We start from the raw sequence: 115,343 nt of genomic DNA on the forward strand, positions 1-115,343 counted from the left end.
GAGCGGTTGGTATAGAAGTCCCGAATAAAAAAGCTGCAACTGTACGCTTGAGTGGGGTACTGTCTTCTAAAGAATGGGCTGCCGAGAAAAATGGCCTGGCTTTCGCGATTGGTCGAGATATCTCGGGGTCACCAATTGTTGAAAGACTTGAGCAAATGCCACACTTGTTAATCGCTGGTCAAACAGGCTCCGGTAAATCAGTCATGATCAACAACTTGCTAACCAGCTTGCTTTTCCATAAGAGCCCAAGCCAGATGAAGCTAATTTTGGTCGATCCTAAACAAGTCGAATTAACTCCTTACAGCGACATACCGCATCTACTCACACCGGTTATCCACGAACCAGAGAAGTGTGTTAGTGCCCTCAAATGGGCGGTTGCCGAGATGGAGCGTCGCTTACGGGCGTTTGCAGAAGTTAGTAAACGCAACATTGTTGATTACAATAGTCTAAAAACTGATGCTCAGATGCCTTACATCGTGATTGTTATCGATGAGCTGGCCGACCTTATGATGGTGGCGGCTCGCGATGTCGAGGCGCTAGTTGTTCGACTTGCCCAAAAAGCCCGTGCTGCCGGTATACACTTGGTACTTGCGACCCAGCGACCAAGTGTTGATGTAATCACCGGTCTTATCAAAGCAAACGTACCTGCCCGAATTGCCTTCACGACTGCTAGCCAGGTAGATAGCCGCACGATTCTTGACCAAATCGGTGCCGAGAAGTTACTTGGCCTGGGAGATATGTTGTTCACTACGGCAACAATGCCAAAGCCAAAACGAGTTCAGGGTGCCTTTATCGGTGACGAAGAAACGGTTAAAGTATGTGATTTCTTGCGCGATCAACGAACTCCGCAGTATGACGACGAGGTTGTCAGTATGCCAGTTCAGCTACACGGACGTGGTAGCACTGTCGTGGGTTACGGCGAGGGTACCGATACAGAAGACGACATGTGGCGAGACGCCGTTCAGGTTGTAATCGACAGCGGCAAAGCTAGTACAAGCTTATTGCAACGACGTCTGCGAATTGGTTATGCCAGGGCAGCCCGAATTATCGAAGCCATGGAAGAACAGGGCATAATCGGCCAGGCAGATGGTTCACGTCCGCGTGATGTGCTCGTAAGCAGTGCCGATGATGTATTTGGCGGCGGTGGGTCACACGAGTTCGATGATTTTAACGAACCCAGTGTCAACGATGATGGTGAACAAATCGATGTTCATGTTGGCTAAATCTTAGTCTATATTGCAAGTGGTGTATCAACGGAGTATGCTGGCCTTTAGAGGCACGCACGATGCAAGACACCAGAATAGAAGCACCACTCGATAAATACAAAATGCCACTGCCGGTAATTACGCCAGCTTATATTGCTCGAACACTAGGGCGTTCAGGCGTGGATGGGCATCATTCAAATTTTAACCGGCGTCGAGCAGAGCTAAATACGCCTGGTGGTCGGGCGCTACGAGCGCTTAGGGTTCAAGATATTCTAGTGCCTGTGCATCGTCGATTTAACGAAGTTTGTCGACAACCAGACTTAAGTTTTCTTGATCACCCCATACCGGGGCAACCAGTGTTTGAGCGAGTCCCGCTTTACCACGCCGCCTATATTCCAACTCACGGCATAAACCCATATGCTGATGATCCAAGCAAATTCGTCAGTCTCAGTCCTAAGCAGCGCGCTTTGCTCGGTGAAGACGTAGAGCTCGAAGGCAGATTCGACCGAGACAACAGATACGTCCTATCTGAGCATATCGGTAATTTTATGTTTGGCTTTATGCTTGATAATTTTACCGACGAAACTGATCTAGAAAATGTGTCCGCCTTAAGTCTCAAGAAAGCCAAACAAGCTAGATTAATCCGAGAAATTATGAAGCGTGTGGTTGGAGATGCTGCAGCATTGGCTCAGCCAATGTATAAGCGGGCTAGGCTTGATCGCCGAACGACTCGTATGCGTCACTGCATACACGCAGTCGAAGTCTTAGTTGATTTACTCGACAGGGCTTATGTCAATCGTAGCGCAGAAGATGTTTTTGGTTTCGAACTCAAAGCACGGGCTGGGTTGAGTTAATCAGATATATTCAAGCTCACTTAAAAGAATAAATGGAAAAGCCCGGATAAAGTATCCGGGCTGGGTAGTCTTTTTACGAGCATACCCGAAGGCTCGACTGGGATAGCATCTCTTTTCTTCGAGATGTTGACCATTTTTAGGCGGTTGCAAGCGGTTAAACGCGCTTCGGCCTAAAAAGGTGAGGTCTCTCAGTGTAACCTCAGCGAACCTGTGGAACGTGTCACTAGGGCTATTGCCACCGGACTTGCGTCCAGTATCTACGTTCCAAGGTGTGCGCCGCCTATCCGGTAAGGTCCTGGCGTCGGCCTCAGCGTTGCATGCAGTAGCCCATTCGGGCTAAAGGCTTCGCATCTTGGTCGGGGCCATGCTTTCGAAGCGCACAAAATTCTTGCCGAGTTACCCCTCGGCAGGGTGGAGGCGTTACAGCTACTCGTAGCCGAAAGCCTTCTGCAGCCAGCGTAGCTGGGCTGCAATCATCTCTCCCCCCTTTCGATAGACGTAGGAATTTGGATGATGACAAGACATATAGTAACATAACATAGAAAAATAGTCAATATATTTTTAAAGATTGCAAAACATTTGCATGCGACCACTGTTAGTGATACAATTTCACACGCAAACTTCAGCTTGTGGCTCAAAGTGCACAGGCATTAACCAAAGGAAGGAGTCTTTAGTGGATACATACGAAGTTGCGGTTTTGTACCATCCCGATCTCGAGCTTGACCTCGACAAAGGTGCAACCAAAGTTAAACAAATAATTAGCGACGCCGGCGGCAAATTAGTTGCCGAAGATGTCTGGGGGAAGCGCAAGCTAGCTTACCGAATCGCCGGTAACGAGCACGCGGTTTATGCCTTTTACGAGGTGCAGATGCCTGGTACAGCGATTGCCAAGATAGAGGCTAGTCTGAATATCACCGACGAAGTGATCCGTTTTTTGATATCAAAGAACGACACCGAAGCAGTCGAAAAGGCCCGAATTTTTAAAGAAAAACGCAAGCGTGAAGAGTCTGACGACGAACAAAAAGCAGAAGATAACAACGACAACTAACTTTTAAGAATGGAAAGGAGGCTTCGCTAGCAGAGGGAAAAGAGCAGCCGGAAGTTTGGATTCATTCCAAACACCGCGCGCCGAGAAAAACCGTAGGTTTGTCTTGGATAGCGAAGCGAAAATAGTATGGCGAGAAGTTTTAACCAGGTAACATTAATGGGCAACCTGACTCGGGATCCAGAGCTACGCTCAACCCCAGGCGGCCAAAGCGTTTGCAGCTTTAGTCTAGCGCTTAATCGCAGCTACAAAGACAACAGTAGTGGTGAGTGGAAAGAAGCCACCGACTTTGTCGATGTTACTGCATGGGCTGGTCTCGCTGAGCGAGTGGCTCAGTATTGCCAAAAAGGTAAACAAGTACTTGTGAGCGGTCGTTTACAGTCGAGCTCTTGGGAGCAAGACGGTGCTAAGCGTAGCAAGGTAGAGGTTGTAGCTAACGATGTAACCTTCTTGGGTGGCGGTGGCCAGTCTGAAGATGGTGGAGCGGGTGGTGGCGCTAGCCAGGCTCGATCTAGCAAGCCAACCGACGAAGATGTAGTCATCAACGACGTCCCCGACGGCGAGATCGACCTCAGCGAGATACCCTTTTAGTAAGTAAAATCTAAACACGGTGGATTAAGGAAATACATGAGCGAACACGAGAATTTAATATGTGTCGAAGGCAAAAGGTGCTCGAACTGTCCATTTGTGGGTAATGTTGCCGTGAAAGCAGTTATCGTTGATCGTCGTGATGGTTCGTTAACAGTTGACTATGTCGACGGCACCGAACCGGCACCTGAAAGAGATCAAGCTGATTCTGCGAATGCTAAGGATGCAAAGATGCTGATTCGTTTTGGTGTATGCTCGAGCCATGGCTCATGGGACACTGAAAAATACAGCGAACTAAATGAAAATATGATGGGCTAAATAACTAGAATTAAATTAAGAAAGGAGATGAGGCTCTAGCTCTATGAACTTAGAACTATGAACTCAGAACTAAAACATGAAAGATGCTAAGAAAATTAAAAGTGATCACACTGGGTCAATCTATTTCGACCACAAAGACGTCAAAGCGTTACAGCGCTTTACCGACCAGTTTGGTCAGATACACCCACGCAAAAAGACAGGGCTAACAGAGATGCAGCAGCGTCGATTAAGCCGTGCAGTTAAGCGGGCTAGGCACCTAGCACTATTACCATTCGTTTCACGAGGATAGATCGATGAATCCAACAGATTTAAAAAAGGGTACACTTTTTACACTCGACGGCGAGCCTTATCAATCGATCGAATATCGGCAAAAGGTGATGGGACGAGGTAGTAGTGTAGTGACTGTTCGTGGACGGAGCCTAAAAGATGGCCGAATTATCGAGAAGACATTCCGAGGCAGCGAAGATTTAGGCTACGCTGACATTGCCAAGCAAAATGCTCAATACTTGTACGCTGACGACTCGACACTCTACTTCATGAATGAAGATAATTACGAGCAGATAGAGCTCAGCCGTGAGATGGTTGGCGATTACGCCAGCTACCTCAAAGAAGGTTCACGCGTAATTGTCCAGTTTTTTGAGGGTCAACCGATTACAGTGGAGTTGCCAAAAAATGTCTGGCTGCAAGTTGAGTATACCGAGCCAGCTGTCAAAGGCGATACCAGTAGCAGCGTTCAAAAAGATGCCAAACTAGAGACTGGTTTGGTTATTAAGGTGCCAATATTTATCAAAACCGGCGACGTGATCTCGGTAGATACCGAAACTGGCGCTTACCGCGAACGTCAGAAATAAACAGGTTCGAGGATAGCGCAGATGCCCCTGCATAAATATTTGGAAACTGGTGCAAGCACAGCAGGTTTTGAACCAGCCAATGAGTTGATGGTGTTAGTGCCTCTGGCCAAATTTCCAGATGAGTTTGGTGGTGATAACCAGCCTTGGCCGCGGCATATCACGGTCTTGGCACCAGCCAAGATTCCTGCCGAGCAGCAACTAACAGCAATTGGAGTAGTGGCCGAAGTGGCCCATGCAAATCTTGCTAGTGTTATCCAGTTCGGTGAATCCGAAGATTTCTCTGGCTCAGATGCTCAGCCGGTTGCAGTTGAGCGCGCCAGATTAAGGTTGCTTCATATAGATTTGCTCCAAGCACTCAAGAATGCCGGTGTAGACTGGCCAATCGGCGAGTGGGCCGGGGCATTTTATAACCCTCACTCCAGTGGTCAGCGAGAGATAGACCCAGCGCTAACGATACCTGTCTGGACACTGATGGTGATTGGTAAATACGCACTCGAGCAAGGCGGCTCGACTAAGCGAGTCTTAGACGCTTCGCGGATGCAATGGCCAGAAAGTCAGGCCTCTAGATTATGAGACTAGACGAATATCTAGTGTATAAAAAACTTGTTGACTCGCGGTCGCAGGCTCAAGACCTGATCAAACGCGGTAAAGTTCGAGTCGACACAAAGTTTATTGCTAAGCCAGCTTGGCGAGTGAATGGCAACGAACGGGTTCAGCTTACCGAAAAAGACAAGTTTGTTTCTCGCGCAGGCCATAAACTAGCATCTGTAGTCGAGGCATTTAAACTCGATTTTAAGAATAAAATTGTGCTCGATGTCGGCAGTAGCACGGGCGGTTTCACCGAGTTAGTCCTCAAGGCTGGCGCCAAAAAGGTGATTGCTGTCGATGTTGGTAGCAATCAAATGCGGCCACACTTAGCGACAGACCCACGGGTAGACCTGCGCGAGAAAACAGACATTCGAGATGTGCGGCTATCAGAGCTCGAACTGCCAGACTTGGTTGTGGCCGATGTGTCATTCATTAGTCTGACGAAAATTCTGCCATCGCTAAAACAGAACCTAAAGTCCACCACCATCTTGGCGGTGATGGTTAAACCTCAGTTTGAGTCCGAGGGCTATAAATTAAATGATGGTGTGGTTAAAAATAGCAAACAACGCCGGGAGATTTTAGAGCGTTTTGAGTTGTGGCTAAATCAGAATCGCTGGTTAATCCTTGGCAAGCGCGACTCTGGTCTGGCTGGCAGCAAAGGTAACTTAGAGCGATTTTATCTTTTAAGGCAAGCCTAAAAGACTCATCTTGCTTTGTTCTCGTTACTTAAATCTTTATACTATTAAGCATGAGCAAAAAGCAGGCGGTGGTAGCTTTTATACGGCGAGTTTATTGGTTTCGCATATTGCTCGTATTAACCGCGATCTGCATACTCGACATTCTCTTTCAGCTTGGTCTACCAACTAACACTACTAGCTCAAACGCTCGGCTCGGAGAAAACAATATTGTATCGATGAAAGCCAGCGATATCGAACATATGCTCTCGGTTTACGAAGATAGTTCGTACATTTATATCAAGGTAGGCGATGAGCAGTATATTAAAAAGTTTAAGGACGTCGGTATTACAATCGATATCGACAAGGCCAAGACTCTTGCAAACTATGGCTTGTCGAAGAAGCTGATTCCGTTTAGCGCTCTGTATCGATTTACAAATAGTTATCATGACTTGCCATTGATTTACAATTCCGAAACCGCCAGGCCCTTTATCGAAGAAATTGCCGCCTATGGTAATGTCGAACCCGAGCCGGCTCGCCTAATCGCCAATAATGGCCAAGTTGGAGTTGTGGCCGACGTACCTGGCACGAATGTCGATGTCGAAGATGCGCTACAGGCGCTTGGCCATGTAGAGTACGTTGACCGAATCGAATTCTATGCCGATCAATACGCGGTCCGCAGTGAGTTAACCGAGGCAAAGGCTTCTGAGTTTGCCAATCAGGCCAACCAATTTATTAAAACCCCACCCGTATTTGAGCTTGATGGTCAGGTGGTTAATGTTGCGCCCACCAATATGGCCGATTGGTTTAATATCGAACAAGTCAATAGCAAATATCAGCTAGCCCTTAATCAAGACGCAGTTGGCGAGTATTTAGACCAAGTTGCTCATGAACTTTTTGTTCCGTCTGTTGGTACTAAGGTAACCTTACTGGATGGTCAGGAAACAACTCGAGTAAATGGAGTCGCAGGTAAGGTCTTAGATAAGCAGAAGGCTCTTGCCGATATCGAAGCGGCACTCAGTAAGGGTGATGTGGGTCAGTCGATTGATCTTCGGTTAACTGATGTCACGCCTGGAGTAACATACGAACGCACATATTCACGCACTATTAGTGGCCTAAAGGTATTTGTCGCCGACACTGCCGCCCGAGGAAATTTCTATGTAAGCTTAGTTGGCATAGACAATCCTAGCATGAAGGCTGAATACCGAGGTGGCACGAGCATAACTGCCGCTAGCACCTATAAAGTCTACGTTGCATATTACATTATGCGCGAGATTGAGCAGGGTCGAGCCGAATGGTCGGACAAGCTTCCTAGTGGACGCCAAGTAGAATCGTGTATGGAAGATATGATAGTCGTCTCGAGCAATTCGTGTGGTATCGAACTGCGAGATTACTTTGGCATAAGCAAGATTAATAATCAGTTACGAGCAATTGGTTTACCCAAGGCTCAAGTTGGCCCAGCCCAAACATCTGCCGACGACTTGTCTAACTTCTTCTACAAGCTGACTACCCAGAATATTCTTAGTAGTACTAATCGAGATAAACTGATTGATATGCTTAAGCGCCAAATACACCGTTTGGCAATACCAGCTGGCGTAGCCCCAACGCCAGTGGCCGACAAAGGTGGTTTTTATGGCACCTATAATCATGACACCGGAATTGTGTACGCCACCAATGGTCGATATGCATTAACGATCATGAGTGCCGGAGGCTATAGCAAAGCTGACCTTGCCAATCTTGCTAGAGATATCCATAATTTTGTAATCAAACTATGAGTCGTCGAAAAACATATCTTGGTCTGGCCATTTTTGGAATGTTGATTGCCGCCAGTCTTGGCTACATACTGATTGCAACTTTTCGCGTAAGCAAGTTGCCCGATATTGAGCAGACCAATCAAGAGCCGACCACACACCAACAAACGTCGGACTCCGAGCCAGAACTGCCCGAGCCAACCCACTTTAATGCTCATGTATTGCAGCAAACTATCGACGATTGGGTCACCAACCATGCCGGAACATATGGAATTGTCGTCCAGGACCCGCGCACCAAGGATACGTTAGCAACTTATAATCAGCACCAAACTTTTTTTACGGCAAGTCTATACAAGTTGTATATGGCTTTTCTGGTCTGGCAAGATCTAGATAGCGGCGATATAGAGGAGCAGGCTAATTTCTATGAACAATACTCCTTAAATGATTGTCTAGACAGGATGATTCGACTCAGCGATAGCCCTTGTGGTGAGGCCGTCTTGGCGGCTTATGATTACGCTAGTGTTCAAAAACGTTTGCTGGCTCTCGGCATGCCAGATATTAATATGCCTGGATTTCAGGTTTCGGCGGCCGACATGGCGGTGTTGCTTCAACATATTTACGATCATCAGTTAATACCCGAAACTAGCGCTCAGAGCTTACGTCAATCTATGCGTGAACAAATCTACGATAAAGGCCTTAAATCTGGTTTTAATATGTATCTGGTAGAAGATAAGGTAGGCTTTTCCGAAAACGGTGACTGGCATGATGTGGGTTTGGTGAAGGTAGGTGATGATTACTTAATTGTTGCTGTTCTTAGCAACAAAGCTTATTCTGCTAATCTTGCCGGCTTAGCTACAAGCCTACAGAATACTCTCGAGAGCCTCTAGGTCTATAACCACGATTTTGCCATTAATTTGCTTTACGATACCCTTACGTTGTAAGTAAGAAAACTCGCGCGAGACTGTTTCGCGGGTAGCACTTAAGCTACTGGCAATATCTTGACGGGTCAGAGGCGCGTCAATCATGATGCCTTCGGGGCATTCGACCCCAAAACGCCTAACCAATGTCCGCAAAAAATAAGCAATCCGTTCACGAACGGTTCGATACACTAGGCTGCTAACTCTTTCGGCTTGTGATTGATACATGGTAGTTGTCACTACCAAAATTGCTCGCATTAATTGAGTATCATTATTCATCGCTGCCTCTAGCTCGGCATGACTACGTCTCAAAACTCTACAATCGGTGTGGGCGACGTAACCAACGTTTCGATTATCACCAGTCACTACCCAAATAAGTGGAAAGACCTCGCCACTCCGCCGAATTACCAAGATGTTCTCTTCGCCATACTTTGTGGTGCTGATTGCTTTTACAAAGCCAGTTTCGATATAAAAAACACCCGAAGGGTCTTCTTCGGGCCGAATAATATACTCACCTTTGCTAAAGGCTAGGCGCGTGCCTGCGCTAAAAAACTTTTCCAAGGCAGGCGAGTGGTTTGGGCTCGTTGCCATATAGGTATTATACAGCAATAACTATTATGGTTGTAAATATCGTTAATAAGTTATATAATATTATGTTATGAGTCGTAAGCCTCACAGTGTTAAAAGCTTCCAAGATTTGCTTCCGCCAATGGTTGCGATCGATTCTCCGGGCACAAATCGACCGGAGGATATTTTAGGTGGTTATGGATCATGCTTGTTTATTGGTTCGGTTGCTGTGCCCAGCTTGTCCGGGGAGGTAATCGAACACATCCTAGAGAAGCCACTATTCTTGCCACCAGAGCTTACCCGAGCACCACTACCGAACCGCACAGACAATGAGTTCCATTTGCTACAATTTCTTAAACTCGTAAAGCTCGAAGGCAATAACCAAGTTCGTGTTAGCCTTGGTCTAGGTAAGACTGCGGTTAGTCCATATGTTTTTGGCGAAGCGCATACAGACATTCTTCTAGATGATTTACCAGTTGGAGCCAAACGTGAGCAAGTGATTGTTGAGACGCTTAAGTTTCTACAAGTATTTAGAGATCTGTTGCCACGTTTTCATGAGCTCAGCTTTGTCGATGATCAGGGCCAGCCAATAAATATTGAACGTCAACTAGAATTTATTTTGTCAGACAAATTTACCGAAAAATATGTAAGCGATAAGGGCTCAGAATTTGGTAGTTTAGTGCCAAGATTTATGGCAATTGCCAATGCCTTACATAGCCGATTTATGCAACTCCACGCTATACCTCAGGTAGCTTTGGTTTTTGATCGAAGTCACACCCCTCAAAGAGTTGGTATGCCCTCGTATTCTTTGGTTAATGGCAATATGAACGACATTGTCGGAGGATTTAGCTCACCGTTTCGGAACTGGATGCATACAATCAATAGTGTCAACACTGCGGAATGGTATAAGGCAAACCAGGCTGGCAGAAAACCCGTTTACCCATTTACTCCGCCGATGATCGAACGCGCAATTGGTAGTCAGCTGGCCTCACTAGCAGCCCTACGGACGGCTGGCGTATCTGTTTAAACATTAAAGCGGAACTCGACGACATCGCCGTCGCGCATAATATAGTCCTTACCTTCGGTGCGGGCCTTGCCGGCAGTACGAGCAGCCACGCGTGAGCCACAGGCGATCATATCGGTATAGTTGACTACCTCTGCAGCAATAAAACCGCGTTCAAAGTCTGTATGGATTACACCGGCAGCTTGGGGCGCAGTTGCACCAATTGGGATTGTCCAAGCCCTGGACTCTTTTACGCCGGCTGTCAGGTAACTTTGCAGACCGAGTGTTTCGTAGCCCACTCGACTCAAAGTTTGTAAGCCAGACTCGCGTAGGCCGTATTCTTCCATAAACATCTGCTGGTCATCGCCTTCGAGTTGAGCGATCTCGGCCTCGATTTTGGCACAGACAAAAACAATGTGTTCGGTAGGAGCAATTTGGCGAAGTTTTGATTGCAGCTCGGCATCTTTTAGGCCAGCCTCGTCGAGATTGAACACATAAATAAATGGCTTGGCAGTTAGGAGGTTTAGCGGTTTGATGATATCTGGGTCGACCTCAACGTTTACCGCCAGTTCGCCAGCTTCGAGACGTTGCTTGAGGGCTTGCAGTGCCAGCACACTATTCTTAACCTTAGGGTCGGCTTTGAGCTGTTTTTCGAGTTTTGGTAAGTAGTTATCGAGAGTTTGTAGATCTGCCAAGATAAGCTCGGTATTAATTACGTCGATATCAAAAACCGGATCTACTTTTTGATGCACATGCTGAATATCGCTGTCTTCAAAAGTTCGGACAACCTGAACAATCGCGTTGGTTTCTCGGATATGACTAAGGAATGCATTGCCCATGCCTTCGCCTTTGTGCGCTCCAGCTACAATTCCGGCAATGTCAACAAATGTTACGGTGGCTGGTACAACCTTGGCCGACTTATAAAGTTCGCCTAGTTTATGAACTCGTTCGTCGGGAACTGCCACAATGCCAGTATTAGGTTCTATGGTCGCAAAAGGGTAGTTGGCTGCTAGTACATTGTTTTTGGTTAGTGCATTAAAAAGTGTCGACTTGCCGACATTTGGTAGACCTACTATCCCGATTGATAAACTCATGAGCGACTATTATAACAGAGGCGGACAAAAAACAGCTACTCGGTAATACTGTCAGATAATATGCCGGCACGCACCCGTGCGTAGATTGGCTGGCGTGGCCCAAAATCCGGCGATAGTTTTGCTAAAATTATGTTAATGGTATGATGCGATACATGTATATTATTGCGCCGTTAATTTTTTCGTTCGCTCTGAACATGGCGATGTTCGTGATTGCGTTCAAAAAACAGACAGATAAGCTCACAGACATATCGTATTCGTTAACCTTTGTTGGCTTAGTCGTTTATGGCTATATTACCCGTAACAATCAGTGGGATTATGCCTGGCTTGTAGGTATATGTGTGCTGCTTTGGGCTGCTAGGCTTGGTAGCTACTTGCTGATTAGGATAAGGCGGATAGGTAGAGATAAAAGATTCGATGAAATGAGAGGCTCGTTTCGAAAGTTTGCAGGTTTCTGGATAATTCAGGCCTTGACGGTGTGGATCGTAAGTTTCAGCGGGCTTATCTTTTTCGCTCGCGGTCACGCGCCCGAAACCAACACCATGCTAATTGGCATTTTTGCTTGGGCTTTAGGCCTGCTTATCGAATCGGTTGCTGATTATCAGAAGTATAAGTTTATAAACAACCCCAAGAATAAGGGTAAATGGATAGATTCAGGGCTTTGGCACTACTCGAGACATCCAAACTATTTTGGTGAAATTCTTGTCTGGTACGGGCTGTGGCTGACTGTTTCGTCGGGACTTAACGACACCCAAAAGTGGATTGCAGCCATAAGCCCAATTTTTATCATGGTATTGATAATCTTTGTTAGTGGGATTCCGATGCTCGAGAAAGCAGCCGATGCTAAATGGGGCAAAAATCCTCGCTACAAACAATACAAGCAGTCGACAAGTGTCTTGATCCCTCTGCCAAAGAAGTAAACAAGTTAGCCTAGTATTGACATACTGTTCCGTATCTGTTATTATACAGTAATGGAAATACCAAAACAAAAACATCCTGTCAGTCAAGCTACACACCGCCGTCTTGTCGAGCAAATGAGAGAGATGGTATGGCTCAATGCAAACACAAGAGGTACACATGATACCGGGCATATTGCTTATTCCGACGGTAATCCTCATTTAACTGATGGTCAGCCAAACAGTGTTGGCTCTGGCCAGGTTTACGACCCGCAAACAACAAATGAATATGTGGTTTGGCTGGCAGGTGAGGGTGGGGCTCAAGATGTACAACTCGGGGCAGAAGTTGTTCGGCCACTTGGCTTCGTCCATGAGCTTTCTGCAGATCCTCAAGAAGCTTCTCTCTCTGTTTCGCGTAGTGTAGTGCCAGTTGGAGATGGTCGGGTATTCGAAGTTTGCGAAGGAACTCTGCCATCACGCCAAGTGGCTGTAAGGCAGCTCGGTGAGACAGATGTTGAAAGTCTGGTGGCCAGTATGTCGGCTGCTGCCTCACACATCTAACAGTTATCTTGGCTGTGCTTGCAAGCCGGAAGATTGGGTGTATAAAAGTATATGAATCACTTTTAAAAAAGTATTATAAGGAGACATATGCCCAGTAAAAGATCAATAAGACGAGCCGAAACACTTGCACTGACCCAAGAAGCTACCGCATTGGCTAGACTGGCAATCGGTGATCTAGAAGATACATCTGAGAGTATGCGCAGATACTCACAGGAATACCGAGAGCTGGCTGACAGATACCAAGACTTAGCCGATAAGTACTTCGGGCTTGCCGATAAACATACGACCACTCTTACTCAGTTAATTGCAGCCAACCGAAATGTGCTACATATGCTCGATTTGTTAGATGGCCATGGTGGTGCCGAGGCACTTGGTGCCGAAGCACTTCAGGCTTTTGCCGAGCTCAATACAGGCTGGTCTGTGTCTAGCAGTATTGGCGATGGTCGTGCAACTAAAGAGTTTTCACGAGTCTTAGCTCAAGCCGATATGACTCCGCAACGACGTATTGGTGGGGAGCTACATCGAGACACATACCTAGCGTTAGCTGATTACGAGAACAGCCATACGGAGCTTGCCCAGATATTTGAAGCTTGGGGATTTGCAGGCGACTTTGTTAATGGAGAATACTTTGTTGTTCGAATTAGTGCGCCAGCAGGCCCAATTACATACGGCGATCTAAACAAGATACTGCGCGCCGAGGCTCTTCTGGCCGAGCAAGGCTATACTGGGCATGGGCATCTTTCAAGGTTTGACACTGGTGTGCCAGAACCAGTGACCGCCAAAGACTCGCAGATCTAAGTTGCCAATAACCTGGGATGATACAATATGCGCATGAAGAAGTTTATGTTTTTGGGGTTTGTATTTTTTGTAATAGCCGGTGGTCTGGGTTACATGGCTTGGCGGGGGGTCGAAGAATCTAAAGATAATCAACCCACTGGTACAGAGCAAGTAGCCGATACAACACCAAAGCCAGCCAGCCAAACTGCCAAATATAAAGTAGTAGTTGATTTTAGCTGGAGCCAAGCCACTCACCCAGGCAGCTATCCGGAGGGCGCCCACCTAAGCCCAATAGTCTTAGCGGTACATAACTCTGAACAAGCCTTGTTTACAAACGGTACTCAAGCTAGTCTGGGTATCGAAGACATGGCCGAAACTGGCGCGACCACTAGCTTGGCAGGTGAGCTAGACGAGGCCAAGATTACCTATGTTCTTGGCAAGCGGGTGGATGCACCAGGGAGCTACGAATTCGAGATAGAAGTTAATCAAACAGACAGCCTAGTTTCGCTAGTGAGTATGCTGGCACCGAGCCCCGATTGGTTTGTTGGTCTAGATGGCACAAAGCTGTTCGACAATGGCACCTGGCTAGAGTCGGTTCAGTACGATCTGCAAGCCTACGATGCGGGTACCGACAATGGCACCGACTGGACCTCTGCCAATGCCGACACCCAGCCACACGGGTTAATTAGCTCGCCATCTAGCAGCGTATTCGAAACTGCCGCTGCAACTCCATTTGGCACCGCCACATTTACAAAACTTTAAGTGTGAGCAGAATCACGCTCCAGTTTGACAAAAGTCCATTGACATTACCTAAATTTTCAGTTATAGTATAGCCACAACCTGAAACAGGTTTGTTTAGTGAAATAAAATATATAAAGATAGTTTTTATAAGTAAGTCTATCGAAAGCAAGTGGGCGCGGATTAACCAAAGAAAGGTGAACCGACATGAGTAGAAGTTTGAAAAACCAAGCAGGCGAAGGCCTTGCAATAGTTGCCGAAACTCCGATTGATGTTAGTGGCACCTTTGGGCCTGAGCGACATGGTCGTTTAGCTGCACGTGCTAAAAAAGCCGCAGCTGTGGGGCTGACACCACTGGCATTAGTGACTTTTTATGTGGATGAAGCGGTTCGAGGCAACACCGAAGTAGCGGTTGCAGATATACCGCCAGGCAGTGACGAATATCGATACACATTTGGTGAGTATGTTCAAGGACCGTGTAACCCGGGTTGGGTTGTTGAGCTGGGTTCGTGGAACGACGCTAATCGAGATGAGAAATTCCAAAAAAACGAAGTGGCATGTATAACTGACCCCACGACACCAACAACTACTCAACACACCGGTGGCGGTGGAGGCGGTGGCGGAACTGGCGGTGGTGGTGGCACCGGTGGTGGCGGAGGTACGGGCGGTGGCGGCACTTCGGAGACCCTGCCAACCATAACTATCGATGCCGACGGCGATTTGTTCTCACTGCTCCAAGATCCAAGCACAGGTGAGATTGTTCCTGCAAACGTCTTCGGGATTGCCGAAGTCGACGATAGTAGTAAAGGCTATAACCAGGCAGGCTACAATCTGCTAGAAGCGATGCTTGCAGCCCGAGACCTTAATGTTGCCGACATGACTCCAGAGGAACAGGCGTTTATAAAGAACGTCGGTTTTACGGTAAACCCTAGTGATTTTGCCAAATATTTGCCAGAGCTATTTGCTGTGCCAGTGACACATATCGGGCCGGATGTAACGATTCAGATTGGTGGCACCGCGAACTCTGCAGACTCAGCAGGCGAGCAACCCACAGATTCTGCTACTGTACCCGCTGCTGGTGGCAACACAGACTCGAGTGGAAGCACCCCTAACGGTGCGGGTGCAAGTGGGACGGAGTCTGGAAGTAACTCGGGCGATAGCCAAGATGATTCGGCTATTGGACAACTAATTAACTGGGTTACCCAACCAGAAGTTTATGGCACTGGCCTAGGGCTTAGCACATTTGTCTTACTGGCTCTAACCGCTATGCGCCGCCGCCGACATAACGACGATAAACCACCAAAAGCCAAAAGTGGTCACCGCAGCCAACCACACGGCCATTACGGGCCGGTCGCTGGCAACTAAAGTTTTTAATGGCAGAGTATTCTTTCTAGCCGGCCTTGGAGCCGGCTAGTTTATTTGCTAGAATTATCTGCAAATGAATAAGCGTTACCTTTTTGCTGGTGGGTTGGTATTGCTAGTAGGTTTAGGGGTGTATGGGGTTATCTGGTGGGTTGGCCGGCCAGCCGGCAACAACTCGCCAGATGGCTCGGATAATACAGGCCAACAGGTCGACCAATTAACCCAAGCCGAAATCGACGCCCAGCAAGCCGAGGCCGAGGTGGCGCTCGAAAAGTACGATGCCGAGGTGCAGGCTAAAGCCGATAGCATTGGTGCCATCGACGATTTTGAAGCTCTGAGCGAGGCCGACCAAGCCGGCACAGGTTCGCGGATTATGCGCCGGCTGATTGAAGAGGGCAATACCGAGCTAGCCCTGCAGTTTATTGAGCTATTTATGACCCGCACCGACAACCTCGCGCTCGATGCCGCCAAACTCTGCTTTCAGTTGGCCGAAACAAGCGAGCGCCAAGCTTACTGCCGCGAGCAGGCCAACCGAATTGGTCTCGAGCAAGGCATAATTGCACCGGGCGAATCGCTAGACGATGACTATTTAAACGATACATTCAACGGTGGTTAAGCGATGCTAACAAGCTATATATTCAAAAAATCTACCCTAGTAGTCGCTCTATGTCTGGGCTGCTTGAGCTGGCTCTCTTTGGGGGGCACAACCAGTGCCGTGGCCGGCGATATTGGTAGCACTCTTCCGAACAATGGCAGCAGTTTGCCGTGGTTAGTCGTGACCAGGCCGGGCGGCAACGGCATGGACGCCAGCAAAAGCAAAGTGATTGCCTATGTACCGGCAAGCCTAACAAGTTTTAGCATGAACATTATCGATGCCTGCGACCAAACACTTAACGATAAAAATGGTGGTTTGGCCGACACCTATTTCGATTTTATACCTAATGCTAGTATTAGCGCCTCGCCAGGCACAATATTAAATATCGGCGGCAGAGATGTGGTGCGCTGTGATAGCGGGGTTAGCATCACCCCAGTGACTGTGAATATTGATAGCAGTGCTCCAACAGTGACAATTCATACACCAAGCACAACAGATTACAAATTAGTAACTGTTCTAGCCAAAACCTCTACCACTAGTACTGGCATATATTATGTAAATCGGTTTCGTTATCAAACAGTTACACCAGGGGTTCTGTTTGGCTATAGCCAGTTTACTGGCGCGCTGAATGAGAACACCAACATTTCTGCACTTACACCCGCTCAACATGTCGCTCTAGCGGCCAACTTTACGGCAATCTCTTACGACCAGACTTCGTCGCGCACATGGGGATGGAACACTAAAATTGCCTTTGCTCAGCCCTGCAGTACTTCGAGCGTGGAGCGTAAAAAAATCTTCTTCTACGACACCGACCATAACCCAAGTGGCAGCACGCTAAACCCATATTGGCAGACAGCATTGGCTGGGCAAACTATGAGCTATAAGATAGATGCCTATGCACGAGATACGCGTACATTTATTGGTACAGTAAAGACCGGTACATTAACCGGTGGTAATAATTTTGTTGATGCCAGTTCGCCAGACCTAAACATGGATCCAAACCAGTTTTATGTTATCGAAGTGCAGAATGTTAATTTGGTAAATAGCATTCAGATAGCCATCCCTTATGATCAAATATATGCCTACGACCAATGTTCGGGACCAGCACCAACCGTAACCGTAACAAGGGCAACCTGTGCCAATGGTTTTCAATTTACAGTTACCGACCGCAATGGCTATAATTTTACGGCCGAACTGCAGGTCGATAACGCCAGCCTTTCGCCAGCCAGAACAATACCTGGTATTAATAGCGACGCTACACGAACATTCGATGTTTCTGACTGGCAAGATTTTACCGGCCATAACTTTAGAATTGCGGTTACGAATGACAGCTATCCAGGCGTATCGGTAACTACTGCAAACACTAGGGTTGGGCCGTGCTTAGAGCTTGCCTGCGGCGATGCTAGCACTACGCCATCGCCCGTAGAGGTTGGCAAGACATTTGCAGTGAATACCAGCTACGATATTCATATTACTGGTACGACAACTCCTGCTAGGGTTGGCTCCAAAGGCACATCTGTCAAGGTTGCACCAACAGTGTCTTTTGGTGGTTTAGGTGGATTTACCGAGCCAACTGTACTACTTAATGATCCTGGGTATAAGCGGACCATCGACTCAACCTCGGGCACTAATTTTACGATCAACAATATTGGTGACTATACAGCTCCGACCACACCAGGAGAATTTACAATTAACTATGGTTTGGCTGGTGATTTAACTCTAAGTTGTAACGACAGTAGCGGTAACCGGATTGCCCAGTTGCCGTACTTTAAGGTCTACGAAGCCGATGTGGTGACTGGCGCTGCTTTTGGGCTAGGCAATACTTCTAACGCTTGCGATGCTGGCTACATTCGTCGGACTAGTTCGCTAGGAAAGGCACTTGGCTTTGCTCGGCTCGATACAGTTACTGGTTATTATTCTGGAGCTTCGGTCGAGTTTGCCTTGCGAGCTCAAGATGCTGTCAACGGAGTTGTGTCTAATCTAAATAATGCCACTAATGCCAAAAGCCTAACTTTTGCTAATACCTTGCCAGCAAGTCCGACATGGGGAGGTAGCTTTGGCAGTAGTACATGCGTCGCCAACTACTGGTATCCTGCAAGTTTGCAGACTAGCTGGAGTAATGTAAACAACTATACGCTTAATAGTGGAGTTGGTAGGTCCGACGCGGCCTATATACGACCTGCCAGTGGTACCCTTACGCTGAGGGGTTCGGGTAATATTCGAAACCGCCACGCGCTATATGTTGACGGCAACCTGCTAATTACCGATGGTGGTGGCGGGGCTCAGATAAACTATGGTGGTTATGACTGGCAGACAGTCGATGATATCCCGACAATTTATATCTACGTGCGTGGAAATATCTATATAGCCCCAGGTGTTACTAGTATCGATGCCGTCTTAATTGCTCTCCCAGTCGATACGTCTTCGCCAGCCGACAACCTAGCCGATTCTGGAGGCAAAATCTACACCTGCAGTACTGGTGGCTTAGCTAATCCGGCTACTCATTATGCACGCTGCAATAATCAGCTAGTAATTAACGGAGCCTTGGTGGCAGACGAAGTTCACTTCGGTCGAACAAATGGCTCGACTAGTTTGTCGGCCTATAACGAGGGGCCTACGAGTCCAAATATAGCCGAAGTAATTTATATGAGCCCAGAATACTATTTGGCCACACCTCCTCAGCCAGCTGTCTCGAGTAGTTTGTATCAGACTGACAGTGCTCAGACATTACCACCGACACTTTAGTCAAAAACTATTGGCATAAGCAGTTAGACTGCTATAATACTACCTAACTATGGGTATCTTGAGTGGGATTTCAGACTTCTTCGGCCTAGACATTGGCACTGGAGCGATTCGAGTTGTGCAGCTACATGGTAGCGGGGCTAGCAAAACACTGGTTCGTTATGGGGCTTCGCCACTTGCGCCGAATCTGTCGCAGAGTGATTCACCAGCCGATCAGCAGCAGCTCGCCGCTGCTCTCAAAGATGCATTATCTAAGCATCGCATCACGACTCGCAACGTGGCCGTTGGCCTGCCATCGAATCGAGTTTTCTCGACAGTTGTTGATATCGATAAGCTACCTCCAGCCGAACTTGGTAAAACGATTATGTTCCAAGCCGATTCGATTATCCCAACGCCTATCCAGGATTCTAAGATAGATTGGGCAGTCATAGGCGAATCACCAAAAGATCCTGCCAAGCTCGAACTTCTGGTAAGTAGTGTCGCAAACGAATTTGTTGAACGCCGATTAGACTTGCTCGAAAACATCGGTCTAAATGTGATTGCTTTCGAGCCGGATAACCTGGCTGTAGCCAGATCGATGGTGGCAGCAGGCGGGTCGACTGGTCCAGTTATGATTATAGACATGGGCATTCGCTCGACCGAACTGGTAATAGTTATGAATGACACACCAAAACTTAGTAGAAGTATCAACACTGGCTCAGACGCAATCATCAAGTCGGCTATGCAAGGCTTGGCAATCGACTATAAACAGGCTGAACAGTTTGTGTATAAATTCGGCATGGTCAAAGACAAGCTCGAAGGTCAGGTGGAACGTGCTATAAATCCAACCATCGATGTAATTATTAGCGAGATTGAAAAGACAATCCATTTCTTTGAAAACCGCTACCTTGGGGTCAAGATGGGCAAGTTACTGGCAACTGGATCGGCAGCAATCTTGCCAGAGTTACCACTTCACCTAGCAAATCGCTTTGGGGTTAATGTCGAGATTGGTAATGCCTGGCAGAATGTAGTATACCCAGCCGATCGTCAGAACGAGCTTATGGCAGTTTCGAACCATTTTGGTGTGGCAAGTGGCTTAGCCCAGAGGAGAGAGTAAGATGATTCAGCTGAACTTGCTACCAGATGTCAAACAGCAATACATAAAGACTAAGCGGACTCGTAGGCTGATTACCATGATTTGCTTAACCGCTTCAGCAGTTTCATTGGCTGCAACAGCCTTATTATTTACTACAACCGATGTTTGGCAGCAACATAAGATAAATGGCTTAACTGAAGATATTCAAACACAGCTCAAAGAGCTACAAGACGTGCCTCAACTCAGTAAAATTCTGACAGTCCAGGAACAACTAAATGGGCTAGATACCCTACATAGCGAAAAGTATGCCTCAACCCGTCTGTTTGGCTACTTGGGGCAAATTTTGCCAGAAGGTGTGTCTTTGTCTGATATGCAAGTAGACTTCGCCTTGTCGAGTATTGAACTTACTGGTCGGGCTGATAGCTTACAGACAATCAATAAATTTGTCGACACGCTTAAATTTACTAACTATGTTGTTTATGAGCTCGATACACAAACCAAAGAGGTTATTAATCAGCAAGACGCCGCTAAAGCGTTTGGAGAAGTAGTTCTGTCTAGCTCGAACAAAACTGAATCGGCCACGTCGTTTATTATAAATGCTAAATTCGATCCAACGATTTTCGAAACAACAGTTCAAGGAGTCGATACGAATCGGGTTAAGCTAGTTGTTCCGAAGGTTATTACCACACGGTCCGAAACAGAAAACCCATCGGCTATATTTGATGCCCCAGCAGAGGAGACAAAATGACCAAAAATAACACCCGTCTTTCAGTAAAAAGGCTGATAGTTAGCAGGGATCAGGCTCGAACTGTACTAACGATTGCTTTAACTGCTTCGGTTATTGCATTCTGTGCGGTTGGCTCGAGGGTTTATTTTGCAAAAATGCGTCACCAGGGCCGGGTAATCGATGCCAAGCAAGACACTCTCCAGCAGCTCAAAGATAATATCGATGTCGCTAATAAGCTAGAAGCAGCCTACACAACATTTGATAGCGCCAACGAATCGGTGTTGGGTAACCCCGACGAGACAAATTCACGCATCGTTCTAGATGCCTTGCCAAGTAAATACGACTTTGCGGCCGTACTCACGAGTGTCGAAAAAATCTTATCATATGGGACCTATACAGTTAATCGGATCGAAGGAATCGATCAAGAACTCGAAGCTCTCCAAGAAAGTGCTACGCCTGAGCCTGTTGAAATTCCGCTAACTATCTCGGTTAGCACAAACTATAAAGGCGCCCAACAGTTATTAAATGATTTATACAGATCGATCAGGCCTATGAACATTCAGAAAGTTGGTTTATCTGGCAGCGATGATAGCTTAAACCTCGAAATCGATCTGTTTACATACTATCAGCCAGAAAAGAAGCTCGATGTTAGTACAAAGGAGATCAAATAATGCGCCAAAAAGACATTGCACTGATAGTTTTTGCTAGCGGTATGTCGGCATTGATTGCTTTTGCGCTAGGTAATTATGTGCTTGGTGGTACCAATCGCTCTACCAATGTTGAGACTGTCCAGGCGATAACGGCTGAGTTTCAGCTACCTGACTCTCGGTTCTTTAATGACAACTCACTTAACCCGACTACAACCATTCAAATTGGAGACAGTAATAACCCAAATCCATTTAAAGATTCTCAAGGTACGCAGTAGCGAGGCGGCCTAATGAGCGTAATGGTTGCCGAGAACCAAGCCAAGGTTGAAAGCGAGCTCCTTAGAGAGAAGATATTTAGTGATTTTCAGCTAAAGGAACACAGAGATAAGGCCAAAGCTGCCGACATACCTTTTTTTAGCTATCTTATTGATAATAGCTTGCTGACAGACGAACAGCTTACCAAGGCGATCGCGGTCGTTTCGAAAGTACCATATGTCAATTTGAGCCAAGCAAAAGTAAACCCTCAGACCTTATCTTTGCTCCCCGAAGAAATTGCTCAGACTTACATGGCTGTACCGCTTGGTGAGATGCAAAGCCGCTTAGTGGTTGCGATGCTTGATGCCGGTAATGTTCAAGCAGTCGACTTTTTGTCGAATAAAATTGGCCGCGCCTTAAAGGTGTATATGGCTAGTGAGAGCGGCATTCGGAATGTCTTGAAACAGTATCAGGTGCAGCTCGACAAAGATGTTGCCGACGTAATCGACCAGGACCAATCGAGCCTTGATCGCACTGAAGATAATATTAAGACGATTGTTCAAGACTCGCCAATAAGTAAAGCTTTGTCGGCGATACTTGAGTATGCCGCCAAGAATCGAGCCAGCGACATACACATCGAACCGCTCGAAAAAGAACTTAAAATAAGAGCTCGAGTTGACGGTGTACTGCGAGAAATTATGAAGCTACCAAAAAGTAGTGAGGCACCATTTGTATCGCGCATAAAAATTTTAAGCAACCTAAAAATAGATGAACACCGAATTCCTCAGGATGGACAGTTTACAATTCGAGTAGCTGATCATCCGATTGATTTAAGAATTGCGATTTCGCCAGTAGTCTGGGGTGAACAGGTAGTAATTCGTTTACTCGACAAAACAGGCACGAGCTTACGCCTGGAAGACATGGGATACACAGGTCGGGCTCTACGTACAATTCGCGAAGGTATAAAAAACTCTAATGGCATGATTCTAACATCTGGCCCAACTGGTTCGGGTAAATCTACCTCTTTGTATGCCTTAATCCAGGAAATAAAAAGTGATGATATTAATATCGTTACCCTCGAAGATCCGGTTGAATACAAAATGGAAGGCATTAATCAGATACAAGTTAATGCCGAAGTTGGCTTAACATTTGCCTCAGGGTTGCGGTCTATTTTGCGTCAGGACCCTGATGTGGTCATGGTTGGTGAGATTCGTGACAAAGAAACTGCCCAGTTGGCGGTGCAGGCTGCTCTGACGGGTCACTTAGTATTTAGTACACTTCACACAAATTCGGCGGCTGGTATTTTGCCTCGACTTCTCGATATGGGTATCGAACCTTTCCTGATTGCTAGCACGGTTCGGACAGTTATCGGCCAGCGCCTAGTCCGGCGTTTGGCTCCCGATGGTCTAGAAACATACGATAGCAACGATACCGAGACAGCAGGAATTATCGAAAATATTGGCAGTTTACTACCGCAAACAGATTCGGACATTAATGCCGCCAGTGAAGACTTGGGTTACCAGAGCCTACCAACAGCCAAGCAGGCTAGCTATAAACTGTATCATGGCACAGATAGTCGTGAGCACCCCGGTGGTTATAAAGGTCGTTTAGGATTATACGAAGTCTTTAATATGAGCGACGAAATTCAGAAGCTAATTTTAGCCCGAGCTACCAGTTCTGAAATTCAGCAAGCGGCTTTAGCCCAGGGAATGATTTCGATGCGTCAAGATGGCTATCTGAAAGCTTTAGCAGGAATGACCAGTTTAGATGAAGTAAACCGCGTCGCGGCAGCCGATAATGCTTAAGCTTATATCTATAAAATTCTTTGAAATGCTTAAGCTACATGTATAATGTTAATCAGATAAACAGGGTGGAATAATACAAATGGCCGGACTCAGAATCGAAGCATTACTGGAAGAAGTTGTAAAGCGCAAAGCTTCTGATTTGCATTTGCAGGTTGGTTTACCACCAATGTTGAGGGTAGATGGAAGCTTGGTGCAGGTTGCTGGAACAGAAAAGCTTTCGGAAGAAGAGGTCGAAAGGTTAGTATTTGCAATTTTGGACGAAGATCAGAAACAGATACTACTAAAAGACAAAGAGTTTGACTTTAGCTTTGCTTTTGGTGATATGGGCAGGTTTAGGGTTAACGCTTTTCATGGAAGCGGCAATATTGCAGCAGCTCTCCGCTTGATCCCAAACGAAATCTTATCGATCGATCAGCTGGGCTTACCCGATATTGTCAAGAAATTTGCCGAGTACCCTAGAGGACTCGTGCTGGTAACTGGCCCAACTGGCTCAGGTAAGTCCACTACTTTGGCGGCAATTATTGGTAAGATCAATCAAGAAAGAGCTGAGCATATTATTACCATCGAAGACCCAATTGAGTACACTCACAAGTCGCAGAAATCTGTGGTTATCCAGAGGGAAGTTCACTACGATACATATTCTTTTAGTGCAGCTCTCCGCTCTAGCTTACGCCAAGATCCAGATGTAGTCTTGATTGGTGAGATGCGTGATCTCGAAACGATTGCAGCCGCAATTACGATTGCCGAAACCGGCCACTTAGTGTTTGCGACCCTACACACCAACTCAGCAGCTCAAAGTATTGATCGTATGATTGATGTATTCCCACCACATCAACAGCCTCAAGTACGCTCTCAGCTGAGCAATATCTTAATGGCAATTTGCTCGCAACGTCTCGTGCCTGCAATCGGAGGTGGTCGAATTGCTGCTTCGGAAATCATGATTGCTACTCCGGCCGTTAGAAATATTATTCGTGAAGGCAAAACCCACCAGCTAGACGCCGTGATCCAAACCGGAGCAGAGTTTGGTATGCAGAGTATGGACAAGACGCTTGTGGAACTAATCCACGCCGGGACCATAAACTACGACGAAGCTCGGAATTTTGCTGTCGACATTGAAGAGTTAGATAGATTAATGCGGGGCTAGAATGATTACGTTTAAGTATGAGGCCCGCGACCCAAAAACAGGCAATAAAATTACCTCAACAATCCAGGCTGATTCAGAGCAAGCTGCCGGGAAACTACTAATTACCCAAGGCTTAGCACCAATAAATATTGAGCCAATCAAGGAAAAGGGCGGTGTCCTAAATCGAGGCAATAAGGTAAAAAGTAAAGACAGGATTGTTTTTGCGCGCGAGTTATCTACTTTAATAAACGCCGGACTTCCACTCGTACAAAGCCTACGTAGCGTTGGCGATCAGACAGATAGTAAGCCCATGAAACTGGTAATCAATCAGATCATCGGTGATGTTGAGGCAGGAAAGTCGTTTTCAACGGCTTTGAGCCGACACCCAAAAATATTTAACGGTATATTCATAAGCATGGTTAGCGCCGGTGAAGCTTCTGGTACGCTCGACAGGGCACTCGAACGACTGGCTATTCAGCAGGAAAAAGATGCCGAGGTAATTAGCAAAGTCAGGGGTGCGTTAGTTTATCCAGCCATTGTTATGTTGGTTATGGGTGGAGTTGTGACATTTATGATTGTTGGTGTGTTGCCTCAGGTAAAAAGCATCTACTCAGGCCTTAAAGGTGCGAGCCTGCCTTGGATAACCAGGCTACTGCTTTGGATCTCGGATACAATCATTGCCTACTGGTGGATTGCCTTAATTGTTTTGATCTTGCTTGTCTTCTTTGGCATGAAATGGTTCAAAACAGTGTCGGGGCGTCTGTTTGCCGATCGTTTTAAACTCAAGGTGCCACCATTTAATCGTTTATTCATGAAGTTGTATATGGCCAGGTTCTCTCGTACAGCCCACACTTTAATTGCTAGTGGTGTGCCACTTATCCAGGTGCTTGAAATTGTCTCGAAGTCTATCAACAACGTGCTGGTTGAAGCGTCGATAAAGAAGGGCACCGAGAAAGTTAAGGGTGGTAAATCTTTGGCCGATTCACTCCAGGGGGATCCTAACTTCTTGCCCCTAGTTCCAAATATGTTAAGAATTGGTGAGGAATCTGGTTCGGTGGAGCAAATGATGGAGCGGACCGCCGAATACTACGAAAAAGAAGTAGATAACGAAATCAAGACAATATCGACGATTATTGAACCAGTTTTGATGGTCATTCTCGGAGTAGTTGCGATTACGATCGTAGCGGCAATATTGCTACCAATCTACTCACTTGTAGGCAAGAACATACTTGGCTAGTAAAAACTTGCATCATCGGTCTAACTGTGTAGAATTATAAGCATGAGCAAATAATGCTATTTAAGACAAGGGGAATGTTAATAATGACACCTAGGGCACTACAAAAAAACAAAGAAGGATTCACTATTATTGAGGTAATGATTGTTCTGGCGATTGCCGGCTTAATCATCTTGATTGTATTTTTGGCCGTACCTGCGCTCCAACGCAATAGCCGTAACACTCAGCGTCGTAACGATGCCGCGAGAGTAAGCGGACTTCTGTCTGAGTACACAACCAACAACAATGGTCGTTTACCAGCTAACTCGGCTGCACTACAGGCCTTGATCGGCACTCAGTTAAGTATTTACGATGTGACTTCGATCACCTTGGCCGCCGCAACCGAAGCTACTGGCAACGATGCGGCAGCTGCAGCCAGCAGTAACAGTACCGTAGTTGTTGTGTCCAATGCTACTTGTTCAGATAACAACGCAGTTGCTGGTGGCGGGTCTCGAGCTTACACTGTAACCTTTGCAGTTGAAACCAGTGGTGGTGGCAGTACTGCCCAGTGCTTGTAAGGATTTCTTGCGGTAATAAAACGGCCGTTCTGGCCGTTTTATTATGATAAAATGCTAGCCTAGTGATTATTGTATTACTTATTTTTGGCTTAGTTTTTGGTAGTTTTCTAACGGCGTTTGTTGACAGACTACATGATGGTCGGGATTGGATAAATGGTCGTTCGGAGTGTGACTCTTGCCATAAAGAGCTCAAGGCTCAGGATCTCGTGCCGGTCTTTAGCTGGTTAATTAACTTTGGTAGGTGTCGTCAGTGTCATAAGCACATATCGTGGCGGTACCCCTTGACCGAGTTGGCCGTGGCTGGATTATTTACAGCATGCTATTTGTTATGGCCAGTTCCAATAGTAGGCTTTGAGATTGTTAAGTTTGTCTGGCTACTGATAACTATAGTCGGACTGACAGCTATAAGTATTTATGATTTACGCTGGATGATTATACCGAATACAATAATTTATCCATTGATAGTTCTGGCAGTTGGTGTGGTCGGATATGAGGCTATATTTCTTGACGGAGGCCCAGAGCTGGTGCGGTCTGCAGTATTAGGCTTACTTGGCTGTGGGGGCATACTCTACGGAATCTTTCAGGTATCAAAAGGCAAATGGATCGGTGGCGGAGATGTTAAACTGGGGTTTTTACTGGGTATTATGGCTCTAAGTTTTATGCGTGGCCTACTAGTAATCTTGCTTAGCTCATTTGTGGGGCTAGTTGCGATTGCACCAATGCTGTTCGCCCACAAGTTTAGTCTAAAAGCTAAAATTCCTTTTGGCCCCTTCTTGATCATTGCTGGGTTGATAGTCTATTTCTTTGGACAGCAGCTACTCGATTGGTATATGAATGTTCTGGTTGTGTAGAATGCTATCTTCGAGGTAGCGCTTATGCTAAGATATTAGCATGAAAGTTAACAGGGGTGGCTTTACTATTCTAGAGTCGATGATCTTTTTAACTGTTTCTGCCGTGATGTTTGTTGGTGTTGCCACAATGTTTCGAGATACTCAGGGTTCAACCCAGTTTAGCCAAAGTGTGCGTGAATTCGAGACTAGCTTGAATGGAATTCTAAATGATGCCAACACAGGTGTTTTTCCAGACATAGAAAACAAGTCTTGCGCCTATGATGCTTTTCGTAAGCCGTCGTTTTCGAATAACGTTGGTCAACAAACGGGTGACGGTAACGGCTGCGTATTGCTTGGTAAGGCGATTCAGATCGGTACTGATACCAGTGACGATAGGTACTATGTCCATACATTAATTGGTGATAATCGGAATGCGTCGTCTGATCTGAATTATCTAGCCGATCAAGCGGGGTTTAACGCCCTGGCTGTATCAACACTGGCGGACTCGAGTTTCGACAGTGTTGAGGAGCTTAGTCTAAAGTGGGGCACAAAGATAAAATACACTTATTACAAACAGTCACCATCACCTCAAGTGTTTGTCTGGGCTATAGGTGCTGTCTATACAAACTTTGGTGGAAGTAGCTCATCGAGCCGTTTTACAAATGGCCAATCACGCATAACCTTGGCGGCAATCACACCAAATGATGCCTCGGCCAATATTAAGACAAATGCTTTAGTGTCTGTCGCCGATTTTGAAAACTCGATCCGAAGTCTGGCTACTTCTGATTATGATGAGAATTTTGGCGACGTTATCTCTGTTTGCTTAGTTGGAGGCAATGGCGAACAAGCTGTGATTGACGTCGGGACAAGTGAAGGTGGATTAAGTGCGGTAGCGAAATTTGAAACGAGGCCAGAATGCAACGTTTAAATAACACCGGCGAAACAATTGTCGAAGTCCTGATTAGTATCGCTATGCTTTCAATCTCAATTGTAGGCTCGATTGTTGTGGCGCGTGAAAGTATTCTTCTTGGCCAATCTGCCAACGAACGTACTCAGGCACTTAAAATAGTCGAAGCACAGATAGAGCGATTGAAGGCTAGAGCTCCACAAGATGCCGATAACCAAGGGGCGTCGGATAGTGTGTTTAACGACGGCAGTGAGTATTGCTTAGACGATAGCTTACAGATGGTAAGCGCACCATTTCCAACAAATAGCGATGTCGACAGAATTAGCTGCTCGAATGACAAATTTCCGCCCAGCAACCTTCAGGTAAGCATAAAATACCTAAAGGATGGACCAACAGTCAGTGATTTTGATGATGATTTATTCGTAGTTACTGCGGAGTGGGATAACGTAAGGGGGGGTCAGCGCGATAAAGTAGTTATCGACTACAGGCTGCATCCAATTACACGATGAAACATTTAAGCCAAAAAGGTTTTACCATTTTAGAACTTATGATTGCCTCCAGTATATTCTCGGTGATGTTGATTGTTTGCTTGGGCGCAATCGTGTACCTAGGCAAGCTTTATTACAAGGGTGTAACTATTAGCAACACAGCCGAGGTGACACGTGCGAGTATCGATGAAATAACAGAAGCAATTCAGTATTCTGGTGATGCCTTCGAGGCGGCCCCAGCCGATCCGACACCAAGTGGCTGGACCGGTGCATACTGCATTGGAGTCAAGAAATACTCCTATAGAATTGGCTATCAACTAGTCATTGGAACGCCAGGCACAAATCAAGCCAACCAAGTGCTGACCGTTAGCAATGACCAGAGCTGTATCGGCTATGAACCTTCTGGCGATCAGCAACGAGAATTATTAAAGGAAAATATGAGATTAACCGATTTTGCGATTACACCAGGACCTTCGGGCTTAACGAACGTAGAGATCGGAGTTGCCTATGGTGGCGATCCAACTGATCAGAGCGTCGAAGATAATACATTTAATACCGAGGCCGATGGTACAATTATTTCATGCAAAGACAGTTCAACTGGTTCGGCGTTTTGCGCAACCAATTTCCTGAAAACGTCTGCTTTACGAAAGGTGGGTCTATAAATGAAAAACCTGCATAAAAATCAGCAAGGACTAGTTTCGATCATAGTAAGTAGTGTGATCATCACGATTATGGCTCTGATAGTTATATCGTTTGCGCTCATTATGAAAAACGAACAACAGCAAGCGCTTGATAGGCAACTTAATAGTCAGGCTTTCTATGCTGCTGAAACAGCAGTTAATGATGTTAGGAAGGCGTTATTTAATGGTCAGATTACTGAAGATATCAGCACATGTGATGCGGGTAAGGCGGGTAGTCAACAGGTAACAGATACCCTAGTTAATTCCGATGCCGACGTGTCTTCTACTGAGATAGGTTGTGTGACGGTCGATGTTGCGCCTCAACAGTTAACCTTCGACTCTGTAAGTGTGAATCGCTCAAAGATTCTCGAGTTAAAACCAATCGACAGCGCCGGCAACTCGACCAAAATCAGATCTCTAGTTATTTCTTTTGACGATCCAGACGGCTATCAGGAGTTTCAGTCGACGGCCGTATATCGTCCAGCCTCAGATCCGTATGGTACCGGTGCTGCAACCTGGGGCAATGGTCCGGGTATGTTAAGGGCAGAATTGATGGGTGTTCCCGATGTTGCCGCGACACCTCCTGCAGCAACCTTTAGTCGAGATGAGCTCAGAGCCTTAAACAAAGTAATATTCGTCAGTACGGTTAGGGATGATGCGAATGTACCTGTCAGTCGTAACTGGAATGGCATCAGTGGCGCAATTAAGATACCCCAGGGTTGCGACACGACTTTGGCAGAGTTGCCCAGGGTCTGCGGATTTAGACTTAACAATATTGATACCAGCCTGGATAAGTTATACATTCGCCTGATGTCGATCTATAAACCGGTTTCAGTTACTATTCAAGGTTATGACAGCTTAGGAAATCCTGTAAGTTTTGCTGATGCACAAGTAGTAGTGGATGCTATAGGTCGTTCGACAGATGTTGTCTATAGGACCCGTGAAGTAATCGCCCTTAGTGCTGACTATAACTATCCTGATTTTGGGGTTGTTGCTGGCGATTTATGCAAAGTTTTGATAACTGATCCCTCCAGCACCACAACCGCATCTGTTGGCGCAGCTGTACCTGCTTGTGAACTATAGCTGTCTTTTGTGATACTGCTGGTGAACTTTTTTTAACTGCGGGTCAGTAACGTGGGTATAGATTTGGGTGGTACTTATATCGCTGTGACCTAGCATGGCTTGGACACTTCTAAGGTCGGCACCATTCTGAAGCAGATTCGTTGCAAAGCTATGACGTAATGAGTGTGGAGATACCTTCTTGGTGATACCGGCTAACAGGGCGTATCTAGCTACCATGCGCTGGATACTTCGGGCAGTAAGTCTTAAGTAGTCGCCACTTGTATCGGCGTGCTTGGAGCCACCTATGCGGATAAATAGTGGCGAGGTATTGTCCTGGCGTAAGTTTAAGTAATCTGAAATACAGTCGGCTGCTTGCTGGCTGATAAATATAGGCCGGTCTTTCTGGCCTTTACCTCTTACCATAAATTCGAGTCGTTTTAAATTTATGTCGCCTCTGTTTAGGCCGACTAGTTCGGATACACGTAAGCCACTACAAAACAACAATTCTAGGATAGCTTTGTCTCGCAAGCCGTCTAATTTATCAGTTTTTGGTGCCGATAAAAGTCTGTCAATTTCTTCGGAGTTAAGAAAAGTGACTTGTTTACGAGGACTTTTTGCGAGCTCTATCTTATCTGGGGGCATGCAGGCAATTTCACGTTTACTCATATATTTTAAGAAGTTTCGCAGAGCGATTAAGTGATAGTTCTGAGTATTTTTGGCTAATTCGTCTCCTCGATCTGAGCCAAGTCGGTTTAACCAGAGTCGCCATCTACGTACTAGTTCTTGATCGATATCTTTTACCGCAATATCTCCGGCAAAGTCGTTGAGCCTAGTCAAATAGTGGTCATAGTTGGCAATAGTCTTCTGCGATCGGTTTTGCTCGATCTCCAGATACTCCAGATAGTCTATTTTTGCTTTAGAGAATAGCATGCCACCATAATAACCATAAACAACAGAGGTAGCAAGTGAATAAAATATTTGCTCAATATATATGCTATAATTTATGAGGCATGAGTATATATGTAGCTATCATTTTGGGGATCGTACAGGGTATCACTGAGTTTATCCCGATTTCTAGCTCTGGACACTTGGCAATTATCGGTAGTTTCTTTGATTTAGGTAATCATTTTACATTTGACGTCTTGCTAAACCTGGGTACTTTAACTGCCTTAGTTTGGTACACTCGACTCCAACTTCTGAGCTTAGTCCGAGATTTTCTGCGTGGTAAATATTCGATTGTTATAAAGTTGATTATAGCCACCATACCTGCTGTTTTGGCAGGTTTTTTGTTTTCTGATTTTTTCGAAAACCTAAATACTAATATTTGGATTGTTGTTACTATGCTTCTAGTTATCGGCATATTAATGATTACCGTCAAACAAAAAACTTCTGCCTTAAAAAGTTTAAATGACATTAGTCTTAAGACAGCCCTGATAATTGGATTAGCACAAACACTGGCTTTAATACCGGGTACTTCTAGGTCTGGAGTGACGATATTGGCGGGTTTGTTTATCGGGCTAGGAAGTGGATTGGCTGCCGAATGGAGTTTCTTGATGGCTGTGCCGATTGTGGCTGGTGCGAGTTTGAAAACGTTGGCTAGTATAGATGGCGTGCAGTTTGTAGCCGATAATTTTTGGCAAGTATTAGTCGGGAATGTTGCTTCATTTGTAGTTGGTCTTCTAGCAATTGACTATATGATGAAGCTTCTAAAGCATCAAAATTTACGAACATTCGGTCTTTATAGACTTTGTCTAGGTGCTATACTGGTTTGTCTATTAATATTTGGAAAAATATAAATACGAAAGTAGAGAACAATATGGTTGAAAGAACTTTAATATTAATTAAGCCAGACGCTGTTGCAAGAGGAATCATCGGCGAGATAATTACTCGGTTCGAGAAAGTTGGCTTAAAAATAATCGCTGCCAAAATGCTTGTCGCTGATGAAGATACCTTGAGCAAACACTATCCTGTCGAGCGTAAAGAGTTTATTGCTGGTCTGGGCCAAAAGACTCTAGATAATAACCTCGAGCTAGGTGTAGACACAAAAGAGGTGTTTGGCACGACTGATGCATATAAGTTAGGCCTAGAAATCCAGAGATGGAATGCTGCCTATATGCAGAGCGGGCCTCTGTTTGCAATGGTGCTTGAAGGTCCTCATGCAATTGAAACTGTGCGCAAGATAAGAGGTTTCACGCTCCCATCCAAAGCTCAGCCGGGTACAATTACTGGAGACTACTCATTCGACTCTTCGAGCTTAGCTAACGCAAGTAAGCGACCAATCAGGAATTTAGTGCATGCTTCCGGTAATTCTGAAGAAGCTGAATTTGAGGTAGGTCTATGGTTTACTCCAGCCGAACTACATGATTACCAGACTATTCACCAGAAATTTATGATGGAATAGTAAGATTGTGGTGTCCCCGCCGGGAATCGAACCTGGAGCTACTCTTTAGGAGAGAGTCGTTTTATCCGTTAAACTACGGGGACAACGAGGCTATTCTAACAGATAGGTAAGGGTGTGTCTTTATTGGTTTTAGGGTAGAATATGCCTATGGCAAAATCAAAATCGACAAAATCATTCGAAGAGCAGTACGATGACGAAGAAATGCTACTTCTGTTTCGGAAACACCCTGTAGTTATGCGCAAACATCTTATCGTTGCCTCTTTTGTCATATTGGCAGGCACGATACCTTCGTTTATCAAACCAGAACCAAAATACTTTTTTTGGGGAGTAGGTGTTGGGTTTGCAATGTCGTTTGTTGTGATGTTTTTTGCTTGGGTGAGCTGGCACTACAGCGTGTTTATCGTCACCAGTAAAAGATTCATCCAAATTACCCAAGCGGGTTTATTTGATCGTGCGGTTGTTGATATTGCTCTCGACCAGATTCAAATGGTCAACTATCATATACGTGGGCTTCAGGAAACCTTACTTGGATTCGGTACACTCAACATTCAGACCATGGTGGGTGAGCTGACAATTCACGAGGTACATAAACCCGCAAAAGTGCAACGGGAGTTGAGCCTGATAATCCGCGAACATGTACATGGGGAAATCAATGCGAAAGAATAAAATTAATCAAGACAAAGCTATGATCCAAAAGGGTAAACGCCGGTTCATACGACCGCGCTTAACAAAGAAGGCCAAGATGCCCGACGACCCGAGTGTGATCGAAACCGACGTGCCTCGGATCACTAATGAGACTGTCGAGCAGCACCGTAAAGAAGTTATAAAAGGTGGCAAAAAGTACCGATACCCATTAATTCACACCCCGAAACGGATTATTGGCTTATCTATGCTGGTCGGTCTAGTAATTGTTCTGATGTTCTCGACTTTTACCGTTTATCGACTTTATCGTTCAAATGTTTACTCTGATTTTTATTACAATGTAACCAAAATTGTCCCGATGCCGATTGCTCGAGTAGGTGGTTCGTTTGTTTACTACGATGATTATTTATTCGAACTGCGCCGTTATGTTCACTATTTCGAGTCGCAGCAAAACGTCGACTTTAGTAGCGAAGCAGGTCAAGCTAGTTTGCGGGAACAACAAAAGAGATCAATCGACAAAGTTATTGAAGATGTCTACATTGCTAAATTGGCCAGACAAAAAAATATAAGTGTTAGCAACGACGAGGTTGACGCAGAAATTGCTTTGTTGCGCGAGCAGAACAAGCTTGGTAGCGATGAAGAAGCTTTCGAAGAGGTGTTGCTGGACTTTTGGGGTTGGACAATCAACGATTACCGCCAGTATGTACGTAAAGAATTACTCAAGCAAAAAGTTACCGAGGCCTATGATGATCAAGCTTGGACCAGAGCTCGAGAAGTTGAGCAGAAACTCGAAGCTGGGGCAGATTTTGCCGATCTAGCCGCCGAGTATTCCGATGATTTAGCCTCTGCAGCAAATGGTGGCGAATATGGATTCGACCTAAACCTAGAAGAAAATAATGAAGATCCTCAGGTATTGGAGGCAGTTTTTGGTCTAAAAAAAGGCCAAGTTTCAGAGGTAATTAACACTGGCTATAGGCTGGAAATAGTTAAAGTGCTCGATGTCCAGGAAGATCGGCGCACGGCGGCTCATATAAGTATTTTCTTTACAGACATAAGTGATCGGATCAACGACCTTAAAGAAGAGCAACCGGCAAAGATATATATAAGTTTGGACTAGTTATTTGGTAAACTAGCTTTTGCGCCACCTTAGCTCAGTTGGTAGAGCGGCTCATTCGTAACGAGCAGGTCGCCGGTTCAATCCCGGCAGGTGGCTCCAGTTATCGCGGGTGTAGTATAACGGCTATTATGTGGCCTTCCCAAGGCTAAGACGCGGGTTCGACTCCCGCCACCCGCACCATCTAGCAAATTCTGAAAGTTCTTATGGCGGAGAGAGAGGGATTCGAACCCTCGGTACCGTTGCCGGCACACTGCTTTTCGAGAGCAGCACCTTCAACCACTCGGTCATCTCTCCTCGAACGCAATAATTTTAACTATCTATCGTCGTTAGTACAACTTGACTAAAGCTTTACAATGTAGTATAATAACTACGATGAAGAGGTTTTTTGGAAGCATTTTGGCGTCGCTTGTATTAACTTACAGTATTTTTGCTGCTAACTGGTTGGTTAACTATAACCAGGGGATCACCGTCGTAGCATCTGTTCAAGATACTTCTATACAGACGACCAAGCCAATTAGTGAAATTCGTGAAGCAACACTAAACAACTCTCCAGAGGACAAACTATTTAAGCAGGTTAATCAGTATCGTGCAGAACACGGCCTCAAGCCCTTAGTAAAAGATAGTCGTCTGTGCGCCTCGGCCCAAGCTAAGGCTAAAGATATGCGCCAAACAGACTACTTCGGTCACCAGTCTCCGGATGGTACAAATTTTAGTGAATTTATTGATCGGCAATTGAGTTACCAAAGTTCGGCAGAAAACCTAGCCCTGATTAATGGTGAAATAGATCAAAGTCTCGGTATGTGGCAATCGAGCCCTAGCCACAATGCAACTATGTTAGGAGATTACGACGTAGCTTGTATAGCAGTTATCGAACTAGCGCCTACTACCTACGGCGATCTAACCGTTACACCGGTTGCAGTAGTTGAACACTTTGTGAAATTCTAAGAAACAAAATACCCCACGTAAAGTGGGGAACTTTTTATGGCGGACCCGACCGGATTTGAACCGGCGATCTCCTCCGTGACAGGGAGGCATGTTGACCACTACACCACGGGTCCAGATTAACCCTGGTCACAAAAACGTGAAAGGGTTAACTATCATAATATAAGGTACGATTAGTATTCACTAATGCCGACAGATAATATCAGACTCTATCTGACTGTTCAACAGTTTCAATATGTGGTCTGTGTCGTAATTCTGCTATAATCGGTGTCGATGTTTAAAAAAGAGTTCTTCAAAGACAAGACGATCTTACTTCTGAGTCTAATACTAGGCTTAATGACACTATTCAATATACTTTCGGTTTTACTGCGGACGAGTTTATCTCAGAACACGACTACGCTACGTTTCTGGACGCTCCAAGGATCACCACAAATCGAAAAACAAGCACCAGCTCAACTATATTCTTTTGCGATATTTGCAGTTTTTGTGGCGGTAATTAGCTTCGTATTAAGCTATAAATTATATGAAATCTATAAGCCATCGGCCTATGCTTTATTGCTCTTTACTATGTTTGTTATTCTGACCAATACTATAGTTAGCGGAGCTTTGTTAAATCTCCAGCAATGAGTCGTAGCGATATCGAGATCCCAAGTCCAGAAAATCGTCGTGGGTGGTATCGTTTTTTTGAGATAATGCCTGGAGCTATCACTTATCTTCTGTATGCTCTACCTATATTTCTGAGTATCTTTAATCCCACACTAGCTGCAATATTCGTAATTGCCTACGTACTTATCTGGGTATTTAAGTCGAGTGCAATGTCGCTAAGAGTTATTCAGGGCCATCGACGAATAAAATATGCCGCCGAACTTGATTGGCCGCAGATGCTCGTCGATCTCAAAGACCCGCGTCGAGCGATCGAACAATATGAGCGACCGATCAACAAACTCCAAGAAGCTCACCGACGACACTTGCAAATGCTTTCCGACAAGCGGACATTAGACTTAACTCCAGAAGAAGTCATCCATGTAATCATTATTGCTACCTATAATGAAAGCCGAGCAATAATAGAGCCAACGATCCAAGCCATCATTAACAGTAGTGGATATGCAAAGAATCGGGTGGCGTTATTTATTGCCTACGAGCAGCGTGGTGGCCAGCAAAAAGCTACCGAAACCATGCAGCTCTGCCGTGATTATCGTAAATACTTCATGCACACCGAAGCAGTTGAGCATGTTGATGCTCCTGGTGAAGTAGTCGGCAAGGGGGCAAACTTGTCGTATTGCGGCTGGCGCCTTAAAGAATGGGCAGAGATGTCTGGCTTAGACCCCTCAAAGGTGCTAGTCACCACTTTAGATGCCGACAATCGTCCAGATAAAAATTACCTGGCGGCCTTAACTTATACTTATTGCATTGCCCATGATCGCAAGCACAAGTCCTACCAGCCAACCGCGGTATACGTGAACAACATTTGGGACGTGCCAGCAATTATGCGCCTAAGTGCCATGGCGAATACTTTCTTCCATACAGCCAACTCAATGCGCCTACATGCGTTACGCAATTTTTCGGCACACGCCCAGAGCCTGGACGCTCTCATAGAAACAGATTTCTGGAGTGTCCGCACAGTAGTCGAAGACGGCCACCAATTCTGGAGGAGCTATATACAGTTTGAGGGCAACCACGAAACTCTACCCCTATATACTCCCGTTTATCAAGATGCCGTCTACGCTGGTGGCTACTGGAAATCGATAGTTGCCCAGTTCAAGCAGATTCGGCGTTGGACATATGGTGCTTCAGACATCGCCTACCTTGCAACTCGTGCCTTTCGTCGCGGTAGTAGGGTGCCAAAAAAAGATGCGATCGCAAAGTTCGGTAGATTGCTCGAAAATCACGTTGGCTGGGCAACATCGGCGCCACTCCTTTTAATCGCAGGCTGGATTCCACTGATAGTCGCTCTGACAAACAATGGTGAACGAAATTTTGTTGTCGATCAGTTGCCTAGACTTATCGCTCAGATTAACACCGGTGCATTAGTATTCTTGCTGGTAGTCTTGTATATCGGTATGGCCACACTACCACAACGGCCCGGACACCGGAGTCGTTGGTACTATGTAAACTTTCTATGGCAATGGATCTTCATACCTATTACCGGTATAGTCTTTAATTCTTATGCAGCCCTAACTTCTCAGACAAGGCTGATATTTGGCAAATATGTAGGTGTTTTCGACGTTACCACTAAATCTGTCAAAAAGGCTAAGCGCTAGGCGAGATCGAGGTCTTTTATTTTATTTCGTAATTCCGCCTTACTTATGTGGCGACTACGGTCTGTGACGTATTTTAGGGCTGCTGGTGGCTCAAAGTGGCGCAAGGTGTTAAATACACTATCTTGCAACCTACTGACCGGAATAATCGCTTGATGCGCGCCTAGGAGCATTTTAATGACAGTATCTGTAAGCATTTGGGCGTTATAGACCCGATTAGAAGTTGATAAACAGCGGTAAATACTTAAGAACAGTCGATCGCGACTAAAGGGCACTGTTTGCATATCCCCGTAATCAACAAGCCAAATCGTCTCGTAGTTTGCAAGTTCTGTAGTCGTAAAAACCGTTTGGCATTTTTTGCAGTGTCGTCTCCGCCAAGTACCGTGCACGCGTTTTTGAGTACGCGAGTTAGAAACACTAGTTTTGCAATTGCAGTAAGGACATACCATGTCTATATATTGACATTATGCTATACAAAAAGCTAGTGGATAACTAGACATTAATTGGGGAAATACAAAAAAACAGCTCTTTTCAGAGCTGTTTTCTGCTATTTACGTGCGCGTCGCACGCGTTTTAATTGATTTGCAATGATTGTAGATGGCTCTAAGTCTTCATAAAAGAGCTTAAAACCTCCTAAAGTAGTTGCACTCAAAATTTACCTCATTTTTAATGCATAACCATTATAACAAAAACGTGCAAATGTGTCAATAAAACAGTATTAGATAAAAATGCTTGTGCCTCAAATATTAACGATTTTACTAGTGTTAGAGTAGAATAAGCATATGCCAGTAAAAACAGCTAAAAAACTTGTTAAAAAGTTTGATTTTATAAGATTTGCACTTGTTGGGGTATTAAATACTATTCTCGATTTTACGATATTAAACACTCTGGTTGCAGGCTTGGGAGCCCCGGTATTAATCGCCAATATTATATCGACATCACTGACGATGATATTTAGTTTTCGGGCTAACCAGAGGTTAGTATTTAGGTCTTCTAGTGCCGAACGTCGACACCGTCAGATTATTCTGTTTATCTCTGGCACGCTATTTGGTTTGTATGTGATTCAGACACTTGTAATCGCCGCATTAGCTCATTGGTGGACTGGTCCGCTTGAAACACTTACCAACCTACTTATTGGCAGATCAAGCGATCTTTTAGTTATTAATTTGGCGAAAGCAGCAGCGACTGCAACGACGATGATTTGGAACTATTTCTTCTATAAGTTCGTAGTGTTTGGGAAGTCAAAATGAAGTATTCGATCATCATTCCGGCCTATAACGAGGCCAAATATATCGACCAAACGCTTACTTGCTTAGCCGACTATCTTAGAGATACTAAAATTATAGATAACACAGAAGTAATTGTGGTTGCAGCTAACGGTGGTGATGGGACTGCCAGCAGGGCCAAATCGCATAGTAGTATATTTAATAAACTAGTCGTTTTAGAGCTACCTAGTCGGGTTGGCAAAGGACGTGATTTACGCCATGGGTTTAAGCATGCAACTGGTGAGTATCAACTATTCATGGATGCCGATATGGCTACGCCACTCCATCATATTGAAGTGGCCCTTAAAACACTTGAAGCTGGTAAAGATATTGTAATTGGAGTCCGAAATTTGGCTACAATGCATAACACTATACTTCGTAAAGCTAGCTCTAGGCTGAGTAATCTCGCCATTCGTATCTTAGCTGTTAGAAATGCCCGAGATACCCAATGCGGGTTTAAGGCATTTACGCGTGTGGCTGCGGCAACCATCTTCAGTCGTGCAAAGATTAATGGCTGGGGTACAGACATAGAGATTCTAGCAATTGCCCAGATACATAAACTTAGCATTGCTCAACAGTCGATAGCAGACTGGCATGATCCAAAATCTGGGGAAGGCTTAGCCGGCGACAGTCAATTAAAAGCCATGCGTCAAACTTTAAAAGAACTATATATTATTCGTCGTAATATAAACAAAGGTGAATACAAGTGAAGTGGCTACTTAGACAAATAAAAAAATATCCGTGGCTAGTGGCAGCTATTATTTTACTTTGCTTCACTTTACCAACACTGGCGCGGTACAGTTTTTGGTTCGACGAAAGTTATACATCAGCCATCACCGATCACTCTGCCAGACAAGCTATCGAACTAACTGCAGTCGACGTTCATCCGCCACTTTACTACATAGTCATGTTTTATTGGCGAGATGTTTTTGGGTCGTCAGACATTGCAATGCGTAGTTTAAGTGTTGTTTTTGGGGTTGCAGCCCTAATATTCTTATACAAATTGCTGGCACGACTCTTTGAGCGGCGCACTGCAACGGTTGGCACAATCTTTGCCTCACTAGGACCATTTGTAATCAGATACAGTCAAGAGGCGCGGATGTATACATTGGTAGCGACTTTCATCTTGGCTTCAACTTACGTTCTGGTGGTATTGATGCAACGCCGCCTCGCTGCGCGTAGCCTAAAGCTATGGGTTGTCTACGGTTTATTAATAACTGCATGTGTCTATACTCATTATTTTAGTAGCCTAATCCTCGTACCGCATCTAGTTTATATAATCAGAGTTAACCAGAGCCCACAGACAAGTGGTAGGTTAAAGCGCTGGCTTCAAGCACTTCGACGCGTAAGAAAAGGGCTGCTTGTCGCAGGCGGTATTAGCTTTGGGCTATTCTTGCCATGGCTACCAACATTCATGCGACAGATTGGATCTGTAAATAATGGCTTCTGGATACCTCAGATTAACGAACTATCGATCAGTAATCTGTTCGGTAAAATACTTCTTTATCACGATTATGATGTGCGTCAGATAAGTTCGTATATCACTCTTTTACTACTAGTAATCTTCTTAATAAGCCTGACTCGCTGGGTTCGCAAACAGCCTTCAGTTGATCGCCAGGGCTATAACTTGCTACTAAATAGTTTCTGGCTACCAGTACTGATTCTGTTTTTAATTTCGGCTGCTCCAGGAACGAGCTCCTACTTCTATGTTCGTTATTTTGCGCAATACGCGTACTTTTTTTATGGTCTGATAGGAGTGGTTGTTTGGCGGCTTATAACAACAAAACGCACTCAAAAGATTGGCCTAAGTTTAGGAATGGTAATTATCATAGCTTTTTCTATAGGAATATCGAATGTACTTCGGGGAGTCGACAAACGAGACAACAGCGCTAACCAGACGTTTCAGATTATTAATCAGGGCTACAAATCCGGTGATGTTATTGTTGCATTAGATTTTGGAGTCTGGTTTGATTTGAACCACTATAATCTGACCAAACAGCCAGTCCATTATCTTTACGAACAAAAAGATTATGGTTCTCTCCAGCCGATTTTTCGCCAACCAGGGTTGAGGGTAGAAAGCTTGTCAGAGCTCGAAGGCAGGAGAATTTGGTTAGCTGCCAGCTATGGCTGGCAAGATTTTAGTCTGCCGGCAGCCTGGGGCCAACCGATTGAAGTCGCAAACGGACGAGGCAGTTTTGTTCGGCTATATGAACTAACAGATTAGCTTTCAATCTTAGTCTTTGCTAGAGTAGGTGTCGATATGACTAAATTCACAGTTCTAAAACAGAACTCTAGGTACGGCCGCAGTGGCTACTTTGAGACTCGGGTCGGTAGAGTCTACACGCCCGTATTTATGCCCGATGGGACTCGAGGTGCAGTTAAAAGTGTCTCACCAGATCAACTGCTAGAGGCGGGGGTTGAGGTTGTATTAGCGAATACCTATCACCTCCATTTGCAGCCTGGAGAGTCAGTAATAGAAGAGTTGGGGGGCTTACATAAATTTATGAATTGGCCGAAGCCGATTCTGACCGATTCTGGTGGGTTTCAGGTGTTTTCTCTGGCTCATACGCGTAAAATCACCGAAGAAGGGGTGGAATTTAAAGATCCTAAAACCGGTGATAAGGTGTTTATATCTCCTGAGAAATCTGTTCAAATCCAGTTGGCTCTAGGATCGGATATTGTCATGGCTTTCGATGATTTAACTGGTTTATCGGAAAATGATCGCGCTCGGACTAACGAGGCTTTCGATCGCACTCACCGCTGGCTACTCCGCTCCATAGCAGAATTCAATCGCTTGACCAAAGACATAGAGAAGCGGCCGCTATTGTTTGGAATAGCCCAAGGTGGCTTAGACGAGAAACTTCGCCTAAAAAGCCTTAAATTTGTGCAAGAAACCGACGTAGATGGTATAGCAGTTGGTGGCTTATCTGTAGGAGAAAGTAAAACCGAGATGTATAAGATTCTAGAATTGTTGGCACCACACTATGATTCAGGTCGACCACATTTTCTGATGGGGGTAGGTGATCCTCCAGATCTGCACTTTGCCTACGCGCACGGCATCGATATGGCGGATTGCGTTCTACCTACCAGGAATGCTCGGCATGGCTCAGTCTGGTTAAGTGGGGATAAGAAAGACAATTTAAAGAGATTGGAAAATGAATCGAGCAAAGAGGTAATTGACCAAGCTTGCAGATGCTACACCTGCAGGAATGGCTTTCAGAGGGGATGGTTCAGGCATCAATTTAAGCAGACCGAACCGCTTGCCGGAACCTTAGCTTCGATCCACAATATTCACTACCTGCAGCAACTTGCAAAAAGCTACCGCAGTTGAATAGTCAGATAACCTCTGTTACACTTCTATGTACCGCATGGGTTCGTAGCTCAGTTGGCTAGAGCGCTTCCTTGACGTGGAAGAGGTCGGGGATTCGAGTTCCTCCGAACCCACCAATGTATATGTATGTCCACCTAAGAGTAGGTGGATTTTTATATCAATTATGACACCAACAAAATACAGCTTATATCATCCATGATATTTTACACAGTATGTGGAAAGGCTAGCCATTTTAGGTTAGATTTAGACTAGCCAAAAATGGCTAGCGGGTGTAGACTATTGGGTAGGTGAAGTTTTGGGAGAGGTTTTATACCTCTCGGTACCTTCATACATGTCGCCTGCGTGTGCGAGAGCAGGCGACTTTTTTGTTGTAAAATATTTCTAATGAAACAAATAATTTGGGTTTATGGTTGTAGTGCGACTGGTAAGGAAACATTTATCCGTGCAGTAGCTCACGATAAAAAACTACAGAAGCTTGTTGGCTTGCCAGTTGGTAAGGTTAGTTTTTCTAGGGGTAGCATAGAACATAACGTTGGTTTTGATCCCGATGCCCAGACTAAGCGAGAACAGATTGCTGAAGATATAAGATTGGCTTTTAACCAGGGGTTTGAAGCCATACTGATAAAATGGCAATTTCTGGATTTTGAAGCCGACAGAGTGATTAAATTTAGAACCATGTTTCCAGATGTTCTCCAGTCTGGAGTTTTGCTGGTAATTCCCCTAGACGAGCACATAAGACGATTAAAGCTCAAAAAATGGTGGGATCCAGCAGATGATGAAAGAGAATATCTTGATTGGGAGCTACGTACAACAAAATCTATGGTAGCCAAAGATGGACTATCGGTTATCGAGATCGATAGCTCAAATACGAACTATAAACTACTGTAAACATTGACCAATAAGTTAGATTATTGCTAGTATTTAGGTATTAAGTATTGAAGTGGACTAACCAACCATGGAGCTTCGCCGGGGTGACTACGAAGAGCGTTATCTAAAGTAGTAAGAGCAAAAGTCGAGGTGGAACCTCCGGGCTAGTCCTGGACCGAGACGCTAAGGTGTGACCTGTTTACAGATAATACCTTAGCGTCTTTTATCTTTTATAAGGAGTAAATTATGAGCAATCAAGACCAACTATATGCAATGCGCCACAGTCTAGCCCATATCATGGCGACTGCGGTTCAACACTTGTGGCCAGAAGCTAAGTTTGGCGTTGGCCCAGTAGTCGAAAACGGTTTTTACTATGATATCGACCTAGGAAACACCAAGATAAGTGAAGAAGATTTTAAAAAAATTGAGAAAGAAATGCATTCGGTAATTGCCGCAAATCAGTCTTTTGAAAAGAGTATGATGCCGATTAACGAGGCAATCTCCTGGGCCAAAGCGCACAATCAGCCATATAAGGAAGAATTACTTAACGATTTAAAACGTGCCGGTACCACTGTCGCCAAAGATCTAGATATTGCTGAACTTGGCTTACCAAGTGATGACACAAAAGTACACGAAGTTAGTTTTTATACGAATGGTGATTTCTGTGATTTATGTCGAGGACCTCATCTTGAATCAACCAGTAAAGTGGGAGCTTTTAAATTGATGCGTGTGGCTGGGGCTTACTGGCGAGGCAAAGAGAATAACCCGCAGATGCAGCGTCTGTATGGGGTGGCCTTTGCTACCAAAGAGGAGCTTAAACAACATCTGCAGATGCTCGAAGAAGCCAAAAAACGTGATCATCGAAAACTTGGTAAAGAGATGGATCTATTTACGTTCTCCGATTTAGTGGGTCCGGGCTTACCGCTCTGGACTCCAAGAGGAACAGTGCTAAGGATGCAGGTAGATAAGCTCGTTCAAGAACTGCGCTCAGAATATGGTTATCAACCAGTCGAGATACCACATATCACCAAAAAAGACCTCTACGAAAAAAGTGGTCATTGGACAAAATTTAGTGAAGAGCTGTTCAAGATAACTACTCGAGACGGACATGAGTTTGTGATGAAGCCGATGAATTGCCCTCACCACACACAGATTTATGCATCGCAAAAGCGCAGTTATAAAGATTTGCCGATAAGATACAGCAACACGACTATGGTATATCGAGATGAGCAGACCGGTGAACTGGGTGGCTTGAGTAGGGTCCGCTCGATAACTCAAGACGATGCGCATGTGTTTTGTCGAGCAAGCCAAATTCGTGATGAAGCGAATAAGATATGGGATATCATCGAAAACTTCTACGCAGCATATGGCATGGAAGTAAGACCAGAATTGTCATTTATGGATCCAGAAGAGCCAGATAAATACTCCGGCGAACAAAGCAAATGGGATGAAGCCCAGGCAACACTTCAAGACTTAGTGAACGAACGAGTTGGTGAAGTAGCAATTGGAATCGGAGAAGCAGCATTTTATGGTCCTAAGATCGACTTTAAGGCCAAAGATGCAATCGGTCGGGAACACCAGGTCGCAACAATCCAGCTAGACTTTAACCAGCCAGAAGGTTTTGATTTAACTTGTACTAATGAACAGAGCGAGAATGAACGAGTTGTAATGATCCACGCTGCGATTGCCGGCTCGCTAGAAAGATTCTTATCGGTGCTAATCGAGCATACTGCGGGTAAGTTTCCAGTTTGGCTGGCGCCTGAGCAGTTGCGAATAATTACTGTTAGCGGTGAAGATCAGACGATGCTCGACTATGCAAAAGAGCTTGCGAGTAAAGCTAACGACTTAGGGATTCGTGTTAGTGTAGATGATAGTGCCGAATCGGTAGGTAAAAAGATCCGATCAAGTGTTACCGATCGAGTTCCATATACCATAGTAGTTGGTGAGCAAGAAGTTAGCAGCGGGGTATTAAAGCCTCGTATTCGGGATGATCTGCGGGTAGTTGAGGCTGATACAGAGTTGCCAGCCGAAAATTTCCTGCAATCGCTTGCTAATGAAAGCAAGTCCCGTGTTCTAAAATCATCGATGTAGCATGATGAATGTAAGTAAGTTTGGAAAGTCTGTAGAGTCTGTAGTTGCGAGTGTACCTTTTGGCAAAGTAGTGACATATGGTCAGGTTGCTGCAATGATTGGTCATCCCCGAGCCGCTCGACAAGTTGGCGGAGTAGCTCACTATGGCAATTTAGATATACCTTGGCACAGACTCGTTAATCGTTTTGGTGGCTTAGCAAGTGGATATCATGGTGGACGAGAGGCTCAACAGCAACACCTAGAAGCCGAAGGGGTGCAATTCACTGAAACCGATAAAGGCTGGGTCTTGGATATTGATAAGTACATTTGGGTCCCAGATAACTAACATGAAGATAGACACCTTATTTATAGTTGGCCAAACAGCCAGTGGCAAAAGTAGTTTAGCAATGCGATTAGCCAAAGTGCTAGATGGTGAGATAATTGCTGCTGACTCGCTAACAGTTTACAAGGGCCTAGATATTGGTACGGCTAAGCCAACGCAACAAGATATGCGGGCAGTTAAACATCATATGATTGATGTAGCTGATCAGAGCAAGCCATTTACTGTCTCAGATTTTCAAACTCAAGCCAAACAGGCAATCACAAATGTACACGCCAAGGGTAAACTAGCGATAGTAGTTGGAGGTAGCGGGCTATACGTCAATAGTCTCCTCTATGATTATAAGTTAGGCCCCGCTGCCAACACTGCCGAACGCGCAGAATATGAATCGAAAACGATCGAACAGCTGCAATCAATAATCCTAAATGCTGGCTATGACTTGCCGGAAAACAGCCAAAACAAGCGATATCTTATTCGGGCCATTGAGCAAGGTGGAGTTAGGTCAGGTGATATTAAAATGATCAACGGAGCCTTGGTTATTGGCATAAGACTCGATAAGGATGTTTTAGGGGAGCGGATACGCCTGCGGCTCAAACGAATGCTCGATGATGGGGTGCTTAAAGAAGTCCAGCTGGCTTACGAACGTTATGATTCGGACTCTGAAGCCTTAAAGGGAAATATTTATCAGAGTTTAAGGCCGTATTTTTATCAACAAATTAGTATAAATGATGCGCTGGAAAACTCTGTAAGGTCTGATTTAAAGCTCGCCAAAAAACAATATGCTTGGTTTAAGCGGAATCAGGCGATATATTGGTTCTCTGACACGAACAAAGCCTTCAAGTTTGTTGTAGATCGGTTGTCGCAGCCCAAAGTAGGGTGATATACTCATGTCCATGCCAAAAAAACCTAAAGCTAAATCAGTTAGCGAACCATATGTAGTCCAGTACGAAACCAAGAACGCAGAGTTTGAATATGCTAGGTTTTGGGATGGGCGCTCATATGAGGATCGGGCTGAAAGGATGCTGCTTAAACAACTCATTGGGTACTACCACAGTAAGTCTAAATGGCTAGTCGATATCGGTGGCTCATATGGCCGACTTCTAAATCTATATGCAAAACGCTTCAAACAGGTAGTAATTGTCGATTATGCTACGAATGAGTTCTACTTAAGCCTGAAACCAGCAAAAGACAAGAAGCTTGCCTTAAGCCACATTGCTGCAAACGCATACCATCTTCCATTTGCCGACGACACCCAGTCGGCTATCATTTCGATTCGAGTAATTCATCATCTAACCGACCCCGATCTATTTTTTAAAGAGATATCGAGAGTTCTCAAACCGGGCGGAACAGCAATTATAGAGGCAGCCAATAAAAATAGCCTGAAGCGCTTACTAAAGTGCATATTGCGAGCAGATTTTAGTGATTGGCGTAATGACTGGGTAGATATTGGGGCGAGTGGCTTGCAGAACGACGGTAGTTTTCAGCTAATACGTAACTATCATCCAAAGTATCTGATGAGATTGTTAAGCGAAGCTGGCCTAGTGGTTGTGAAACGACGCTCAGTATCTTGGTTTAGACGTACCCCTGTAGCTAAATTACCCAAAGTAATTATTGATTCGCTAGAGAAGATCATGCAAATATTCAGTGGCTGGTTGTTTTTTGGCCCTAGCGGCTGGTACGTAGTGCGTAAGCCAGGCGTATATCAGCCAGATAAAGCATCTTTCGGAGATTGCATAGTCGACCCGGCCACAAAAAAATATATCGGTACAACAGCTCAGAAGAAGATCCAGAAGACAAACAAGCAAGTACGTTATCTCGATCTTAGGTATCCCAAACCACGACGCTAATCAAGTAGTTGTTTGAACAGATTATTTTTTGAGTTACAATAAAAGATATGATCGAGCAACTATTTGGATCTAAAACCAGGGTTAAGTTACTTAGATTGTTCATGTCTAACCCAAATCGCTCATTTTATGTGCGCGAAATTACTCGCAAAGTCGAGGAACAAATTAACTCAGTTCGTCGTGAGCTATCAAATTTATTGTCAATCGGGATAATCAAGTCAGACAGCTCTAATAATCGCTTGTATTACGAGGTTAATCAGAAGTACGAGCACTATTTAGCACTTTCTAGTATGTTTGGTGGGCGAGCCTACGCAACTACCCCTAAGAAAGAAAAGCCAACTAAAGACAAACAGGCAACCGTCGAAGATAAGAAGTCGAACGTTGCTGAGATCCCTGAAGAAGAGAGAGCACTAGGGAATGTTGAGTTAGTGATTCTTGGAGGGGTATTCACTAGAGATAAGACTGCCCCGGTTGATTTATTGATTGTCGGTGATGTAAATCAGGCAGCGCTCGATAAATATGTAACAGAACTTGAATCATCGACAGGAGCAGAAATACGATTCGCGACTTTTGCGAAACACGAATTTGACTATCGACGCCAAATAAAAGACAGATTTGTGGTGACAATGCTTGAGGGCAAGCTGTCTATAAAAGTTGATAAAAACGGTATACTAACAGATAAATAACAGGAGATATTCATGCAAGTAGATTTTTTTGGTGCGAACTGTATTCGCTTAAAGACTAAGCTAACAACGATTGTTTTTGATGATAACCTGGCTCGACTAGGGGCTAAATCAGTTACAACTAGCGACGATATCGCTGCATCAACTAATGAAGCAATTTTAGGACTACCTAGTAAGTACTCAATAAGCTTTAGCTTGCCTGGGAATTACGAAGTGGGCGACGTGATGTTAACCGGAATTGCAGCCAGGTCTCATATAGAAGAAGACGAAAACAAGATGTTAGCCACCATCTTTAGAGGTGTTGCCGAGGATATAAAGTTTGCAGTTATCGGACATATTCACCCAGATTTAAGCGACGAGCAACTAGAGGACATAGGTATAATCGACCTGTTATTTATACCGGTCGGCGGCTCTGGCTATACACTGGATGCGATTGCAGCAGCAAAGATCGTTAAACAATTAGAACCAAAGGTGGTTATACCCACTCATTACGCCGACAAATCACTTAACTTTGATATGCCACAGGCTGCTTGCGATGAGTTTGTTAAAGTTATGGGAGTAGAGGCTCAGAAAATAGGCAGGAGCTTAAAGCTTAAAAGAGCTGATCTATCCGACAAAACCCAGATTTATATACTAGACTGAGACCCTCTGGTCGGGTTGTAAAAAAAATAGTCTCTCAGTGAGAGACTATTTTGTTGAGGCAATGGCGCCTTTCTTCTTAAGCGTGCGCAAGGCGGATGTACTGATTTTTACACGTACCTTTTTTCCGTCTACGAAAAGTGTTTTTGTTTGTAGGTTTGGTTTCCAGACCTTTTTTGTACGGCGTAGTGAAAAACTAACATTGTGACCATGTTGTTTGCCTTTGCCGCTAATTTCACATTTCTGCATTTGAATTACCTATAATTTGCTTAAAATTCAGTTGATTATTCTATAGTAATTGATCTGATTAGTCAATCAATAGTTTAGATAAAGGTTTTTACATGGATCTGTAATGTTGTAAACTGTATAATGAAATTTTATGAGTAGTATTAGTGGGATAGAAATAGTTTTTGCAATAATTTCGATTGTAACGGCAATATCGTTACACGAAATGATGCATGCTGTCGCTGGTTATTTCTTGGGTGATGATACCGCAAAAAGCCAGGGAAGAATCAGCTTTAATCCCTTAGTGCATGTTGATATGTTCACAACAATACTACTACCATTAATACTGTTAATCGCAGGCGCACCACCAATTGGGGCAGCTAAACCAGTCCCATTTAACCCCACTAGATTAAAGTTTGACGAATACGGTGCAGCCCTCTTAGCTCTGGCTGGACCAGCCACAAACTTTTTACTAGCTGTTGTAGGTGCTACATCATATAAAATAGCTTTTAATTATGGCTGGGAGCTTGCTGCCAGCGGTTTTGCCATCTTTACTGTTGTTAACATAGGTTTTTTTGTATTTAACATGCTACCAGTTCCACCGCTAGATGGTTCTAGGGTGCTGTATGCATTCGCACCTGATAGTGTACGTCGCTTGATGGACAACTTAGAGAGAATGGGTATCTTGATTATCATGTTTGTATTTGTGTTTGCTTATCCGCTGGTTAGACCGTTACTAGTTTGGGCAAATAGGGCACTATTAAACTTGATTGTTTAGGATTATAATTATTACTGGCTGATGGCCTATATGATTATCTGTTACTTCATATATGGGAGCCTAATATTCAATCTACTTGCGGGTAGGTTATGAGGGCACCCACGTGGGTTATCTATTCCAGATACTCATACCATCAGCCATAAAAATGCACCAAGTAGTTGGTGCATTTTTATATACTAATTGGTCGGGATGACAGGACTTGAACCTGCGACCTCACGGCCCCCAGCCGTACGCGCTAGCCAACTGCGCCACATCCCGTGTATTCAAAGTATAAAATATCCATGCATGCGTGTACAATGTAGTTATGGACTGGAAACAAACAGAAGCTTCAACACTCCTGCTAAAAAAAGACTTTGAAAGCTTTGATCAAGCATGGGCATTCATGACCTTTTTAGCTAAACTTAGCCGTTCTTGTAAGGTACAGCCAAGACTCGCAAATTTTGGTGAGCAGGTAGAGGTAGAAATATATAATGATCAAGCCGCTATACCATTCATCGACGGAGTGAATAACTTTTTAACATATAAGAAATCAGAAAGTGTTGATGTTCTAACAACACAGAATGATAGCTCATGTTTATACTGTGATGGTGGTTCTAGGGGAAATCCTGGTCCGTCTGCAAGCGGTTTTGTGATATTCGATAGCCACAATAACGAGTTAGCTAGGGGCGGTGAATTCTTGGGAGTAACTACAAATAACCAAGCTGAGTATCACTCACTAAAAGCTGGGTTAGCAAAAGCTCACGAGCTTGGTATACATAAAATAAAAGTCTATATGGATAGTATGTTAGTTGTTAATCAGATTAGTGGCATTTATAAAGTGCGTAATCGCGATCTTTGGCCGGTATACGAACATATTAAGTCGGAGTCCAGTAAATTTAGAGAGTTCAATATTTCGCATGTTCCGCGAGAACTCAATAAAGTGGCCGATGGAATAGTCAATAAAATTCTCGACGATCACATCAAAGATTAATCATTCTGTTACAATATCTATGTCAGCTAACCGATCGATCGCCGCTCGCAATATGCGAGGGGAGGAAAGTCCGGGCTACATAAAGGCAACGACAGTCGCTAACGGCGACCAAGGGTGACCTTAGGGAAAGTGCCACAGAAACGTGTACCGCCTCGTTTTACGAGGTAAGGGTGAAACGAGTGGGGTAAGAGCCCACAACATCTGTAGGTGACTATGGAATGTTGGTAAACCCTGTCTGTAGCAAGGAGTGACTCAAGCTTCTTTTCTAGGAGCCGGCGCCTACCGCGAGTTACAAAGACACCGCTTGATCAGGGTATACCTGACTAGATAGATGATCGATCTCGACAAAACCCGGCTTATAGGTTAACTGACAAATTAAAATGACCCGTGTAGGGGTCATTTTAATTTGTCAGAGGCCTCAGACCTTACTTAGTGGCTTTGACTAACTGGGCAAAGGCTTTTGGTTCTCGGGCAGCTAGTTCTGCAAGGATTTTGCGATCTAGACTAATGTTTGCATTCTTTAGGTCGTTGATCAGCTTTGAGTAAGTGGTTCCATTCTCGCGAGCAGCGGCATTAATTCGAGTTGCCCATAGACCACGTAATTCTCGTTTGCGGTTTCTACGATCACGATATGCATATTGTAATGAGCGAACAGCAGCTTGCTTGCCTAGACGCACGCTAGAGCGTCGAGCGCGCTGCATACCTTTGGTCGCTTTACGGATATTATTATGGCGTCGACGTGCAGTAACGCCTCGTTTAACTCTCATTACTTAACTCCTAGGTTCTTCTTAATGTTTTTGGCAATCGTTCCGCCGATTAGTTTTGGCGAAACTAAAGTACGCTTGCGTGAGTGGCTCTTTTTGCTCATATTGTGGTTACCGTTTGCTTTACGGCGGATGACTTTACCATTTCGGGTAACTCGGATCTTATCCTTTGTTCCGCTATGGGTTTTTAACTTAGGCATTCTTTGTACTCCTTATGACCATTGTTAACTGTTTACCGGCAAACTGAGGTTGCTGGTCGACGGCGATATCTTGACCCAGCTTATCGAGTAATTTGTCGGCTAGCTCAAAAGCCAATTCTTTGTGAGCTAGCTCGCGACCTCTTAAAACGATACTGAGCTTTACCTTACTGCCGTTATCCAGGAATTTACAGATTTTACTGAGCTTTACATCGATGTCGTGACCACCTATCTTTAGGCCAAAACGCATTTCCTTCAGCTCGTTTGATTTCGCATTGCGGCGATTCTTTTGCAACTGCTTTTCGCGCTGATAGTTGTATTTGCCCCAATCGACGATCTTGGCAACTGGTGGGTTAGCACTTGATGACACTTCTACGAGGTCAAGTCCGGCTTCCTGAGCCGCTCGAATTGCTTCAGCCTTACTCAAGACACCTAGTTGTGATCCGTCCTCACCAATTACCCGCAACTCAGTTGCTCGAATGGCGTGATTGACGCGGGTCTGCTTGTTTATTCTGTAACTCCTTTCAAGTCGGACGCTAGTTTACCAGATTAACTTCTTAAAGACAAGTGTTAAATGCTCATAATATTGAATCACGCTGTCGGTATTGGAGGGCTTCGCCTATATGATTCTTGCTTATTTCTTCTGAATGCTCTAAATCTGCAATAGTTCTAGCTACTCTAACGATTCTTATGTAGGCTCGGCTAGAGAATTTTAGGCTATGTGCCGCTTGGTCTAAGAAATGCTTAGCCTCAGTCGAAAGTTGGCCAAACTTATTGAGCTGTTTTGCCGATAATAAGCAGTTTAGCTTACCGGAATTGCGATTTCGTTGAGACTCATGTGCACCTGCTACTATTTTCTTGTAATCAACGGTCTTCTGTTTTTGGGCCACGTTTTCGAGGAGCTTTTCCGGATCGATAGCGTTTACTTGGATGTGCATATCTATTCTATCCATAATCGGGCCAGATAATCGTTTCTGATAGCGGATAATCTCATATGGGCTACAACTACAAGGCTTATCAGAGCCGTAGAAACCACAAGGGCAGGGGTTACTAGTCGCGATGAGCATAAAATCTGCGGGATAGGTTGTGCTAACGCGTGCACGACTAACGGTAACTCGTTTATCTTCTAATGGCTGACGGAGTGCCTCGAGAGTCGATTTACTATATTCTGGAAGCTCGTCTAGCATCAGAATACCCAAATGAGCCAAACTTATCTCTCCTGGCCGAGCATGACTCCCACCGCCAATAATTGATATATCGCTTGCTGTGTGATGAGGCGCTCGAAAGGGCGCCTGATCGATAATTGCATCACTCTCGTGTGTGGCAAGTGAGTGTATATGGGTGACCACCAATGACTCTTCTCTCGATAGATTTGGCAGGAGTTCGCTTGCGGCTTTCGCCAACATGGTCTTGCCAGTGCCTGGGGGACCATACATGTGCAAATTATGTCTACCAGCAGCTGCCACCAGCAAAGCTCTTTTTGCATGCGCCTGACCCACAATATCATCTAGTAGGTACTCTCTCTTAGGTGCATTTTTTGATGAGCTTGATCTGACTAATTGGATCTCTTCTCCTTGGATAATCGATACGAACTGCCTTAGGTTCTTTATGGGGTAAATCTTAATACCGGGTACCAGCGCAGCTTGTTCGGACATAACCTCAGGTACATAAACTGAGTCTACACCTTGACTACGAGCTTCGAGCAGTTTACCAACTAGCCCGCGGACCGGTTTAAGAATTCCATCAAGCCCGAGCTCGCCGATATAGGCTGAGTTTCCAAGGCCTTTGGCCATATCTTTGCCAATGATCGCCGCAGCAATCGCAAAATCAAGACCACTATCATCTTTTGCTATATCTGCTGGTGCAAGGTTAATCAATATTTTCCGTCGCGGCAGCTCAAGTCCACTTGCAGAAAACGCTGCTCGGATTCTTTCTCTCGACTCATCAACCGAACGTGTCGCAAGCCCAACTATAGTGATACCAGGTAGGTTATTGGAAATATGGCATTCCACATCAATCAGAACGCATTCATACCCTAAGCTAATTGCTCCACGTGACTTCATCTACTAACAGTATAGACTATTTAGATATTTCCAAACAAAAAAGAAACAACGGTCTGCGAGTAACCGTTGTTTACTGTAGTTCTTTTTGTTTTTGAGCACTTTTTTTATTCAAGTGCTGCGTCAATAATAGAAGTCTTATATTCTATTGTCAACAACATTCTTGTGGAAAATCGATATGACTTTCATAACTAAATTCATGCATGTAGAAAGCCATGATTCATATTTCAAGACGATCCGTAGATTCTCTTGCACGGTATAGTTTTATAAAGCTGATTAATCCATACACTACTCAAAGCCGACTTAGACGAATTAGACACAGGTCTGTTCGTAGCATAGCCAAACAACACACGATGCAACTTTTATTCGACACGCATTGATTTTAGTAATCAGGAGAGGGAATGTATCTAAGCTCTCTAGCCGAGTTAAGTTGGTGCATTTGGGCTATATAGTTTGTCTCTTGGCCATAAAAATAAGCACCTCATTTAACATATTCGCATACTAGCAATACGTCATAAGTAAACTTTTTATACATTCATAATTTTAACAAGCCATAATTAAAGTTGTAACAAACACAACTAATATAATTTAAATTTTACAGATAGTAGTTGTACTAATAACTACAAATATGATTGACATCAGAGGCTAAATTTGCTAGTATTTTGGCATGGTTTTAAAACAAAAAGCCACAAATGAATATCAACCAACAGACCCTAAAACTTAGTGTCTGATAACGCTCCTATTTTTAGGAGCGGTCAGTCAAGCTCGGGTAGGTAAGCGCCACATAAGTCATTTATATTGGGCGGATTTACCACCGAGCTCTCTAGAAGCTTTTAGGCTTCACACAGAAACCCCTTAAGTGCGAGAAGGGGTTTCTGTGTTAGGCTTATACGCATGAAAAATTATAAAGTCTCGACGAATTATCTAAACATCGCAGTATCCATCGGCTTAATAATAGTTACTTTGATATTCTTTGCTTACGTATCGCCATTTTCCGAACAGGGTACCGTGATAAAAGAGAACATATTGATTGGTGCTAGTTTATTGATGTCTAGTTGTTTTACTATATCGTTAGTTTTTCTAAGGGGTATATTAAAACAAAAGCACCCCAGGCTCCTTGCTGGCATAATTGCTTACACAGTTGTTGAATTATTGCTTCTGAGTTCCTTATCTTTGGTTAATCCATGGTCTATCTTATCTGCGGGCATCTTCAATACCCTAATATACTGGTATATATTGCGACGTTTTAATCCTTAGCTTTCTCATATATAATCTAGTTAAACATGAACGAAAATGCTCAAGGACAGTCTAATAACTTTGAATTACCCACACCGATCGATGGTGAGCGCGACTCTGTAAATCGCCCAAATATGCTAGAGGCTGCACCTACCTCCGTTCCCGTAGTGCCGGCTCTTCCTGTGACAGATCCGTCGCAGTATGCTCAACCAATATCACCAGCCCATGCCCAGAACGATGGCATAGGCAATACAGGAGCTCAAGATGACTTGCAGGCAGGTGACTTTAGCGTGATTGAGAAAGCTTGGGTGCGTAAGGCTAAACAAATCATCGCTGGAACAGCCGAGGATCCGAAAAGACAGAAAGAGGAACTATCTACCTTTTCGGCAGAATATATCAAAAAACGATACGGTAAAGATATAAAAGTAGATAACTAAATGACTAAAGCATTAACCGCTCTACTGGTCTTAACTCCTATTCTATTCGGCCTAGTGTTATATGCTGTTCTGCACGCTCGGAAATTGATGCGTGAGGCTAAAGGATACGAGCGTGGTCTCAAAATGGTACCGTTACTCATACATCTCCCACCAGTTAGTGACGATATCGATTCTGGATCACGCGACTCCAGAGATGTAGTAGACGAAAACGTTTCAAAAGCTCAAGTACTATACAACATTATCTCGACGACAGCCGTTAAACAGGGCTTTATGAATAATGTGTACGGTCAGAGGCATCTTGCCTTTGAGATAGTTGCTCAGAATGGTTTTGTGTATTTCTATGCTGCAGTTCCAGTAGCCTTAGTCTCGGTAGTTCAACAGGCAATAGTCAGCGCATATCCGTCCGCAAGAGTTGAGGAGACTTCAGATAAGAACATTTTCAACTCCGTAGGAAAAATAACCGGCACCATTGGTGGAGAATTGGTGCTAAAAGAGAACTATGCTTACCCGATTGCCACCTATCAAGAGGTTAAGCGTGACTCGATGCAGTCGTTACTTAGCGCTATGGCTACACTAGAAAAAGAGGACGGGGCGGCTGTTCAGATACTGATCAGGCCGGCCAACAAGACGTGGACAAAGAATGCGATGTCGATTGCCAGCAAAAAACGTAAAGGAGAAGACAAAAAGAAGTCTGCCGGAAGTCATATCGCCAGCTGGTCAAAACAAGCACTTATGGCACCAGTTAAGCCACCAGAAGAAAGTAAGGGCGGCTCATCCCCCGACAAGCCCAAAGAATTAAGCAGTGTTGATCAGGCGGTTATCGATGCTATAGAGTCGAAGACTCAATATCCTGGGTTCGAAGTACTTATCCGGGTAATCGTATCATCAAATGTGGCGCAGCGTGCACAAGCGATACATAGCAATATAGTTGCTTCATTTGCGCTGTTTGAAGCACCAGGTCGAAATGGTTTTAAGCATGTTGAGGCCAGAAACATCGAGAGTTTTGTAACTGCATATATTATGCGTTTCTTCCCACCAGAAAATAACAAAAACATTTTAAATGCTATTGAGCTGGCAACGCTGTTTCATTTTCCGAATCAAGACAATATTCCGACTTCGCAGCTCCAGAGACAGATATCAAAACAGGTCGATGGTCCTCGAAATATGCCTGACGACGGCCTGGTACTCGGCTATAACGTTTTTCGAGGCACAAAGAAGAAGATTGTGCTTACAAATGAAGATCGTATGCGACACGTATATATCGTCGGACAAACAGGTGTAGGTAAATCTGTACTACTAGAGAACATTGCTTTGCAAGATATGATCAACGGGAATGGATTCGCATTTGTTGATCCTCATGGTGACACAGCCGAGAAGCTATTGTCGATGGTGCCAAAAGAGCGCACCGAAGACGTAGTTTATTTTAATCCAGCCGATATGGAATACCCACTCGGTTTGAATATGTTTGAATTTGACCACCCAGATCAAAAAGACTTTTTGGTACAAGAGGGTCTAAACATGCTCTACAAACTGTATGATCCAGAAAAACAGGGAATTATTGGACCGCGATACGAACACCTATTCAGAAACGCTGCTCTGGCGGTAATGGCGGGACCGAATGGTGGAACCTTTATAGATATTCCGAAACTATTTAACGATCAAGAATTTTTAAACGATAAGCTTAAATATGTTACAGATCAGACCGTTTTAGATTTTTGGCAAAAAGAGATGCCTGATTCGAGGCGATCAAATGAATTCGGTGAAGTTAAAAGCTGGTTCGTAAGTAAGTTTAGCGCCTTCTTAGGTAATGAGATGATGCGCAATATTATTGGTCAGCCCAAGAGCTCGATAAACTTCCGAGACATCATGGACACTAAAAAAATTCTTATAGTAAACCTGAGTAAAGGAAAAACTGGTGAGCTTAACTCAAAGCTTCTGGGCATGATATTCGTAATTAAGTTCCAGATGGCAGCTATGAGTCGTGCGAATCTAGATCCCGAAGATAGGGTTGACTTCACCTTATATGTTGATGAGTTTCAGAATTTTGCTACCGACTCATTTGCATCAATATTATCTGAAGCTCGTAAGTTTCGCCTTAGCCTAATAGTAGCCAATCAGTTTACTACACAGCTAAATGATGAGGTCCGTGAAGCTATCTTTGGAAACGTTGGTTCGGCAATATCATTTCGACTCAGCGCCCAAGATGCCGAAAACATGGTTAGGCAGTTTTATAGTCCAATCTTTGAGATTGATGACTTAACTCGCTTGCCTGTGGGCAATACGGCGGTCAGGATGCTATTGAGTGGTGTACCGACTCAGCCATTCAGTATGGCGACTTTGCCACCACTTGGTCATCAGAACTCTGAGCTTAAAGATGCCCTAATTCAGCTTTCGGCTGCCAAGTTTGGGCGACCGCGCACAGTTGTAGATGCGGAAATAAAAAAGCGGCTAACACCTGCGCCAGCACCGCCATCGTTGGCTCAACCCGGTCTACCTGCCGCCGGCAACCAATCACTTGCGCAACCTAAACCATCAACTGGATCTGCGTTTCTTGATGACTGGCTAAACAAACGCAATCAAGGAGCACCGATGACTCAACCTCAGCCAAGGCCATTCAGCCCACCGCCTAGCATGCCTGCGACCCAGATACCACCCCAAACGCCCGCTTTGCCACCGACGCAACAATTCCCCATAAATACATCAAACACGCAGCCAGCAGCCTCTACGACCCCGCAGCCAGCCCCGTCGAGCATAAATAGACCCAATATGAATAATCGAACTGCGCCAACTCAGCCACTTGCACCTGCAACTGAGCCAATTCAAAAAACCCAAACCGACTCGATTAGTAGTGATGGCAGCATTCACCTAGGTGATGATCACGAGATAAAGATGTAGTCTTTTTAGCTAATTTCTCGAGAGCTTAGAGTAAGTTTTAATAATAAGCTCGATCAGTAGACCGATTAAGTACCCGCCCGCAAACAGAATGATAAACAGACTTAGTCCTACCGAAAAACCACTCCGCTTTGCATAATATAAAACGATAATACTCCCAACGAAAGCACTTACGCCGCCAGTTAAGATTGCGGTCGGTCTGGCGATTGTTTTGGCCGCAGTCTCACTTGTTCGCTCGACCAGGGGACGGTGAATAATTTTACTCATACCACGGTCCAACTTATTGAGTTTGCGCTGTGTGCTACGAAGGATGTTGCGGTATGTATGACTACGTAAAGCCGAGTTTGACCATGTTGGGGTTGGCTCAGATGATTCTGCAGAATGGGACATGTGTTCTTGGCTACTCTCGGCCAGTCTTGCAACTTCTCCTGAAAGATTGGCGACAGTTTCTTGGCTAGCTGGTAAGCTATTTTCACTCTCGTGTGTTTTTGGATTGTCGGCTTCGTGCCTTTCGGGTGATTTATGTTGTTCGCCCCGACTCTCTGGGCTGATAGGTGCTTTTTCCGACATTACTACATTCCTCCTGATATATACTCAGTTTTTATAATATCGAGTTCTTTTGCCATTAATCTCGTTCTGTAATAGAAGTAGCCGATTACCATAAAGCCAGCGACGCTTAACACGACAACTGTACCTGGTCCGGTACGCGGCAGATTACCAACAACGTTTTCGATCTGTTTGTCGACAGATTTAGGCAACCTAACGCGGACTGTCGTTCCAAATTGATTATCTATCAGATTGTCGTAGCTGAGCGGATCGGATGCGGCAACAGGAGTTGAAGGGATAGGGTTTTTAACTCGCACCTTGAACGTCTTGCTTACGGATTCACCCGGCTCTATATCTACAGGATCCCAGGTAAGTGTTAAGGCGATGCTATCGTACGCGGCACCACCATTATCGGTAATATCGGCATACTCTAAGATATCGGCAATATCGTCTCTAAAAACTTCGTTGGGGGCAGTTGCAGTACCATCATTTGCAGCCGTTAATGTAAACGCTAGTTCGTCGCCTGCGTGAGCAGTTTGACCATTAGCGTTAGCGCCCGTACTGGTAAAGATAACAGATTTTCTTCTAGTAAGTATTGGGCTTAATTCCTCTGGCTTCTCGATGTCGAACACGACTTTACATGTTGAGCTCTCGCGTACCTCACCTTTTTTGGCACTAATCTGAGCAGAAACTTCATGCTCGCCTTCGCTAAATGAATAACTTAGTTCGTCGGTGATTGCGTTCGCGGTAGTCTTGTGAGTAGCGATTTTTGATCCATCCGAGTAGTAGCTGACTGAGTTGAGTTCGGCACCTGGTTCTGCGGAAATAACTACTTGGAACACACGCGTATCCCAACCCTTTACTTCAGTAATCTTCAGCTCAGTACAAGCAATGTAGGCGACCGGTTCTGGTGGTGGAGGAGGGCAATCTTCATCGTAATCTATAAATGAATCATTGCATGGTTTTGTACAATCATCGATTCCACCAGGGGGTATTGGTTTGCCCGACACAGGACAGACTGGTTCTTTTATTGTTATGCAGCGCTCGGTACTCGAATTATCTGATTTTATGCTGGCGTGGTTGTTGGCATTAAGCGTGGCAGAGTTGCAGGCTTCGATCGGGCCACTTATATCTTTAATTTTGATCTTTAAGACAATATAAGAGTAATCGGTTGCAGGAGCTAAGTTGGCAAATGTCCAAGTTAAAGTTTGATTGCTTTGAGTAAAAGTAGGCTGAGTCCGGGCAACAACAGATTGTGATACAAATTCGAATTGAGTTGGCAGTGAGTCGGTAATTGTTACATTTTCGGCAACAGCTGAGCCAGTGTTCCGGAAGTAAATTTTATAATCTGCAGTATCACCAGGTTCGAGTTCGCCGGCAGTTAATTTCTCTTTCTTTATTTCTAGCTTTGGTTTACGGTCAAACTGAACAAAAGTAATATTGCCACAACCATCAGCTGAAGAAGTCCAGGTGTTATCGATTAGAACCCAAAATTGTCGACCCTTCAATAAGCCGTTACCAGTTGCGATGCCTGTGATTGCCTTGTAGGGGTTATAGGCACTTTTAATGTCCCAGACCGTCAATGGTCTTTCATAGAAACTCGTAATAGCTCCTGGTATGGCCACTCTAACATTTTCTGATTGTCTTTGAGTTGATAGTTCACGACCAGTAGTAATAAAGTTTTTATCGGTAGACTTTATGTTTGCAATTGTCCCATTATTTATGTCGCTCTGAGTAATCCCATAATAACCAAATATATTTTGAATATCTGTTCGTCCGAAGTCGTCGCGGTTATTGCTGTATGCGGACTGGATCTTTTGCTTAGAGGTGCCACCGGCAACCACATTACTCGCGTGAGCAGCCAAAGTAGTTTTTGGTGGTGAAACAATTGCCAACATCTGCACCAACATCGCCAATGCAACCATTACAAATCCGATTCTGCGTATTGACTCCTCTTGGTGCAATCGTTTTGCGTAATAGCCAATTTCTGGCAGCAAACTAGGATTGAGAGGCAAGCTCGACACCAGTTTCTTAAACATATGTTTCCCCCGTAATTTTCATGCTTATTTAAGCACGCATAAGCGTTATTGACAAGCATTAGGCTTGATTGGATAGCCTTTCGTGACGTATAATCTGCTAAAGTCAAAAATTAAGAAAAGTGTGAGGGTATGAACAAAGATAAAGCTACTGCTAAGTATGACTCCAGTTCGATTCAGGTTCTTGAGGGTCTAGAACCAGTCAGAAAACGTCCGGGCATGTACATTGGTAGCACCGGCATCGACGGCCTTCATCATATGATCAAAGAGATTGCCGACAATGGTATTGACGAAGCGATTGCTGGACACGCAACAGAAGTAAAGGTCGAACTGCTCGCCGATGGGGGCGTTAGAGTCGATGATAATGGTCGAGGAATTCCGGTCGAAAAGCACGCCAAAACTGGTGTAAGTACACTTGAAACTGTTCTAACTATTCTACACGCCGGCGGAAAGTTTGGTGAAGGTGGTTACAAAGTATCGAGTGGCCTACATGGTGTTGGATTAAGCGTAGTAAACGCTCTTTCACGCAAACTGGTAGCAGAAGTTCATCTTAACGGCGACATCTACCAGCAAGAATTCGCTGCTGGTGCACCCCAAGGAACTATCAAAAAAGTTGGAAAAACAGATCGAAAAGGAACAATTATCTCGTTCTGGCCTGATACGACTATTATGGAAGATTCTCCATTTGAGTATAAGTGGGTGGTCGATTACCTACGCCATCAAGCTTACTTAACTAAAGGTGTTAAAACTACCGTCATAGACGAGCGAACTGGTAAGCGCTGCTCGTTCTACTTCGAGGGTGGAATTCAGAGCTATGTCCGGCACCTGAACGTCGGCAAGGAGCCCATCGGCGACAAAGTATTCTATGCCGAAAAACAGGTTGACGATGTTATGGTCGAAATCGCACTTCAGTATAACGATAGCTACAACGAGGTAGTTAGCGCATTCGCCAATAACGTCCATAACCCTGAAGGTGGAACGCACTTAGTTGGTTTTCGTGCTGCATTAACGCGTATTCTTAATGAGTATGCACGCAAGAATAATCTGCTTAAAGAAAAAGAAGACAATTTAACTGGCGATGATGTACGTGAAGGTCTAACTGCAGTTATATTGGTCAAGATTCCCGACCCACAATTCGAAGGTCAAACAAAGAATAAATTGGGTAATCCAGAAGTTAGGGGTTGCGTTGAAAAGGTTACCTCAGAGTACCTTGCCTATTATTTAGAAGAAAACCCGGCAATCGCCAAAGGTATAGTTGGCAAAGGTGTCTTAGCTGCTCGAGCCCGTAAAGCGGCTCGCGCAGCACGTGACAACGTCATACGCAAAGGCGTGCTTGATGGAGCTTCGATGCCGGGTAAGCTCTGGGATTGTTCTAGTCGCACTCCTGCCGACTCCGAAATTTTTATAGTAGAAGGTGACTCAGCTGGTGGTTCAGCCAAAACAGGACGTGATGCGAAGCACCAAGCCATCTTACCTCTAAGAGGTAAAGTGCTAAACGTCGAGCGAGCCAGATTAGACAAAATGCTCAATAATAAAGAGATCGTAGCTTTAATCAAAGCCATGGGCGTGAATATTGGCGAGCAGTTTGATCTTAGCGGTTTACGTTACCACAAGATTATTATCATGACCGACGCCGACGTCGACGGTTCACATATCGCTACGCTCCTAATGACATTCTTCTTCCGTTATATGCGCGAGGTTGTAGAAGGCGGATATGTCTATCTTTCTCAGCCACCAACTCATGGTTTTCATATGGGCAAGAAAATATCATATATATACAGCGATCATGAGTATGGCCTAAAACTAGATGAAATAATTGCTGAACGTAAGCAAAAGGGTGTCGAGATCAATTCCGAAGACACCAAAGAGAAGCAGGCAGGTGTCAGCGTGACCAGGTTTAAGGGTTTGGGCGAAATGGATGCCGATCAGCTCTGGGATACTACTATGGATCCGGAAAATCGTGTCTTACTACAGGTTACCGTTGAAGACGCCGAAAAGGCCGATGCAGTGTTTAGCAAGTTAATGGGTGACGAAGTTGAACTTCGCAAGAATTTCATTCAGACACACGCAAAGTTTGTAAAGGATTTGGATATTTAAAATGGCAGATATTGATGATCAACAACTAGACAACACGACTCCAGAACCAGAGGTAATCGAGGCAACCACCATTAACGGTGTCCGTCGTAGCAATATTACCGAGGTAATGGAAAGTAACTTTTTGCGCTATTCGATGAGCGTGATTATCGCACGGGCTTTGCCAGACGTACGCGATGGACTTAAGCCAGTACATCGTCGAATTCTATTCTCGATGAACCAAAACGGCATTCGCAGTAACGGTAAAACCATGAAATCGGCACGTATTGTTGGAGATGTCATGGGTAAATACCACCCACACGGCAATATGGCTATCTATGATGCTATGGCGCGTTTGGCTGTCGATTGGTCGACTCGCTATTTACTGATCACTGGGCAAGGAAACTTCGGAACAATGGATGGCGACCCGCCAGCAGCCGATAGGTACACCGAGGCCAAGCTAAACCGACATGCCGAAGAGTTGTTAGCAGACTTAGATAAAGAGACAGTTCCGTTTAGGGCAAACTACGATGGGACCGAACAAGAACCAGAAGTCTTACCAGCACGCCTACCAAACTTACTGCTTAATGGTCAAACGGGTATTGCTGTTGGTATGGCTACTAGTATTCCGCCACATCACTTGGGCGAAGTTGTCGATGCAGTTGTCGAGATGATCGACAACCCAGATTACGAGCTGAGCGACTTGCTCAAACATATCAAGGGACCGGATTTTCCGACTGGAGGTATCGTTTATGGTGGTTCCAGCATGCAGGAAGCTTATGCAAGCGGTAAGGGTAGTGTAACTATCCGTGGCCGGGCCGTGATTGAGGAACGCAACAAACAAGGAGCTCACCGTATTGTAATTACGGAGATTCCATACATGTTAAACATGAGTGCACTCGTCGAAAAGATGGCAGAGCTGGTCAATGACAAAAAGATTAATGGCGTTAGCGATATCCGTGACGAAAGCTCGCGAGGTGCGGTTAGAATAGTCGTCGATTTAAAGAAAGATGCCTATCCTAAAAAGATTTTAAATCAGCTATACAAACTTACGCCCCTACAATCTGCTTTTCATTACAACATGTTGGCCCTTGTCGATGGTATTCAACCAAGGGTGCTTGGCTTAACAGATATACTTCATGAATATCTCAAGCATCGCCAGGCAGTTGTTCGCAGACGTACAGAGTTTGAGCTCAAGAAGGCCAAAGCTCGTGAACATATCCTCGAAGGTCTAAAGATCGCCCTCGATAATATCGACGAAGTAGTTAGGATTATTAGAGCAAGCGCAACGACTGATGAGGCTCGTGATAGTTTAATCAAGAAATTTAAGCTAAGCGAGATTCAAGCTAATTCAATCTTGGCTATGCCGTTACGCAGTCTGGTTGGCCTTGAACGCCAAAAAATCGAAGATGAACTAGCTCAGCTAAAAAAATTAATTGCCGACTTAGAAGCTTTACTCGCCGACGAGAAAAAGATAACTCAGGTTGTGCGAAAAGAATTAATAGAACTCAAAGATAAATATAACGACGAACGCCGATCAGAAATTATCAACCAGGAGCTAGGTAAGTTTAGCGATGAAGAGCTGATTCCTAATGAACAGGTAGTTGTAACGCTTACAACATCTAATTACATTAAACGAAGCCCAGTTTCCGATTACAAACGCCAGGGTCGGGGTGGTAAAGGACGTCGTGGTATTGCCACTCGCGAAGAAGACTATGTAGACCAGATGTTGTTTGTCAGCACTCACGATTACATATTATTCTTCACCAACCGAGGTCGTGTATTTAGGATTAAAGCTTACGAAATACCAAACGCCAGCCTAAATGCCAAAGGCGTCGCAATTGTTAACCTATTGCAGCTTCAACCAGAGGAGACAATCAGTTCGATGTTTAAGATCGAAGCTGGCGGAAAACCTGAAGGCCATCTATTCATGTGCACCAAGAATGGTGTTGTCAAGAAGACAGCATATGACAAGTTCGAAAACGTACGTACGAGTGGTCTAATTGCGATTACTTTGGACGACGGGGATGAGCTCAAATGGATTCGCTTAAGTAGCGGAGACGAAGAGGTGGTAATCTCGACTGCTATGGGTCAAGCCATGCGCTTCCATGAAAGCCATGTACGCAGTATGGGACGTAGTGCACGTGGCGTAAGAGGTATGAGACTTAGAAAAGATGACTATGTGATTGGAATGGATATTGTTCACGAAGATGCCTCGATATTTGTAATCAGTCGTAATGGTTACGGTAAGCGCACAAAGATTTCCCAGTTTACACCACACGCAAGAGGTGGGGTTGGCATTCGTTCGGCTGTAGTCAATAGTAAAACAGGCGAGCTGGTAGCTGTCCGAAGCCTCCGACCAGATGCAAACGAACTGATAGTAATCTCCGAGTCGGGGCAAACAATCCGGCTTGGCCTAAAAGATATTCCTGAGCTTAGTCGAGCTACCCAGGGTGTGCGAATCATGCGATTAAATGATGGTGACTATGTGGCCTCGGTTGTCACTGTCATGGAACCGCAAGAAGGCGACATCGACGATTCTGACTCAGGAGAAGCCAATGCTAGCTAATTCTTTAAGCCTAATCATTGTGGCAGCACTTGGTTATGGGGTTGCCCAGCTGATTAAGTTCGGTATTTCGCTCCGCAAAGATGGCCTAGATATAGCTGATCTATTTGCATCGGGCGGGTGGCCCAGTTCGCATTCGGCAGTCATGGCGGCAACCTGTCTGCATATAGGGTATATCGAAGGCTATTCGTCTACAGTATTTGGCTTGGCATTAGTTGTTACCCTGGTAGTTGTGTACGATTCAATTGGGGTTAGGCGGTCAACAGGCCTTAACACGCTTGCAATTATCAAGCTATCCAAAAAAGCAGGCATCAAGGATATTGAGCATGGTAATATCTTGGGGCGCGGACATACTCCATTTGAAGTAATTGTCGGTCTACTGGTTGGCGTGGTTGTCGCACTTTTGTACCAAACACTCGTATCACAGGCGTAGTAATATTATCTACGTTCTTGACAAGAATAACACTTTAGCGTAGTCTACTTTAGTTCACGGGATGGTCAAAAAGTCTTCTTAACGAGCCACCAAATCGTTACGAGCCCGACTTTTGGTCTGAAAGTGAAACGAACATTGAAAACTTGGTTGTGTAATGTCAACGTTTAATTACTTTATTGTTTTGGTCTTGTACCAAATAAAGTTTTACAATTTGTAAATATTTTGAGTACGGACCAAAACTTTTTTCTGAGAGTTTGATCCTGGCTCAGGATGAACGCTGGCGGCGTGCCTAATACATGCAAGTCGAGCGGTAAGGCTCCTTCGGGAGTACACGAGCGGCGGACGGGTGAGTAATGTATAGGAACATACCCCAAAGTGAGGGATAAGCCAGAGAAATCTGGTCTAATACCGCATGTGATCTTCGGATTAAAGCTTTATGCGCTTTGGGAATGGCCTATATCCGATTAGCTAGTTGGTAGAGTAAAAGCCTACCAAGGCGACGATCGGTAGCTGGTTTGAGAGGATGATCAGCCACACTGGAACTGAGACACGGTCCAGACTCCTACGGGAGGCAGCAGTAGGGAATTTTCCACAATGGGCGAAAGCCTGATGGAGCAACGCCGCGTGCAGGATGAAGGCCTTCGGGTTGTAAACTGCTTTTATAAGTGAAGAATATGACGGTAACTTATGAATAAGGGACTGCTAACTACGTGCCAGCAGCCGCGGTCATACGTGGGTCCCAAGCGTTATCCGGATTTACTGGGTGTAAAGAGTTGCGTAGGCGGTTTATTAAGCAAAGCATTAAAGCGTGTGGCTTAACCATACAGATGTGCTTTGAACTGATAGACTAGAGTATAAGAGAGGTTACTGGAATTGCTAGTGTAGGAGTGAAATCCGTAGATATTAGCAGGAACACCGATGGCGTAGGCAGGTAACTGGCTTATTACTGACGCTCAGGCACGAAAGCGTGGGGAGCGAACCGGATTAGATACCCGGGTAGTCCACGCCGTAAACTATGGATGCTAGCTGTTTGGGGTATCGACCCCTTAAGTAGCAAAGCTAACGCGTTAAGCATCCCACCTGTGGAGTACGAGCGCAAGCTTAAAACATAAAGGAATTGACGGGGACCCGCACAAGCGGTGGAGCGTGTTGTTTAATTCGATGCTAAGCGAAGAACCTTACCAAGGTTTGACATCCTGCCAATTACTGGGAAACCAGTGAGTGCCTTCGGGCAAGCAGTGACAGGTGTTGCATGGCCGTCGTCAGCTCGTGTCGTGAGATGTTGGGTTAAGTCCCGCAACGAGCGCAACCCCTATGTTTAGTTGTATTTCTCTAAACAGACTGCCCTGGCAACAGGGAGGAAGGAGGGGATGATGTCAGGTCAGTATCTCCCTTACATCTGGGGCTACAAACACGCTACAATGGCCGGTACAAAGGGCAGCCAACCCGCGAGGGGGAGCAAATCCTATCAAAGCCGGTCTCAGTTCGGATTGCAGGCTGAAACTCGCCTGCATGAAGCTGGAATCGCTAGTAACGGTAAGTCAGCACATTACCGTGAATACGTTCCCGGGTCTTGTACACACCGCCCGTCAAACCATGAAAGTCGCCAATACCTGACGTCCTAGCTTGCCTAGGCCTAAGGTAGGGGAGATGATTGGGGTTAAGTCGTAACAAGGTATCCGTACCGGAAGGTGCGGATGGATTACCTCCTTTCTAGGGAGAAGATAACAATCCCGCTATCTCACTCTAGTGTTTCTCTGCGAGAGAACATTAGATAAGCGAGGATGGTCGATCCGATTTATGTATTAGTGGTTAACCAATACATAAACGTAGCATTCGCTACAACGGATAGGTAACCAACTGCATGAACGAGCAGTATAATAAACGACATTACACAACCAAGAGTTCAATATGAGGGGAGGTGATTCCTCCTCTAGTCGGCATAAATGTCTGCTCTCCTCCCAAAGAGGAATAAAAATACCCGGATTCACTCCGGGTATTTTTATGCACAAACAGATACTCATAATAATTAACCATCTGTGTTCGTGTTAGCATATTATTATGAAAAAGGAAGGATATGAGGACTTGAAGCGACCAAATATAGAAATAGGTGAATCACCAATACAGGGCAAAGGTCTTTTTGCTAAAGAGTTTATCCCGGCGGGTAGTGAAATTATATTCCCTCCGGCACTACCAGATGATACTATCCGGGCTTTAGGCACAGAAGAATTCCATAAATATTTGGATGAGCTTCGTGCGAAGGGTATTGAATGGAACTCTATTTCTAATGGTGACGGAACTCATACTGTGAGCACTGCACCGAGAGAAAACGACCCAAGTAATTATGGCAATCACAGTTGCGACCCTAACAATGATGGCAAAGGACATGCTCTTCGCGATATTGAAGCTGGTGAAGAGATAACGGTTGATTATGCACAGTTTAGTGATAAGAGTTGGTCCATGCCTTGTAATTGTGGAGCCGCTAATTGCACCGGTATAGTACGTGGGACTGTTTAATTTTTTGCCAAAGTAACGATTAACAGGTAAAATACTTCGGTCTTCGTAAGTTTTTAGCTTACCCAAATTCAAACCTGTTTGAATTTGATAGGAACAACAATGACCTGCCAGACTAGTACTTTTGCCACTTGTTTGCAAAAGTAGTGATCTGGCAGTCGTCATTGACTGAGACGAGGGGCTGTAGCTCAGTTGGCTAGAGCACCTGCTTTGCAAGCAGGGGGTCCGGGGTTCGAGTCCCCGCAGCTCCACCAGATGTACATAAATATTTTGTGTACTGAATGGGGCCGGATAACCTTCGGGTTAACCGGTTCCACCAAGAGACTTAAAAATACAACCAAATTCAAACCTGTTTGAATTTGAGAGGAACAGCAATGACCTGCCAGACTAGTACTTTTGCCACTTGTTTGCAAAAGTAGTGATCTGGCAGTCGTCATTGACTGAGACGAGGGGCTGTAGCTCAGCTGGTTAGAGCGCGTCACTGATAATGACGAGGTCGGTGGTTCAAGTCCTCCCAGCCCCACCACCGTTGAATCACAAAAAAAGTTGACAGTTAATCGTCGTTATTATTACATCGTCTAGTCTTTACAAACAGTAGTAATTTTGTTAGGATTTGTTGGTGTCTACAGAGTACAGACATTAATTCACTGAGGTAGGGTGAAGACATGCTTGTACTTTGGCTAGTTAATCCTTTGCGAGGACCTATTGCTAAAGTCGTAAATTAACAATTTATTATTGTGTGACAAACGGTTGTTCCTGACCTGTTTTGATTTATAAAAACACCAGAAACAAACCATTTGCACATTCACAAAAAGTTACACAAGCGCACATAAAGAATGCCTTGACGCAAAATACCGAAGAAGGACGTAGCAGGCTGCGATAAGCTGCGGGGAGCTGCCAAACAAGCTTTGAACCGTAGATTTCCGAATGGGGAAACCCAGCTAGAGTCATGTCTAGTTACCACTGTATGAACTTTTGATAGTACAGTAGGCGGTAAGTTCCCGAACTGAAACATCTTAGTAGGGAGAGGAATAGAAAGTAACCAACGATTCTCGGAGTAGTGGCGAGCGAAACGGGAATAGCCCAAACTTTTTAAGTTTTTGCCTGTTAATTCAGGCGAATAAGTTGACAGACGAATGCTTAAAAGGGGTTGTGAGATATAAATACCCATGTCTGGGTGCTCGATTTAGAGCGACCAGATATGGAGACAAGAGCTGTTAATCTTGTATAAAGTTACAAATTGCAATGCGAGTAGAATCAGCTGGAAAGCTGAGCCATAGACAGTGATAGCCTGGTATACAAAGTTATTGCAACTTTATCATTTATATCTCGAGTAAGGCGGGGCACGAGAAACCCTGTTTGAATCTGGGACGACCACGTTCCAAGGCTAAATATATTTTGCGATCGATAGCGTACAAGTACCGTGAGGGAAAGGTGAAAAGAACCCCGGAAGGGGAGTGAAATAGAGTCTGAAATTGTGTGCGTACAAGGAGTCGGAGCCTTCGGGTGACGGCGTGCTTTTTGTAGAACGATCCAGCGAGTTACTGTATCTTGGCAAGCTTAATCCATTTTGGAGTAGGCATAGTGAAAGCGAGCCTTAAGTGGGCGTTTAGTCGGATGCAGTAGACCCGAAACCGGGTGACCTAGCCATGAGCAGGTTGAAGCGCAGGTAAGACTGCGTGGAGGACCGAACCATTGTATGTTGCAATATACTTGGATGACTTGTGGTTAGCGGAGAAATTCCAATCGAACTCGGAGATAGCTGGTTCTCCTCGAAATAGCTTTAGGGCTAGCGTCGTGTAGTAGCATATAGGGGTAGAGCTCTGTTTCGGACTGGGGCCTTCATCGGTACCCACCCTTGATAAACTACGAATACTATATGTGTAATCACGGCAGTCAGAACATCGGTGCTAAGGTCGATGCTCAAAAGGGAAACAGCCCAGACCTTCGTCTAAGGTCCCTAAATAAACACTCAGTGGGAAACGAGGTGAGATTTCATAAACAGCGAGGATGTTGGCTTAGAAGCAGCCATTCATTTAAAGAGTGCGTAACAGCTCACTCGTCAAGAGATCTTGCGCGGAAAATTTAACGGGGCTTAAGTGTTTTACCGAAGACAAGGATTAATATTTTAATATTAGTGGTAGAGGAGCGTTCCTATCTGCGTTGAAGGTGTGTCGTGAGGCATGCTGGAGCGTTAGGAAGTGAGAATGCTGGAATGAGTAACTTTAAGATATGTGAGAATCATATCCGCCGAAAGAGCGAGGTTTCCTGGGCAACGATAATCGTCCCAGGGTTAGTCGGTCCTAAGTCGAGGCGAGTAGCGTAGACGATGGACATCAGGTTAATATTCCTGAACTAGTAGTGGTGTTGTGAGTAAGTGCGCGGCATGGTAGCGAGAGCAGATTAATGGTATATCTGTCTAAGTGCGTAGTCCTTCGGGGTGAAACACGAATGCAACTGTCCTTTTAGGACGGGAGTCCCGTGAGCCAAGCTGACTAGAAAAGCATATTCACTTATAACCACTTCTATCCGTACCGCAAACCGACACAGGTGCTCAGGTCGAGTAGACCAAGGCGTACGAGAGAACCTTTGCTAAGGAACTCGGCAATACAGCGACCGTAACTTCGGGATAAGGTCTGCCCTGTGGGGTGCGCTAAGCGCAAGTATTGCACAACGAGTACCTCACATCTGTTCACTAGCCTAGATCACATCTGAAAGGCTGCAAAAATATTTTTCTTTTTCAATATAACTACAGTTATGTTTCAAAAGCAGAAATATCTTTTCGCACATTCATATGCAATCTAGGGTTAGCAACCAGATGCGAGGTACTCGTTAGAGTAAATAGCAGTAACAATTTGTGAATGTCTTCGTAAGAAGACTACAATCGAGAAATCAACTATCTAGTAATAGATAGCTTGAGACAGAAATAACATATTCTATGAACCAACAGGTTTTATGGATAGTTGCTATTTGCGTATGCAAATATTACTTGAGTTTAGCGTGCCCCGTGGGGCCGCAGCTAAAGAGCCCATGCAACTGTTTACTAAAAACATAGGTCTCTGCAAACACGAAAGTGGAAGTATAGGGGCTGACGCCTGCCCGGTGCTGGAAGGTTAAGGGGAGAACTTTACGGTTTGAACTGAAGCCCCAGTGAACGGCGGCCGTAACTATAACGGTCCTAAGGTAGCGAAATTCCTTGTCGGGTAAGTTCCGACCTGCACGAATGGCGTAATGATGTGGGCACTGTCTCAGCAAAGGACTCGGTGAAAGTGCATTGGCGGTAAAGATGCCGTCTGTCCGCACCAGGACGAAAAGACCCCGTGGAGCTTTACTACAGCTTGGCATTGAGCCGAGCGTATACATGTGTAGCATAGGTGGGAGACTTTGAAGCAGATGCGCTAGCGTTTGTGGAGTCATCAGTGAAATACCACCCTTGTGTACGCTTTGTTCTTGACCTGGCCCTCAAAGTGTAGAAAATACTTTGAAAGCCAAGTTTTAAGACCAAGGTAGCCTAAACAATTAGGCAGTATTGTGAAACAGCTATAACATCCATGTCCTAATCACATCGATGACATCGAGAGTGGTGGTTATAGCAAAAATACTTTTTAAGTATTTGTTAGTAACTTTTGGTTTAATTACCAATTTTGCCTATTTGTTGGGCTACCCTAACTTAAGACACTTTCAAGATTCTGATTTTCTATAATTTCAGGGTCAGGGACAGTGCCTGGTGGGTAGTTTAACTGGGGCGGTTGCCTCCTAAAGAGTAGCGGAGGCGTTCAAAGGTTGACTAGCTTCGGATGGAAATCGAAGTGATAGTGTATACGCATAAGTCAGCTTGACTGTGAGGCCTACAAGCCAATCAGGGACGAAAGTCGGAGTAAATGATCCGCTGTAAGTACATTTGTACATGAATGTGGAATCGACAGCGCAAACGGATAAAAGTTACCCCGGGGATAACAGGCTTATCGCGCCCAATAGTTCACATAGACGGCGCGGTTTGGCACCTCGATGTCGGCTCATCACATCCTGGGGCTGGAGCAGGTCCCAAGGGTTCGGCTGTTCGCCGATTAAAGTGGTACGTGAGCTGGGTTTAGAACGTCGTGAGACAGTTCGGATTATATCCGGTGTGGACACACAAGAAACGTGAGAGAATTCGTCAGTAGTACGAGAGGACCCTGATGAACGCACCTCTGGTGTATGGGTTGTGATACCAATTGCATTGCCCAGTAGCTATGTGCGGATCGGATAAGCGCTGAAAGCATATTAAGCGCGAAGCCGGCCTCAAGATTGCGTTTCTCTATGAGCGCCCTGAAAGACGATCAGGTTGATAGGTGCAAGGTGTAAGTACAGTAATGTATTCAGCCGAAGCATACTAATAGCGCCACTGACTTTTTGTGATTTATATATTCGCTAAATTGTGGAGTATATAGACTCTTTTTGAGAGTTTATTTCAACTCCATTAACTGGTTTAACCAGCGTGCGAGTATATAAATTCTTCCCTAGGGAAGAGATGTGTCAAATGGTTTGTTCTTGGTGTTTTATAACACCCACACAATAATAAATATGACTCTATGTGAGTCAACGATTCGACCGCCTTAATTGGACGTCGAAAAATGTCGCCGAGCAGCTGGCACCTCGTTTTACTGAGGTTTATTGCCTAAACTTCGTCGCGACATCTTTCGGTGCCCATAGCGATCGGGAAACACCTGTTCCCATCCCGAACACAGAAGTTAAGCCGATCTACGGTTACAATACTGCAGCTTAAGCTGTGGGAAAATAGCAAGGTGCCGAATTATGCTTCAGAGCCTCCTTAATGGGAGGCTCTTTGCTTTTAGGAGGGGAGTATCCCCTCCTAACGCGCAGGGCACCGGAATAAATCCGGTACTCTGGCTGTTCTCCCCTGGAATATGTATAGATTTTAGCGAAGTGAATCGCCAAGATCTATAATGCTATAATCAATCAATATGCGTAAACCATACGTAAAAGACCTAAGGGTACTAGATGGGCAACTAAAAGGGTTGCTAGATGATGAGATTGTAGATCGTAGCGAGGTGGGTGTGCTGCAAGATAGAATTAATAGCTTTAGTGATAGCTACACCGACGAAGATTTAGGGGAACACGCTTACAAACTATACGAGATACAAGCCTACGCACTCTTTCTAAAGGATGACATTAAAAACGCAGAGAAGTTCTTGAGTGATGCTATTAGTCTTAGGGGAAGGAATTATTATGAAGCTAGTGTTCTCTCAAGGTTTATTGAGGATAAGAAAATTTACATACAAAAGTATGTTGTGAATCAAGTCAAACATCATGGAAAAGTTGAAATTCTAAAAGGGCTTGCTTGGTTTATCGTGGCCACAATAATAACTTCTGTTTCTTACGCATGGGCCGGTAGCCGAGCAGAGAGTTCCGCTGACGGTGAGTCAAGTTACTATGTTTTTTGGGGCGCGATGCTATTTGGCTTATACACACTTGGAAGAGGGATCTATCTCTATGCTAGCTCTTACGCTAAAGCCAAACAAATATTGGATAGGCTGTAAGATTAAGGGAGTAATTTAAACTTGGGTGGTGGGTTTAGTTTTTGGCGGCGGGTGATTATCATTAGGGCAAAACCGCCGTTTAGTACTGCCCACACGGCTGGCCACAGGGTAGCTAGCAGGCTGTAGTTTTCGATTGCCAGCAGGGCAAAACCAAACCTAAAGGTGTTGGTTACGTAAAGCGACAGGGTCTCGGTATACGGTTTATGCCAGGTTTTACGTACAGTTGGGGCAATTGCCAGCACATCGGCAATAACAGCCAAAATAATCGACCACTCGGGCAAATCTGCTAACAGCCAAAAGGCAATGGCCCCTAGCGCCAATATAAACACAGCTGTGTCGAACTTAGTTATATATTTGGTGCCTTGCTTAAAGCCAAAATAAGTCACCCCTACAGACAGCACCCCGGCTGCCACTGTAATGTAAGTGCCAGGCCCAGCACCGCCCTTAAACTGCAAAGCAGCAATCAGAATGGTTAACAGTGCCCATAAGAACCAGCTGTAGAGGTGCGGGTGGGTTTTACCTCTAAACAAGTCTCGATAGTACGGCACATAGCCAACAAAAGTTAAAACAACCGCAACAATTCCTATAACTTCTTTCATGAATAGAAGTATACATAAACAAGTACGCAAACTATAAATCAAGCCAAGATACCTGTTTTTGATCTGTTAGTTCCTTTTAGGCAAAAAATTTGATAAGTAATCCATAAAGTGTTATAATGATAGCTGTAAAAGTAAAATAAAAAAAGATGAAAACAGAATCAATTTCAAGCACACTCCCCGACATAATATTGGAGGGCGGTGTCACCAACGAGAACGCTCCATGCGCTCTAGATATAGCGCAAAGACTACAGGGTCTTGGTGTAGCTAGTGATGCCATTGCCGGCACTACGGTGATAGTTGATGACAGGAATAGGCTCACAACAAGGGGCTCTGCATGGCCTGCGGGTCTGGCAAAAATAAGGTTTCGCAAGTATAAACCTGAAGGGCCTGTTATTTCCTTAGGGACAAAACTCAGAGGTAAACCCATCACACCTGATCAACGCGATACTACGGTTCAGCACGAGCTGATTCACGTTGCGCAAGATCTAGATCCGAATAATCACAAGATTGAACAAGGATGGGCATTAAGAGTAGGTGCAATAGCAGCCGGAGCAGTTCTTGGCTATAAGGTGGCTGGAGCAAAGGGTGCTTTTGCGGGTGTCGTGCTGGGTGACAGGCTTGGTTATACCTATGGGCCACATGAAGTCGAAGCTAGAAAACTGTCGAATAAGGGCGGCACCAGTATTAGGTAAGAGCTAGGATTTCTTGTGGGGTCATGTGGGCGAGGTCTTGGATTTTTAGGTTAGGGTTTTTGGCTAGGACTTGGTCAATAAACCACACTCCAGCTTTATAAACTATCCATTTGCGGCCTGATTCGGGGTCGTAGAACTTATACTTGCGCCAATCGTCCCAACTTAACTCTTTGGGCAGAGTTTGAAGCATAGCAAACATGGCATCCGGGTTCTCGCCAACTAGTGGCATGGCGTAATCAACCGGTCTACCAGTGGTCTCACGCTCGTATACGCAAGCAGCGCCTTCCATGATTGCCTGGCTAACCATATCGGTAGCGTTGGTATATTTGCTTTCAAACATTGCCCAGCCCTGGGCTATGTGAAACATCTCGTGCTTAATTGTAGCCTCTAGTGCTTGCATTTGTAGTGCTTTATCTGCAAATTCGGGGGCAAAACTCAAGTGCAGCAGGCTAGGTGTAACAGTGGCGCCACCACAACCATAATCTTCCATCAGCTGATTATTGTCCCACTCCCAAGTTACGGTATCCGGTATTCCAGGCAGCTCTGCTCGAACTTGATCGACCCACCCCTTAACTAGCGGCTCCAAGGGTTCAGTAATAGATTTATCAACTGGCATCGGTTGCCATTTCATAGACTCATCATTCATAAAAGAATATTAACACGTTTACATAATTGTAAAGTTAAGTAAAAAGTTATACAATATGTTTATAATTCCTTCGAAAGTTCGAGGGTCGCTCATAGCAGAGTAAGGGAGGGCTCGTAATCCTAATACGGGCATGTACATCAAGGAGGTGAGCCAAGTGGCTCGCGTTGAAATTTCCGATGGTCCATCGCCCTGGCACTTAATGCTGGCGATGTTCGACCCACACCCCGAGAATGCGCACGGTGAGCGTATCGTGATATTCAGGCTCAAGGTTGGGCCAGGGTGGCCTCTGAATGTCAAGGTGCGTGGAGTCGTGCGTCCCAAGCGAGAGAGTATGAACGACCCGTGGACAATCGTGGGTGACGCCATGAACCTGCCGAGGGGCTACTACTACTACGATGGGCTCGAAGTTCACTGGGATCCGTTCGGCCGTGAGGGCTGGATCGATCTGGAGCTGACGTCGTCATGCCATGCGGCGGTGATTCGCGCCACGCTTGCCGATGGTATTCTGGCTGGTTATTGCAGTCGGTGTGATCGGCCGGTTACAAGAATTCACCCGGTCAGCGGTAAGCTCGAATGGCTCGATGGCGCTTCGCTATGGTCGAACGAAGTGCACGAAGAGGTGGTCATGCTGTACAACCGGAACTGATTTGGAAGATGTACGGGTGTGGTGAGCTGAAATAGGACTCACCAGCCCTGGCGACTTGATTAATCAAGTCGCTTTTTAATTGTTGTGGGGTACTATTTAATCCTTGTTCTTAAAGTTGAAACTAGGCGTATGAAAGATACGAATTTATTGTTTTGGTGCCAAGATAACACCTTGAGTGAAAAGTTTTTTACAAAAGACGGCTCTAGACAGTCTTACATTTATTAGGATTATATAATCCTAATTCTTTTAAGGTTTGTACTTAAGCTTCCTGATGCGTTCTAGGCGTTTAAGTCGGTTTTTCTCTCTTAGTTTCTTAGCACGGTCTAGATTTAAATAGAGTCGATTAGTTAATTTTGGAAATGAATACCCATGGTTGTTACGGATGAAATAGGGAAAATAAACAACATCCCAGGCAACAATAGAAATATTAATGGTTTACTGATAAGCACAGAGGCATAAGCTAGCCCAACGCACTGGCCGATATATATCCCAAATAACAGTAACTTGTAAAAAAAGTTCTGAAAAGGGTGATTCTTGATGTAAATATATTCTGATGACGGCTTAGGACAGTGTCTTCCGCCACCAGTTAGAGTTCCACTGATTTCACTCATTAGTTCAAGCCTCTCGCTAAAGTGCCTCTGATTTACTGGTGCTCCACAATAGCGATTTTTCTTTTTTGAACCTATGGCAGTAAACCTTTTATACGTATGTCTAACTAATATAAAAACCAGAATAGGTGACAGGAATACGAATAAGAGCAAACTGTAACCTGTTAGATAATCCATAGTCCTTAGTATACAGCTTAAGCATTCTCAATCCGTTGATAAGCGTATACTGTTGTAAGATTTACTTTGAAAACAAATCAGTATAGTTCGAAACTAGGTATATGAAAGTTACAAATTTATTGTTTTGGTGCCAAGATAACACCTTGAGTGAAAAGTTTTACAAAAAGCTCGGATTTGAGCGGGTCGAGGGTGACGATCAATACACTAGGCTTAGATTGGGTGGTTTTGAAGTTGTGCTGATTACTATGCGCGACGAAGACGAATTCGCCAAAGACAGTCTTAACCCCGAAAAAGGTCGGGGTATGTATGTTTATCTGCAGGTCGAAGATGTCGATGCCGAATACACTCGGCAGTTAAAGATTGGCCTTAAACCGTCTACCGAGCCCCAAAACTGGCCTTGGGGAAATCGCGAGTTTATCCTCAAAGACCCAGATGGTTATAAGTTGGTATTTTGGCAAAAAGTGGGGAATTCATGAAGGTAGAGTTAAACCTAGAAGAACTTAGAGTATTTCTTAATAAAGCTGATAAGCCACATGCCGACGGCACGGCCAAGATAGTCCGCGAACCGGATGGTTCGAGTTCGATTAGCTTTGCTGACGGTAACTGGAAAATGCACGACAACTTCTTTGGTGGTGAGCCTTATGGTGGCCGACAAGTAGTTTACTTCAAGAACCAACCAGTCTGGCTGTTTGTATATTACGGCCAGATTACCGACAAGTCGTTGGATGTACATCCTATCTATAACTTTCTTAGAAAGAGTTTACAACAAGCTCCGGTCAATGGCTTTAGTCGCGGTCCGGCGAGTTACAGGGACGGCAGTCTTGAATACAGAAACCAGGCCACAGGTAGTCTCGAATCTTTTAAGGGCAGAGAAGTGATACTATCGAACGACACACAAGTTTACTGGGCCGAATATATGGGAGGTTTAGTCGATATTCATGCCAGGGGCGAATATTAACTATCTAAACAAAAGCATATTGACACATAAGCAATAGCGTGATACAATAGCTACACATAAGGAGGGGTTCCGTAATCGGGCCCCTTCTTTTTATTAATAATTAGGAGAGATGTGATGGCAGGAAACGCTAAAGGTGGCAAACTAGCCGCCAAAACTAATCGTCAACGTCATGGTGCCGACTTTTATGCCCGTATTGGTGCAAAAGGTGGCCGCAAGAGCAAAACTGGTGGTTTTGCTAGTAGTGTCGTTGGTAAAGATGGCTTGACTGGCCGCGAGCGAGCAAAACTTGTTGGCGCACGAGGTGGCACTGTTAGCCGCCGAACCAAGAGCGCTAAATAAGGCACGATTTACAAAAACCAGTTCAGTAAAATGAACTGGTTTTTGTGTTTTAGTTAGTCTTTAGTAATCTTCGACGAGTTGCGCATGTCTGTTCGTCTGGTACCGACCATTTGTTTGAGCAGTTAATACAGTGGTAATTTAGGCTTCTAGATGATTGAATACCAACTAAGCGACAGTCTGGGCAGGTGGCTCGCGATAGTAGCCAATCACGGTATGTATCTAGGCAGTCTTCGATGTGGTCGTTAGGTATCTCTATGCCGTAGTGCTTGGCGATCACGATAGCCCGTTCCCAGGCTTCACGCTCAATCTCGATTAGTTCGGTGTCGGTGTGAAAGTTTTGGTGATCGCTTAGTGCGTGGCCAAGCTCGTGGAGCAAGCTGTACGTACCGGTTGTCTGCGCAAGTTGCTCGGAGCAATAAATGAGCTCGTTTTTGGCTGGCGACCAAACAAATTTGCTACCATCGACGAATTTAATGTCTGGGTAGTCTGTTTTTAAATTTTCTAGTAACTCCACGATATCTACGCTTCGCCGTCGAGCTGTTTTGCCAGTTGCCAGGCGCCCAAGATAACTGCTTCCTCAGGTCGTGATGCTTGAACTATTCTCGGTATATCGACAAGTGGTGGTTTGATCTTTTTGAGCTCTTCGCCAAGGATATCTTTATACTTAGAAAAATGCGTACCAACTCCGCCACCGATAATTATGTAGTTGGGCTTAAACATACTTAGAATATTAATAATACCGTGGGCTAGAATTGCGCAGATTTCGTGCCAGGAGGCGGGATCGTTCAAATCAGAGGCTCGTTTACCGTAGTCGCGCACGATTGCACTACCAGAGGCCAGTTTCTCGAACATTACTAGTTGGCCATTGTGTTCTATCAGCATCTCGCCAGGTTCACTGTCGAGGTGTTCTGGGTCTAGGCGCCCATCTGTTACTACACCTCCACCAATCCCAGTGCTAACAGTTAAATAAAGGCACTGGTGCGGGTGTTCGTTGAGAGCATAGTATTCTCCTAGTCCTGCCAAATTTGCATCGTTTTCGATTCGTACTGGACTACCTAATTTTGCTTCCAGATCTGCTTGTAGGGGTACATTTTTCCAAGGTAAGTTTCCAAAGCCTATTACCTTACCATGGTGTCTATCTATTTTTCCTGGAGCACCAATTACAATTGTTCCGTCGCTTTTAGGTTTGCCTTCTAGGGCTTTTGCTACTGCCAAGACTAGATCTGCATATTCTTTAGGTGTTTCAAACTTGATACTCGTAACAATCTCGCCAGCTTCATCTAGCCAGGCGATGAGTGTTTTTGTGCCCCCGATGTCGATACAGATTCTCATTCGTGCCTAGTATATACATTTTCAGGTGCGTGGGCTAGGATTTTAAGCTCGACTAGGGGTTTACAGATTACCACCCCTGATGATAGAATGTCTCTAATCTGAAATATCAACTAATTAATTAGTCGAACTCAGAAATACGTATTAAGGAGTTAAATTAATAATGTCAAAATCATTAACTATGGATGATCTGCTAACGAGTGCAGATTTCGGTCGCCTAAACACAGGCGATGTAGTTGAAGGCACTGTACTGAATGTTAAGAAGCACGAAGTATGGGTCGATCTAGGAAATCATGGGATCGGGGTAGTATCACGCCGAGAACTAGGCCATGGTGTCAAACTAGAGGAAGGAGCAAGCGTTTCAGCCAGCGTAGTTGAGCCAGAAACCGAAGAAGGCCATGCCTTACTTTCACTACGTCGAGCCTCGAAAGACAAGGGCTGGGATGAACTACAGAAGATTCATGACGACGGTCAAACCATTGAAGTTACTGCTTTTGATGCGAATCGTGGTGGCCTGTTGGTCGAACTCGAAGGCATACGTGGTTTCTTGCCAGTATCTCAGCTGTCTGCCGACAACTACCCAAGGGTATCTGGAACAGATAAAGATGAAATCTTACAGAAACTTCACGGCCTGATTAATAAGCCACTCAAGGTTCGGGTTTTAGATGTTAGTCGTAAAGACAACAAGCTAATTTTCTCTGAAAAAGAAGCGCTTAAAGATGCAATTTCTCAACGATTCGAAAAACTGAGCGTTGGCGATACGGTTAAAGGTGTCGTAACAGGTGTAATTGACTTTGGTGCATTCGTTAATGTCGATGGAATCGAAGGTTTAATCCATATATCAGAAATTTCCTGGGAAAGAATCGACGACCCGCGCAAACACGTTAAGGTTGGCGATCAGATAGAGGCAAAAATCATCGCTATCGATAAAGAACGCCTAAGCCTAAGCCTAAAGCAGATGACAGCCGATCCTTGGGTTAAAGAAGTCGAGAGTTTGAAGAAGGGCGATGTAGTCGAAGGTTCGGTAACTCGGATCACTCCATTTGGAGCTTTTGTACAGATTAGTCCATCTGTTGAAGCTCTGGTGCATATTTCCGAGATTGGTGGCGCCAACGATCAAGCAAACCCAGAAGAAGTATTTAAGCTAGGTGAAACCAAAAAGTTCACTATTCTAGAAGTTGACAAAGACGGTCGCAAGATTGCTCTCAGCATGAAGTAAATAAATCCACACGAAAGGAGGCTGACATGGCCAGGAAGATCGAAATCGATAACATGGTGACAGTTGGCAGCCTCGCTACCGAACTGGATTTACCAGCAACCAAATTGATTACCGAGCTGTTTAAAAACGGCATAATGGTAACTATCAACGAGAAAATTGATATCGATACTGCGTCGATCTTAGTTGATGAGCTTGGCCTAGAAGTAGAGCTAGCTCCTCGTCAGATTCCTGCTTCCGAAATATCAAAGCCTACTCAAAGCCAGAGGCAGAATCCAAAACTCGAACCACGTCCACCCGTCGTGGCAGTTATGGGGCATGTTGATCATGGCAAAACTAGCCTGCTCGATAAGATTCGTTCCAGTAATGTCGTGGCCGGAGAAGCTGGTGGCATCACTCAACATATCTCTGCCTATCAAGTAGAGCGTAAAGACCGCAAAATTACATTTCTTGATACACCTGGTCACGAGGCATTTGCGGCCATTCGTGAACACGGGGCAGTACTTACAGACTTGGCAATAATAGTAGTTGCCGCCGATGATGGTCTTAAGCCTCAGACACTCGAAGCGATTAGGTTTGCAACCAAAGCTGGTGTAAAAATGGTCTTTGCTGCCAATAAAATCGACAAAGAAGGTGCCAACATTGATAGGCTTAAGCAACAGTTAGCTGAGCAAAATTTGCTACCAGAAGACTGGGGAGGACAGACGATTGTTGTACCGGTTTCGGCTAAAACTGGCGAAGGAGTCGATAAGCTTCTAGACATGGTCTTACTAGTTGCAGACCTGGAAGGCTTAGAAGCCGATAGCCATGGACCAGCCGAGGGCTTGGTAATCGAAGCTCATATGGAAAAGGGTCTAGGCCCCGTAGCTACTGCCATGATCCAACAAGGTGTACTCAATCAGGGAGATTTTCTGGTGGCTGGATCTGTGTATGCAAAAGTTAAGGTTTTGAACGATTCACGAGGTCAAGAAATCAAGTCGGCCGGGCCATCGACTCCAGTCCAAATTAGTGGGTTTAAGTCTTTGCCAGAATTTGGTGATTCTTTCCATGTAGTTGCTAATGAAAAAGAAGCAAAAGCACAATCTATGGCAAACGTTAAGTCAGATGCACACTCAAGCAACATGACCAGCACAGAGATGCTACGGATTATTAGTCGTCGGACTACAGTTGATGAGCTCAAGGTATTAATAAAAGCAGATGTCCAGGGCTCCTTGGCGTCTGTGATCGACAGCATCAAATCAATCGATAACGACGAGATTTCGACCAGAATTGTGGGTTCGGGTGTAGGTAATATCAACGAGAACGATGTCCGTACTGCTGCTGCGTCGGGTGCAATTATTTATGGATTTAATTTAACTTTGCCACCAGCCACAAAGCGCTTAGCTACTGAAAATAACGTGTCCGTCAGATTATTTAAGATAATTTATGAGCTTCTAGACGACATCCGAGCCGAACTCGAAAATATGCTATCTCCGGAACTAGTAACAACCGAACTAGGCACGCTCAAAGTTAAGGGTATCTTTAAGACTACAAAAACAGAAGTCATTGCGGGAGGAGAAGTTCTAAAAGGCACCCTTAGGTCGCCGGCAAAAGCTCGTGTGATACGCGACAAGCAAGAGATTGCGAAAGTCGAAGTAACAGGCCTAAAGCGTGGTCCGCAAGATGCTAGTGAGGTCCAAGAGGGCGAGCTGTGTGGCATTGATCTAGTTACCGAAAACCGACTCCAGCTAGAAGAGGGCGATCGCCTCGAACTTTACACCGAAGAACTTAAAGACCGCAAGCTATAACTATGCTAGAATACAAATCATAAGGGGAAATACTATGTTCAAACTAGACAATAACTTCCTAAACGATATCGGCCTTGGCAGTCTACCCGACCAAGATAAGGCTGCTATGCTTCGTCATATTTACGAAACTTTAGAGTTGCGCGTAGGTATGCGTCTTGCCGAGCAGATGACAGATGCCCAACTAGATGAATTCGAAGCTTTTATCGACAAGAACGATGAGGCTGGAGCCAAGCAGTGGCTAGATACCAATTTGCCTCAGTACAAACAAGTTGTCGCCGAAGAGCTGGAAAAACTAAAGAATGAAATCAAGGCCAGTGCTCCACAAATTCTGGCCGCTAATCAACAGGCGGCAGCCCAAGCTACGCAAGCTCAGGCTCCTATTACACAGCCTCAAGCGCCAGTGGATAATATGGCTCAAATGCCTCCGCAACAGCCACAACCTCAACCAGCACAAGATCAACCACAGCCACCAATGGCTGCTTAGGCTTTAATGTAGATATCCGTTAATAAATTCAACTGCCGTCATCTCTGACCTTCCAACAGGCTTAAGAGTTTGGACACATAAATAACCACTTCCAGTTTCGATAGCAAGTAGGTTTGCTTCTTCGACAATCCAGTATTCACCAGCTTTTTTTGACTGGTCATTAGATGGTACACCGTACGCACTCGTAATAGTTACTTCTGTCCCGTTGATGGTTGTTTTGCTGCCTGGCCATTCGGCTAATGCCCTGATTTCGCGTTCAAGTTGTTCTGCGGATTTTGAAAAATCAAGCCGAGAGTCCTCTTTGGTTAGCATTTTTGTGTAGCTGGCACGTGATTCGCTTTGCGGGGTGGCTTTAATTGAACCATCAAAAATACCAGGCAAAACATTTATTAGGAGTGTCGCTCCCAAGCTATCTAGAGAGTCGGTTAGCTGGGCCTTCGACTCTTTACCGGTAAGTATCTGGATCGCTTGGGCGAATATCGGCCCAGAGTCCATGCCGCTTGTGAGCTTCATGATACTTACGCCAGTTTCTTTATCTCCATTAAGTATGGCAGTTTCGATTGGAGTTGTACCGCGATATTTTGGCAACAAAGAAGGGTGAATGTTGATAATCCCATGTTTAAAATGGTTTATAACGGCCTGATCAATGATCATCCCAAACGCCGCTAAAATAGCCACTTCTGATGTAAATGTGTTGCATATCTCCAGAAGCTGCGTCTTATCACTCAGTCTAATTATCGGTACATTATTCTTGTTGGCTATGTTTACGATTGCCGGTTCGTTTGGCTGTCGGCTTTTTTGGGGTCGAGCTTTGATGACAAGTGCTTCTATCGGATAACCGCTATCAATAAGACTTTGAAACGCATGCACAGAAGATGGTTGGCGAGTCGAGCTCAGCTGCTCATTGCCGAAAAATACAACGCTATTCATCTTGAAGAATCCCAGACTGCTTTACTTGTTCAAGTACAACTGGCTCCATTTCACCTTTATCATTAATAATTCGAAATCCATTTTTTAAATCCTCGACACGATCAACTATCGTAATTCCTTTTGTGTGGTCTACCTCATGCTGAACTACCCGGGCTAGAAATCCATCTGCATTAAACCTAACTTCCTGGCCTTCAACCGTAGTTGCTTTTACGCGAACCTTCGAATACCTAGGGACTTTTGCATAGTAGTCCTTTACACTCAAACAGCCCTCAAAGTTTTCAACGATTTCGCCTTCGTATTTAACGATCTCTGGGTTAATAAGTGCAATATAGTTTTGATTATTGTGATCATCGAAATCTTCTCGGATAATCACAACTTTCCATAACTCGTCTATCTGTACCGCAGCGAGCCCCACAGTTACTTCGTGTTCTCTGGAGATATCCCAGGCATTGGCTTGATCTGTCATAGTCTGGATTAGTTCGATAATTTGCTCGTTTATTAAACCGACTTTTCTAGAGGCTTGTCTCAAAGACGAATTTGGCAAAGTAATTATTTTGGATTTTGGCTGAACAGACATAGCTAAATTATAACAGATTAACAGGGGTACTTAAAATAACTGTGTGGGATCCAGGTCAAAATACTCCTGGCTTCCAAGCACTTGCTTAACTTCTAGCAGTTTACTGCGTTTTCGGCTTAGAGTCTGGAGTGTCCACTCATAGTATTTTGAATGTTTTTCAATTAAGGCGGGAGCCGGACCGATAATCTCAATACCAGGGATATTACCTATCTTTTTGGCAACGGCTAGGGCAGCAGTCTCAACCCCTGACTCAGTTTTTCGGCGGATTCGAATATTCGCCATGTATCTGAAAGGTGGTAGTTTTGCATTTCGCCGATTTTCAATTTCGTTTTGGTAGAAACCATTCCAATCCTCTCTAGCCGCTAGTTGAATTGTGGGATTACTGGGATTGTGAGTTTGTAGATAGACGGCAGTATGTTCGATATGACCACGTCCAACCCTGCCAATTAGCTGTAAAATTTGCTGGAACATCTTTTCGTCGGCTCGGTAATCTGGTATTGCTAGTACCGATTCAGATTTAATTACCACGACAGTCTGGAGCAGGGGAAGGTCCAGACCCTTACTTAGAATCTGAGTGCCAACTAAGACTGTATTTGGCTTATTTCTGAGCTTAGACAGCTGGCTGTAGAGAGCATCGCGTTTGTTGGTATCGCTATCAAAACGTACAACTTTGGCACCAGGCAAGGCAGACTGAATGTCTGCCTCTAGCTGCTTGATCCCCGGCACAGTATAGCGCAGTGGGTTTTGGCATTCAGGGCATACCGATCTAGGCTGTCGTTTGTAGCCGCAGGTATGACAGATCAACAGATTCTTATCCCGATGTAGCACCAATGCTGTAGAACAATTTGCACAGCGCTCCTCGAAGTCGCATAATTCACACGCCACTAAACGACTAGAGCCGCGGCGGTTAAAGAATACCAAGGCCTGATTTCCTTGTTCGAGCGCACTCTCAATAGCTCGAAGGCATTTTTTGGACATAAGTCTTTCTGGTTCCTTGCGCATATCGACTATATCTACCCGTGCTGCCTGTGCCGGTAAAGCCTTTTTACTCATACTAACAATCGGGTAGCTTGCAAGCTTAAAGTAATAGTAATCTCCGACATTTGGACTGGCAGATCCACATACGAGTGTGGCTCTACTGGCTTTCGCTAACAAGCTTACGGCGTGGAGTGCGTGGTACCGGGGATCGTTATCTTGTTTGTATGAGTCATCATGAAACTCATCCATCACAATTAACCCAAGATTACGGATAGGTAGGAAAATACTTGAGCGTGGCCCTACAATGACTAGGGGTTTATCAGAAGCCAGACAGTTGCCCCAAACTTGCTGTCTTTGTTTTGGTGTTAAGCTAGAGTGAGTAAAAATTGTGTTCAACGGAAATGCTTTAGCTACCTCTGTTGCAAGCTGTGATCCCAGGCCGACTTCCGGCGACAATAGTAGGCAAGAGCGACCGCTTGCTAGTTGCTCGCGAACTAGTTCTAGGTAGACACGTGTTTTTCCAGACCCTGTTACTCCATGCAGCAAAACCGGCTTACTATCATTATCGCGGATGAGTTTGATAGCTTGCTGCTGCTCGTGTGTTAGTTCGGGTAACGACACAGGCTTTGTCTGTCTACCCGGCATTTCGATTTTTACTGGCTTTGTTTCGATATGGCTCAAGAGCAATTGAGCGACTCCAGATAGGTCTATTCCTGAATTCCGAGCAAGCGTTAGGGTAGACGTCAGTAATGGCCTAGGTATGACTAGGTTGCTCTCCGGAATACATTCTTTTGCGGCCGAATACGCAGTTGAATTATTTACAACGACACCTTTAAGAAATTGATTTCTAAAAGGAACCTTAACAATTTGACCTTCAGTTAGTTTGAGGCTACTTTTATAGGTGAATAATTGGTTATGCTTCGTCTTTGACGCAACCAGCACATCGTAATAATTCATACATTCATTGTAGTTCGAAAAAAAATCTTGCCAAATTCAAAATGATTCGGCATACTGTTGTGTGAAAGACAATAGAGGTTATGTTAGACGTATTTATTACATCACGAGTTCGACGAAAAATTGTAGTTGTGTACGCCAAGTACCCAGACTTCAAAACACACGTTCGGGGTCTTGCTAAACTTATCAAAGAAGATGCAGGCAACATTCAGCGTGAGCTCAAACGACTCGAGAAAACAGGCTTTTTAGTAAGCGAAAAGCAAGGTAATACCAAGGTGTACTCAACTAACAAACACTTTATTATATTTAAAGAACTCCAAAGCATTGTTTTAAAAACTCAAAAACCATCAACCCGCCGAAGTGGTACTGGTGGCATGACAATCTAGGCCTACTAGTTTAGATACTTGCAATAATCTTACCCCTATAGTAAACTGTGCAATCGATGATACAAGTTACCCGCAAAGATGGAAAAGAATCGGCCGATGCAATGTTGCGTCGTTTTACCCGCAAAGTTCAGCAATCTGGTGTTTTAGCTGCCGCAAAAAATCAGCAGTTTCACACCAAGCCACTTAGCAAAGTCGAACGTCGTAAATCTGCCATTGCCCGAAAGAATTACAAGGCTAAAACCGGGAAGCGCTAAGCCATGCAGCGCCTGGATGCAGAGCTAAAGCAGGCACTGATTAGCCGCGACCAAGTTCGAGTTGATGTATTAAAGATGCTTAAGAGCGCCGTAAATCTCGAGCAAAAAGAAAAGCAAGATTATGATCAGTCCGACTTCATTGCCACCGTACGCAAACAAATAAAAATGCGCACAGATGCAATTGAGCTGTATATGCAAGCAGGACGTGATGACCATGCCAAAAAAGAGACTGCCGAGGTGGCCGTACTCGAAGAGTTTCTACCTAAGCAACTAACCGAGCCTGAACTGCTAGCAGTGATTCAAGAAGTAGCAAAAACAAACGATATCGCCTTCGAGAAACAGAATATGGGCAGGCTAATCGGTTTAGTTGTCGGCAAAGTGGGTGAAAGCGCCAGTAAGGCAGACATTGCTAAGGCAATTAACTCTAGGCTAAACTAGTAGAATGTTTATTATTTCAGGACCACCCGGAGCCGGTAAGACTACCCAAGCAAGACTTCTGTCAGAGCGGTCTGACTTTATCTGGATATCAGCTGGAAATTTATTACGCAACCAGGCAAAGGGCGAGGAATTAGCCGAAATGCTCGACGGAGAGCTAGTCGACGACGATTATGTCGATAAACTTGTAAGTACTGAGTTGGATAAATATCAAGAAGACCATAGCCGAGTTATGCTCGACGGTTTTCCGAGAGATTTCTACGAGGCTCGATGGTTGGTAGAGACATACGGTGCCGATGTTGTCGGATACATCATTATCCAGGTTGACGAAGCCGAGATAAGACGTCGCATGCAATTGCGCGGTCGTCAGGACGACAACGCAGAGGCTATAGAAGAACGCATCAAGATATTCCATAAACAGACAGAGCACGTGGCCGAATATTTTGCCGAACAACTGACGCCTATCTATATTGTTGATGGTAATAGCGATGTGGAGTCAGTATATTCACAAATAAAACAGATAGTTGAAGAAAATGGGCAGAATTAAAACCGACCAGCAAATTGCCGCCATGCGTGAATCGGGTTTAATTTTAACCTCAGTTCTAGATATGCTAACGGCAAAAATCACTCCTGGTATATCCGGTAAAGAACTCGCCAAAATGGCTCGCGATGAAATCAAAAGACTGGGGGGAGAACCGGCTTTTCTTGGTGTAAAGAATATGCCTGGACTGCCAGATTTCCCAGATGTTATATGTATTTCAATCGCAGACGAAGTTCAGCACGGAATTCCTAGCGAACGAATAGTCAATGAAGGAGATGCGGTCAATCTCGATCTGGGTGTTCGCTACAAAGACATGATTACGGACGCTGGTAGAACGGTGTGTGCTGGTCAACCAAGCAAAGATGTAGCCAGATTAATTAACGGTACCAAAGAGGCGCTTGCTGCAGGTTTGAAGCAAGTAAAAGCCGGTGCTTATGTTTCGGACATATCCGAGGCTATAGAAGCGGTTCTGGAGAGACATCGACTAGGAATCGTTCTTGAGTTAGTCGGTCATGGTGTTGGTGAAAAGCTTCATGAGGATCCAGAGATCCCTAATTATTTAGCCTATGCGCGTCCTTACCAGCTTCAGGCGGGAGAAACAATTGCTATCGAACCGATCGCTACACTTGGCAGCGGTCAAATATATATTCATGAAGATGGCTGGACGATTCTGTCGGCCGATCGTACTCAAGCTTCGCAACATGAGCATACGGTCCTAGTTACAGATAAGGGTTACGAGATAATCGCACGCTAGGCTTGCTTGCCGAGGTAATCGCTTAAGGTTATAATTTGGTGCAGTCATGCGTAACCAAAGCCTTTTTGCTGGACTAGACATTGGAACTACAGGTGTCAGGTGTGTTGTAGGTGAACCAGACAGACTCAACGACGGAGCCTTAAGTATCATTGGTTTTGGATCTAGTCCAAACCGAGGAATGCGTAAAGGAGTAATTGTTCATCCCGAAGAGGTTGGGCAAAGTATTGCGGCTGCGGTCGAGGAGGCCGAAAGAGTGACAGGTCACCGAATTCAATCAGTAACAGTCAATGTTAACGGCAGTCATGTTGAATCGGAGACTTCACGGGGTGTGGTTGCTATTAGTAATTCAGACCGGACGGTGCATGTTGATGATCGATATCGAGTCGAGGATGCAGCTACGATTATGCAACTACCCCCTAACAGGGAGATAATCCAGCTTTTTGCGAAGAACTATTTTATTGATGGGCAGGGTGGGATCAAAGATCCTGTTGGTATGCAAGCTGTAAGACTGGAGGTTGATGCACTAATCATGACGGCTAGCACACCGATTTTGCGGTCGCTTGACGATCTACTGACTAATAATCTGAGACTTAACATCAATCACCATACTACCTCGGCACTAGCAGCTGCAGAGGCCGTCCTAGATAGAGAGAGCCGTGAGTCTGGATCTGCAGTTATCGATATTGGTGCGGGCACAACCAACATTGCTGTCATGGATGAAGGCGAAGTTGAGCACGTTGCGGTCATACCTGTTGGCTCGATGCATATCACGAACGATCTGGCTATTGGCTTAAGAACAGAGCTAGAAGTAGCCGAAAAAATTAAGCGCGAATATGTCGACCTAGAGCAAAAACAACGAGGTACAAAACAACTTGCTATAGGTAGAGAACACCTTACTTTTAGTCTAGAAGATGTTGATATGATTGTACGCGCAAGGCTAGAAGAGTTGGCTGAGCAAATCGATAAAGAGTTAAAACGCGCCGGCTACTCACGCAAGTTACCAGGAGGCATCATTATTACTGGCGGAGGCGCTCAGCTTAGTGGTATCGAGCATATTTTGAAGGACAATCTTCAGTTAGCGGTCAGAAAAGGTAAGCTAGCCGGATTTAGTGGTCTGTCGGACTCTGTGAGTCAGTCACACTACCATACGGCAGTTGGTTTAATGACATTGGACATGCTTCTTTCGGGCATTCAGGATGCCCATGTTAAGGGCGCTCAGTTGGATGGTCTAGGTAAGCTGAAACAAATCTTTCGTCGACGCTAAATACTCTGAGCACAAAAAAATCGCATTGATATAAACAACTTATTCAGTTCGTGGTACACTGGTACATATTAAAGCGAGGAGAATCCTACATAGCTATGGCCAAGCAAGTTGTACCAGAGATAGAAACGTTTGCAAGGATTAAAGTTGTTGGTGTCGGCGGAGCCGGAGGAGCAGCAGTTAACCGGATGATTGAGTCTGGGGTTCAGAATGTTGAATTTGTTGTTATTAATACAGACGCTCAGGCCTTACATCATTCGCTAGCAGACAAAAAAGTGCATATCGGTAAAGAAACTACACGTGGTCTCGGATCTGGAGCGGATCCAATGGTCGGCCAATCAGCCGCCGAAGAATCTCGCGATGAAATTGCTAAAGTACTTGAAGGCGCTGATATGGTCTTTATCACTATTGGGGCTGGTGGTGGCACAGGTTCAGGAGCTGCTCATATCGTGGCCGACGTCGCTCACGAGCAGGGTGCGCTTGTAGTAGGCTTTGCTACTAAGCCATTCCTGTTTGAAGGTGATCGTCGTCGTCGCAATGCTGAGTTTGCAATACATCACTTAGCGAGCAATGTCGATACGCTGATAACCATCCCAAACGATCGACTTCTCCAGACAATTGACCGCAAAACTCCTCTTCTCGAAGCTTTTAAGATTGCTGATGACGTCTTGCGTCAAGGAGTTCAGGGTATATCCGATCTAATTACCGTACACGGTGTCATTAATCTCGACTTTGCAGACGTCAAGACGATTATGCAGAACTCTGGCTCGGCGCTTATGGGTATCGGACGTGCCAGTGGAGAAGACCGAGCGGTTGTGGCTGCTACCCAAGCAATCGAATCGCCGCTTCTTGAAGTATCTATAGATGGCGCTAGAGGCATATTGTTTAATGTTATTGGTGGTTCGGACATGGCCATGCATGAAATCAACCAGGCCGCCGAAACAATTACAGCTGCTGCAGATCCTGACGCGAATATTATTTTTGGAGCTACAATTAACCCAGAGATCGAGGGCGAGATAATCGTAACTGTTGTAGCAACAGGATTCGACGAAGCTTACTATAATAATCGATCAAAAGCTCCTACCAAAGGTGTCGCTGACGAAGCTGCTCGTGCCGAGGCAGCAAAGCGAGGTGAGCCTCTAGACGATCATTCAGAAGTCAGAATCGAAGACCTAGCCAAAGATATCGATATGAGTCTCCAAGACGAAGGTGCTCTAAATAAAGAAGTGATCGATAGTTTTAACACCGACAATACAGTCAACATGTGGACAGACGATGTCGAAGCAGAGCTCGATAAGCCCTCATTCTTAAGAAGATTAAAAAAGGGTAAAAAAGACAACAAGAAATAACGTCCCAACTTCTTAAAATGATGCGTATTATACAATTGCAAAACGCTACTGCTAGGACTAAAATAACCATAACTACGCTACATGTAGGGTACGTTGATAGGATATTAGATGAGATGTACGCAATGTGATTTCGGTGATACTCGGGTAATTGAGTCGCGAACTGTTGGTGAAGGCGAGTCGATTCGACGTCGTCGAGAATGCCCGATCTGTAAGGTTAGGTTCACTACGTATGAACGTGTCGAGCTACCCCAACTTGTAGTTGTTAAGAACAACAATACAAGAGAGCTATTTAGTCGAGACAAACTGCTTGCCGGCCTAATCCGTGCTTGCGAGAAAACTCCCGTATCTAAGATGCAGCTAGAATCTGTGGTTGATCATATCGAAAAGGAGCTGATTGAAGCAGGCGAGTCCGAGATTTCAAGTCGCGCAATTGGCGAGATTGTGATCGAGCACTTGGCCGACGTTAATGAAGTCGCTTATGTACGATTTGCTAGCGTTTATCGGCGATTCGATACTTTAGCGAGCTTCGAAGCTGAGCTAGCTAGAATTCGCGCACATCGTAAAACAAAAAAACTTTAGTTCTTAGTAATTTCTAGATATCTCAAAAAAGTCTTTTTGCGATATCTAGAAGCATGCTATGTGTGAGGTGTGTTTCAAAACAAACAAATATTAATTAATGAGGGTACAAATATGACACAAAATACGCTGTTGGCGCCAAAGCGCTTATTTACTAAACCGGGGAGCAAAGCTTACGAAGACCTCCAGTGGGAAAAGCGAGAATCAAAACTAGTAAACCCGTCGACCGGAGAAATAGTTTTTGAGCAAAATAATCTAGAATTTCCGGTTGGCTGGTCGCAGAATGCGATAAATATTGTTGCCCAGAAATACTTTACTGGTACACCTGGTACCAAAGATCGGGAACACTCCCTAAAACAGCTTATTAATCGTGTTGTCGAGACTGTTGCCAAACACGGCCTAAAAGAGGGTTATTTTGCGGATGAAGCAGAGGTAGAGGTTTTTTGTGAAGAATTAAGATACATCCTAGCTACTCAGAGGGCCTCGTTTAATTCACCTGTATGGTTTAATATCGGCGTTCCAGACCGCTCGCAACAGGCAAGTGCCTGTTTTATTCTGGGTGTTGAAGATACTATGAGCTCCATCCTAAACTGGTACACCGAAGAGGGCGTGATTTTTAAAGGTGGTTCTGGGGCCGGAGTTAACCTAAGTCGGATTCGATCCTCGAAAGAGCTACTATCTGGCAGTGGCGGCTATGCGAGTGGACCAGTTAGCTTTATGCGTGGCGCCGACGCAAGTGCCGGCACAATTAAGTCTGGTGGTAAAACTCGACGAGCAGCCAAAATGGTAATTCTAGATGTCGAGCATCCAGATATCGAAGAGTTCATCTGGTGCAAAGCTCGCGAAGAACGTAAAAGTAGAGCCCTAACTGAGGCTGGTTTCGACATGAGCTTGAATGGTGCTGATGCTTTCAGCATACAGTACCAGAATGCCAATAACTCAGTTCGTGTGACTGATGATTTTATGCATGCAGTTGAGCAAGACGCAGACTGGAGCCTGAACGCGGTTACTACCGGTAAGGCGGTTGAAACAGTAAAGGCCAGGGAACTATTTCACCAGATAGCCGAAGCCGCCTGGGAATGTGCAGATCCGGGCCTGCAATTCGACACAACAATCAATAAATGGCACACAACACCAAATGCTGGTCGGATTAACGGTAGTAATCCCTGCAGTGAATATATGCACCTCGATAATTCTGCCTGTAATCTAGCTAGTATCAACTTACTCAAGTACCTGAAAGCCGATGGTAGCTTCGACACTAGTCAATTTAAGCACACGGTCGAGATTGTTTTTACTGCCCAAGAGATATTAGTAGGTTATTCAGAATACCCAACCGAGTCTATTGCTAAAAACGCTAGAGCATACCGTGAGCTAGGAATGGGGTATGCAAACCTCGGTGCACTGCTAATGGCACAAGGATTACCATATGATTCAGATGAGGGTCGAGCACAGGCTGCTAGCATCACCGCCCTAATGACAGGCCATGCCTATGCTACCAGTGCTCGAATAGCCAGAAGAGTTGGGCCTTTTGCTGGGTATCATAAAGATCGTGAAAATATGAACAAGATAATTAAGCTGCATCGGCAAGCCGTTTCAGATATTGATGCAAGTATGGTTCGTGAAGATCTCCTCAGTGCAGCCACCACAGCTTGGGATGAAGCTGTTGAGCTGAGTGAGCTATATGGAGTGCGCAACTCACAAGCTACCGTGCTAGCACCTACCGGCACCATCGGTTTAATGATGGATTGCGACACAACCGGCATCGAACCAGACCTAGGCTTAGTAAAACTTAAGACCCTTGTGGGTGGTGGTTCGATGACAATTGTCAATCAGACAATTCCACAGGCTCTACACACTCTTGGCTACAACAAGGCACAAATTAAAGAGATAACAGAATATATCGATGTAGAAAAGACAATAGTAGGGGCGCCACATCTTAAGCAAAAAGACCTCCCTGTCTTTGCTTGCTCTATGGGTGATAACCCGATTCACTACTTAGGCCATATTAAGATGATGGGCGCTGTTCAGCCATTCCTATCGGGCGCAATTAGCAAGACGGTTAATATGCCAGAGAATGTTTCTGTTGAAGAGGTAGAGCAGCTTCATATGGAGTCGTGGAAGCTTGGCCTCAAAGCAGTCGCAATATATCGTGATAACTGTAAAGTTGCTCAACCGCTCAAGATGGCCAAAAAAGATTCTGATACTTCGGATGTAGATAAGACCGTGCCTTTAACATCTGATGGCTCAAACAGTGGATTCATCTTAAAAGGCGCCGTGCGCAAGAAAATGCCGAAAGTGCGCAACTCGAAAACATTCTCCTTTAAAATTTCTGGTAGTAGTGGCTATGTGACTGTTGGTGAATACGAAGATGGCAACCCAGGAGAAGTATTCATGAGTGTGGCCAAGCAAGGCTCAACTCTGGCAGGCATCATGGACGCGTTTGCGATTAGCGTTAGTCATGGTCTCCAGTACGGGGTACCTCTCAAAAGCTATGTAAAGGCGTTCATAAATATGTCCTTTGCCCCAGCCGGTATCACCGACGATACAGACATCCGGACAGCTAGTTCGATAGTCGACTATATTTTTAGAAAGCTGGCTGGATTATACCTGTCTTTCGACGATCGTTTAGAGCTAGGTCTTGCAAGTATTGATGACATGGAGCATCAAATAACAGATAGGCAAGTTAGTTTAGATGTAGACATAAGCACAACGGATAGTTTAGGCACAGAAGATGAAATAATCGAGTCGAGCACTAAAATAACTGCTCAAAAAGTAACAAAAGTTCTCGACACATCTGGCCCAATGTGTTTTAACTGTGGCAATCAAACACAAAGAAGTGGCAGCTGTTACGTGTGTACGGCGTGTGGGACAACAACCGGCTGTAGCTAAAACAATAGTGTTTATGTATAATATACCCTCAGAGATGAGGGTATATTTATTTTATCGTTCACATACCGAAAACGAACCAGTGATTCGTGATTTTATGCATGATCTTAAAGGTCGTGGAGAAAATGATATTCAACTTATGGACTTAAATACCAGAGATGGCAGCTCGCTAGCTTCGCTGTACGATGTTATGCAAACACCAAGCCTGCTCGTAACATCCGACGACGGTCAAGTGGTTAATCTATCACAGGGCACTCTGCCTTTAGCAAACGATGTGTCTTACTACACACATCAATAAACAAGTACTGTCCCAGGGTACGACCTTGCAATAATTTCACTCTTTATAGTACTTGTGTTACAATTTACTCACAATTTACAAAATACGTTTCACAAACAGTGAATGAGTGGTTATCAGCCACGAAGTAGGAGAAAGAAAGCCATTACGGCAAGTAAAATCTCTCGCCAGATGTCCGCGTAAGTGACAGTAACCAAAAGTGTCTGTAAATCAGAAACTTGGATGGTACCTCCTATTACAAGGATCCAAGCATATAACATATAGGGATTCTTATGAAATACACTAAATTACCCAAAACTAGTCATGCTGAGCTTGAAAAAAAGCTTATTAAAAAGTGGAAAGCAGATAAAACTTTCGAAAAAAGTGTTGCTTTTAGGAGTTCTGATAATGGCTATGTTTTCTACGATGGTCCACCTTTTATTACAGGACAACCACACCACGGTACGCTGCTATCTAGTGTCGTTAAAGATGTAGTGCCTCGATTCTGGACAATGAAAGGCAAGCGCGTTGAACGGCGTTGGGGCTGGGATTGTCATGGACTACCTGCAGAGGTTTTTACAGAGAAAAAGCTCGGAATTCACGACAAACGCGATATAGGCAACAAAATCAGCCTCGAAGATTATATTATTACCTGTCGTGAAAACATGATTCAGACTGGCAGCGAGTGGGAAGATACTATCGACAGAATTGGTCGCTGGGTCGAGTTTAAGAATGCCTACAAAACTATGGACAAAGACTTTATGGAAAGTGTCTGGTGGGCGTTTAAAACGCTATACGACAAAGGTAGTATCTATGAAGGTGAAAAAGTCCTGATGTACTGTACGCGAGATGCTACGCCGCTTGCAAAGGCCGAAATAGCCATGGATAACTCTTACCAGGATGTGACAGATCCTAGTGTCTATGTACGTTTTAAACTTTCTAGAACTGCCAATACCAAACTTGGCCTAAAAAGTGCAAGCCTACTAGCTTGGACTACAACACCGTGGACTTTACCGTCTAATAGTGCTTTAGCCATAGATCGAAATATAAACTACGTGGCCGTTGAGCTCGATGGGGAGATACTTGTACTTGCCGAAGATTTACTCGATAAAGCTTTGACCGACGAAAAACACCAAGTATTGGTATATAAAAAGCTTAAAACAATCACTGGAAAACAGCTCGAAGGCATGAGCTATGAACCACTTTTTGAGCCCGTAGAAGTACTCAAGCACGAAAATGCTTTCAAGATATGGCATGCAGATTTTATTCATACAGATGAAGGCACGGGTATTGCACACGAATCACCCGCATATGGTGAAGAAGACTACGAGCTGAGTAAGCAGAACGATATACCCTGGGTAATGTCTACAGATGAGAATGGCTTTTTTACCATGGGAGATTGGCTGGGTCATAATATCTGGGAGGTAAACAAACAGATAGCCAAAGAGCTCAAAGAACGCGGTATAGTCTGGAAGATTGAGTACATTACGCACAGCTATCCACATTGCCATCGCTGTCAAACAAAACTGATGTACCGGGCCCATCCTAGCTGGTTTATGGATATTGCTAGCCAAAGACACGAAATGCTTGAAACGAACAAAGAAATTAATTGGTGGCCGAAACATATAAAAAATGGTCGATTTAAAAATACTGTCGATAGCGCACCGGACTGGAACTTGTCTCGTGACAGATTTTGGGCGACTCCACTACCTGTATGGCGTGGTAAAGACGACAACGGAGTAACTCACACCAAAGTGTTAGGTAGCTACAAAGAACTAGAAAAGCTGTCTGGCGTGGTCTTAAAAGACTATCATCGACCGTGGATAGATGATGTTACATTTACAATAGATGGTGTTAAATATGAACGCATAGACAAGGTTATGGATAGCTGGTTCGAGGCTGGGTCTATGCCTTTTGCGCAATATCATTATCCGTTCGAGAATAAGCAACAGTTCGAACAAAATTTCCCCGGAGACTTTATTGTCGAGTATGTAGCTCAGGTGAGAGCCTGGTTTTACTACATGCATGCTGTTTCTATAGGGCTGTTTGGTAAACCAGCTTTCAAAAACGTTGTAGTAACGGGCACGATAGCCGGTAATGATGGTCGCAAAATGAGCAAAAGTTTTGGCAACTATACCGATCCAGTCGAGCTTGTCGATACCTACAGTGCCGATGCGTACCGACTACTATTAGTCGGCTCACCACTATTAAACGGCGAAGATTATGCCTTAATCGACAAAGATGTAGCGGATGTCCATCGTAAGTTAACTACGTTAATGAACACATTAGATTTCTTTATTTTGTACGCTGAGGCAGATAACTGGCAATCTAAACCAGAACACCTAATTGCTCCAGACTCTACCAACATCCTTGATCGCTGGGTGCTATCAGTTTACGAAGATCTAAGGGCTCATGTAGAGCAGCATATGTTGGTCTACGATTTACCTAACGCCGTAAAGACAGTTGGTCAATTTATCGATGATCTTTCGAATTGGTACGTTAGACGCAGTCGAAAGCGCTTCTGGAAGTCGATAAACGACAACGACAAGGAGATGGCCTACCATACTCTGTATTACATATTAGTTAACTTCTCGAAAGTTTTAGCACCGTTTGCACCGTTCATGGCCGATTATATCTATCAGCAGGTGAGTGGTGATGAACAGTCGGTCCACTTGCAAGATTGGCCTGATGCAATCGCTAAGGATGCAGATTTACTCGAGGTGATGCAACGAACCAGAACCTATATTACGGATGGACTAGCCGCTCGAGCCGAATCTGGAATTAAGGTTCGCCAACCGCTCGCCAAATTAACTATTTACGACAATCAAGAGCTAGCCGCCGATGTGCTAGAAATAGTTGCCGAAGAAATGAATGTTAAGCAAGTCAGCTTTGAAGTCTCTAAGCAATACAATATATTGCTGGATACAGATCTGACCAACGATCTTATTGCAGAAGGTGCAATTAGGGAATTTGTGCGACTTGTTCAGCAAAGTCGAAAACAAATTGGGTTAGATATTAGCGACCATATAAAACTAGAGTTTAAAGCCGACACACTGGCAAAAGCGGCAATTAAAGACCATGAGGCATATATTCAGACCGAAACCCTGGCAGATGCGGTTGAAGAAGTCGTTGGCCTAGAGGGTGATTCGGAGAAGATTTATAAGTCAGATGCTTGGGGTGTTGTTTTTAGGGTATCTAAAATATAGCCAGTCTCTTGTAAACTTTGGGTATATCTGTTAAAATTTGACCCGTATTTTAAGGAAAAAGAGTTAAACACAATGAAAAAAGCAGTTATCAGTACCGGTGGTAAACAGTATCTTGTAAGCGAAGGCGACCAAATAAAGGTCGAACTGCTTAAGGGTGTCGGCAAAACAGTAGACTTTAGCCCACTTCTAGTGATAGATGGTGATTTAGTCAGCGTAGGTAAACCTGAGGTTGATAAGGCCAAGGTCAGCGCCAAGGTGTTAGAAGAAATGGTTAAAGAAGACAAAGTTACCTCTATCCGCTACAAAGCCAAAAAACGTGTTCATAAACAGCGCGGTCACAGGCAGCAAAAAACAGTTCTAGAGATTACTGAAATAGCTTAGTAGTTGTCTTGATTCTGGCTGTGGAAAACTCATCAGAGAACAATTAGTTAGTCCAGCCATATAAGTTGTAAAATATTGCTGAGTGAACAAATTTTTTGTCTAAATAAATACAAACATCACTCAAATAAATACAAACAAAAACAGAGGTAGTAATGCACCAAACGGGAAGGGACTCCCTAAAATCGTGCTGTACCAGTCGGAATGGTAAAAAAAGCGCCTACAAGCGCTGTTTTGGCATGTCCAGACCTAAAATTTCAACCAGCACACTGCTGCAGCGAGCAATTTTCGTACTGTTCGCTGTCATCGTCCCCAGCAGTGTGCTGTTTGGTGTTTTAGCTAAACCTGCCCAAGCCGCCCCCAGTAGCCAACTAAACTTCCAGGCTAGACTTCAATCTAACACTGGGGCTCTAATCCCTGATGGTAACTACCATGTAGAGTTTAAGATCTACGACTCTCTAGCCTCTGGAGCCTCAGCTCAGGGTGTCTGTTCACTCGACAGTAGCACTGACGACTGTCTGTGGCTGGAAACTCGAACTGGAGCTAACGTGATCGCTGTCCAGAATGGCTATCTGACAGCCAACCTCGGTAGTGTCACTGCCTTTGGTTCTGGCATCGACTGGAGTCAACAACTCTACCTCAGCATCAACATTGGTGGTAACGGTGGCTCCCCAAGCTGGGATGGTGAAATGAGTCCAAGGTTGCAGATAACCGCCACACCATTCTCGTTTGTCTCGGCTATCTCTAGAGCTCTGAACAGTGCCGACACTAACTCGGCCTCAACTGACTCGTCAGACGTCGTGATTGGCTCAGGAGATGCCAGTGGAGCCACATCAAACTCTGGAGACATCCTGATCGACACTGGTACAGCTACCGGTACTACAGGTGTCATCCGACTCGGTGCAGCTAACGCCAGTGCTCTCTACTTTGGTAACGCCACTACCGACCCAGACTTCACCTTCAGTGGGGCTGGAGCCTTCACCATTGCCAGTCTAGACTGTACCGGCAATGCCAATGGTGGAGCACTAACAGCCAATGGCTCAGGAGTTATATCCTGTTCTGATGATGATGGGGGAGGTGGGGGGTCGGGTGTTACGACAGTCGGAGCATTAGATGGAGGCACGCCAGATGCCAAAGGTGCATTTATATCTGGTACAACCATCTATCTGCAATCTGCAAGTGCTACCTATCCAGGACTAGTCAATACTACCACTCAAACCTTTGCAGGGGATAAGACGTTTAGTGGTTCGCTAACAGTAGCAAATGTTGGTGCAATTGCGACTCAAAAAGGAACGGACTATTCTACAACCGGTACTTCTAATAACGTTAATTTTGGCAATGCAGGACTTTACCGCCTAACCGGCGCTAGTGCTCAAACTATTACCGGTATCGCTGGTGGTGCAGATGGAAAAATCCTAACCATAGTTAATGCCGGATCTGCTAGTGCTACTATATCTAACAATTCTGGCTCCTCAAGCGCAGCTAATCGTATTACGACCGGTACTGGTGCGGACGTGTCGTTGCCAGTCGGCTCATCTATTACTCTTATCTATGATGCGGCCGATGCACTATGGCGAGCAAATGGTGATGTAGCCGGGGGCTCCGGCTCCGGCATAACTAGCTTTACCTTAGCCGGGACATCAGGCTCTAATCAGACGATTACCAATGGTGACACCTTAACGATTGCTGCCGGTGGCAATATTACTACGACGGGTGGAGCGACAGACACAATAACCATTGCTACAGTTAATAACCCAACATTCTCTACTAGTGTATCCACACCATCAATTACATCTGCTGGGGCGCTCGCCATTAGCGCCGCAACCGCAACTGATACTACAATTAACGCTGGCACCACTGGCCAAGTCCAGATAGGCGGCACAAGCACTGGTGACATCCTCCTAGGTGGTGGCTCAGGCTCAACTGGCTGTACAGTCACTAACTCTACTGGAGCATTTGCTTGTAGCTCTACACTAAACGGCGCTACTATCTCTGGTGGTACCATCTCAGGTGGTAGCCTAAGTGCTACAGCCGTCAATGGTCTATCTGTTTCAGGTGGAACCATAACGGTCGGTACCTGGAATGGCACAGCCCTAACAGATGCCTATGTCTCAGATACTCTAACCTCATCTATATTTATTGGTTCTGGCTCGACCACTGATGCCATAGATCTAGCTACAGCTGAAGTCGCTGGTACGTTAGCTGACGGTAACGTAAGTGATACTCTAACCATTGGTTCATCTAGTACTGTCGATTGGACAGCTCTATCTAACTACCCAGCAGCCTGTTCTGCTGGTACAGCCGTAACCACCATAGGTGACACGCTGACATGTACAGCGTTTGCCCCATCCTCAGGATCATCTAACTATGTACAGCTTCAAGGTACTACACCGGGCTCACAACAGACGGGTCATCTAAATATATCTGGCACTGGTATCTTTGGAAGCTCAGTACTTACATCAGCACTAGATACCTCAGCAGCTGGAGCGTTAGCAGTTGGCAATACTACGGCTACTAGCGTTTCTATCTGTAACTCCGCTGCCTGTGACACCCTCACTCTAGCCAACAATGCTGATGCTGACACGATCACGATTGGGGATAGCTTAGATACTACTGCCATCAACTCAACTGGCTGGTCTGTTACCGGAGCCGGAGCGCTTAAAGTAGTATCCATAGACTCAAATACTGCTACGACTCTAGGTATTGGTAATACTACAGCCACAGCACTAAGTCTATGTAACTCCGCTGCCTGTGACACACTGACTCTCGGAACTAACGCCGACGCAGATACGATCACAGTAGGGGATTCATTAGATACCTTCAGCCTTGCGTCGACAGCCTTCACAGTTTCTACGGCAGGAGCCCTCTCAGGAATTACGACTATATCTACTAGTTCAACCATTAATACCAACACCTTCAATGCCACAACACTTACATTCTCAGGTGCTAACCCAAGCATAAGTGCTTCTACCGCAGCTACTAACATTAGTCTTAACGCTGGCACCACTGGCCAAGTCCAGATAGGCGGCACAAGCACTGGTGACATCCTCCTAGGTGGTGGCTCAGGCTCAACTGGCTGTACAGTCACTAACTCTACTGGAGCATTTGCTTGTAGCTCTACACTAAACGGCGCTACTATCTCTGGTGGTACCATCTCAGGTGGTAGCCTAAGTGCTACAGCCGTCAATGGTCTATCTGTTTCAGGTGGAACCATAACGGTCGGTACCTGGAATGGAACACAAATAGGTGCAACTTATGGCGGCACTGGTCAAACAACGGTGACTACAGGCGATTTACTTTATGGTTCAGCAGCTAACACATGGGGTAAGTTAGCAGCCGTAGCTTCCGGTTCGTGTCTAATATCTAATGGAGTAGGGGTAGCTCCTAGTTGGGGTAGTTGTGGAACTGGTTTATTCACCGATGCCGGCGCACACACCTATCTCACGTCTACGTCTGATCAACTTGTTGTCGGTTCTAGCTCATCGCAAAGTGCCAAATTTGCCGTCGTAGGCACTGCAGACGAAATCCAACTATTGATTAAGGCGAACGCAACTCAAACAAATACCGCAATCGTTCAGGGTCAAGACTCAACTGGAGCTGAGCTATTTAGCATCCGTGCCCCAGATGAATATACAGTCTATTTAGGATACAGAGCAGGCTATATCGATGACGGTTCTGGAGGTCAAAACGTTGGCGTAGGTAGTAACGCGCTCCTAAACAATGTGGCCGGATACTATAACGTAGCAATCGGCTCTAATGCTCTAAGTTCTAATGATGACGGTGCTTCAAACATTGCCATCGGTCAACAAGCATTAACTACAAACGTTAGCGGTACTCAAAACACTGCAGTCGGTGGCTCAGCATTAATAAACAGTACTGGCAACTACAATACTGCCCTTGGCTTTGAAGCTGGCTCTACTACAACAGGAGCAGAAAACCTTTTCTTAGGCTACAAAGCAGGAGATAACTTAACCACAGGTAGTTACAACATCCTTATCGGTAACGAGATTGATGCAACTTCGGCAACAGGTGATTACCAGTTGAATATTGGAAATATACTGTATGGGACAACTATTAACGGAACAGGCACAACACTTAGTACAGGTAACCTTGGTGTAGGTACCGCATCCCCTGGCGCAAGACTAGAAGTTAAGTCTCAAGCAGGTGGCTCACAAGTAGGACTGATAGTAGATAATAATACTTCTACGGGGGATATCTTGCAGCTTAAAGATGGAGGTTCAACAGTATTTACCGTAGCGAATGGAGGTAATGTCACGATTCAGGGAAATGTTCTACCGGGCACAGACGACACTTATGATTTGGGCGACAACACTCATAGATGGGCTAATATTTACTTGGGTGGCGAAACAATTCACCTTGGGACTTCAACATCAGATGAAGCTACGTTTGGGTATAACACAACCACAAATGTACTTACTGTTCAAAGTACAGGCAGTATAACCTTGGCAAACGATACAACAGTTTCTTCAAATACTATCTATCTTGGAGTTAACGATTCTGGTTCAGGTGATAGGCAATTAAGGATTTATGGTGGTGGTGCGGGTACATCAGAAGGTGGACAGATAACACTTTACACCTCAGCTGATTACGATACCTCCATAGACAGCTATGTACTGGATGTCTACCAAGACTCCTTTAGAATTTTTACGGGTGGTACTGTAAGATTCTCAATCCAATCTACGGGTGTCGCCGATTTCGCTGGTGATCTCACGGTTTCCGGGGGTAATCTGGGAATAGGCACCGCAGCTAACTCATCATACATCTTGTATGCCTATTATGACTCCGACACCTATGCTCGGCTTAACAATGATGACAACGGTGATTTTTACATAAGCGGAGCCAATGCAGATCTATATGTAGTAGATGATACGAACGCATCGTACTATACGCGTATTCATCATAATGGAACCAATGGCTATATAGATACAGGAGCAGGGGATCTATACCTTAGGCCAAACTCTAATACTGTACGTGTAACGAACATAAATGCATCGAATTCAGTTTTTGGTGGTTACATAGGTGGAGGTATAGCGTCTTCAAACACAGCCGTAGGCGCTACAAACGCTTGTCGGTCTACGGCGACAGATGGATTTGGTGCTTACATAATTGGAACCTGCAGCTCCCTAAGAAAGTTTAAAGACAACATAGCGGATCTTACGCTTGACATAAATACGTTAAGGTTACTGCACCCGGTCGAATTTGACTGGAATATTGACAATAATCAGCATTCGATTGGTTTTGTTGCTGAAGAGGTCGAACAAGTTAGCCCATTATTGGCAGAGTACGCAGACGGTCAGCTGTCTGGAGTTGCATATAACTTGATGTCATCACTTCTGGTTAAATCAGTCCAACAACTCGACGTCCAAGTCCAATCCATGGATGCTCGACTATCAGTGGTCGAGTCTGGAAACTTCTCTGGTAACTTACGTGTCGCTGGTAACACTCAATTAATCGGTAATCTTACTGTAGCTGGTTATACAACTCTAACCAACCTAACTGTAACTGGCAACACCACCGTAGCTAACCTAACGGTCAATGGAAAGATTATCACCGCTGGAGCTACTCCAACAGTAGTTCTTGGCGCCAACACTGTAGTAGGTCAAAACGGAACAGTATCAATAGAAGGTAATGACACAGCCGGAACAATAACCTATATCAGTGGAACTCAAAACTTACCAACTCATGACCTATCAACAGGAAAACAGCTGGAGGTAACATTTAGCTCTGAGTATGGCTCGGCACCAAAAATAACCCTAACATCCACTAGTAGTTCAGCTTCACTTGTGAGCTACTATGTTACCAAAACGACTACGGGTTTTGCGATTAACTTTACATCTGCTCCCGCTGCTGGGCAGACATACTCGTTTGATTACCAAGTTGTCCAATAATCAAAATAATATATTTCAAAACTGTATGCTATAGATATGGCCGGCAAACTACCCTCTATGCACAATTACTTCTAGGATATCACTGCTAGTAGCAGTTCAGAATATTTCAATGAGAGTGTGAGCTATATAAGGACTGTTCTTAGGACAGTCCTTGACAACTTAAATTAGTTAAAATAATATATAAGCATGCCAGCAAAAAACACTATTAAAAATTTTTTACCAAACGGCTACTACCATATATTCAACAAGGGCACTGGATCGGCAAAAATATTTAAGTCCGATCAAGATTACATACATTTCTTGAGACTGCTAAAAAAGCATTTAGAAAAGCACCCCAAGCAAGACGAATATGGCCGAGTGCCTGTAAGTTATCACAACCAAATCGAGCTACTCGCGTACGGCTTAGAGCCAAAAAGCTTTAGTTTGCTGGTATATGTTGGAAACGAGCCAAGAGCCATTAGTGAGCTTATGCGCCGGGTATGTACGGCCTACACAATGTATTTCAATCACAAATACAACCACTCTGGGACGATTTTTGAAACACGCTACAAAGCACGTTTTGTCGACGACCACACAAGCTTGCCAAACATTACCAGGCACGTTCATCGATTGGTCGACGATTACAAAACGTGGCCATACTCAAGTCTGCAATACTATATAGGGTCGGCCAAAAGTGATTGGGTTCGGCCGGCTAAAATATACAAAATGTACGAATGGGGTACTTACGAAAAATATTTAGATAGTTATGGATCAATGAATCACGACGAGGCCGAGCACATGCACTCGCAACTAGCCAATTATTAGCTTAAGCACTGTGGATAAGTACCAGTAATAAACTAAAAATAGACTAGAAATTGTGAACACATTTTTGATACAATTTTGTTAATCTGTTAAGCACAACCGTGTATAACAGAGGTACAGGGCGCAAGGATTAGATTTATCTCGCAGATGTCTAATCACTTGTGTTGCTAATAAAAAAAGCAACACATGAAAAAAACAAATTATCAAACACACCAAAACAAAAACGTTTATATACGTTTAATAGGGCTTACTCGCAGAGCCCTATTAAGCATTTATAAACATTGCGACCAGCACAAACTAGGCTCAGCCCTCCGCGCCCTTGGACTGAGCTTGTTTGTGCGTGTAAAAGTCCTGCCTAGTCTAGGCTCAGCCCTCCGCGCCCTTGGGTTGAGCCTAGTTTGGGTTGGAATTGCAGCCTTGGTGGCTGTACCGACAATCCTAAATGTTGGCTCTGCCCAAGCCGCCCCCAGTAGCCAACTAAACTTCCAGGCTAGACTTCAATCTAACACTGGGGCTCTAATCCCTGATGGTAACTACCACGTAGAGTTTAAGATCTACGACTCTCTAGCCTCTGGAGCCTCAGCTCAGGGTGTCTGTTCACTCGACAGTAGCACTGACGACTGTCTGTGGCTGGAAACTCGAACTGGAGCTAACGTGATCGCTGTCCAGAATGGCTATCTGACAGCCAACCTCGGTAGTGTCACTGCCTTTGGTTCTGGCATCGACTGGAGTCAGCAACTCTACCTCAGCATCAACATTGGTGGTAACGGTGGCTCCCCAAGCTGGGATGGTGAAATGAGTCCAAGGTTGCAGATAACATCCGTGCCATACGCATTTGCTGCGGGCACAGCTGAAAACGTCAAGAGTACCGATGTCGATAGTGCCGATAGCGCAGATGTAAACATCTCGACAGGTGATTCGACTACTAGCGGTACCACAGGTGACATTATTGTAGACACTGGGGTTGGTGCAACCGCTAATGGTGGTATTACACTCGGTGGAGTTAACGCCAGCTCGGTAAGTATCGGTAACTCCGGCGCTGTATTAACTTTAGCCGGCTCAAGTATCCTACTTAACTCAGCTACCCTACAAAGAACAGCTACTGGTACCACCAGCCTAGATCTAGTAGATGGATCAGACACTACTCTAGCACTCCTAAACTCCGGAGCAGGTGTAGCTAACCTTACAGTAGACGGTAGTATTACTGTAGCTACACTAGGTTCTGCAGACTCTGATGCAGTAATATGTAGAAATACATCCAACCAACTAGCTACCTGTAACTCTACCTTCCTAACAAGTGCTAATGCCTTTGTGCAGAACGGCAATAGCTTCACAGCAAATGCAGTACTGGGCACTAATGATGCATATAGCTTACTATTTGAAACTGGCGGTAACACGCAGGTAACTATTGCTGACGGTGGAGCTACTACGTTCAAGAACTCAACTAATTCAACTACTGCATTCCAAGTACAGAACTCATCATCTGGTTCCGTTTTCAATGTTGACACAACTAATGGTAGAGTAAGTTTAGGCACAACTACTACAACAGCAGGACAATTAGTCGTAACAAGTTCAAATGCCAACCCATCTAACAACTACGCAGGAATTGTATCGACACCAACAATAGACTACACAGCATTATCCACCAATACAAATTATGCTGGATACTTTAATATAACAAACACATCTGCAAACGACACAAGCGGTACATTTACCGGTGTTTATGCTCGTGCTCAACACACTGCTGGCTATGACACTACGTATTTATATGGTGTTGATGCAAGTACGTTCAGTACAGGAAGTGGTATTATTACTACCAATTCTATAGCTATCAATGCTTCGAATACTTTACAAGGCTCCGGGTCAGCCATTAACGCAACAAACGTTAAAGGGTTAAATGTTGAAGCTCCTACCCTTAGTACAGTATCGGTAACAAATAGTTTAGGAGTAGATATAGCAAATCAAGGCTCAGCGTCCGTTGCTAACACTTATGGAATTCGTGTAGCAGCACAAACTTCATCTACTACAACCAATGTAGGTGTTGCCATAGGTGAGGCTGCTAACAATAACAACACTAACCTATTAATAGGTACCACAACAGCTCCATCAGGTAGTTTCTCGATTTACAACAACTCAGCCGACGATAATGTATTCGCTGGTAACTTACGAGTCGGTTCTACTTCTGCCCCTACTGTCGCATTGGATGTAACTGGTGCTGGAACTTTCAGCGGTTTACTAACAGGCAGTGCTGGCCTAACAGTAACCGGTGGCACAGTAAACCTTAATGCTTCAAGCAACAACAACACCAACATCAACACAGGTACATCAACTGGTACTGTAGCTATTGGTAACTCAGCTTCTACTACTACAGTATTAGGTACTACTACTATTAACACTACTGGTACAGCTACCACTGGAATAGGTAACTCAGGAGCTGTATTAACTCTATCTGGTTCAAGCATCCTACTTAACTCAGCTACCCTACAAAGAACTGCAGCTGGTACTACCAGCCTAGACCTAGTAGATGGAGCAAACACTACTCTTGCCCTAATAAACTCAGGAGCAGGAGCAGCTAACCTCACAGTAGATGGTAGTATTACGGTTGCAACATTAGGATCAGCAGATACTTCTAACTATCTATGTAGGAATTCCTCAAATCAGCTAGCTACTTGTACCGGTTCAATATTGTCATCTTCGTTGACTGACAATATAACTGATGCTTTTGATCTACAAGAAGGCACCAACAACTACATAAACATTAATACCACCAATGGTTCTGAAGAGATTCAGTTCGGAAACGCAACCACTAACCCTGACTTCACATTCTTGGGAAGTGGCAATACAAACATCGCAGGTCAACTGACAGTAAATGGTACAGCAGCTGATCAAATTCAGCTGGTAGTTAAAGCAAACGCTTCCCAAACCGCCACAACTCCTTTATTCCAAGCTCAAACATCTGCCGGTGCAGAAATATATAGCATCCGCGCCCCAGATGAATATAGTGTCTTCCTAGGCTATCGAGCCGGTTACATTGATGACGGCTCAGGTGGTCAGAACACTGGCGTAGGTAGTAATGCACTCCTAAACAATGTAGCTGGATACTATAACGTAGCTGTCGGTTCTAATGCTCTAAGTTCTAACGATGATGGTGCTTCAAATATAGCAATAGGTCAGCAAGCATTAAACACAAACGTCAGTGGCACACAGAACACTGCAGTTGGTGGCTCAGCATTAATAAACAGTACTGGCAACTACAATACTGCCCTTGGCTTTGAAGCTGGCTCTACTACAACAGGAGCAGAAAACCTTTTCTTAGGCTACAAAGCAGGAGATAACTTAACCACAGGTAGTTACAACATCCTTATCGGTAACGAGATTGATGCCGTATCGGCAACAGGTGATTACCAACTCAACATCGGTGATAGTATCTATGGTGATTTGCAAAATGACCGAATCGCGGTCGGAACTTCGACTACAAGCGCTGCTAGGTTGACTGTCAGCAATTCTTCATCAACCGATGCAATATTTGTAGCCCAAGATAATGCGACGGCCGTACTAACTATTGCTAACGGTGGGGCAGCTACGTTCCAGAACGAAACCGATTCAACAACTGCATTTAGAATTCTACAATCAAGCGGAGCAGGCGGTGGAGCCTTACTAACAGCCGACACTACAAATTATTTGCTCAAGGTAGCGCCAACTCAGTTCGTTTCTTCAGGATCTACCCAATCCTTCGCCGCAAATGGCAGTGTAACCGGTGTAGACAGCTATAGCACAATAGCAGTTAACGCCACTGTTGCCGGAGTCACGGTAACAATCCCAGCACCTGCTGCCGGCGGGCAAGTTGTTGGACGTGTGCTTTATGTTGCAGCTGTGAATGGCTCACAAGACTTCGTGCTTTCATTGGCTGGGACATCAGTAGATATAAATATGAAAGCAAACAGCACTGCAACACTTATTTGGAACGGTACAGGTTGGACGGCTGCAGGTGCATCTAGTTCGACAGACTTGCAGGCTGCATATGACAATACCGCAGCAACGGCAGGTGGTGCAGAAATAGTATTGTCATCAACGGGTACGGGTGGTTTAACAATCAGAAACGATGCCTCGACTCCTATTACGGGTGGGTTATTAGAGATTCAAACATCAATTGGTTCTAACTTGTTTAGTGTAAACAACAATGCCACAGAGTATGCATCAAACGGTGGTGCCGAGACATCATCGACATTTAGCTCTGATTGGGTAGCTCACGGTACGGGTCCATCAATATCCAGATATACAACAACAGGCAATAACATTGCTACTGGTGTGGCGTCAGTGTTCGTAGATACAACCTCAACAGCTAATACTGGTGTCAAGAACGTACTCAACACAACTCTAACAGCAAATCTTAAGTATAAAGTTTCTTATACAGTACGTCACACATCTAGCACCTCAACATTCACAACTTTAGATACATATTTCTCATCAGACGGTACGACGGCATCAACTGCATGTAGTACTGGTGACACAGTTACATATAATCAGTGGACAAGAATTGACTGTACCTTCACACCAACATCAGTAAGCTCGTCAAATGCAATAATAATCCGACATAGCGATGCCGTTGAACATGACTTCTATGTAGATAACTTCTCGGTAACCGTTAGCGCGGATGCCAACCACGCAGTAGACGGAAGTGTAGATAGCGCTCTCGGCACAAATTGGCAAGCATATGACGCAGATGGTGGTGCAGGAACTTCAGGTGTGGCAAGAGATACTACCAATATCTACGACACAAGTGGTTCTGTTGCAGTTACGACAACAGCTGGCAGTGCGGAAGGTGAGGGTGTTCGCAACAATATGGCCATCGCACCTTCAGTTAGCACACAGTATCTTGTAACATTCTACGCCAAGAGTTCAACCTCTTTCAGCGATATTAAAGTAGGCTTCCTGCCTGCAGGTGGAAGTAGCTTGCCAAGCGCAGCTCAACTTTGTGCAGATTACAACACCCAGAGCGTGTCAACTAGCGGCTGGACAAAGATAACTTGCGTATTCTCAACTCCAAGCTCAGGAATCAGTGATCCAGACTTAGTTATATATCAAGGCTCAGCTGCTGCGAGGACATTCTATGTAGACGCGTTGTCGATTACGTTGAACACCAATAATTCATCTAATGTCCAGGTCGGTGGTGGTCAAAAGGGTGGTCCAACAACCCTATTCACTCTAGACCGATCAGCTGGCGCACCGATTGCAGATAACAACGACGCCTACTTGGGATCGATGTATTACGACACCGTAACCGGTAGGATTCAGTGTTACGAAGCTGATGGCTGGGGTGCTTGTGGTGCTGCGCCGGATAACATAGTAAACCTTAACCCAGAGTATTCTGGCGCTGTCCTCAATGGATCGGGTGTCGGAACAATGACAGCAGACTTCTGTTCGAACGACACAGCTCTATCAGTAAACGATACTTTGTGTGACACAGGTGAAGCCAAAAACTACTATCGATGGACTAGTCCACAGGCGACACAACAAACTTACTCTATCTATGTGACTTATCAGCTACCAGCGACATTTAATGGTTTTGCGAGTGATGATACTGTTCAACTCACTGCTCGAGTAGATAGTACATCAAATGCATCGGTAACATACGAAATGTTTAAGAGTACAGGTAGTGCAGTAACTCAGTGCGGCACAAGTGAGACCGATGTAATAACTGGTGGTGGCGGATCAGCGGACACCTGGCATACATATGGCATAAATGGAAATGAGGCAACAGGCTGTAGCTTCACCAGTAGTTCTGCCGGAGATTTTATAATCTTTAAGATAAATCTCAAAGCCAATAGCAATGCGAATGCCTATGTCTCGACCCTAAGCTTTACAACAACTGGTAGATAAGAGTTTGTTGAGACCGTAATCGTGCTATAATTTAAGCTAAGCTTAAGAGGTATAAAAGTCTACAAATCTATGAAAAATATGGGTTCGGTTTTTCTAGAGAGAAAAAACAAAAAAAACCAGTCTCCTAAAGGTAATCAGTTTAGTATTGGGCAAAATAGCGAGCCAAGCCAAGCCAAAAAACACAAATTTATCTCGGTCAGTACAAAAGGGTCGATACTTATTCAACCCCCGAAGACTCTTAGAAGAATTGCTGTATTCCTCAATACCCATAAAGTTTTCCGAAGACTACTGTATATTTTTATGGCTTTATTAATTTTATTTGAAGTCTTTAATCAGAGTTTTGGAGGCTTAATAAAGCAGATTGAATATAAACTTTCGCCGAAGGCAGAGGCGCTACTTAACACGCAAGTTGAACAATATGGCGATAAGCTCGTATACGACAACAACTCGGACTCCTACGAATACAATAAAGACTACAAATCAGCTTATACCGATGTCGCCGGTCAGGTGTCGGGCCCAAAAATCACGGCTAATTTTCCAGCTAATCCAGAGCTAGGGACGGAGATTAAGGATCCTAAATATGGTGTGAAGGTGAAGATTGTGCCAAAGTTTAAATTGGCAACACCAAAGAAGGTTAGCAATCGTCTCTACTACCCGATAATCGGCAAAGACGCCATTAAGGTAATTTCGTTGGCTGCATCTGGCTATAAGGAAGATATAGTTTTCGAGAAATTTAGCAGTCAAGAAGTAAACTTCGATTACGAGCTTAGTCTACCAGAAGGTGTCGAAGCTAGATTGGAGTCAGATGGCTCGATTGGCATATATGGATCAAATAATACGGCTTTACTTGGAGATGTTAGTGCTAGTAGCGAGAGCGACTCTACTTTATTGGCAAAAGCTCGACAGAATTCGAACAAGACAAAATTATTATTCACTATTCCTGCGCCATTTATCAAACAATCTGGTCTCAGGCCCGTCTATAGTAATGTACGCTATAAGTTAGAGGGTAATCAACTGACAGTTAACGCTACCAGCATGGATGCGATGGTCTATCCGCTAAGTATTGACCCAAGTATATACGTCGAAACAGCGGCCAAGTTAATGCGTGGCAACAACGAGACAAATATCGATTTTGATGTTGATAATGAATTGATTCAAAAAAGTCAGACTACTGGTGCGCGGATCGATGCGTGGTCTGGCAACTTAGACATGACCGAGGGTACTTGGGGTCAAGGAACCACAGCGGCTGGTGGCTATGTTTATCGGACTGGAGGCGAGACAGGCTTATACACAAAACCATCTATTGTCGACCAAGAAGCATCGGCACAATCTTCCAACAGTACCTCTTTTGTAATGAATATGCCTGACACCCGTCCCGAAGGTGATTTATATATTGCGCTGATGTGCCATGATGGAACTGGTGCTATTACCCCACCGAGTGGTGGTGGTTGGACTGAATACGCTGATACCAGGGAGCATGCTGCATACTATAAAGTTGGGACAGATGCGGGTGGTGGGAGCGAGGCGTCGAGTTACACCTGGACGGGCAGTAGTGAGGAGTGGTACGGTGTGATAATGCGGGTGACTGGCTTTAACGCGTCCGACCCGGTAAGTGGCACGCCCGGAACTGGAAGTAGTGCTAGTGACGCTGTGCCAACATTGCCGGCTACAACCCCAGATGCAAGCGCCACGTTAGTGATTAGTTCTACGGGTGTTGATGACGATATCCCGGACGACACCAGCTGGCTACCTTATGGGTATACTATTATCGCCTCAGGCAATAGCAACAGTTCGACACCGACAGATACAAACGACTGCGGTTTTGCTGCGGCCTCTTTAGATACTCCGCCAACCAACGGTGTATCTACAGGCACTACCGACCTAGTAAGTTCATCACTGTTAGATACATACGGTGCCAGCACGATTGCAATTAATCCGAGTGGCTCACCATCTAGACCCCAAGTTGAAGACTCGATTGAGACCCTCCAAAACTCAAATTCAACGAGTTTTACGATGGATATGCCGACTACACGTCCTGCTGGTGATCTTTACATCGCTGTAATGTGCTATGACGGCGATAGTGGTGATGGCACTGGTGGAAGTAACAGTGGCAATACTATAAGTACACCAAGTGGATGGACAAAATATGCAAATAGAAACGGCCATGCGGCGTACTACAAAATAGGGACTGACGCTGGCGGCGGTAATGAAGCAGCGTCTTATACTTTTTCTGGAAATAGCGAAAAATGGGGCGGTGTAATAATGAGAATTACAAATTTTGATAGTTCTGACCCAATCAGTGGAACACCCGGTGTTGGTCATAGCAACTCAGCAAGCCCTACACCAGTTTTTCCAGCAGTCACACCTGACACTGACAACACACTTATCATAAGAGCTGTAGGTGCAGATAACGATGAACCTAGTGCAACGGGATGGGTACCTTCAGGTCACACAAAAATTGCTTCTGGTGGCCCGACTGGTACGCAAGACTGTGCATACATGACAGCATCATTAGATGCTTCGCCTGCATCCGGAGTATCTACAGGTACCGCAACCATGGGTGATACTTCCGTACAAGATACATATGGAGCTAGTTCAATAGCAATTAACGCAGTTCCTAGCTCAACACCAACACCTTCTACTAGAGCATCATTAAACTGGGCGCAGTTCGATCCGGCAACATCACAGATTACTAGCCCAAATCCAGGCACTGGAGTCTGTGATGGTTGGTGTACTGATCCGACGTACGATTTACCAGCTGGACGTAAAGCACACGCTATGGTTGCGTACAACGGTTATCTTTATGTTATCGGTGGTTTAGATTCCGGAGGCAATCGAGTGTCTACAATATATATTGCAAAACTTGGAGCAAACGGCGAGCCGCAATTATGGCACCCAACTGATAAAAACCCAGATAACTGGCTATATTGGTATAGCGACAGCGGCTTGAGTAGCGGGACAGCGCGCAGCTACATGTCAGCGGTTGCGTATCGAGACAGGATGTATATTTTGGGAGGAGACACAGACTCTAGTCCTGGTGGTATCACGACGGTCGAAGTGGCAGATATATTACCGAACGGGACATTAAGTGCTTGGAGCACCTCTGGCATGCAAGCCTTACCTAGTGGTGCTGGTACCCATATGATGGGTGTAGAAATCTACAATGATGTCATGTATGTGTTGGGTGGATTTGAGGGAGTGACTACATCGTCTTCTAACTTACGCAGCTCGGTATACTATAGTCGCCTCGATAGCGACGGCTCAATGAACACATGGCAAACTGGGGATAGTTTTAGTACTGCTAGATCTACTTTCGGAGGTAATTTTAGCTATATATGGGGAGCATATATATAC

The 115,343-nt window shown here is 44.8% G+C and carries 102 protein-coding genes, 9 tRNA genes, 3 rRNA genes and 1 other RNA gene (2 of these 115 only partly in view); 92 read left to right on the top strand and 23 right to left on the bottom strand.

What is annotated here, in order from left to right:
- The 11 genes from H6798_01550 to H6798_01600 form a co-directional block, all read left to right on the top strand.
- Positions 1-1,223: the 3' portion of a DNA translocase FtsK gene (locus H6798_01550; protein MCB9821207.1), read on the top strand. Its footprint begins 1,042 nt before the window's first position; 1,223 of the gene's 2,265 nt are visible here — the last part of the coding sequence; its start codon lies off the left edge, out of view; its stop codon occupies positions 1,221-1,223.
- A gap of 62 nt (positions 1,224-1,285) precedes the next feature.
- Positions 1,286-2,059: a hypothetical protein gene (locus tag H6798_01555; protein MCB9821208.1), complete on the top strand. Its 774-nt coding sequence runs from the start codon at positions 1,286-1,288 to the stop codon at positions 2,057-2,059.
- Positions 2,060-2,732: 673 nt separating this feature from the next.
- The gene (gene rpsF / locus H6798_01560; protein MCB9821209.1) at positions 2,733-3,107 is read left to right on the top strand and encodes a 30S ribosomal protein S6; all 375 of its coding nucleotides are present in this window, start codon (positions 2,733-2,735) and stop codon (positions 3,105-3,107) included.
- Positions 3,108-3,233: 126 nt separating this feature from the next.
- On the top strand, positions 3,234-3,695 hold the full coding sequence (locus tag H6798_01565; GenBank protein ID MCB9821210.1) for a single-stranded DNA-binding protein: 462 nt from the start codon (positions 3,234-3,236) through the stop codon (positions 3,693-3,695).
- Positions 3,696-3,731: 36 nt separating this feature from the next.
- Positions 3,732-4,010 carry a hypothetical protein gene (locus H6798_01570; GenBank protein ID MCB9821211.1) on the top strand — a complete coding sequence of 93 codons (279 nt, stop codon included), beginning with the start codon at positions 3,732-3,734 and terminating at the stop codon, positions 4,008-4,010.
- A 76-nt stretch (positions 4,011-4,086) separates the two neighbouring features.
- Positions 4,087-4,299: a 30S ribosomal protein S18 gene (gene rpsR / locus H6798_01575; GenBank protein MCB9821212.1), complete on the top strand. Its 213-nt coding sequence runs from the start codon at positions 4,087-4,089 to the stop codon at positions 4,297-4,299.
- A gap of 4 nt (positions 4,300-4,303) precedes the next feature.
- Positions 4,304-4,861 (top strand): elongation factor P, encoded by a 558-nt coding sequence (gene efp / locus H6798_01580; GenBank protein MCB9821213.1) that lies wholly within the window; start codon positions 4,304-4,306, stop codon positions 4,859-4,861.
- A gap of 21 nt (positions 4,862-4,882) precedes the next feature.
- Entirely contained in the window at positions 4,883-5,434 is a 552-nt protein-coding gene (locus H6798_01585; protein ID MCB9821214.1) for a hypothetical protein, read from the top strand.
- Positions 5,431-6,147 carry a TlyA family RNA methyltransferase gene (locus H6798_01590; protein ID MCB9821215.1) on the top strand — a complete coding sequence of 239 codons (717 nt, stop codon included), beginning with the start codon at positions 5,431-5,433 and terminating at the stop codon, positions 6,145-6,147. Before H6798_01585 ends, H6798_01590 begins: the two co-directional genes overlap by 4 nt.
- Positions 6,148-6,197: 50 nt before the next feature.
- Positions 6,198-7,898 carry a serine hydrolase gene (locus H6798_01595; GenBank protein MCB9821216.1) on the top strand — a complete coding sequence of 567 codons (1,701 nt, stop codon included), beginning with the start codon at positions 6,198-6,200 and terminating at the stop codon, positions 7,896-7,898.
- Positions 7,895-8,761 (top strand): serine hydrolase, encoded by an 867-nt coding sequence (locus H6798_01600; GenBank protein ID MCB9821217.1) that lies wholly within the window; start codon positions 7,895-7,897, stop codon positions 8,759-8,761. Before H6798_01595 ends, H6798_01600 begins: the two co-directional genes overlap by 4 nt.
- Here H6798_01600 and H6798_01605 read toward each other — a convergent pair.
- Positions 8,735-9,382 (bottom strand): Crp/Fnr family transcriptional regulator, encoded by a 648-nt coding sequence (locus tag H6798_01605; GenBank protein MCB9821218.1) that lies wholly within the window; start codon positions 9,380-9,382, stop codon positions 8,735-8,737. The two genes, H6798_01600 and H6798_01605, sit on opposite strands and share 27 nt — an antisense overlap.
- Before the next feature lie 67 nt (positions 9,383-9,449).
- Between H6798_01605 and H6798_01610 the strand changes: the two genes are divergently transcribed.
- Entirely contained in the window at positions 9,450-10,385 is a 936-nt protein-coding gene (locus tag H6798_01610; GenBank protein ID MCB9821219.1) for a hypothetical protein, read from the top strand.
- Here the strand turns inward: H6798_01610 and ychF are convergent.
- Complete coding sequence (gene ychF / locus H6798_01615) at positions 10,382-11,455, bottom strand: redox-regulated ATPase YchF (protein ID MCB9821220.1); 1,074 nt, start codon at positions 11,453-11,455, stop codon at positions 10,382-10,384. The two genes, H6798_01610 and ychF, sit on opposite strands and share 4 nt — an antisense overlap.
- A gap of 140 nt (positions 11,456-11,595) precedes the next feature.
- Between ychF and H6798_01620 the strand changes: the two genes are divergently transcribed.
- From H6798_01620 to H6798_01715, 20 genes are all read left to right on the top strand, one after another.
- Entirely contained in the window at positions 11,596-12,372 is a 777-nt protein-coding gene (locus H6798_01620) for a DUF1295 domain-containing protein (protein ID MCB9821221.1), read from the top strand.
- Positions 12,373-12,423: 51 nt separating this feature from the next.
- Positions 12,424-12,909, top strand: a complete 486-nt coding sequence (locus tag H6798_01625) for a hypothetical protein (protein ID MCB9821222.1) — start codon at positions 12,424-12,426, stop codon at positions 12,907-12,909.
- Between the two features lie 87 nt (positions 12,910-12,996).
- Positions 12,997-13,707: a hypothetical protein gene (locus H6798_01630; GenBank protein MCB9821223.1), complete on the top strand. Its 711-nt coding sequence runs from the start codon at positions 12,997-12,999 to the stop codon at positions 13,705-13,707.
- 33 nt (positions 13,708-13,740) lie between these two features.
- Entirely contained in the window at positions 13,741-14,448 is a 708-nt protein-coding gene (locus H6798_01635) for a spondin domain-containing protein (GenBank protein ID MCB9821224.1), read from the top strand.
- A gap of 183 nt (positions 14,449-14,631) precedes the next feature.
- Positions 14,632-15,789 carry a hypothetical protein gene (locus tag H6798_01640; GenBank protein MCB9821225.1) on the top strand — a complete coding sequence of 386 codons (1,158 nt, stop codon included), beginning with the start codon at positions 14,632-14,634 and terminating at the stop codon, positions 15,787-15,789.
- 73 nt (positions 15,790-15,862) lie between these two features.
- Positions 15,863-16,402: a hypothetical protein gene (locus tag H6798_01645; GenBank protein MCB9821226.1), complete on the top strand. Its 540-nt coding sequence runs from the start codon at positions 15,863-15,865 to the stop codon at positions 16,400-16,402.
- A 78-nt stretch (positions 16,403-16,480) separates the two neighbouring features.
- Positions 16,481-19,126 carry a hypothetical protein gene (locus tag H6798_01650; protein ID MCB9821227.1) on the top strand — a complete coding sequence of 882 codons (2,646 nt, stop codon included), beginning with the start codon at positions 16,481-16,483 and terminating at the stop codon, positions 19,124-19,126.
- Between the two features lie 49 nt (positions 19,127-19,175).
- Positions 19,176-20,219 carry a type IV pilus assembly protein PilM gene (gene pilM, locus H6798_01655; GenBank protein ID MCB9821228.1) on the top strand — a complete coding sequence of 348 codons (1,044 nt, stop codon included), beginning with the start codon at positions 19,176-19,178 and terminating at the stop codon, positions 20,217-20,219.
- Between the two features lies 1 nt (position 20,220).
- Complete coding sequence (locus H6798_01660; GenBank protein MCB9821229.1) at positions 20,221-20,946, top strand: hypothetical protein; 726 nt, start codon at positions 20,221-20,223, stop codon at positions 20,944-20,946.
- Entirely contained in the window at positions 20,943-21,596 is a 654-nt protein-coding gene (locus H6798_01665) for a hypothetical protein (protein MCB9821230.1), read from the top strand. The genes H6798_01660 and H6798_01665 overlap by 4 nt, the downstream gene beginning before the upstream one ends.
- Complete coding sequence (locus tag H6798_01670) at positions 21,596-21,850, top strand: hypothetical protein (GenBank protein MCB9821231.1); 255 nt, start codon at positions 21,596-21,598, stop codon at positions 21,848-21,850. The genes H6798_01665 and H6798_01670 overlap by 1 nt, the downstream gene beginning before the upstream one ends.
- Before the next feature lie 12 nt (positions 21,851-21,862).
- Complete coding sequence (locus H6798_01675) at positions 21,863-23,632, top strand: type II/IV secretion system protein (GenBank protein ID MCB9821232.1); 1,770 nt, start codon at positions 21,863-21,865, stop codon at positions 23,630-23,632.
- Positions 23,633-23,711: 79 nt separating this feature from the next.
- A complete protein-coding gene (locus H6798_01680; protein MCB9821233.1) occupies positions 23,712-24,776 on the top strand; it encodes a type IV pilus twitching motility protein PilT in 1,065 nt (354 codons plus the stop codon).
- A 1-nt stretch (position 24,777) separates the two neighbouring features.
- Positions 24,778-25,992: a type II secretion system F family protein gene (locus tag H6798_01685; protein ID MCB9821234.1), complete on the top strand. Its 1,215-nt coding sequence runs from the start codon at positions 24,778-24,780 to the stop codon at positions 25,990-25,992.
- 83 nt (positions 25,993-26,075) lie between these two features.
- Positions 26,076-26,546, top strand: a complete 471-nt coding sequence (locus H6798_01690; GenBank protein ID MCB9821235.1) for a prepilin-type N-terminal cleavage/methylation domain-containing protein — start codon at positions 26,076-26,078, stop codon at positions 26,544-26,546.
- A 62-nt stretch (positions 26,547-26,608) separates the two neighbouring features.
- On the top strand, positions 26,609-27,397 hold the full coding sequence (locus H6798_01695) for a prepilin peptidase (protein ID MCB9821236.1): 789 nt from the start codon (positions 26,609-26,611) through the stop codon (positions 27,395-27,397).
- Between the two features lie 40 nt (positions 27,398-27,437).
- Positions 27,438-28,304, top strand: coding sequence for a hypothetical protein (locus tag H6798_01700; protein ID MCB9821237.1), 867 nt, complete (start codon positions 27,438-27,440; stop codon positions 28,302-28,304).
- The gene (locus H6798_01705; protein MCB9821238.1) at positions 28,292-28,792 is read left to right on the top strand and encodes a hypothetical protein; all 501 of its coding nucleotides are present in this window, start codon (positions 28,292-28,294) and stop codon (positions 28,790-28,792) included. Before H6798_01700 ends, H6798_01705 begins: the two co-directional genes overlap by 13 nt.
- Positions 28,789-29,433 (top strand): prepilin-type N-terminal cleavage/methylation domain-containing protein, encoded by a 645-nt coding sequence (locus H6798_01710; protein MCB9821239.1) that lies wholly within the window; start codon positions 28,789-28,791, stop codon positions 29,431-29,433. The genes H6798_01705 and H6798_01710 overlap by 4 nt, the downstream gene beginning before the upstream one ends.
- Entirely contained in the window at positions 29,434-30,534 is a 1,101-nt protein-coding gene (locus tag H6798_01715) for a hypothetical protein (GenBank protein MCB9821240.1), read from the top strand.
- On the opposite strand, the gene H6798_01720 is transcribed toward H6798_01715, so the two are convergent.
- A complete protein-coding gene (locus tag H6798_01720) occupies positions 30,529-31,443 on the bottom strand; it encodes a tyrosine-type recombinase/integrase (protein ID MCB9821241.1) in 915 nt (304 codons plus the stop codon). The genes H6798_01715 and H6798_01720 overlap by 6 nt on opposite strands.
- 80 nt (positions 31,444-31,523) lie before the next feature.
- Here H6798_01720 and H6798_01725 point away from each other — a divergent pair, with 80 nt between their 5' ends.
- Both H6798_01725 and H6798_01730 read left to right on the top strand, forming a co-directional pair.
- Entirely contained in the window at positions 31,524-32,309 is a 786-nt protein-coding gene (locus H6798_01725) for an undecaprenyl-diphosphate phosphatase (protein ID MCB9821242.1), read from the top strand.
- Between the two features lie 20 nt (positions 32,310-32,329).
- Positions 32,330-32,914, top strand: a complete 585-nt coding sequence (locus H6798_01730) for a nucleoside-diphosphate kinase (protein MCB9821243.1) — start codon at positions 32,330-32,332, stop codon at positions 32,912-32,914.
- 8 nt (positions 32,915-32,922) lie between these two features.
- Here H6798_01730 and H6798_01735 read toward each other — a convergent pair.
- Positions 32,923-32,997: transfer RNA gene (locus H6798_01735), tRNA-Arg, on the bottom strand.
- Positions 32,998-33,061: 64 nt separating this feature from the next.
- Between H6798_01735 and H6798_01740 the strand changes: the two genes are divergently transcribed.
- The 4 genes from H6798_01740 to H6798_01755 all read left to right on the top strand — a co-directional run bounded on the left by H6798_01740 (position 33,062) and on the right by H6798_01755 (position 34,853).
- Positions 33,062-33,580, top strand: a complete 519-nt coding sequence (locus H6798_01740) for a PH domain-containing protein (GenBank protein ID MCB9821244.1) — start codon at positions 33,062-33,064, stop codon at positions 33,578-33,580.
- Entirely contained in the window at positions 33,567-34,673 is a 1,107-nt protein-coding gene (locus H6798_01745) for a peptidylprolyl isomerase (GenBank protein MCB9821245.1), read from the top strand. Before H6798_01740 ends, H6798_01745 begins: the two co-directional genes overlap by 14 nt.
- Positions 34,674-34,696: 23 nt before the next feature.
- A tRNA-Thr gene (locus tag H6798_01750) sits at positions 34,697-34,772 on the top strand.
- 6 nt (positions 34,773-34,778) lie between these two features.
- A tRNA-Gly gene (locus H6798_01755) sits at positions 34,779-34,853 on the top strand.
- Between the two features lie 24 nt (positions 34,854-34,877).
- Here the strand turns inward: H6798_01755 and H6798_01760 are convergent.
- Positions 34,878-34,967 (bottom strand) — tRNA-Ser (locus H6798_01760).
- Between the two features lie 78 nt (positions 34,968-35,045).
- Between H6798_01760 and H6798_01765 the strand changes: the two genes are divergently transcribed.
- Positions 35,046-35,618 (top strand): hypothetical protein, encoded by a 573-nt coding sequence (locus H6798_01765; GenBank protein ID MCB9821246.1) that lies wholly within the window; start codon positions 35,046-35,048, stop codon positions 35,616-35,618.
- 37 nt (positions 35,619-35,655) lie between these two features.
- On the opposite strand, the gene H6798_01770 is transcribed toward H6798_01765, so the two are convergent.
- Positions 35,656-35,731: transfer RNA gene (locus H6798_01770), tRNA-Asp, on the bottom strand.
- A 157-nt stretch (positions 35,732-35,888) separates the two neighbouring features.
- Between H6798_01770 and H6798_01775 the strand changes: the two genes are divergently transcribed.
- Together H6798_01775 and H6798_01780 are read left to right on the top strand one after the other, a co-directional pair.
- On the top strand, positions 35,889-36,242 hold the full coding sequence (locus tag H6798_01775; GenBank protein MCB9821247.1) for a hypothetical protein: 354 nt from the start codon (positions 35,889-35,891) through the stop codon (positions 36,240-36,242).
- Positions 36,239-37,876, top strand: a complete 1,638-nt coding sequence (locus H6798_01780) for a hypothetical protein (GenBank protein MCB9821248.1) — start codon at positions 36,239-36,241, stop codon at positions 37,874-37,876. Before H6798_01775 ends, H6798_01780 begins: the two co-directional genes overlap by 4 nt.
- Here the strand turns inward: H6798_01780 and H6798_01785 are convergent.
- Positions 37,873-38,070, bottom strand: a complete 198-nt coding sequence (locus H6798_01785; protein MCB9821249.1) for a hypothetical protein — start codon at positions 38,068-38,070, stop codon at positions 37,873-37,875. The two genes, H6798_01780 and H6798_01785, sit on opposite strands and share 4 nt — an antisense overlap.
- Before the next feature lie 585 nt (positions 38,071-38,655).
- Here H6798_01785 and H6798_01790 point away from each other — a divergent pair.
- The 12 genes from H6798_01790 to H6798_01845 all read left to right on the top strand — a co-directional run bounded on the left by H6798_01790 (position 38,656) and on the right by H6798_01845 (position 48,915).
- Complete coding sequence (locus tag H6798_01790; GenBank protein MCB9821250.1) at positions 38,656-39,123, top strand: GtrA family protein; 468 nt, start codon at positions 38,656-38,658, stop codon at positions 39,121-39,123.
- Positions 39,120-39,848: a glycosyltransferase gene (locus H6798_01795; protein MCB9821251.1), complete on the top strand. Its 729-nt coding sequence runs from the start codon at positions 39,120-39,122 to the stop codon at positions 39,846-39,848. Before H6798_01790 ends, H6798_01795 begins: the two co-directional genes overlap by 4 nt.
- The gene (locus tag H6798_01800; GenBank protein MCB9821252.1) at positions 39,845-41,362 is read left to right on the top strand and encodes a glycosyltransferase family 39 protein; all 1,518 of its coding nucleotides are present in this window, start codon (positions 39,845-39,847) and stop codon (positions 41,360-41,362) included. The genes H6798_01795 and H6798_01800 overlap by 4 nt, the downstream gene beginning before the upstream one ends.
- A gap of 36 nt (positions 41,363-41,398) precedes the next feature.
- Positions 41,399-42,469 carry a tRNA guanosine(34) transglycosylase Tgt gene (gene tgt / locus H6798_01805; protein MCB9821253.1) on the top strand — a complete coding sequence of 357 codons (1,071 nt, stop codon included), beginning with the start codon at positions 41,399-41,401 and terminating at the stop codon, positions 42,467-42,469.
- 39 nt (positions 42,470-42,508) lie between these two features.
- Positions 42,509-42,585 (top strand) — tRNA-Val (locus tag H6798_01810).
- A 268-nt stretch (positions 42,586-42,853) separates the two neighbouring features.
- Entirely contained in the window at positions 42,854-43,357 is a 504-nt protein-coding gene (locus H6798_01815) for a hypothetical protein (GenBank protein ID MCB9821254.1), read from the top strand.
- A 225-nt stretch (positions 43,358-43,582) separates the two neighbouring features.
- Positions 43,583-45,427: a threonine--tRNA ligase gene (locus tag H6798_01820; protein MCB9821255.1), complete on the top strand. Its 1,845-nt coding sequence runs from the start codon at positions 43,583-43,585 to the stop codon at positions 45,425-45,427.
- A gap of 1 nt (position 45,428) precedes the next feature.
- A complete protein-coding gene (locus tag H6798_01825) occupies positions 45,429-45,752 on the top strand; it encodes an MGMT family protein (GenBank protein ID MCB9821256.1) in 324 nt (107 codons plus the stop codon).
- Position 45,753: 1 nt separating this feature from the next.
- Positions 45,754-46,626, top strand: coding sequence for a tRNA (adenosine(37)-N6)-dimethylallyltransferase MiaA (locus tag H6798_01830; protein MCB9821257.1), 873 nt, complete (start codon positions 45,754-45,756; stop codon positions 46,624-46,626).
- Positions 46,627-46,639: 13 nt separating this feature from the next.
- A complete protein-coding gene (locus H6798_01835; protein ID MCB9821258.1) occupies positions 46,640-47,593 on the top strand; it encodes a methyltransferase domain-containing protein in 954 nt (317 codons plus the stop codon).
- Between the two features lie 47 nt (positions 47,594-47,640).
- Entirely contained in the window at positions 47,641-48,276 is a 636-nt protein-coding gene (locus H6798_01840) for a transcriptional regulator (GenBank protein ID MCB9821259.1), read from the top strand.
- A gap of 12 nt (positions 48,277-48,288) precedes the next feature.
- Positions 48,289-48,915, top strand: a complete 627-nt coding sequence (locus H6798_01845; protein ID MCB9821260.1) for an MBL fold metallo-hydrolase — start codon at positions 48,289-48,291, stop codon at positions 48,913-48,915.
- A 45-nt stretch (positions 48,916-48,960) separates the two neighbouring features.
- Here the strand turns inward: H6798_01845 and H6798_01850 are convergent, their stop codons facing one another.
- Positions 48,961-49,161, bottom strand: a complete 201-nt coding sequence (locus H6798_01850) for a 50S ribosomal protein L28 (protein ID MCB9821261.1) — start codon at positions 49,159-49,161, stop codon at positions 48,961-48,963.
- A gap of 130 nt (positions 49,162-49,291) precedes the next feature.
- Between H6798_01850 and H6798_01855 the strand changes: the two genes are divergently transcribed.
- Positions 49,292-49,915, top strand: a complete 624-nt coding sequence (locus tag H6798_01855; GenBank protein MCB9821262.1) for a site-2 protease family protein — start codon at positions 49,292-49,294, stop codon at positions 49,913-49,915.
- A gap of 181 nt (positions 49,916-50,096) precedes the next feature.
- Here the strand turns inward: H6798_01855 and H6798_01860 are convergent.
- Positions 50,097-50,173: transfer RNA gene (locus tag H6798_01860), tRNA-Pro, on the bottom strand.
- A 46-nt stretch (positions 50,174-50,219) separates the two neighbouring features.
- On the opposite strand from H6798_01860, the gene H6798_01865 reads away from it, so the two are divergent.
- Together H6798_01865 and rnpB are read left to right on the top strand one after the other, a co-directional pair.
- Entirely contained in the window at positions 50,220-50,885 is a 666-nt protein-coding gene (locus tag H6798_01865; GenBank protein MCB9821263.1) for a ribonuclease HI family protein, read from the top strand.
- Positions 50,886-50,907: 22 nt separating this feature from the next.
- Positions 50,908-51,260, top strand: an RNA gene (gene rnpB, locus H6798_01870) — RNase P RNA component class A.
- A 50-nt stretch (positions 51,261-51,310) separates the two neighbouring features.
- On the opposite strand, the gene rplT is transcribed toward rnpB, so the two are convergent.
- From rplT to H6798_01890, 4 genes are all read right to left on the bottom strand, one after another.
- Entirely contained in the window at positions 51,311-51,652 is a 342-nt protein-coding gene (rplT, locus tag H6798_01875; protein MCB9821264.1) for a 50S ribosomal protein L20, read from the bottom strand.
- Positions 51,652-51,849: a 50S ribosomal protein L35 gene (rpmI, locus tag H6798_01880; GenBank protein MCB9821265.1), complete on the bottom strand. Its 198-nt coding sequence runs from the start codon at positions 51,847-51,849 to the stop codon at positions 51,652-51,654. Before rpmI ends, rplT begins: the two co-directional genes overlap by 1 nt.
- Entirely contained in the window at positions 51,842-52,312 is a 471-nt protein-coding gene (locus tag H6798_01885; protein MCB9821266.1) for a translation initiation factor IF-3, read from the bottom strand. The genes rpmI and H6798_01885 overlap by 8 nt, the downstream gene beginning before the upstream one ends.
- 112 nt (positions 52,313-52,424) lie before the next feature.
- Entirely contained in the window at positions 52,425-53,909 is a 1,485-nt protein-coding gene (locus H6798_01890; protein ID MCB9821267.1) for a YifB family Mg chelatase-like AAA ATPase, read from the bottom strand.
- Positions 53,910-55,189: 1,280 nt separating this feature from the next.
- Here H6798_01890 and H6798_01895 point away from each other — a divergent pair.
- Together H6798_01895 and H6798_01900 are read left to right on the top strand one after the other, a co-directional pair.
- Entirely contained in the window at positions 55,190-55,579 is a 390-nt protein-coding gene (locus H6798_01895) for a hypothetical protein (GenBank protein ID MCB9821268.1), read from the top strand.
- Complete coding sequence (locus H6798_01900) at positions 55,580-58,474, top strand: ATP-binding protein (GenBank protein MCB9821269.1); 2,895 nt, start codon at positions 55,580-55,582, stop codon at positions 58,472-58,474.
- Between the two features lie 9 nt (positions 58,475-58,483).
- Here H6798_01900 and H6798_01905 read toward each other — a convergent pair whose 3' ends face one another.
- Both H6798_01905 and H6798_01910 read right to left on the bottom strand, forming a co-directional pair.
- On the bottom strand, positions 58,484-59,041 hold the full coding sequence (locus H6798_01905) for a hypothetical protein (protein ID MCB9821270.1): 558 nt from the start codon (positions 59,039-59,041) through the stop codon (positions 58,484-58,486).
- A gap of 2 nt (positions 59,042-59,043) precedes the next feature.
- Complete coding sequence (locus H6798_01910; protein ID MCB9821271.1) at positions 59,044-61,056, bottom strand: DUF11 domain-containing protein; 2,013 nt, start codon at positions 61,054-61,056, stop codon at positions 59,044-59,046.
- A 129-nt stretch (positions 61,057-61,185) separates the two neighbouring features.
- On the opposite strand from H6798_01910, the gene gyrB reads away from it, so the two are divergent.
- The 10 genes from gyrB to H6798_01960 all read left to right on the top strand — a co-directional run bounded on the left by gyrB (position 61,186) and on the right by H6798_01960 (position 74,179).
- The gene (gyrB, locus tag H6798_01915; GenBank protein MCB9821272.1) at positions 61,186-63,150 is read left to right on the top strand and encodes a DNA topoisomerase (ATP-hydrolyzing) subunit B; all 1,965 of its coding nucleotides are present in this window, start codon (positions 61,186-61,188) and stop codon (positions 63,148-63,150) included.
- Position 63,151: 1 nt separating this feature from the next.
- The gene (gene gyrA / locus H6798_01920; GenBank protein ID MCB9821273.1) at positions 63,152-65,695 is read left to right on the top strand and encodes a DNA gyrase subunit A; all 2,544 of its coding nucleotides are present in this window, start codon (positions 63,152-63,154) and stop codon (positions 65,693-65,695) included.
- Positions 65,685-66,125 (top strand): divergent PAP2 family protein, encoded by a 441-nt coding sequence (locus tag H6798_01925; protein ID MCB9821274.1) that lies wholly within the window; start codon positions 65,685-65,687, stop codon positions 66,123-66,125. Before gyrA ends, H6798_01925 begins: the two co-directional genes overlap by 11 nt.
- A gap of 247 nt (positions 66,126-66,372) precedes the next feature.
- Positions 66,373-67,841: ribosomal RNA gene (locus H6798_01930) — 16S ribosomal RNA — on the top strand.
- 345 nt (positions 67,842-68,186) lie between these two features.
- Positions 68,187-68,642 carry an SET domain-containing protein-lysine N-methyltransferase gene (locus tag H6798_01935; GenBank protein MCB9821275.1) on the top strand — a complete coding sequence of 152 codons (456 nt, stop codon included), beginning with the start codon at positions 68,187-68,189 and terminating at the stop codon, positions 68,640-68,642.
- Between the two features lie 174 nt (positions 68,643-68,816).
- Positions 68,817-68,893 (top strand) — tRNA-Ala (locus H6798_01940).
- A 195-nt stretch (positions 68,894-69,088) separates the two neighbouring features.
- A tRNA-Ile gene (locus tag H6798_01945) sits at positions 69,089-69,165 on the top strand.
- Positions 69,166-69,450: 285 nt separating this feature from the next.
- Positions 69,451-73,035: ribosomal RNA gene (locus H6798_01950) — 23S ribosomal RNA — on the top strand.
- A gap of 282 nt (positions 73,036-73,317) precedes the next feature.
- Positions 73,318-73,432: ribosomal RNA gene (gene rrf, locus H6798_01955) — 5S ribosomal RNA — on the top strand.
- Together the 16S, 23S and 5S rRNA genes with 2 tRNA genes alongside form the textbook arrangement of a ribosomal RNA operon.
- Positions 73,433-73,603: 171 nt before the next feature.
- Complete coding sequence (locus H6798_01960; protein ID MCB9821276.1) at positions 73,604-74,179, top strand: hypothetical protein; 576 nt, start codon at positions 73,604-73,606, stop codon at positions 74,177-74,179.
- 2 nt (positions 74,180-74,181) lie between these two features.
- On the opposite strand, the gene H6798_01965 is transcribed toward H6798_01960, so the two are convergent.
- A complete protein-coding gene (locus tag H6798_01965) occupies positions 74,182-74,778 on the bottom strand; it encodes a hypothetical protein (GenBank protein ID MCB9821277.1) in 597 nt (198 codons plus the stop codon).
- Between the two features lie 146 nt (positions 74,779-74,924).
- On the opposite strand from H6798_01965, the gene H6798_01970 reads away from it, so the two are divergent.
- On the top strand, positions 74,925-75,470 hold the full coding sequence (locus H6798_01970; protein ID MCB9821278.1) for a hypothetical protein: 546 nt from the start codon (positions 74,925-74,927) through the stop codon (positions 75,468-75,470).
- Here H6798_01970 and H6798_01975 read toward each other — a convergent pair.
- Positions 75,463-76,116: a hypothetical protein gene (locus H6798_01975; GenBank protein ID MCB9821279.1), complete on the bottom strand. Its 654-nt coding sequence runs from the start codon at positions 76,114-76,116 to the stop codon at positions 75,463-75,465. The two genes, H6798_01970 and H6798_01975, sit on opposite strands and share 8 nt — an antisense overlap.
- 154 nt (positions 76,117-76,270) lie before the next feature.
- Between H6798_01975 and H6798_01980 the strand changes: the two genes are divergently transcribed.
- Positions 76,271-76,762 carry a hypothetical protein gene (locus H6798_01980; GenBank protein MCB9821280.1) on the top strand — a complete coding sequence of 164 codons (492 nt, stop codon included), beginning with the start codon at positions 76,271-76,273 and terminating at the stop codon, positions 76,760-76,762.
- A gap of 347 nt (positions 76,763-77,109) precedes the next feature.
- Here the strand turns inward: H6798_01980 and H6798_01985 are convergent, their stop codons facing one another.
- Positions 77,110-77,373: a hypothetical protein gene (locus H6798_01985; GenBank protein MCB9821281.1), complete on the bottom strand. Its 264-nt coding sequence runs from the start codon at positions 77,371-77,373 to the stop codon at positions 77,110-77,112.
- A gap of 275 nt (positions 77,374-77,648) precedes the next feature.
- On the opposite strand from H6798_01985, the gene H6798_01990 reads away from it, so the two are divergent.
- From H6798_01990 to H6798_02000, 3 genes are all read left to right on the top strand, one after another.
- Positions 77,649-78,023 carry a VOC family protein gene (locus tag H6798_01990; protein ID MCB9821282.1) on the top strand — a complete coding sequence of 125 codons (375 nt, stop codon included), beginning with the start codon at positions 77,649-77,651 and terminating at the stop codon, positions 78,021-78,023.
- Positions 78,020-78,505, top strand: coding sequence for a hypothetical protein (locus H6798_01995; protein MCB9821283.1), 486 nt, complete (start codon positions 78,020-78,022; stop codon positions 78,503-78,505). The genes H6798_01990 and H6798_01995 overlap by 4 nt, the downstream gene beginning before the upstream one ends.
- A gap of 114 nt (positions 78,506-78,619) precedes the next feature.
- On the top strand, positions 78,620-78,844 hold the full coding sequence (locus tag H6798_02000; protein ID MCB9821284.1) for a hypothetical protein: 225 nt from the start codon (positions 78,620-78,622) through the stop codon (positions 78,842-78,844).
- Positions 78,845-78,893: 49 nt separating this feature from the next.
- Here H6798_02000 and H6798_02005 read toward each other — a convergent pair whose 3' ends face one another.
- Both H6798_02005 and H6798_02010 read right to left on the bottom strand, forming a co-directional pair.
- On the bottom strand, positions 78,894-79,358 hold the full coding sequence (locus H6798_02005) for an ImmA/IrrE family metallo-endopeptidase (protein ID MCB9821285.1): 465 nt from the start codon (positions 79,356-79,358) through the stop codon (positions 78,894-78,896).
- 5 nt (positions 79,359-79,363) lie between these two features.
- Entirely contained in the window at positions 79,364-80,176 is an 813-nt protein-coding gene (locus H6798_02010) for an ROK family protein (GenBank protein ID MCB9821286.1), read from the bottom strand.
- Between the two features lie 160 nt (positions 80,177-80,336).
- Here H6798_02010 and H6798_02015 point away from each other — a divergent pair, with 160 nt between their 5' ends.
- Genes H6798_02015 through H6798_02025 form a run of 3 tightly spaced genes read left to right on the top strand, consistent with a single transcriptional unit; the run spans position 80,337 to position 83,660 of the window.
- Positions 80,337-81,392 (top strand): S1 RNA-binding domain-containing protein, encoded by a 1,056-nt coding sequence (locus H6798_02015; GenBank protein MCB9821287.1) that lies wholly within the window; start codon positions 80,337-80,339, stop codon positions 81,390-81,392.
- Positions 81,393-81,418: 26 nt separating this feature from the next.
- Positions 81,419-83,176, top strand: a complete 1,758-nt coding sequence (locus H6798_02020) for a translation initiation factor IF-2 (protein ID MCB9821288.1) — start codon at positions 81,419-81,421, stop codon at positions 83,174-83,176.
- A 34-nt stretch (positions 83,177-83,210) separates the two neighbouring features.
- Complete coding sequence (locus H6798_02025; protein ID MCB9821289.1) at positions 83,211-83,660, top strand: hypothetical protein; 450 nt, start codon at positions 83,211-83,213, stop codon at positions 83,658-83,660.
- A gap of 3 nt (positions 83,661-83,663) precedes the next feature.
- Here H6798_02025 and fmt read toward each other — a convergent pair whose 3' ends face one another.
- Genes fmt through priA form a run of 3 tightly spaced genes read right to left on the bottom strand, consistent with a single transcriptional unit; the run spans position 83,664 to position 87,102 of the window.
- Positions 83,664-84,590, bottom strand: a complete 927-nt coding sequence (gene fmt / locus H6798_02030; protein ID MCB9821290.1) for a methionyl-tRNA formyltransferase — start codon at positions 84,588-84,590, stop codon at positions 83,664-83,666.
- Positions 84,583-85,167, bottom strand: a complete 585-nt coding sequence (gene def / locus H6798_02035) for a peptide deformylase (GenBank protein ID MCB9821291.1) — start codon at positions 85,165-85,167, stop codon at positions 84,583-84,585. Before def ends, fmt begins: the two co-directional genes overlap by 8 nt.
- 30 nt (positions 85,168-85,197) lie before the next feature.
- On the bottom strand, positions 85,198-87,102 hold the full coding sequence (gene priA / locus H6798_02040) for a primosomal protein N' (GenBank protein ID MCB9821292.1): 1,905 nt from the start codon (positions 87,100-87,102) through the stop codon (positions 85,198-85,200).
- Positions 87,103-87,182: 80 nt separating this feature from the next.
- Between priA and H6798_02045 the strand changes: the two genes are divergently transcribed.
- The 16 genes from H6798_02045 to H6798_02120 form a co-directional block, all read left to right on the top strand.
- Positions 87,183-87,485 carry a winged helix-turn-helix transcriptional regulator gene (locus H6798_02045; GenBank protein MCB9821293.1) on the top strand — a complete coding sequence of 101 codons (303 nt, stop codon included), beginning with the start codon at positions 87,183-87,185 and terminating at the stop codon, positions 87,483-87,485.
- A gap of 56 nt (positions 87,486-87,541) precedes the next feature.
- Positions 87,542-87,739: a 30S ribosomal protein S21 gene (gene rpsU, locus H6798_02050; GenBank protein MCB9821294.1), complete on the top strand. Its 198-nt coding sequence runs from the start codon at positions 87,542-87,544 to the stop codon at positions 87,737-87,739.
- A 3-nt stretch (positions 87,740-87,742) separates the two neighbouring features.
- Positions 87,743-88,177 (top strand): GatB/YqeY domain-containing protein, encoded by a 435-nt coding sequence (locus H6798_02055; protein MCB9821295.1) that lies wholly within the window; start codon positions 87,743-87,745, stop codon positions 88,175-88,177.
- A 4-nt stretch (positions 88,178-88,181) separates the two neighbouring features.
- Positions 88,182-88,721, top strand: a complete 540-nt coding sequence (locus H6798_02060) for a nucleoside monophosphate kinase (protein ID MCB9821296.1) — start codon at positions 88,182-88,184, stop codon at positions 88,719-88,721.
- On the top strand, positions 88,708-89,469 hold the full coding sequence (map, locus tag H6798_02065) for a type I methionyl aminopeptidase (protein ID MCB9821297.1): 762 nt from the start codon (positions 88,708-88,710) through the stop codon (positions 89,467-89,469). The genes H6798_02060 and map overlap by 14 nt, the downstream gene beginning before the upstream one ends.
- 46 nt (positions 89,470-89,515) lie before the next feature.
- On the top strand, positions 89,516-90,733 hold the full coding sequence (gene ftsA / locus H6798_02070; GenBank protein ID MCB9821298.1) for a cell division protein FtsA: 1,218 nt from the start codon (positions 89,516-89,518) through the stop codon (positions 90,731-90,733).
- Positions 90,734-90,828: 95 nt separating this feature from the next.
- Positions 90,829-92,079 carry a cell division protein FtsZ gene (gene ftsZ / locus H6798_02075; GenBank protein ID MCB9821299.1) on the top strand — a complete coding sequence of 417 codons (1,251 nt, stop codon included), beginning with the start codon at positions 90,829-90,831 and terminating at the stop codon, positions 92,077-92,079.
- 108 nt (positions 92,080-92,187) lie between these two features.
- Positions 92,188-92,658: a transcriptional regulator NrdR gene (gene nrdR / locus H6798_02080; GenBank protein ID MCB9821300.1), complete on the top strand. Its 471-nt coding sequence runs from the start codon at positions 92,188-92,190 to the stop codon at positions 92,656-92,658.
- 111 nt (positions 92,659-92,769) lie between these two features.
- Complete coding sequence (locus tag H6798_02085) at positions 92,770-95,544, top strand: vitamin B12-dependent ribonucleotide reductase (GenBank protein ID MCB9821301.1); 2,775 nt, start codon at positions 92,770-92,772, stop codon at positions 95,542-95,544.
- A gap of 34 nt (positions 95,545-95,578) precedes the next feature.
- Complete coding sequence (locus H6798_02090) at positions 95,579-95,839, top strand: hypothetical protein (GenBank protein MCB9821302.1); 261 nt, start codon at positions 95,579-95,581, stop codon at positions 95,837-95,839.
- 269 nt (positions 95,840-96,108) lie between these two features.
- The gene (locus H6798_02095) at positions 96,109-99,021 is read left to right on the top strand and encodes an isoleucine--tRNA ligase (protein MCB9821303.1); all 2,913 of its coding nucleotides are present in this window, start codon (positions 96,109-96,111) and stop codon (positions 99,019-99,021) included.
- 72 nt (positions 99,022-99,093) lie between these two features.
- Positions 99,094-99,402, top strand: coding sequence for a 50S ribosomal protein L21 (gene rplU, locus H6798_02100; GenBank protein MCB9821304.1), 309 nt, complete (start codon positions 99,094-99,096; stop codon positions 99,400-99,402).
- Between the two features lie 236 nt (positions 99,403-99,638).
- Entirely contained in the window at positions 99,639-105,308 is a 5,670-nt protein-coding gene (locus H6798_02105) for a tail fiber domain-containing protein (protein MCB9821305.1), read from the top strand.
- Between the two features lie 186 nt (positions 105,309-105,494).
- Positions 105,495-106,112 (top strand): hypothetical protein, encoded by a 618-nt coding sequence (locus tag H6798_02110; GenBank protein MCB9821306.1) that lies wholly within the window; start codon positions 105,495-105,497, stop codon positions 106,110-106,112.
- Positions 106,113-106,295: 183 nt separating this feature from the next.
- The gene (locus H6798_02115; protein ID MCB9821307.1) at positions 106,296-111,989 is read left to right on the top strand and encodes a hypothetical protein; all 5,694 of its coding nucleotides are present in this window, start codon (positions 106,296-106,298) and stop codon (positions 111,987-111,989) included.
- Positions 111,990-112,289: 300 nt separating this feature from the next.
- Positions 112,290-115,343: the start of a hypothetical protein gene (locus H6798_02120; protein ID MCB9821308.1), read on the top strand. 3,396 nt of this gene lie beyond the right edge of the window; 3,054 of the gene's 6,450 nt are visible here — the first part of the coding sequence; its start codon is at positions 112,290-112,292; its stop codon lies beyond the right edge, outside the window.

The organism is Candidatus Nomurabacteria bacterium (assembly GCA_020631905.1).
In the GTDB taxonomy this organism is placed as follows: Bacteria; Patescibacteriota; Saccharimonadia; order Saccharimonadales; family VXPC01; genus JACKGQ01.

Bases quoted from the DNA above. Each gene is read 5' to 3' on its own strand.
- H6798_02090 (MCB9821302.1), top strand. From the start codon at position 95,579: ATGAGGGTATATTTATTTTATCGTTCACATACCGAAAACGAACCAGTG.
- H6798_01605 (MCB9821218.1), bottom strand. From the start codon at position 9,382: ATGGCAACGAGCCCAAACCACTCGCCTGCCTTGGAAAAGTTTTTTAGC.
- gyrA (MCB9821273.1), top strand. From the start codon at position 63,152: ATGGCAGATATTGATGATCAACAACTAGACAACACGACTCCAGAACCA.
- H6798_01960 (MCB9821276.1), top strand. From the start codon at position 73,604: ATGCGTAAACCATACGTAAAAGACCTAAGGGTACTAGATGGGCAACTA.
- H6798_01555 (MCB9821208.1), top strand. From the start codon at position 1,286: ATGCAAGACACCAGAATAGAAGCACCACTCGATAAATACAAAATGCCA.
- H6798_02045 (MCB9821293.1), top strand. From the start codon at position 87,183: ATGTTAGACGTATTTATTACATCACGAGTTCGACGAAAAATTGTAGTT.
- H6798_01890 (MCB9821267.1), bottom strand. From the start codon at position 53,909: ATGAAGTCACGTGGAGCAATTAGCTTAGGGTATGAATGCGTTCTGATT.
- rplT (MCB9821264.1), bottom strand. From the start codon at position 51,652: ATGAGAGTTAAACGAGGCGTTACTGCACGTCGACGCCATAATAATATC.
- H6798_01845 (MCB9821260.1), top strand. From the start codon at position 48,289: ATGCAAGTAGATTTTTTTGGTGCGAACTGTATTCGCTTAAAGACTAAG.
- H6798_01620 (MCB9821221.1), top strand. From the start codon at position 11,596: ATGATGCGATACATGTATATTATTGCGCCGTTAATTTTTTCGTTCGCT.
- H6798_01765 (MCB9821246.1), top strand. From the start codon at position 35,046: ATGAAGAGGTTTTTTGGAAGCATTTTGGCGTCGCTTGTATTAACTTAC.
- H6798_01570 (MCB9821211.1), top strand. From the start codon at position 3,732: ATGAGCGAACACGAGAATTTAATATGTGTCGAAGGCAAAAGGTGCTCG.
- H6798_01595 (MCB9821216.1), top strand. From the start codon at position 6,198: ATGAGCAAAAAGCAGGCGGTGGTAGCTTTTATACGGCGAGTTTATTGG.
- H6798_01855 (MCB9821262.1), top strand. From the start codon at position 49,292: ATGAGTAGTATTAGTGGGATAGAAATAGTTTTTGCAATAATTTCGATT.
- H6798_01610 (MCB9821219.1), top strand. From the start codon at position 9,450: ATGAGTCGTAAGCCTCACAGTGTTAAAAGCTTCCAAGATTTGCTTCCG.
- H6798_02060 (MCB9821296.1), top strand. From the start codon at position 88,182: ATGTTTATTATTTCAGGACCACCCGGAGCCGGTAAGACTACCCAAGCA.
- H6798_01630 (MCB9821223.1), top strand. From the start codon at position 12,997: ATGCCCAGTAAAAGATCAATAAGACGAGCCGAAACACTTGCACTGACC.
- H6798_01730 (MCB9821243.1), top strand. From the start codon at position 32,330: ATGGTTGAAAGAACTTTAATATTAATTAAGCCAGACGCTGTTGCAAGA.
- nrdR (MCB9821300.1), top strand. From the start codon at position 92,188: ATGAGATGTACGCAATGTGATTTCGGTGATACTCGGGTAATTGAGTCG.
- H6798_01900 (MCB9821269.1), top strand. From the start codon at position 55,580: ATGACTAAAGCATTAACCGCTCTACTGGTCTTAACTCCTATTCTATTC.
- H6798_01625 (MCB9821222.1), top strand. From the start codon at position 12,424: ATGGAAATACCAAAACAAAAACATCCTGTCAGTCAAGCTACACACCGC.
- H6798_01635 (MCB9821224.1), top strand. From the start codon at position 13,741: ATGAAGAAGTTTATGTTTTTGGGGTTTGTATTTTTTGTAATAGCCGGT.
- H6798_01795 (MCB9821251.1), top strand. From the start codon at position 39,120: ATGAAGTATTCGATCATCATTCCGGCCTATAACGAGGCCAAATATATC.
- H6798_01925 (MCB9821274.1), top strand. From the start codon at position 65,685: ATGCTAGCTAATTCTTTAAGCCTAATCATTGTGGCAGCACTTGGTTAT.
- H6798_01790 (MCB9821250.1), top strand. From the start codon at position 38,656: ATGCCAGTAAAAACAGCTAAAAAACTTGTTAAAAAGTTTGATTTTATA.
- H6798_02000 (MCB9821284.1), top strand. From the start codon at position 78,620: ATGGCAGGAAACGCTAAAGGTGGCAAACTAGCCGCCAAAACTAATCGT.
- H6798_01935 (MCB9821275.1), top strand. From the start codon at position 68,187: ATGAAAAAGGAAGGATATGAGGACTTGAAGCGACCAAATATAGAAATA.
- H6798_01710 (MCB9821239.1), top strand. From the start codon at position 28,789: ATGAAACATTTAAGCCAAAAAGGTTTTACCATTTTAGAACTTATGATT.
- H6798_01780 (MCB9821248.1), top strand. From the start codon at position 36,239: ATGAGTCGTAGCGATATCGAGATCCCAAGTCCAGAAAATCGTCGTGGG.
- rpsR (MCB9821212.1), top strand. From the start codon at position 4,087: ATGAAAGATGCTAAGAAAATTAAAAGTGATCACACTGGGTCAATCTAT.
- H6798_02020 (MCB9821288.1), top strand. From the start codon at position 81,419: ATGGCCAGGAAGATCGAAATCGATAACATGGTGACAGTTGGCAGCCTC.
- H6798_01725 (MCB9821242.1), top strand. From the start codon at position 31,524: ATGAGTATATATGTAGCTATCATTTTGGGGATCGTACAGGGTATCACT.
- H6798_02025 (MCB9821289.1), top strand. From the start codon at position 83,211: ATGTTCAAACTAGACAATAACTTCCTAAACGATATCGGCCTTGGCAGT.
- def (MCB9821291.1), bottom strand. From the start codon at position 85,167: ATGTCTGTTCAGCCAAAATCCAAAATAATTACTTTGCCAAATTCGTCT.
- H6798_01820 (MCB9821255.1), top strand. From the start codon at position 43,583: ATGAGCAATCAAGACCAACTATATGCAATGCGCCACAGTCTAGCCCAT.
- H6798_01600 (MCB9821217.1), top strand. From the start codon at position 7,895: ATGAGTCGTCGAAAAACATATCTTGGTCTGGCCATTTTTGGAATGTTG.
- H6798_01965 (MCB9821277.1), bottom strand. From the start codon at position 74,778: ATGAAAGAAGTTATAGGAATTGTTGCGGTTGTTTTAACTTTTGTTGGC.
- pilM (MCB9821228.1), top strand. From the start codon at position 19,176: ATGGGTATCTTGAGTGGGATTTCAGACTTCTTCGGCCTAGACATTGGC.
- H6798_01585 (MCB9821214.1), top strand. From the start codon at position 4,883: ATGCCCCTGCATAAATATTTGGAAACTGGTGCAAGCACAGCAGGTTTT.
- H6798_02015 (MCB9821287.1), top strand. From the start codon at position 80,337: ATGTCAAAATCATTAACTATGGATGATCTGCTAACGAGTGCAGATTTC.
- ftsA (MCB9821298.1), top strand. From the start codon at position 89,516: ATGCGTAACCAAAGCCTTTTTGCTGGACTAGACATTGGAACTACAGGT.
- H6798_01850 (MCB9821261.1), bottom strand. From the start codon at position 49,161: ATGCAGAAATGTGAAATTAGCGGCAAAGGCAAACAACATGGTCACAAT.
- H6798_01975 (MCB9821279.1), bottom strand. From the start codon at position 76,116: ATGAATGATGAGTCTATGAAATGGCAACCGATGCCAGTTGATAAATCT.
- H6798_02085 (MCB9821301.1), top strand. From the start codon at position 92,770: ATGACACAAAATACGCTGTTGGCGCCAAAGCGCTTATTTACTAAACCG.
- H6798_01895 (MCB9821268.1), top strand. From the start codon at position 55,190: ATGAACGAAAATGCTCAAGGACAGTCTAATAACTTTGAATTACCCACA.
- H6798_01705 (MCB9821238.1), top strand. From the start codon at position 28,292: ATGCAACGTTTAAATAACACCGGCGAAACAATTGTCGAAGTCCTGATT.
- H6798_02105 (MCB9821305.1), top strand. From the start codon at position 99,639: ATGTCCAGACCTAAAATTTCAACCAGCACACTGCTGCAGCGAGCAATT.
- H6798_01905 (MCB9821270.1), bottom strand. From the start codon at position 59,041: ATGTCGGAAAAAGCACCTATCAGCCCAGAGAGTCGGGGCGAACAACAT.
- H6798_01665 (MCB9821230.1), top strand. From the start codon at position 20,943: ATGACCAAAAATAACACCCGTCTTTCAGTAAAAAGGCTGATAGTTAGC.
- H6798_01680 (MCB9821233.1), top strand. From the start codon at position 23,712: ATGGCCGGACTCAGAATCGAAGCATTACTGGAAGAAGTTGTAAAGCGC.
- H6798_02110 (MCB9821306.1), top strand. From the start codon at position 105,495: ATGCCAGCAAAAAACACTATTAAAAATTTTTTACCAAACGGCTACTAC.
- H6798_01685 (MCB9821234.1), top strand. From the start codon at position 24,778: ATGATTACGTTTAAGTATGAGGCCCGCGACCCAAAAACAGGCAATAAA.
- H6798_01675 (MCB9821232.1), top strand. From the start codon at position 21,863: ATGAGCGTAATGGTTGCCGAGAACCAAGCCAAGGTTGAAAGCGAGCTC.
- H6798_01995 (MCB9821283.1), top strand. From the start codon at position 78,020: ATGAAGGTAGAGTTAAACCTAGAAGAACTTAGAGTATTTCTTAATAAA.
- H6798_01830 (MCB9821257.1), top strand. From the start codon at position 45,754: ATGAAGATAGACACCTTATTTATAGTTGGCCAAACAGCCAGTGGCAAA.
- efp (MCB9821213.1), top strand. From the start codon at position 4,304: ATGAATCCAACAGATTTAAAAAAGGGTACACTTTTTACACTCGACGGC.
- H6798_01740 (MCB9821244.1), top strand. From the start codon at position 33,062: ATGGCAAAATCAAAATCGACAAAATCATTCGAAGAGCAGTACGATGAC.
- ftsZ (MCB9821299.1), top strand. From the start codon at position 90,829: ATGGCCAAGCAAGTTGTACCAGAGATAGAAACGTTTGCAAGGATTAAA.
- H6798_01565 (MCB9821210.1), top strand. From the start codon at position 3,234: ATGGCGAGAAGTTTTAACCAGGTAACATTAATGGGCAACCTGACTCGG.
- H6798_01840 (MCB9821259.1), top strand. From the start codon at position 47,641: ATGATCGAGCAACTATTTGGATCTAAAACCAGGGTTAAGTTACTTAGA.
- H6798_01970 (MCB9821278.1), top strand. From the start codon at position 74,925: ATGAAAACAGAATCAATTTCAAGCACACTCCCCGACATAATATTGGAG.
- H6798_01660 (MCB9821229.1), top strand. From the start codon at position 20,221: ATGATTCAGCTGAACTTGCTACCAGATGTCAAACAGCAATACATAAAG.
- gyrB (MCB9821272.1), top strand. From the start codon at position 61,186: ATGAACAAAGATAAAGCTACTGCTAAGTATGACTCCAGTTCGATTCAG.
- H6798_01985 (MCB9821281.1), bottom strand. From the start codon at position 77,373: ATGAGTGAAATCAGTGGAACTCTAACTGGTGGCGGAAGACACTGTCCT.
- H6798_01815 (MCB9821254.1), top strand. From the start codon at position 42,854: ATGAAACAAATAATTTGGGTTTATGGTTGTAGTGCGACTGGTAAGGAA.
- H6798_02055 (MCB9821295.1), top strand. From the start codon at position 87,743: ATGCAGCGCCTGGATGCAGAGCTAAAGCAGGCACTGATTAGCCGCGAC.
- H6798_01590 (MCB9821215.1), top strand. From the start codon at position 5,431: ATGAGACTAGACGAATATCTAGTGTATAAAAAACTTGTTGACTCGCGG.
- H6798_01640 (MCB9821225.1), top strand. From the start codon at position 14,632: ATGAGTAGAAGTTTGAAAAACCAAGCAGGCGAAGGCCTTGCAATAGTT.
- H6798_01670 (MCB9821231.1), top strand. From the start codon at position 21,596: ATGCGCCAAAAAGACATTGCACTGATAGTTTTTGCTAGCGGTATGTCG.
- tgt (MCB9821253.1), top strand. From the start codon at position 41,399: ATGACTAAATTCACAGTTCTAAAACAGAACTCTAGGTACGGCCGCAGT.
- H6798_01835 (MCB9821258.1), top strand. From the start codon at position 46,640: ATGCCAAAAAAACCTAAAGCTAAATCAGTTAGCGAACCATATGTAGTC.
- H6798_01910 (MCB9821271.1), bottom strand. From the start codon at position 61,056: ATGTTTAAGAAACTGGTGTCGAGCTTGCCTCTCAATCCTAGTTTGCTG.
- H6798_01715 (MCB9821240.1), top strand. From the start codon at position 29,434: ATGAAAAACCTGCATAAAAATCAGCAAGGACTAGTTTCGATCATAGTA.
- H6798_01690 (MCB9821235.1), top strand. From the start codon at position 26,076: ATGACACCTAGGGCACTACAAAAAAACAAAGAAGGATTCACTATTATT.
- fmt (MCB9821290.1), bottom strand. From the start codon at position 84,590: ATGAATAGCGTTGTATTTTTCGGCAATGAGCAGCTGAGCTCGACTCGC.
- ychF (MCB9821220.1), bottom strand. From the start codon at position 11,455: ATGAGTTTATCAATCGGGATAGTAGGTCTACCAAATGTCGGCAAGTCG.
- map (MCB9821297.1), top strand. From the start codon at position 88,708: ATGGGCAGAATTAAAACCGACCAGCAAATTGCCGCCATGCGTGAATCG.
- H6798_01775 (MCB9821247.1), top strand. From the start codon at position 35,889: ATGTTTAAAAAAGAGTTCTTCAAAGACAAGACGATCTTACTTCTGAGT.
- H6798_01990 (MCB9821282.1), top strand. From the start codon at position 77,649: ATGAAAGTTACAAATTTATTGTTTTGGTGCCAAGATAACACCTTGAGT.
- priA (MCB9821292.1), bottom strand. From the start codon at position 87,102: ATGAATTATTACGATGTGCTGGTTGCGTCAAAGACGAAGCATAACCAA.
- rpmI (MCB9821265.1), bottom strand. From the start codon at position 51,849: ATGCCTAAGTTAAAAACCCATAGCGGAACAAAGGATAAGATCCGAGTT.
- H6798_01825 (MCB9821256.1), top strand. From the start codon at position 45,429: ATGATGAATGTAAGTAAGTTTGGAAAGTCTGTAGAGTCTGTAGTTGCG.
- H6798_01785 (MCB9821249.1), bottom strand. From the start codon at position 38,070: ATGCTTACAGATACTGTCATTAAAATGCTCCTAGGCGCGCATCAAGCG.
- H6798_02095 (MCB9821303.1), top strand. From the start codon at position 96,109: ATGAAATACACTAAATTACCCAAAACTAGTCATGCTGAGCTTGAAAAA.
- H6798_01700 (MCB9821237.1), top strand. From the start codon at position 27,438: ATGAAAGTTAACAGGGGTGGCTTTACTATTCTAGAGTCGATGATCTTT.
- H6798_01745 (MCB9821245.1), top strand. From the start codon at position 33,567: ATGCGAAAGAATAAAATTAATCAAGACAAAGCTATGATCCAAAAGGGT.
- rplU (MCB9821304.1), top strand. From the start codon at position 99,094: ATGAAAAAAGCAGTTATCAGTACCGGTGGTAAACAGTATCTTGTAAGC.
- H6798_02115 (MCB9821307.1), top strand. From the start codon at position 106,296: ATGAAAAAAACAAATTATCAAACACACCAAAACAAAAACGTTTATATA.
- H6798_01865 (MCB9821263.1), top strand. From the start codon at position 50,220: ATGGACTGGAAACAAACAGAAGCTTCAACACTCCTGCTAAAAAAAGAC.
- H6798_02010 (MCB9821286.1), bottom strand. From the start codon at position 80,176: ATGAGAATCTGTATCGACATCGGGGGCACAAAAACACTCATCGCCTGG.
- rpsU (MCB9821294.1), top strand. From the start codon at position 87,542: ATGATACAAGTTACCCGCAAAGATGGAAAAGAATCGGCCGATGCAATG.
- H6798_01720 (MCB9821241.1), bottom strand. From the start codon at position 31,443: ATGCTATTCTCTAAAGCAAAAATAGACTATCTGGAGTATCTGGAGATC.
- H6798_01645 (MCB9821226.1), top strand. From the start codon at position 15,863: ATGAATAAGCGTTACCTTTTTGCTGGTGGGTTGGTATTGCTAGTAGGT.